Origin of the sequence: Pseudomonas sp. CH235 (assembly GCF_004368175.1) — a bacterium.
GTDB lineage: Bacteria > Pseudomonadota > Gammaproteobacteria > Pseudomonadales > Pseudomonadaceae > Aquipseudomonas > Aquipseudomonas paraglycinae.
Window position 1 is genome coordinate 167957 of the sequence record NZ_RRZJ01000004.1, and the last position, 111724, is coordinate 279680.

111 protein-coding genes and 4 tRNA genes (2 of these 115 cut by a window edge) are annotated in these 111724 nt (G+C 60.7%); 64 read left to right on the plus strand and 51 right to left on the minus strand.

Annotated features, from left to right (window positions below; all coding sequences use genetic code 11):
- Nucleotides 1-91 carry the 5' end (the start) of a YciC family protein gene (locus tag EIY71_RS06345; RefSeq protein ID WP_218191738.1) on the minus strand. The gene continues 584 nt to the left of window position 1, outside the view, so only the first 91 of its 675 coding nucleotides appear in the window; its start codon is at nucleotides 89-91; the stop codon falls past the left edge of the window.
- A gap of 178 nt (nucleotides 92-269) precedes the next feature.
- Between EIY71_RS06345 and EIY71_RS06350 the strand changes: the two genes are divergently transcribed.
- The 3 genes from EIY71_RS06350 (at nucleotide 270) to EIY71_RS06360 (ending at nucleotide 2292) form a co-directional block, all read left to right on the plus strand.
- Nucleotides 270-1028 carry a DUF2076 domain-containing protein gene (locus tag EIY71_RS06350; RefSeq protein WP_134020981.1) on the plus strand — a complete coding sequence of 253 codons (759 nt, stop codon included), beginning with the start codon at nucleotides 270-272 and terminating at the stop codon, nucleotides 1026-1028.
- Between the two features lie 137 nt (nucleotides 1029-1165).
- The gene (locus EIY71_RS06355; RefSeq protein WP_134020984.1) at nucleotides 1166-1645 is read left to right on the plus strand and encodes an NYN domain-containing protein; all 480 of its coding nucleotides are present in this window, start codon (nucleotides 1166-1168) and stop codon (nucleotides 1643-1645) included.
- A 41-nt stretch (nucleotides 1646-1686) separates the two neighbouring features.
- Nucleotides 1687-2292 (plus strand): PolC-type DNA polymerase III, encoded by a 606-nt coding sequence (locus EIY71_RS06360; protein ID WP_134020986.1) that lies wholly within the window; start codon nucleotides 1687-1689, stop codon nucleotides 2290-2292.
- A gap of 88 nt (nucleotides 2293-2380) precedes the next feature.
- Here EIY71_RS06360 and EIY71_RS06365 read toward each other — a convergent pair whose 3' ends face one another.
- On the minus strand, nucleotides 2381-3385 hold the full coding sequence (locus EIY71_RS06365) for a hypothetical protein (RefSeq protein ID WP_134020989.1): 1005 nt from the start codon (nucleotides 3383-3385) through the stop codon (nucleotides 2381-2383).
- A 457-nt stretch (nucleotides 3386-3842) separates the two neighbouring features.
- Between EIY71_RS06365 and EIY71_RS06370 the strand changes: the two genes are divergently transcribed.
- Nucleotides 3843-4361 (plus strand): Bro-N domain-containing protein, encoded by a 519-nt coding sequence (locus tag EIY71_RS06370; RefSeq protein ID WP_134020992.1) that lies wholly within the window; start codon nucleotides 3843-3845, stop codon nucleotides 4359-4361.
- A 57-nt stretch (nucleotides 4362-4418) separates the two neighbouring features.
- Here EIY71_RS06370 and EIY71_RS06375 read toward each other — a convergent pair whose 3' ends face one another.
- Nucleotides 4419-4871, minus strand: a complete 453-nt coding sequence (locus EIY71_RS06375; protein ID WP_134020994.1) for an Lrp/AsnC family transcriptional regulator — start codon at nucleotides 4869-4871, stop codon at nucleotides 4419-4421.
- A gap of 163 nt (nucleotides 4872-5034) precedes the next feature.
- Between EIY71_RS06375 and yedA the strand changes: the two genes are divergently transcribed.
- Nucleotides 5035-5985: a drug/metabolite exporter YedA gene (gene yedA / locus EIY71_RS06380; protein WP_085747674.1), complete on the plus strand. Its 951-nt coding sequence runs from the start codon at nucleotides 5035-5037 to the stop codon at nucleotides 5983-5985.
- Between the two features lie 66 nt (nucleotides 5986-6051).
- Nucleotides 6052-7392 carry a DEAD/DEAH box helicase gene (locus EIY71_RS06385; RefSeq protein ID WP_007958742.1) on the plus strand — a complete coding sequence of 447 codons (1341 nt, stop codon included), beginning with the start codon at nucleotides 6052-6054 and terminating at the stop codon, nucleotides 7390-7392.
- A 38-nt stretch (nucleotides 7393-7430) separates the two neighbouring features.
- Here EIY71_RS06385 and EIY71_RS06390 read toward each other — a convergent pair whose 3' ends face one another.
- Together EIY71_RS06390 and EIY71_RS06395 are read right to left on the minus strand one after the other, a co-directional pair.
- Entirely contained in the window at nucleotides 7431-8672 is a 1242-nt protein-coding gene (locus EIY71_RS06390) for a TIGR03862 family flavoprotein (RefSeq protein WP_102716638.1), read from the minus strand.
- 175 nt (nucleotides 8673-8847) lie between these two features.
- Entirely contained in the window at nucleotides 8848-9768 is a 921-nt protein-coding gene (locus tag EIY71_RS06395) for a histone deacetylase (RefSeq protein ID WP_102716637.1), read from the minus strand.
- Nucleotides 9769-9850: 82 nt separating this feature from the next.
- Between EIY71_RS06395 and EIY71_RS06400 the strand changes: the two genes are divergently transcribed.
- From EIY71_RS06400 to EIY71_RS06410, 3 genes are all read left to right on the plus strand, one after another.
- Nucleotides 9851-10420, plus strand: a complete 570-nt coding sequence (locus tag EIY71_RS06400; RefSeq protein ID WP_064382143.1) for a GNAT family N-acetyltransferase — start codon at nucleotides 9851-9853, stop codon at nucleotides 10418-10420.
- Nucleotides 10421-10526: 106 nt separating this feature from the next.
- A complete protein-coding gene (tesB, locus tag EIY71_RS06405; RefSeq protein ID WP_007958750.1) occupies nucleotides 10527-11396 on the plus strand; it encodes an acyl-CoA thioesterase II in 870 nt (289 codons plus the stop codon).
- The gene (locus EIY71_RS06410; protein WP_085747678.1) at nucleotides 11393-11986 is read left to right on the plus strand and encodes an HAD family hydrolase; all 594 of its coding nucleotides are present in this window, start codon (nucleotides 11393-11395) and stop codon (nucleotides 11984-11986) included. Before tesB ends, EIY71_RS06410 begins: the two co-directional genes overlap by 4 nt.
- A gap of 29 nt (nucleotides 11987-12015) precedes the next feature.
- On the opposite strand, the gene EIY71_RS06415 is transcribed toward EIY71_RS06410, so the two are convergent.
- The 4 genes from EIY71_RS06415 to EIY71_RS06430 form a co-directional block, all read right to left on the minus strand.
- Complete coding sequence (locus tag EIY71_RS06415) at nucleotides 12016-12969, minus strand: hypothetical protein (RefSeq protein WP_085612583.1); 954 nt, start codon at nucleotides 12967-12969, stop codon at nucleotides 12016-12018.
- Nucleotides 12970-13857 (minus strand): neutral zinc metallopeptidase, encoded by an 888-nt coding sequence (locus EIY71_RS06420; RefSeq protein WP_039771788.1) that lies wholly within the window; start codon nucleotides 13855-13857, stop codon nucleotides 12970-12972. It lies immediately after the preceding gene.
- A gap of 190 nt (nucleotides 13858-14047) precedes the next feature.
- Complete coding sequence (locus EIY71_RS06425; RefSeq protein WP_134020997.1) at nucleotides 14048-14881, minus strand: aldo/keto reductase; 834 nt, start codon at nucleotides 14879-14881, stop codon at nucleotides 14048-14050.
- The gene (locus EIY71_RS06430) at nucleotides 14865-16601 is read right to left on the minus strand and encodes an FAD-dependent oxidoreductase (protein WP_134021000.1); all 1737 of its coding nucleotides are present in this window, start codon (nucleotides 16599-16601) and stop codon (nucleotides 14865-14867) included. The genes EIY71_RS06425 and EIY71_RS06430 overlap by 17 nt, the downstream gene beginning before the upstream one ends.
- A 177-nt stretch (nucleotides 16602-16778) precedes the next feature.
- Between EIY71_RS06430 and EIY71_RS06435 the strand changes: the two genes are divergently transcribed.
- From EIY71_RS06435 to EIY71_RS06450, 4 genes are all read left to right on the plus strand, one after another.
- Complete coding sequence (locus tag EIY71_RS06435; RefSeq protein ID WP_134021003.1) at nucleotides 16779-17555, plus strand: IclR family transcriptional regulator; 777 nt, start codon at nucleotides 16779-16781, stop codon at nucleotides 17553-17555.
- Between the two features lie 116 nt (nucleotides 17556-17671).
- Nucleotides 17672-18733, plus strand: coding sequence for a Gfo/Idh/MocA family protein (locus EIY71_RS06440; protein ID WP_134021006.1), 1062 nt, complete (start codon nucleotides 17672-17674; stop codon nucleotides 18731-18733).
- A 2-nt stretch (nucleotides 18734-18735) separates the two neighbouring features.
- Nucleotides 18736-19551, plus strand: coding sequence for a sugar phosphate isomerase/epimerase (locus tag EIY71_RS06445; RefSeq protein WP_102686340.1), 816 nt, complete (start codon nucleotides 18736-18738; stop codon nucleotides 19549-19551).
- A 66-nt stretch (nucleotides 19552-19617) separates the two neighbouring features.
- Nucleotides 19618-20496, plus strand: coding sequence for a DMT family transporter (locus tag EIY71_RS06450; protein ID WP_039771776.1), 879 nt, complete (start codon nucleotides 19618-19620; stop codon nucleotides 20494-20496).
- 60 nt (nucleotides 20497-20556) lie between these two features.
- On the opposite strand, the gene EIY71_RS06455 is transcribed toward EIY71_RS06450, so the two are convergent.
- On the minus strand, nucleotides 20557-21894 hold the full coding sequence (locus EIY71_RS06455) for an MFS transporter (protein ID WP_064599596.1): 1338 nt from the start codon (nucleotides 21892-21894) through the stop codon (nucleotides 20557-20559).
- A 273-nt stretch (nucleotides 21895-22167) separates the two neighbouring features.
- Between EIY71_RS06455 and quiC the strand changes: the two genes are divergently transcribed.
- Nucleotides 22168-24069 (plus strand): 3-dehydroshikimate dehydratase QuiC, encoded by a 1902-nt coding sequence (gene quiC, locus EIY71_RS06460; RefSeq protein WP_134021009.1) that lies wholly within the window; start codon nucleotides 22168-22170, stop codon nucleotides 24067-24069.
- 102 nt (nucleotides 24070-24171) lie between these two features.
- Nucleotides 24172-24849 (plus strand): TetR/AcrR family transcriptional regulator, encoded by a 678-nt coding sequence (locus EIY71_RS06465; protein ID WP_085747685.1) that lies wholly within the window; start codon nucleotides 24172-24174, stop codon nucleotides 24847-24849.
- A gap of 33 nt (nucleotides 24850-24882) precedes the next feature.
- Here the strand turns inward: EIY71_RS06465 and EIY71_RS06470 are convergent, their stop codons facing one another.
- The 3 genes from EIY71_RS06470 to EIY71_RS06480 all read right to left on the minus strand — a co-directional run bounded on the left by EIY71_RS06470 (nucleotide 24883) and on the right by EIY71_RS06480 (nucleotide 27236).
- Nucleotides 24883-25737, minus strand: a complete 855-nt coding sequence (locus EIY71_RS06470; RefSeq protein ID WP_134021012.1) for a shikimate dehydrogenase — start codon at nucleotides 25735-25737, stop codon at nucleotides 24883-24885.
- The gene (gene aroQ, locus EIY71_RS06475) at nucleotides 25734-26183 is read right to left on the minus strand and encodes a type II 3-dehydroquinate dehydratase (protein WP_064382130.1); all 450 of its coding nucleotides are present in this window, start codon (nucleotides 26181-26183) and stop codon (nucleotides 25734-25736) included. Before aroQ ends, EIY71_RS06470 begins: the two co-directional genes overlap by 4 nt.
- Before the next feature lie 141 nt (nucleotides 26184-26324).
- Nucleotides 26325-27236: a LysR family transcriptional regulator gene (locus EIY71_RS06480; protein WP_129972800.1), complete on the minus strand. Its 912-nt coding sequence runs from the start codon at nucleotides 27234-27236 to the stop codon at nucleotides 26325-26327.
- A gap of 203 nt (nucleotides 27237-27439) precedes the next feature.
- On the opposite strand from EIY71_RS06480, the gene EIY71_RS06485 reads away from it, so the two are divergent.
- Together EIY71_RS06485 and EIY71_RS06490 are read left to right on the plus strand one after the other, a co-directional pair.
- Complete coding sequence (locus EIY71_RS06485; RefSeq protein ID WP_085747688.1) at nucleotides 27440-27868, plus strand: DUF4160 domain-containing protein; 429 nt, start codon at nucleotides 27440-27442, stop codon at nucleotides 27866-27868.
- Nucleotides 27865-28311 carry a hypothetical protein gene (locus EIY71_RS06490; protein WP_085747689.1) on the plus strand — a complete coding sequence of 149 codons (447 nt, stop codon included), beginning with the start codon at nucleotides 27865-27867 and terminating at the stop codon, nucleotides 28309-28311. Before EIY71_RS06485 ends, EIY71_RS06490 begins: the two co-directional genes overlap by 4 nt.
- 55 nt (nucleotides 28312-28366) lie before the next feature.
- Here EIY71_RS06490 and trmA read toward each other — a convergent pair whose 3' ends face one another.
- Both trmA and EIY71_RS06500 read right to left on the minus strand, forming a co-directional pair.
- Nucleotides 28367-29446 (minus strand): tRNA (uridine(54)-C5)-methyltransferase TrmA, encoded by a 1080-nt coding sequence (gene trmA, locus EIY71_RS06495; RefSeq protein ID WP_127800028.1) that lies wholly within the window; start codon nucleotides 29444-29446, stop codon nucleotides 28367-28369.
- Nucleotides 29443-30738, minus strand: a complete 1296-nt coding sequence (locus EIY71_RS06500) for an NCS2 family permease (protein ID WP_134021015.1) — start codon at nucleotides 30736-30738, stop codon at nucleotides 29443-29445. Before EIY71_RS06500 ends, trmA begins: the two co-directional genes overlap by 4 nt.
- Before the next feature lie 220 nt (nucleotides 30739-30958).
- On the opposite strand from EIY71_RS06500, the gene EIY71_RS06505 reads away from it, so the two are divergent.
- Nucleotides 30959-31408, plus strand: coding sequence for a DUF4879 domain-containing protein (locus EIY71_RS06505; RefSeq protein ID WP_085747691.1), 450 nt, complete (start codon nucleotides 30959-30961; stop codon nucleotides 31406-31408).
- A gap of 67 nt (nucleotides 31409-31475) precedes the next feature.
- Complete coding sequence (locus tag EIY71_RS06510) at nucleotides 31476-32027, plus strand: DJ-1 family glyoxalase III (protein WP_085747765.1); 552 nt, start codon at nucleotides 31476-31478, stop codon at nucleotides 32025-32027.
- A 5-nt stretch (nucleotides 32028-32032) separates the two neighbouring features.
- Here the strand turns inward: EIY71_RS06510 and EIY71_RS06515 are convergent, their stop codons facing one another.
- The 3 genes from EIY71_RS06515 to EIY71_RS06525 form a co-directional block, all read right to left on the minus strand.
- Nucleotides 32033-32320, minus strand: coding sequence for a HigA family addiction module antitoxin (locus EIY71_RS06515; protein ID WP_085747692.1), 288 nt, complete (start codon nucleotides 32318-32320; stop codon nucleotides 32033-32035).
- Between the two features lie 14 nt (nucleotides 32321-32334).
- On the minus strand, nucleotides 32335-32613 hold the full coding sequence (locus EIY71_RS06520; protein ID WP_085747693.1) for a type II toxin-antitoxin system RelE/ParE family toxin: 279 nt from the start codon (nucleotides 32611-32613) through the stop codon (nucleotides 32335-32337).
- Nucleotides 32614-32719: 106 nt separating this feature from the next.
- Nucleotides 32720-33958: an MFS transporter gene (locus EIY71_RS06525; protein ID WP_134021019.1), complete on the minus strand. Its 1239-nt coding sequence runs from the start codon at nucleotides 33956-33958 to the stop codon at nucleotides 32720-32722.
- A gap of 400 nt (nucleotides 33959-34358) precedes the next feature.
- Here EIY71_RS06525 and EIY71_RS06530 point away from each other — a divergent pair, with 400 nt between their 5' ends.
- From EIY71_RS06530 to EIY71_RS06540, 3 genes are read left to right on the plus strand one after another with little or no spacing between them, the layout of a single operon-like run.
- Nucleotides 34359-35795, plus strand: coding sequence for a cytochrome ubiquinol oxidase subunit I (locus EIY71_RS06530; protein ID WP_102686333.1), 1437 nt, complete (start codon nucleotides 34359-34361; stop codon nucleotides 35793-35795).
- 3 nt (nucleotides 35796-35798) lie between these two features.
- Nucleotides 35799-36806 (plus strand): cytochrome d ubiquinol oxidase subunit II, encoded by a 1008-nt coding sequence (gene cydB / locus EIY71_RS06535; RefSeq protein ID WP_085747696.1) that lies wholly within the window; start codon nucleotides 35799-35801, stop codon nucleotides 36804-36806.
- A 57-nt stretch (nucleotides 36807-36863) separates the two neighbouring features.
- Entirely contained in the window at nucleotides 36864-37031 is a 168-nt protein-coding gene (locus EIY71_RS06540; protein WP_007950992.1) for a DUF2474 domain-containing protein, read from the plus strand.
- A gap of 70 nt (nucleotides 37032-37101) precedes the next feature.
- Here the strand turns inward: EIY71_RS06540 and EIY71_RS06545 are convergent, their stop codons facing one another.
- Nucleotides 37102-38226 carry a class I SAM-dependent methyltransferase gene (locus EIY71_RS06545; RefSeq protein WP_134021022.1) on the minus strand — a complete coding sequence of 375 codons (1125 nt, stop codon included), beginning with the start codon at nucleotides 38224-38226 and terminating at the stop codon, nucleotides 37102-37104.
- Nucleotides 38227-38401: 175 nt separating this feature from the next.
- On the minus strand, nucleotides 38402-39109 hold the full coding sequence (locus EIY71_RS06550) for an autoinducer binding domain-containing protein (protein ID WP_085747698.1): 708 nt from the start codon (nucleotides 39107-39109) through the stop codon (nucleotides 38402-38404).
- A gap of 305 nt (nucleotides 39110-39414) precedes the next feature.
- Here EIY71_RS06550 and EIY71_RS06555 point away from each other — a divergent pair, with 305 nt between their 5' ends.
- Nucleotides 39415-40191, plus strand: a complete 777-nt coding sequence (locus EIY71_RS06555) for a ferredoxin--NADP reductase (protein WP_134021025.1) — start codon at nucleotides 39415-39417, stop codon at nucleotides 40189-40191.
- A 32-nt stretch (nucleotides 40192-40223) separates the two neighbouring features.
- Here EIY71_RS06555 and mscL read toward each other — a convergent pair whose 3' ends face one another.
- Nucleotides 40224-40637, minus strand: a complete 414-nt coding sequence (gene mscL, locus EIY71_RS06560) for a large-conductance mechanosensitive channel protein MscL (protein WP_085608712.1) — start codon at nucleotides 40635-40637, stop codon at nucleotides 40224-40226.
- A 285-nt stretch (nucleotides 40638-40922) separates the two neighbouring features.
- Here mscL and katB point away from each other — a divergent pair, with 285 nt between their 5' ends.
- Complete coding sequence (gene katB / locus EIY71_RS06565) at nucleotides 40923-42461, plus strand: catalase KatB (RefSeq protein ID WP_134021028.1); 1539 nt, start codon at nucleotides 40923-40925, stop codon at nucleotides 42459-42461.
- Between the two features lie 143 nt (nucleotides 42462-42604).
- Nucleotides 42605-43972: a DNA repair protein RadA gene (gene radA, locus EIY71_RS06570; RefSeq protein WP_007950985.1), complete on the plus strand. Its 1368-nt coding sequence runs from the start codon at nucleotides 42605-42607 to the stop codon at nucleotides 43970-43972.
- Here radA and EIY71_RS06575 read toward each other — a convergent pair whose 3' ends face one another.
- Nucleotides 43973-44341, minus strand: a complete 369-nt coding sequence (locus EIY71_RS06575; RefSeq protein WP_085608710.1) for a PilZ domain-containing protein — start codon at nucleotides 44339-44341, stop codon at nucleotides 43973-43975. It lies immediately after the preceding gene.
- A gap of 159 nt (nucleotides 44342-44500) precedes the next feature.
- Here EIY71_RS06575 and EIY71_RS06580 point away from each other — a divergent pair, with 159 nt between their 5' ends.
- The 3 genes from EIY71_RS06580 (at nucleotide 44501) to yjiA (ending at nucleotide 47840) form a co-directional block, all read left to right on the plus strand.
- Nucleotides 44501-46567, plus strand: a complete 2067-nt coding sequence (locus EIY71_RS06580; RefSeq protein ID WP_007950983.1) for a carbon starvation CstA family protein — start codon at nucleotides 44501-44503, stop codon at nucleotides 46565-46567.
- Nucleotides 46568-46582: 15 nt separating this feature from the next.
- Complete coding sequence (locus tag EIY71_RS06585) at nucleotides 46583-46780, plus strand: YbdD/YjiX family protein (RefSeq protein ID WP_003228401.1); 198 nt, start codon at nucleotides 46583-46585, stop codon at nucleotides 46778-46780.
- An 88-nt stretch (nucleotides 46781-46868) separates the two neighbouring features.
- Nucleotides 46869-47840 (plus strand): GTPase, encoded by a 972-nt coding sequence (gene yjiA, locus EIY71_RS06590; RefSeq protein ID WP_085747701.1) that lies wholly within the window; start codon nucleotides 46869-46871, stop codon nucleotides 47838-47840.
- A gap of 13 nt (nucleotides 47841-47853) precedes the next feature.
- On the opposite strand, the gene EIY71_RS06595 is transcribed toward yjiA, so the two are convergent.
- From EIY71_RS06595 to EIY71_RS06615, 5 genes are all read right to left on the minus strand, one after another.
- Nucleotides 47854-48549: a GntR family transcriptional regulator gene (locus EIY71_RS06595; RefSeq protein WP_129972804.1), complete on the minus strand. Its 696-nt coding sequence runs from the start codon at nucleotides 48547-48549 to the stop codon at nucleotides 47854-47856.
- Between the two features lie 24 nt (nucleotides 48550-48573).
- Nucleotides 48574-49278 carry a FadR/GntR family transcriptional regulator gene (locus EIY71_RS06600; RefSeq protein ID WP_134021031.1) on the minus strand — a complete coding sequence of 235 codons (705 nt, stop codon included), beginning with the start codon at nucleotides 49276-49278 and terminating at the stop codon, nucleotides 48574-48576.
- Nucleotides 49279-49327: 49 nt separating this feature from the next.
- The gene (locus EIY71_RS06605; RefSeq protein WP_134021034.1) at nucleotides 49328-50641 is read right to left on the minus strand and encodes a C4-dicarboxylate transporter DctA; all 1314 of its coding nucleotides are present in this window, start codon (nucleotides 50639-50641) and stop codon (nucleotides 49328-49330) included.
- A 276-nt stretch (nucleotides 50642-50917) separates the two neighbouring features.
- Nucleotides 50918-52171, minus strand: a complete 1254-nt coding sequence (gene glyA / locus EIY71_RS06610; protein WP_007950978.1) for a serine hydroxymethyltransferase — start codon at nucleotides 52169-52171, stop codon at nucleotides 50918-50920.
- A gap of 238 nt (nucleotides 52172-52409) precedes the next feature.
- Nucleotides 52410-56258 (minus strand): bifunctional diguanylate cyclase/phosphodiesterase, encoded by a 3849-nt coding sequence (locus tag EIY71_RS06615; protein WP_085747704.1) that lies wholly within the window; start codon nucleotides 56256-56258, stop codon nucleotides 52410-52412.
- Between the two features lie 285 nt (nucleotides 56259-56543).
- On the opposite strand from EIY71_RS06615, the gene ettA reads away from it, so the two are divergent.
- Nucleotides 56544-58208, plus strand: coding sequence for an energy-dependent translational throttle protein EttA (gene ettA, locus EIY71_RS06620; RefSeq protein ID WP_007950976.1), 1665 nt, complete (start codon nucleotides 56544-56546; stop codon nucleotides 58206-58208).
- 193 nt (nucleotides 58209-58401) lie between these two features.
- On the plus strand, nucleotides 58402-59739 hold the full coding sequence (gene gdhA / locus EIY71_RS06625) for an NADP-specific glutamate dehydrogenase (RefSeq protein WP_134021037.1): 1338 nt from the start codon (nucleotides 58402-58404) through the stop codon (nucleotides 59737-59739).
- 10 nt (nucleotides 59740-59749) lie between these two features.
- Here the strand turns inward: gdhA and EIY71_RS06630 are convergent, their stop codons facing one another.
- The 4 genes from EIY71_RS06630 to EIY71_RS06645 form a co-directional block, all read right to left on the minus strand.
- Complete coding sequence (locus tag EIY71_RS06630) at nucleotides 59750-60244, minus strand: GreA/GreB family elongation factor (protein ID WP_134021039.1); 495 nt, start codon at nucleotides 60242-60244, stop codon at nucleotides 59750-59752.
- A gap of 70 nt (nucleotides 60245-60314) precedes the next feature.
- Entirely contained in the window at nucleotides 60315-60671 is a 357-nt protein-coding gene (locus EIY71_RS06635) for a hypothetical protein (protein WP_134021042.1), read from the minus strand.
- An 84-nt stretch (nucleotides 60672-60755) separates the two neighbouring features.
- On the minus strand, nucleotides 60756-62609 hold the full coding sequence (locus EIY71_RS06640; protein ID WP_134021045.1) for a DUF4105 domain-containing protein: 1854 nt from the start codon (nucleotides 62607-62609) through the stop codon (nucleotides 60756-60758).
- A 92-nt stretch (nucleotides 62610-62701) separates the two neighbouring features.
- Nucleotides 62702-63190 carry a DUF3015 domain-containing protein gene (locus EIY71_RS06645; protein ID WP_007950971.1) on the minus strand — a complete coding sequence of 163 codons (489 nt, stop codon included), beginning with the start codon at nucleotides 63188-63190 and terminating at the stop codon, nucleotides 62702-62704.
- 301 nt (nucleotides 63191-63491) lie between these two features.
- On the opposite strand from EIY71_RS06645, the gene EIY71_RS06650 reads away from it, so the two are divergent.
- A complete protein-coding gene (locus tag EIY71_RS06650) occupies nucleotides 63492-65930 on the plus strand; it encodes a Lon protease family protein (protein ID WP_085747708.1) in 2439 nt (812 codons plus the stop codon).
- Nucleotides 65931-66171: 241 nt separating this feature from the next.
- On the plus strand, nucleotides 66172-66501 hold the full coding sequence (locus tag EIY71_RS06655) for a hypothetical protein (protein ID WP_007950969.1): 330 nt from the start codon (nucleotides 66172-66174) through the stop codon (nucleotides 66499-66501).
- 21 nt (nucleotides 66502-66522) lie between these two features.
- Here the strand turns inward: EIY71_RS06655 and EIY71_RS06660 are convergent, their stop codons facing one another.
- Complete coding sequence (locus EIY71_RS06660; RefSeq protein WP_102686321.1) at nucleotides 66523-68352, minus strand: hypothetical protein; 1830 nt, start codon at nucleotides 68350-68352, stop codon at nucleotides 66523-66525.
- A 162-nt stretch (nucleotides 68353-68514) separates the two neighbouring features.
- Here EIY71_RS06660 and EIY71_RS06665 point away from each other — a divergent pair, with 162 nt between their 5' ends.
- The 3 genes from EIY71_RS06665 (at nucleotide 68515) to EIY71_RS06675 (ending at nucleotide 70189) form a co-directional block, all read left to right on the plus strand.
- Nucleotides 68515-69003: a TIGR00645 family protein gene (locus EIY71_RS06665; RefSeq protein WP_007950967.1), complete on the plus strand. Its 489-nt coding sequence runs from the start codon at nucleotides 68515-68517 to the stop codon at nucleotides 69001-69003.
- Between the two features lie 135 nt (nucleotides 69004-69138).
- On the plus strand, nucleotides 69139-69444 hold the full coding sequence (locus tag EIY71_RS06670) for a DUF6482 family protein (RefSeq protein WP_074691490.1): 306 nt from the start codon (nucleotides 69139-69141) through the stop codon (nucleotides 69442-69444).
- A 127-nt stretch (nucleotides 69445-69571) separates the two neighbouring features.
- Entirely contained in the window at nucleotides 69572-70189 is a 618-nt protein-coding gene (locus tag EIY71_RS06675) for an FKBP-type peptidyl-prolyl cis-trans isomerase (protein WP_007950965.1), read from the plus strand.
- 49 nt (nucleotides 70190-70238) lie between these two features.
- Here EIY71_RS06675 and EIY71_RS06680 read toward each other — a convergent pair whose 3' ends face one another.
- The 3 genes from EIY71_RS06680 to EIY71_RS06690 form a co-directional block, all read right to left on the minus strand.
- Nucleotides 70239-70496: a hypothetical protein gene (locus EIY71_RS06680; protein ID WP_007950964.1), complete on the minus strand. Its 258-nt coding sequence runs from the start codon at nucleotides 70494-70496 to the stop codon at nucleotides 70239-70241.
- Nucleotides 70497-70703: 207 nt separating this feature from the next.
- Complete coding sequence (locus EIY71_RS06685; RefSeq protein ID WP_007950963.1) at nucleotides 70704-71045, minus strand: zinc ribbon domain-containing protein YjdM; 342 nt, start codon at nucleotides 71043-71045, stop codon at nucleotides 70704-70706.
- 124 nt (nucleotides 71046-71169) lie between these two features.
- Nucleotides 71170-72138, minus strand: a complete 969-nt coding sequence (locus EIY71_RS06690; protein ID WP_007950962.1) for a polyprenyl synthetase family protein — start codon at nucleotides 72136-72138, stop codon at nucleotides 71170-71172.
- Between the two features lie 241 nt (nucleotides 72139-72379).
- On the opposite strand from EIY71_RS06690, the gene rplU reads away from it, so the two are divergent.
- The 5 genes from rplU to EIY71_RS06715 all read left to right on the plus strand — a co-directional run bounded on the left by rplU (nucleotide 72380) and on the right by EIY71_RS06715 (nucleotide 76129).
- Nucleotides 72380-72691 carry a 50S ribosomal protein L21 gene (gene rplU / locus EIY71_RS06695; RefSeq protein ID WP_003228361.1) on the plus strand — a complete coding sequence of 104 codons (312 nt, stop codon included), beginning with the start codon at nucleotides 72380-72382 and terminating at the stop codon, nucleotides 72689-72691.
- Nucleotides 72692-72726: 35 nt separating this feature from the next.
- Complete coding sequence (gene rpmA, locus EIY71_RS06700; RefSeq protein ID WP_003228360.1) at nucleotides 72727-72984, plus strand: 50S ribosomal protein L27; 258 nt, start codon at nucleotides 72727-72729, stop codon at nucleotides 72982-72984.
- A 193-nt stretch (nucleotides 72985-73177) separates the two neighbouring features.
- Entirely contained in the window at nucleotides 73178-74401 is a 1224-nt protein-coding gene (cgtA, locus tag EIY71_RS06705) for an Obg family GTPase CgtA (RefSeq protein WP_134021048.1), read from the plus strand.
- Nucleotides 74402-74535: 134 nt separating this feature from the next.
- A complete protein-coding gene (gene proB / locus EIY71_RS06710) occupies nucleotides 74536-75654 on the plus strand; it encodes a glutamate 5-kinase (protein ID WP_045121906.1) in 1119 nt (372 codons plus the stop codon).
- 10 nt (nucleotides 75655-75664) lie between these two features.
- The gene (locus EIY71_RS06715) at nucleotides 75665-76129 is read left to right on the plus strand and encodes a CreA family protein (protein ID WP_134021051.1); all 465 of its coding nucleotides are present in this window, start codon (nucleotides 75665-75667) and stop codon (nucleotides 76127-76129) included.
- Nucleotides 76130-76251: 122 nt separating this feature from the next.
- Here the strand turns inward: EIY71_RS06715 and rpsT are convergent, their stop codons facing one another.
- Nucleotides 76252-76524, minus strand: a complete 273-nt coding sequence (gene rpsT / locus EIY71_RS06720) for a 30S ribosomal protein S20 (protein ID WP_003228351.1) — start codon at nucleotides 76522-76524, stop codon at nucleotides 76252-76254.
- Between the two features lie 252 nt (nucleotides 76525-76776).
- Here rpsT and murJ point away from each other — a divergent pair, with 252 nt between their 5' ends.
- The 6 genes from murJ to ispH all read left to right on the plus strand — a co-directional run bounded on the left by murJ (nucleotide 76777) and on the right by ispH (nucleotide 84198).
- Nucleotides 76777-78315, plus strand: a complete 1539-nt coding sequence (gene murJ, locus EIY71_RS06730) for a murein biosynthesis integral membrane protein MurJ (protein ID WP_102686319.1) — start codon at nucleotides 76777-76779, stop codon at nucleotides 78313-78315.
- Nucleotides 78316-78444: 129 nt separating this feature from the next.
- On the plus strand, nucleotides 78445-79383 hold the full coding sequence (gene ribF, locus EIY71_RS06735) for a bifunctional riboflavin kinase/FAD synthetase (protein ID WP_085747713.1): 939 nt from the start codon (nucleotides 78445-78447) through the stop codon (nucleotides 79381-79383).
- Nucleotides 79384-79396: 13 nt separating this feature from the next.
- Complete coding sequence (ileS, locus tag EIY71_RS06740; RefSeq protein WP_134021054.1) at nucleotides 79397-82228, plus strand: isoleucine--tRNA ligase; 2832 nt, start codon at nucleotides 79397-79399, stop codon at nucleotides 82226-82228.
- Nucleotides 82221-82733: a signal peptidase II gene (lspA, locus tag EIY71_RS06745; RefSeq protein WP_074691487.1), complete on the plus strand. Its 513-nt coding sequence runs from the start codon at nucleotides 82221-82223 to the stop codon at nucleotides 82731-82733. Before ileS ends, lspA begins: the two co-directional genes overlap by 8 nt.
- 7 nt (nucleotides 82734-82740) lie before the next feature.
- Nucleotides 82741-83178 (plus strand): FKBP-type peptidyl-prolyl cis-trans isomerase, encoded by a 438-nt coding sequence (fkpB, locus tag EIY71_RS06750; protein ID WP_173892710.1) that lies wholly within the window; start codon nucleotides 82741-82743, stop codon nucleotides 83176-83178.
- Between the two features lie 75 nt (nucleotides 83179-83253).
- Nucleotides 83254-84198 (plus strand): 4-hydroxy-3-methylbut-2-enyl diphosphate reductase, encoded by a 945-nt coding sequence (ispH, locus tag EIY71_RS06755; protein ID WP_038361699.1) that lies wholly within the window; start codon nucleotides 83254-83256, stop codon nucleotides 84196-84198.
- Here the strand turns inward: ispH and EIY71_RS06760 are convergent.
- Complete coding sequence (locus EIY71_RS06760) at nucleotides 84170-84724, minus strand: GspH/FimT family pseudopilin (protein WP_085747716.1); 555 nt, start codon at nucleotides 84722-84724, stop codon at nucleotides 84170-84172. The two genes, ispH and EIY71_RS06760, sit on opposite strands and share 29 nt — an antisense overlap.
- A 127-nt stretch (nucleotides 84725-84851) precedes the next feature.
- Here EIY71_RS06760 and EIY71_RS06765 point away from each other — a divergent pair, with 127 nt between their 5' ends.
- From EIY71_RS06765 to thiO, 7 genes are read left to right on the plus strand one after another with little or no spacing between them, the layout of a single operon-like run.
- On the plus strand, nucleotides 84852-85325 hold the full coding sequence (locus EIY71_RS06765) for a GspH/FimT family pseudopilin (protein ID WP_085747717.1): 474 nt from the start codon (nucleotides 84852-84854) through the stop codon (nucleotides 85323-85325).
- Nucleotides 85322-85771 (plus strand): type IV pilus modification protein PilV, encoded by a 450-nt coding sequence (gene pilV / locus EIY71_RS06770; RefSeq protein ID WP_085747718.1) that lies wholly within the window; start codon nucleotides 85322-85324, stop codon nucleotides 85769-85771. The genes EIY71_RS06765 and pilV overlap by 4 nt, the downstream gene beginning before the upstream one ends.
- Nucleotides 85768-86478: a PilW family protein gene (locus EIY71_RS06775; RefSeq protein ID WP_134021057.1), complete on the plus strand. Its 711-nt coding sequence runs from the start codon at nucleotides 85768-85770 to the stop codon at nucleotides 86476-86478. Before pilV ends, EIY71_RS06775 begins: the two co-directional genes overlap by 4 nt.
- Before the next feature lie 10 nt (nucleotides 86479-86488).
- Nucleotides 86489-86968 carry a PilX N-terminal domain-containing pilus assembly protein gene (locus tag EIY71_RS06780; RefSeq protein WP_085747720.1) on the plus strand — a complete coding sequence of 160 codons (480 nt, stop codon included), beginning with the start codon at nucleotides 86489-86491 and terminating at the stop codon, nucleotides 86966-86968.
- Entirely contained in the window at nucleotides 86955-90047 is a 3093-nt protein-coding gene (locus EIY71_RS06785) for a pilus assembly protein (protein WP_134021060.1), read from the plus strand. The genes EIY71_RS06780 and EIY71_RS06785 overlap by 14 nt, the downstream gene beginning before the upstream one ends.
- 15 nt (nucleotides 90048-90062) lie before the next feature.
- A complete protein-coding gene (locus EIY71_RS06790) occupies nucleotides 90063-90464 on the plus strand; it encodes a type IV pilin protein (RefSeq protein WP_039771691.1) in 402 nt (133 codons plus the stop codon).
- A 56-nt stretch (nucleotides 90465-90520) separates the two neighbouring features.
- Entirely contained in the window at nucleotides 90521-91621 is a 1101-nt protein-coding gene (gene thiO / locus EIY71_RS06795) for a glycine oxidase ThiO (protein ID WP_085747723.1), read from the plus strand.
- Between the two features lie 59 nt (nucleotides 91622-91680).
- Here thiO and EIY71_RS06800 read toward each other — a convergent pair whose 3' ends face one another.
- From EIY71_RS06800 to EIY71_RS06815, 4 genes are all read right to left on the minus strand, one after another.
- Complete coding sequence (locus tag EIY71_RS06800) at nucleotides 91681-93027, minus strand: sigma-54 dependent transcriptional regulator (protein ID WP_129972811.1); 1347 nt, start codon at nucleotides 93025-93027, stop codon at nucleotides 91681-91683.
- Nucleotides 93024-94613, minus strand: a complete 1590-nt coding sequence (locus tag EIY71_RS06805; protein WP_085747725.1) for a PAS domain-containing sensor histidine kinase — start codon at nucleotides 94611-94613, stop codon at nucleotides 93024-93026. Before EIY71_RS06805 ends, EIY71_RS06800 begins: the two co-directional genes overlap by 4 nt.
- Nucleotides 94603-94836, minus strand: a complete 234-nt coding sequence (locus EIY71_RS06810; protein WP_085747726.1) for a PP0621 family protein — start codon at nucleotides 94834-94836, stop codon at nucleotides 94603-94605. Before EIY71_RS06810 ends, EIY71_RS06805 begins: the two co-directional genes overlap by 11 nt.
- Nucleotides 94837-94961: 125 nt before the next feature.
- Nucleotides 94962-95978, minus strand: a complete 1017-nt coding sequence (locus EIY71_RS06815; RefSeq protein WP_085747727.1) for an outer membrane protein assembly factor BamD — start codon at nucleotides 95976-95978, stop codon at nucleotides 94962-94964.
- Between the two features lie 152 nt (nucleotides 95979-96130).
- On the opposite strand from EIY71_RS06815, the gene rluD reads away from it, so the two are divergent.
- The 8 genes from rluD (at nucleotide 96131) to EIY71_RS06855 (ending at nucleotide 103007) form a co-directional block, all read left to right on the plus strand.
- Entirely contained in the window at nucleotides 96131-97093 is a 963-nt protein-coding gene (rluD, locus tag EIY71_RS06820) for a 23S rRNA pseudouridine(1911/1915/1917) synthase RluD (RefSeq protein ID WP_085747728.1), read from the plus strand.
- Complete coding sequence (gene pgeF, locus EIY71_RS06825; RefSeq protein WP_129972813.1) at nucleotides 97090-97812, plus strand: peptidoglycan editing factor PgeF; 723 nt, start codon at nucleotides 97090-97092, stop codon at nucleotides 97810-97812. The genes rluD and pgeF overlap by 4 nt, the downstream gene beginning before the upstream one ends.
- A gap of 129 nt (nucleotides 97813-97941) precedes the next feature.
- On the plus strand, nucleotides 97942-100506 hold the full coding sequence (gene clpB / locus EIY71_RS06830; protein ID WP_085747730.1) for an ATP-dependent chaperone ClpB: 2565 nt from the start codon (nucleotides 97942-97944) through the stop codon (nucleotides 100504-100506).
- Between the two features lie 298 nt (nucleotides 100507-100804).
- A tRNA-Asn gene (locus EIY71_RS06835) sits at nucleotides 100805-100880 on the plus strand.
- 9 nt (nucleotides 100881-100889) lie between these two features.
- Nucleotides 100890-100966: transfer RNA gene (locus EIY71_RS06840), tRNA-Pro, on the plus strand.
- Nucleotides 100967-100971: 5 nt separating this feature from the next.
- Nucleotides 100972-101047 (plus strand) — tRNA-Lys (locus EIY71_RS06845).
- Between the two features lie 97 nt (nucleotides 101048-101144).
- Nucleotides 101145-101221 (plus strand) — tRNA-Pro (locus EIY71_RS06850).
- A gap of 160 nt (nucleotides 101222-101381) precedes the next feature.
- Entirely contained in the window at nucleotides 101382-103007 is a 1626-nt protein-coding gene (locus EIY71_RS06855) for a methyl-accepting chemotaxis protein (protein WP_134021063.1), read from the plus strand.
- 72 nt (nucleotides 103008-103079) lie between these two features.
- Here EIY71_RS06855 and EIY71_RS06860 read toward each other — a convergent pair whose 3' ends face one another.
- The 5 genes from EIY71_RS06860 to EIY71_RS06880 all read right to left on the minus strand — a co-directional run bounded on the left by EIY71_RS06860 (nucleotide 103080) and on the right by EIY71_RS06880 (nucleotide 106436).
- Nucleotides 103080-103487, minus strand: coding sequence for a hypothetical protein (locus EIY71_RS06860; RefSeq protein WP_007959573.1), 408 nt, complete (start codon nucleotides 103485-103487; stop codon nucleotides 103080-103082).
- 211 nt (nucleotides 103488-103698) lie between these two features.
- Nucleotides 103699-104997 carry an NAD(P)/FAD-dependent oxidoreductase gene (locus EIY71_RS06865; protein ID WP_134021066.1) on the minus strand — a complete coding sequence of 433 codons (1299 nt, stop codon included), beginning with the start codon at nucleotides 104995-104997 and terminating at the stop codon, nucleotides 103699-103701.
- Between the two features lie 63 nt (nucleotides 104998-105060).
- Entirely contained in the window at nucleotides 105061-105234 is a 174-nt protein-coding gene (locus EIY71_RS06870) for a DUF3094 domain-containing protein (RefSeq protein WP_007909875.1), read from the minus strand.
- Between the two features lie 51 nt (nucleotides 105235-105285).
- Nucleotides 105286-105813, minus strand: coding sequence for an MOSC domain-containing protein (locus EIY71_RS06875; RefSeq protein WP_085689763.1), 528 nt, complete (start codon nucleotides 105811-105813; stop codon nucleotides 105286-105288).
- Nucleotides 105810-106436: a DUF1780 domain-containing protein gene (locus EIY71_RS06880; protein ID WP_007959580.1), complete on the minus strand. Its 627-nt coding sequence runs from the start codon at nucleotides 106434-106436 to the stop codon at nucleotides 105810-105812. The genes EIY71_RS06875 and EIY71_RS06880 overlap by 4 nt, the downstream gene beginning before the upstream one ends.
- Before the next feature lie 130 nt (nucleotides 106437-106566).
- Here EIY71_RS06880 and EIY71_RS06885 point away from each other — a divergent pair, with 130 nt between their 5' ends.
- The 3 genes from EIY71_RS06885 to EIY71_RS06895 all read left to right on the plus strand — a co-directional run bounded on the left by EIY71_RS06885 (nucleotide 106567) and on the right by EIY71_RS06895 (nucleotide 108001).
- Complete coding sequence (locus EIY71_RS06885; protein WP_085689765.1) at nucleotides 106567-107034, plus strand: FAD/FMN-containing dehydrogenase; 468 nt, start codon at nucleotides 106567-106569, stop codon at nucleotides 107032-107034.
- Nucleotides 107031-107720 carry an energy-coupling factor ABC transporter permease gene (locus EIY71_RS06890; protein WP_085747732.1) on the plus strand — a complete coding sequence of 230 codons (690 nt, stop codon included), beginning with the start codon at nucleotides 107031-107033 and terminating at the stop codon, nucleotides 107718-107720. The genes EIY71_RS06885 and EIY71_RS06890 overlap by 4 nt, the downstream gene beginning before the upstream one ends.
- Nucleotides 107721-107785: 65 nt before the next feature.
- Complete coding sequence (locus EIY71_RS06895; protein WP_007959584.1) at nucleotides 107786-108001, plus strand: hypothetical protein; 216 nt, start codon at nucleotides 107786-107788, stop codon at nucleotides 107999-108001.
- Between the two features lie 6 nt (nucleotides 108002-108007).
- Here the strand turns inward: EIY71_RS06895 and yacG are convergent, their stop codons facing one another.
- The 5 genes in view from yacG to pilB are tightly spaced (at most 2 nt apart) and all read right to left on the minus strand, a layout consistent with a single transcriptional unit that may run on beyond the window.
- Nucleotides 108008-108208: a DNA gyrase inhibitor YacG gene (gene yacG / locus EIY71_RS06900; protein ID WP_011335983.1), complete on the minus strand. Its 201-nt coding sequence runs from the start codon at nucleotides 108206-108208 to the stop codon at nucleotides 108008-108010.
- Entirely contained in the window at nucleotides 108205-108828 is a 624-nt protein-coding gene (coaE, locus tag EIY71_RS06905; protein ID WP_007959586.1) for a dephospho-CoA kinase, read from the minus strand. Before coaE ends, yacG begins: the two co-directional genes overlap by 4 nt.
- Entirely contained in the window at nucleotides 108825-109697 is an 873-nt protein-coding gene (locus tag EIY71_RS06910; protein ID WP_102686305.1) for an A24 family peptidase, read from the minus strand. Before EIY71_RS06910 ends, coaE begins: the two co-directional genes overlap by 4 nt.
- Before the next feature lies 1 nt (nucleotide 109698).
- Nucleotides 109699-110916 carry a type II secretion system F family protein gene (locus tag EIY71_RS06915; RefSeq protein ID WP_134021069.1) on the minus strand — a complete coding sequence of 406 codons (1218 nt, stop codon included), beginning with the start codon at nucleotides 110914-110916 and terminating at the stop codon, nucleotides 109699-109701.
- Between the two features lie 2 nt (nucleotides 110917-110918).
- Nucleotides 110919-111724 carry the end of a type IV-A pilus assembly ATPase PilB gene (gene pilB / locus EIY71_RS06920; RefSeq protein ID WP_085747736.1) on the minus strand. It continues 895 nt past the right edge of the window, so 806 of the gene's 1701 nt are visible here — the last part of the coding sequence; its start codon lies off the right edge, out of view; the stop codon is at nucleotides 110919-110921.

Genomic DNA, 111724 nt, shown 5'->3' on the forward strand with positions numbered 1-111724 from the left:
CAATCACCAGCGGCAGGCACAACTGGACGATCCGGCCCAGATTGCGTTTGAAAAAATACAGGGAGTCGCGCAGCACATCGAAGGCATTCATCAGTCGGTATCGCAGGTCAAAAACAGTGGCCCACTTTAACCGATGATCCGTTTCGCTGCGCAAACGTAAACGTTCGGTAAAGGTCATTGAAACATTCTGTTGCTGCCTCCATTACAGAGGTGCATCTTCTCCGACGTGGAGGAGGGCAACGTTATCCCCGGCAATCTACGAGGTCGCCATGAACAGCGAAGAACAAACCCTGATCGATGGACTGTTTTCCCGGCTGCAACAGGCCGAAACGGAGGCAGCCCCGCGCGACGCCCAGGCCGAGGCGCGGATCAAGGAACACCTGACGCGCCAGCCGGCCGCAGGTTATTTCATGACCCAGGCGATTCTGGTGCAGGAGGCTGCCCTCAAGAGCCTCGACGAACAGAACAAACAACTGACTCAACAGGTCAAGCAGTTGCAGGCCGAGCTGCAATCGGCCAAGGCCCAGAGCGCGCCACCGGCCTCCAGCGGCGGTGGCTTCCTGTCGAGCATCTTCGGTGGCAGCAGCTCGCGCCCGGCGCCGACCCAGAGCGCCCCGGCCTCCACCGGCGGCTGGCGTGAGCCGGCACCGCAGCAGAACTTCGGTGCCCCGGCGCCGCAACAGAACTTCGGCGCGCCACCACCGGGTTATGGCCAGCAACAAGCGGCCCCGGCAGCCGGCAGCAGCTTCCTCGGCGGCGCCCTGAAAACGGCGGCCGGTGTGGCCGGTGGCGTGATGCTGGCGCAAGGCATCAGCAGCCTGTTCCATCACAACCAGCAGCCGGAAGAAATCGTCGAAGTCATCAAGGAAGAGCCGGCTCAAGTCAACGACCAGAGCAACAACGGCTGGGGTGATGATCAGCGCATGGCCAACAACGACTCCTACGGTAATGACCAGGGTGGCTTTACCGACACCGACTACAGCGATGACAACTCATCGTTCTTCGATGACGACGATTCCTTCGTCTGACTCACCATTCGTCCGGGGCGCCTGATCGCCCCGGGCCGATTATTCGCGGAACCTTCCTTCGGGCTGGCATACTGAGCGCCTTTTTCGGGCCTGGTGCCTGATCCGGCTCATGCGCGTCAGCGCTCACAGGAACTCCGGTGAAAAAAATCGCAGTGTTCGCCGATGTGCAGAACCTCTACTACACCGTGCGTCAGGCCTATGGTTGCCACTTCAACTACGCGGCGCTGTGGGCGGATGTCAGCCAGCACGGGCAGATCGTCGAGGCCTACGCCTATGCGATCGACCGGGGCGACAGCAAACAGCAGCAGTTCCAGCAGATCCTGCGCAACCTCGGTTTCACCGTAAAACTCAAACCCTACATCCAGCGCAGCGATGGCTCGGCCAAGGGCGACTGGGACGTGGGCATCACCCTCGACATCATGGACGCCGCCGATCACGTCGACGAAATCGTCCTGGCCTCCGGTGACGGCGATTTCGACATGCTGCTCGAACGCATCATCAACAAACACGGCGTGCAAGCGGTGGCCTACGGCGTTCCCGGCCTTACGGCCAACTCGCTGATCCGCGCCTCCAGCCGTTACGTGCCGATCGAAGGCGCACTGCTGTTGAAAAATTGAGCGCAAGCTCAAGACTTGATTTGGACGGAGTACAACCCGGTTTGGAACGCATTGCAGTCATCGACTTTGAAACCACCGGCATCTCGCCGAGCAGCAGCTGCCGGGCCACGGAAATTGCCGTGGTCATGCTGGAAAACGGCCGCATCGTCGAGCGTTACCAGAGCCTGATGAACGCCGGCGTGCGCGTCCCGGCCTTCATCGAACAACTCACCGGCATCAGCAACGCCATGCTGCGCACCGCGCCGTCGGCCGAGCGGGTGATGAACGAAGTCAACGAATTCGTCGGCTGCACCCCCTTGCTGGCGCACAACGCCGCGTTCGACCAGAAGTTCTGGGACTTCGAACTGGGCCGGATCAAACGCACCCGCCTGCAGAACTTCGCCTGCTCGCTGCTGCTGGCGCGGCGCTTGATGCCTGCTGCGCCGAATCACAAGCTCGGTACGCTCACTACCTTCGCCCAACTGCCGCATACCGGCCAGGCGCACAGGGCGATGGCGGATGCGGAGATGGCGGCGAATTTGCTGGCGCATCTGGCGGATGAGTTGCGGCGCAAGCATGGGGTGCGGGAGCTATCGCACGACTTGCTGTGCAAATTGCAGAAAGTCCCGGCTGCAAAGGTCGGCGAGCACTTGCAGCGTTATCGCTGACTTAAGGTCTCAGGGACCGCAGCCTGAGACAGATCCTGGTTTGGCGACTATCACGTAAGAGCTGTCGAAAGGCTGCGAATTTTCTGCGTCAGGCCAGACTGGCAAATTGTTGACTGTCGACTTTGCTCACTGGCATGAACCCCGTTGTTTTCTTGAAGTTCATGGTATGCACAAAGTTCTTCATCGAGTCTGAAGGGTCGATGCTTTGCATGTTGATCTTGAACAGCGTGTCGCGAGAAATAGCGACACTGAGGATAGGTTGATCTTCCAGATGGCCAGTTGCGGAGTTAAGAAGTGAGTCAACGGCAGTCACGATCACCATGCGATCTGGAAGGATACTGAGCAACTCTTGGCCTACTCGCAGAACGCAGCTACACACATAGTCCTGCAGCAGTTCGTTGAACTTGCTGATCGGCATCTTTTTAACGGAGAGTTTCCCACTCTGCAGCAGTGACTTGATCTCTTGGGGAATCACTTTCTCACCGTGAACCGAAAGCGTGCATTCAAAGATGCCGGTTTCTCCAACCGAGAAAGTGATGGAGGTGCCGAGGTGTGAGATATCCGTGAAAGGGTTCACTTGCATGACGGCATCAATCCTGGATTGGCCGTCACCGGCGAGCACTCCCGTCGCAAGATCGTAGTCTTCCTGCCATTCGCGATGCTGCGCTTCCCACTCTTTCAATTCTTCAGCCAGTTTCTGCCTGTCTTTGGCCACTGCTGCGGGAATGGCTTCCTCAAGCTTTCTGCGCTTTCTGGCTTCCAGTTTCAAAGTGCGAACAATGAAGCCCGGTTTGTAGCTGGAGTGTTTCTCTCTGGCATGGATTTCATGCGTATTGAGCTCTACGGGTTTGATCGGTGCCGGTTGGCTTACGAACTCACCCCAGTTGATCTGTTCGCCACAATCCTTGTGCACTGAAAGCAGCAGTTCAATGTGGTTTTCGTAGACTTCAACTTCATGCGCAGCCTGCTCGCGAGCCTCCATTTTCGCGAACTCTTTCTGTCGTACTTCAAGTTCACGTTGGCGTCGTTTCGAATTTCGTTCGGCTCTGCGCGCTGACGCTTGCATCGCGCGTAGGGTTCCCTTCCAAGTCATCGCTGAGTTCCTCTCTTTTTTATTGAATTCTTGTTTTTGCGAGCGCCGAAGATCGACCTTTTGCAGGACATTATCGGTCGCATCTGGCGGTGTCCATAGGCCACAGAAATCTTGTGTACATAGGCTGTTTAGCGGTGTGTAGCGTTTGTCGAAGTGTCCTACCGAATGTTAGGGATAATCTGTCTTGAGCTCCAACAAACCCACCGATAACCTCTGCTCGTCGCTACCAATACAGCGACCGGGACTGCAAGCCCGCCGATAATTTGTTAGGCACTGACCGGTGCACCTATAATCGCGTCGCTCTTTTGGCGACCAACGATTTTATGGTGGCTGTGTGCGGGAGACCCTCGGGTCTGCCGAGGTTGCCTAACGACTCGGTCTTGCAGACCCGCGCACAGCTGCCACCCATCATCTGCAAGTGATGCTGGCGGCTCCAACTTTCGTTAGGTGATTTGCCATGATCAAAGTAATTCCCAACGCTCCAAAAAACGCCGGCTCGTCATTCAGCCGTGAGTCACTCGTAAAACCCCAAACCTTCATCCGCCATCACATCCAGCTGCAAGCCGCTCTGGTACATGGCGAAGCCTGGTTCTGCGCCCGAGGTATTGGTCGTCTGATGGGGTTGGAAATCAATGACCGGCAGGTGCTCAAGCTTGATTCGGATCAGCGACGTACGATTTGCCTTTCGGGACCTGATGACACTCAGGAAACCCTGATGCTCAGCGAGTCAGGTGTCTATGCAATGCTGGTTTATCACTACTCTCCGGAAAACCGCCATCTACGCCGTTGGCTGACTCATGAGGTAGTGCCCTTACTGCACGAGGATGTGTTGTCTTCTTTCAGTCCGCGCCCACATCTGCAGTTGATGCTATGTGAGGGGCAGACCTTGAAGCTGTTGCATTGGCGCAACGAGCCGTGGATTCGCTTGCGGGACATGCCAAGCCTCTTGAGCCAAGAAGGCTACAGCTACGGCTGATGGACCCTCGCGATGAACGTTCCCACGCAAAGCGTGGGAACGAGCGGGACGAGAAGGTTACTTGCCGTTCCCTTCGATATGCCCCAATGGCACCCGCTTCTCTATCGCACTCGACAACACGATCGACGTCTTGCTGAACCCGAATTTCGCCACCCGGTTGATCAAATCCTCCAGCTCGGTCATCGAACCCACCGCGGCCTTCATGATCACGCACGGATCGCCCGTCACTCGAAAGCACTCGGTCAGTTGCGGAATTTTCACCAGTTCGTCGTAGACCTTTTGACTGCCGTTCTGGTGGAGACGCAATTCGATCACGCACTGGATCGGCAAGCCGATTTTCGACAGGTCGATGTTCGCCTGATACCCGGTGATTACTCCGGCCGCCTCAAGTTTGGCCACGCGCTCGGCGACGGCGGGGGCGGAGAGGTTCACTTTGCGGGCGAGGTCGGCGTAGGACGCGCGACCGTTTTCGAGCAGGGCGCTGAGCAGCATGCGGTCGTATTTGTCCAAGGTCAGACTCCTGAAATTGCCAGACTTTCGAAATCGCGGTTTTGGCCGTCGATCTCCGTGTTTTCGAAAGTGTACCGGCGCTATAAACAGGTTTTGTAACTTATTTTTAGCGGTTGGCCTTTCTAGAATAATCAATCCCCTGAGTCTGACTTTCGAGCTGCCCATGTCTGCCTTGCGCCGTTTTTCCTTGCCCTTGATCGCCGCGTTTTTTGCGTTGTACGTGATTTGGGGATCGACCTATCTGGTGATCCGCATCGGCGTCGAGTACTGGCCGCCGCTGATGCTCGGCGGCGTGCGCTTCGTGATTGCCGGCACTCTGATGTACGCGTTCCTGCGCTGGCGCGGGGCACCGGCGCCGACCTGGGCGCAATGGAAAGCGGCGGGGATCATCGGGATTTTGTTGCTGAGCTTCGGCAACGGCGCGGTGACCTTGGCCGAGCACAGCGGCGTGGCGTCGGGTGTCGCGGCGCTGGCGGTGGCGACGGTGCCGCTGTTCACTTTGCTCTGCGGTTATCTCTGGGGGGCGCGCAACACCCGCTTGGAGTGGGCCGGGGTGGTGATGGGGATTATCGGCATCGCGATGCTCAACATGGGCTCCAACCTGCAATCGAGTCCGCTGGGCGCGGCGTTGCTGATTTTCGCGGCAGCGAGCTGGGCGTTCGGTTCGGTGTGGAGCAAACACCTGCCGCTGCCTCAGGGCGCAATGGCCAGTGCCGTGGAAATGCTGGTTGGTGGCGTGGTGCTGTTGATCGGCAGCGCGGCCAGCGGTGAACACCTGCAGGCTATGCCGCCGCTGGAAGGCTGGCTGGCGCTGGCGTACCTGATCTTCTTTGGCTCGATCATCGCTTTCAACGCTTACATGTATCTGTTGAAAAACGTTCGTCCGGCGGCAGCCACCAGTTATGCCTACGTCAACCCGGCGGTGGCGGTGTTGCTGGGGATCGTGTTTGTCGGCGAGACCATCGGCATCGAAGAAGCGCTGGCAATGCTGGTGATCATCGGCGCGGTGGTGCTGATCAGTCTGCCACAGTGGCGGCGTCCGGCGCGGTCGCCGGTGGTCAGCGAGCCGGCTGCCGCAGCGAAGGTCATAGCGACGGAGCAGCGTGCGAATTAGGGTAAACTGCGCGCCATCGCATACTCGTTTTGCACAATCTGCTCTGATTTTTCTTACGGTACTCCCATGACTTTCGCCACCCTTGGCCTGATCGAACCCTTGCTGCGCTCCCTCGAGAAGCTCGGCTACCAGACCCCGACGCCGGTGCAGGCGCAGGCCATTCCGGCCGTGCTGGCCGGTCGCGACCTGATGGCCGCGGCCCAGACCGGCACCGGCAAGACCGCCGGTTTTGCTTTGCCGCTGCTGCAACTGCTGGCGATGGAAGGGCCGAAAGTCACCGCCAACTCGGTGCGTGCGCTGATTCTGGTGCCGACCCGCGAGCTGGCCGAACAAGTCCACGAAGCCGTGCGCCAGTACGCTGAAAACCTGCCGCTGCGTACTTACGCGGTGTACGGCGGCGTCAGCATCAACCCGCAGATGATGAAGCTGCGTGGTGGCGTCGATCTGCTGGTCGCGACCCCGGGCCGTCTGCTCGATCTGTTCCGTCAGAACGCGCTGAAGTTCAACCAGCTGCAAACTCTGGTGCTGGACGAAGCAGACCGCATGCTCGACCTGGGCTTTTCCGAAGAGCTGGCGAACATTTACCGCGCGCTGCCGAAAAAACGTCAGACGCTGCTGTTCTCCGCGACCTTCTCCGATGACATCCGCCTGCTGGCCGGGCAGATGCTCAACGATCCGCAGAGCATCGAAGTCAGCCCGCGCAACGTGGCCGCCAACACCGTCAAGCAGTGGGTGGTGACGGTGGACAAGAAGCGCAAGCCGGAACTGTTCGTGCACCTGATGCGCAAGAACAAGTGGAAGCAGGTGCTGGTGTTCGCCAAGACCCGTAATGGTGTGGACGCGCTGGTCGAGAAACTTCAGGGCCTGGGCGTGAACGCCGACGGTATCCACGGCGACAAGCCGCAAGCGACCCGGCAGCGGGCGCTGGATCGGTTCAAGCTGAGCGAAGTGCAGATTCTGGTGGCCACTGATGTTGCTGCCCGTGGTCTGGATATCGAAGATTTGCCGCTGGTGGTCAACTTTGATCTGCCGATCGTGGCCGAGGATTACATTCACCGTATCGGCCGGACTGGCCGCGCGGGTTCGACCGGTGAGGCGATCTCGCTGGTGTGCGCTGATGAAGTGAACATGTTGTCGGCGATTGAAATGCTGACTCGCAGCACGTTGAAGCGTGAGGTTGAGCCGGACTTCGTGCCGGAGCACCGCGTGCCGGACACCGATGCCAGTGGCCAGGTGATCAAGAAGCCGAAGAAACCGAAGAAGCCGAAAGCTTCCGGTGGTGGCGGTGGCAAGCGCAATCTGGGCAAGTGGGTGGACAGCGGCGAGACTCAGGCGCCGGAGCCTTCGATCAAGCCTGTGCGCAAGGTGCCGGTGTTCAATACCGGGCCGCGTAAGCGTAAGCCTTAAGCGTCAGACAGGGTCGTTCCCGCGCAATGCGGGAACGATCAGTTACGCTGTTTCAACCAGTCCAGCATTCCAGCTCCGGCCGCCCGGCCACTGGCAAAACACGCCGTCAGCAAATACCCTCCAGTCGGCGCTTCCCAATCCAGCATCTCCCCCGCACAAAACACCCCCGGCAACGCCTTGAGCATCATCCGCTCATCCATCGCTTCAAACGTCACGCCACCGGCACTGCTGATCGCCTCATCCAGCGGTCGGGTTTTCACCAGCGTCAGCGGCAAAGCCTTGATCGCCCTGGCCAGCAACGCTGGATCGGCAAACGTCGCTGCATCAGTGAGTTCTCGCAACAGCGCCGCCTTCACGCCATCAATCCCGACCTGACTGTGCAGATGCTTGGCCATGGAGCGCGAACCCCGTGGTTTGCTCAATGCCGCCTGCAATTTATCCACAGGCCGGCCGGGCAGCAGGTCGATGTGAATGGTCGCGGCACCGTGCACATTGATCGCCTCACGAATCGGCGCTGACAGCGCGTAGATCAGGCTGCCCTCGATGCCGGTCGCGGTGATCACGCATTCACCCAAACGCGGAACATCGTCGTTCAAACCGATGGCGATGTTTTTCAACGGTGCTCCAGCGAATTTGCTGACCATCAACTCGCTCCAGGCCTGCACCTCGAAGCCGCAGTTACTCGGCTGCAACGGCGACAGTCCTACGCCGCGTTGCTCCAGCGGCAGCATCCACGCGCCGTCGGAACCCAGTCGCGACCAGCTGCCGCCGCCGAGGGCGAGCAGGGTGGCGTCGGGGGAAAAGGTTTTCTCGCCTTCCGGGCTGTCGATGCGCAGCGCGCCGTTTTCGTCCCAGCCGAGCCAGCGGTGGCGGGTGTGGATAACCACGCCGCTGTCGCGCAGGCGCTTGAGCCAGGCGCGCAGCAATGGCGCGGCTTTCATGTCGGTGGGGAACACCCGGCCGGAGCTGCCGATGAAGGTTTCGATGCCCAGTTCGTTGATCCAGCGGCACAGTGCGTCGGCGTCGAACGCGCGCAGCAGCGGGGCGATGTTCGGGGCGCGTTCGGCGTAGCGCGAGAGGAATGCCGGGTAGGCTTCGGAGTGGGTGATGTTCATGCCGCCGACCCCGGCCAGCAGGAACTTGCGGCCCACCGAGGGCATGCCGTCGTACAGATCGACGCGGACTCCGGCCTGGCTCAGCACTTCGGCGGCCATCAGGCCGGCGGGGCCACCGCCGATGATGGCGACGTGAGCGGGAAGGGCGGCAGAAGTCTGGGTCATGGCAGCGGCAATAGCGTGGCGGAATAAGCCGCGCATTCTAGCAGCAGCGACCATCGTCAGGCCTGATCAAAAAACAACCAGCGCGCTGCAAGCCATGTTCAGCGTGGGCTGTAGTCCCTTTCGCTCAGGTTATCCACAGGCCGTTCCACAGCCACTGTGGGTAACGCAGCACAACTCAATGACAACCCGATGACTGCCAGACGCGCTGCGCACTGTGATGCAAGATGCCGTGGCGGCGGGCGAGGGCCTGGCGATCCTTGCTGTATCCGCCGCCGATCACGCCGACCACCGGGATGTCGCGGCCCAGGCAGTGGCGCATCACGCTTTCGTCGCGGGCGGCGACGCCTTCGTCAGTCAGTTGCAGATAACCGAGGGCGTCGTCCTTGTGCACGTCGACGCCGGCGTCGTACAGCACCAGATCAGGCTGATACAGCGGCAGCAGATAGTTGAGCGCGTCGTCGACCACTTTCAGGTAATCGGCATCGCCCATGCCGTTGGGCAGCGGAATGTCCCAGTCGCTTTCGGCCTTGCGTGCAGGAAAGTTCTTTTCGCAGTGCAGGGAAACGGTGATTGCTTCCGGGGTGTTGTGCAGAATCCGTGCAGTGCCGTCGCCCTGATGCACGTCGCAGTCGAAGATCAGCACCCGGTTCACCCGGCCGCTTTGCAGCAAATAGTGACTGATGATCGCCAGGTCATTGAAGATGCAGAAGCCGGCGGGGTAATCGTAGTGGGCGTGATGGGTGCCACCGGCGAGGTGACAGGCCAGGCCATGTTCCAGGGCTTTCTCTGCCGCGAGAATCGAACCGCCGACCGCCCGCACCGTGCGTCGGGCCAGGGCTTCGTTCCACGGCAGACCGAGGCGCCGCTGGTCTTCGCGGGACAACTCGCCACTCATGTAGCGTTCGATATAACCGCGGTCATGGGCCAGGGCGAGAATGTCGGCGGGGCACAGTTCAGGGCGCAGCAGGTCTTCGTCGCGGGTCAGGCCGCTGTCCACCAGGTGATCGCGCAGCAGGCGGAACTTGTCCATGGGGAAGCGGTGTTCCGCCGGGAATTCCGGGCTGTAGTCTTCGTGGTAGATCAGCGGCAACGGCATGGTGGACTATTCATAAAGGCTGCAGGAAAGAGTGCAAAGCCTAACAGCGATGTAGACTGACGGCATCAAGCGGAGGGGCGGGATGGAACCGATACTGGAGCTGGAAAGCGCAAGGCTGCTGATGCGCCAATGGCAGGACGAGGATTTGCCGGCGTTCGCGGCAATGTGCGCCGACCCGCAGGTGATGCGCTACTTCCCCGCGCCCTTGAGCCGGCTGGAAAGCGCCGCGTTGATCGGCCGGGTGCGCGGGCATTTTGCCGAGCACGGTTATGGCCTGTGGGCGCTGGAGCGCAAGGACAGCGGCGAGTTCATCGGTTTTACCGGGCTCGGCGTGGTCGGCTTCGATGCGCCGTTCACCCCGGCGGTGGAAATCGGCTGGCGGCTGGCCAAGGAACACTGGGGCCTCGGTTATGCCAGCGAGGCGGCGTGGACCGCGCTGCGCTGCGGTTTTGACCGGTTGGCCCTGAAGGAAATCGTGTCCTTCACTGCGCAGAGCAATCTGCCGTCGGAAAAAGTCATGCAGGCGATCGGCATGCATCACGATCCAGCCGACGATTTTGATCACCCGAAACTGGCGGTCGACCATCCGTTGCGTCGACACGTGTTGTACCGCATCACCCGGGAGCAATGGCTGCAGACCCTGCATGGCTAAGCCGACACGGACGTTTACAATGGCGCGATCAGTGGCTCGCGCCAGAATCTGAATTGGCCGTCGCAGTCAGGACTGCGCGGCATAGCGTTGTGTGAGGAGAGTCTGAATGAGCCAAGTGTTGGAAGATCTGGTGGATCTGCTGACCCTCGAACCGATCGAGGAAAACCTGTTCCGTGGTCGCAGTCAGGATCTGGGCTTTCGCCAGTTGTTCGGCGGCCAGGTATTGGGCCAGTCGCTGTCGGCGGCCAGTCAGACCGTTGAAGAAGCGCGTCATGTGCATTCGATGCACGGTTATTTTCTGCGTCCGGGCGATGCCAAGTTGCCGGTGGTCTACTCGGTGGACCGCGTGCGGGACGGCGGCAGTTTCAGCACCCGCCGCGTGACCGCGATCCAGAAGGGCCACCCGATTTTCACTTGCAGCGCGTCGTTTCAGTACGACGAAGAAGGCTTCGAACACCAGAGCCAGATGCCGCAAGTGGTCGGCCCGGAAAACCTGCCGTCGGAGCTGGAACTGACCCAGCAACGCGCGCACCTGATCCCGGAACACATGCGCGAAAAGCTGCTGTGCCCGAAGCCGATCGAAGTGCGCCCGGTCACCGAAAAAGACCCGTACAACCCGCAACCGGCGGATCCGGTCAAGTACGTGTGGTTCCGCGCCGACGGCGCCTTGGCCGACATCCCGGCGCTGCACAAATACCTGCTGGCCTACGCCTCGGACTTCGGTCTGCTGACCACCTCGATGCTGCCCCACGGCAAATCGGTCTGGCAGAAAGACATGCAGGTCGCCAGCCTTGACCACGCCTTGTGGTTCCACAACGATCTGCGCGCCGATGACTGGTTGCTCTACGCCATGGACAGCCCGTGGGCCGGCAACTCGCGCGGGTTCTCCCGTGGCAGCGTGTTCAACCGCGCCGGACAACTGGTGGCGTCGGTGACTCAGGAAGGCCTGATCCGTCATCGCAAGGACTGGGCATGAGTCTGGCGGATGTGCGGCACTGGGTGTTCGACATGGACGGCACCCTGACCGTCGCCGTGCATGACTTCGCGGCGATTCGCGTGGCGCTGGCGATCCCGCCGGAGGACGACATCCTTACCCACCTCGCGGCATTACCTGCCGATGAAGCGGCGGCGAAACATGCGTGGCTGCTGGAACATGAGCGGGATCTGGCGCTCGGCTCGACCCCGGCGGTCGGCGCGGTGGAGCTGGTGCGCGACCTGCACGCCAAGGGTTATCGCCTGGGCATCCTGACCCGCAATGCGCGGGAGCTGGCCCATGTGACGCTGGAAGCCATCGGCCTGGCCGACTGCTTTGCGGTGGAGGATGTGCTGGGTCGCGAGGAAGCGCCGCCGAAACCGCATCCGGGCGGTTTGCTGAAACTGGCCGAAGCCTGGCAAGTGCCGGCGAGCGAGATGGTGATGGTCGGAGATTACCGCTTCGACCTCGACTGCGGTCGGGCAGCGGGTACGCACACGGTGCTGGTGAACCTGCCGGACAATCCGTGGCCGGAGCTGACCGATTGGCATGCGAAGGATTGTGTGGAGTTGCGGCGAATGTTGTTCGCTTGAAAAAAAACGGGGGCTTCGGCCCCCGTTTTTTATTGCTCGAACAGTGCTTTCTGGCCTTCCGGCGAGGTCAGCATGCCGTCGCCGTTATGACCGACCCCGGGCACTTCGATCAGGCGCTGATTGACCCCTTCAGGGTGACGACGCAGCAAGTAACCGAAAAACAGCTTGCCGCGCTCCAGTCGATAAGCCCCCTGGGCTTTGGCGGCGCAGCTCTTGTCCAGCGCCGGGTGCTGCGGGTCGGTGTCCTGCTGGCCCAGCAGATAAATCACCTCGCGTTTGACGTAACGGCCTTCAAGCTGCGCGGGCGTTTGCCCACCCGCGTAGATCGGCGGGTCCACCAGACCGTACTTCCAGCGGTTGAAACCCGGGCACTTCGCATGATCGAAGGCCACCGGGCGTTGCTCATTGAAGTAGGCGTAGGACGACGGGTTGGCCACCACATAACGCAAGCGAATGCCTTCGGTCTTGAGCGCCGGCTGTTCCTGGGCCAGCAGCGCATAACGCTGCACCACCTGGGCACCGCCGGAGTGACCGAAGATCACGATCTGCTTCACGTCCGGAAACTGCTTGCGATCGCTCAGCCTTCCGACGATTTCGTCCAGTGCGGCGTAGGAACTCAGCGGATTCGGCCCTGTGGATAACCCGCCGCCCATCCACTCGTTGCCTTGCCAGCGCAGCACGCTGGCGGGTAGCGAGTAGAGCGACACATCGCTTTCGTTGAGAAACTGCGGGGCGATCACCAGGGTGTTGGCGGTTTGCCCGGCCAGTTCCGCCGCGACTTCGCCGCTTTTGCGATAGGTCTCGGCGTTGCGCAGGCGGCCATGAATGACGATCAGCACGCGCTCGATTTTCGCCGGCGCCGGGCCGATGCCCACCGCCATTTCGCCGGCCTGCAATTGCAGGCGCCCGGGACTGATTGCGTCGACGCCGGCCGCTTGGGCGGTGCCGCCGATGAACAGTAAAGCCAACAGCCATTTATGCATTTACAGGTTTTTCGCCGCAAAGGTATCGCACTGGCCGACCTGGCCCTGGGCGAATCCGGTTTTGAACCAGCGCACCCTTTGCGCCGACGTACCGTGAGTAAACGAGTCCGGCACCACACGGCCCTGACCCTGTTGTTGCAGGCGATCATCACCGATGGCGTTCGCTGCGTTCAAGGCTTCTTCGATGTCGCCCGGTTCCAGCCAGTTCAGACGCTTCTGCGCGTTGTAGGCCCAGACCCCGGCCAGGCAATCGGCTTGCAGTTCCTGACGCACCAGCAGACCGCCGTCACCTTCCATCTGCCGGCCTTGCTGGCGGGCTGTCTGAATTTTCGCCGAGACGCCGAGCAGCGTCTGCACATGATGTCCGACTTCGTGAGCGATTACGTAGGCCTGGGCGAAGTCGCCGGCAGCCTTGAAGCGCTGGGCCATTTCCTGGAAGAACGCCATGTCCAGATAGACTTTCTGGTCTGCCGGGCAGTAGAACGGGCCGGTGGCCGAGGTCGCCAGACCGCAGGCGGAATTGACCCGGTTGCTGAACAGCACCAGGGTCGGATCCTTATATTGCCGGCCGGCCTGCTGGAAGATCGCGCCCCAGGTGTCTTCGGTGTCGCCGAGGATCGAGCGCACGAATTCGGCCTGTTCATCGTTGGCCGGCGGTGCCTGACGGGTCTGCGAAGTAGGGGCCGATTGTTCGGTCATCTGCCCGGTGAGCTGGCCGAGGATCTGCAGCGGGTCCTGGCCGGTGATCCAGCCGATGCCGACGATCAGCAGGATCGCTCCGAGGCTCAGGCCCTTGCCGCCGCCGAAGCGCATACCGCCACCACCGCCCATGTCATCGCCACGGGCATCGACGACGTTGTCACTGCGTCGGCCTTTTTTCCATAGCATGTGGGAATCCTCTGTCTGATCGTGGTGATGAGTGTTGCTGGTGTGTGAGTGTGGCGCCAGTCCGATCGTCCGTCTATTCGTACACACGCACAAAGGCCCGGCCTCGGGGTGACGAGGTCGGGCCTGTTATTGACGAGCGCGAGCGCCGGGAATTCAATCCGCCGGCGGTTTTCTTTCGCCGGGTCAGATTTCAGCGGTCGAAGGCATCCCATACCGGCGCGAAGTCCGGGCTGACCTGACGTTCGCGCTTGGACAACGCAGCGATCAGCGCCCGGTCGTCGTCATCCAGTTTGACATTCAGCGAGGCCAGGTTGGCCAGTTGATTGGTCTTGCTGCTGGCCTTGGGAATCGCCGCCACGTTGTCCTGATCCAGCAGCCACTTCAGCGCCACTTGAGTCGGCAGCACGCCGTGTTTTTCGGCGATCTGCTGAATCTGTGGAATCTCCGAGACCTTGTTACGCGCCAGTGGCGTGTAGGCCGTGAGCGCCAGATCATGTTGACGGGCGTAGTCGAGCAGGGCGTTTTGTCCGAGCAGGACGTGGTACTCGACCTGAATGGCTGACAGAGGGATGCCGTATTCCTCGACGACTTTGCGCAGCAGCGGCAGCGGAAAATTCGCCACACCGATGTTGCGAGCCAAACCTTGCTCCTTGAACGACGCGAGGGTCTCAAGGGTGCGCGGCAGGTCCCAGTCGGTGGTCGGCCAATGAATCATGAACAGGTCGACGTACTCGCTGCGCAAGGCCTTGAGGCTGCGATCCAGCGAATGACGCATGGCATCCGGTTGCAACTGGTCCCACCAGACCTTGGTGGTGACGTGAATCTGCTCGCGGGGTGTCGGCGTATTCGCCAGGGCCTGTCCGACTGCATCTTCGTTGTTGTAGGCCGCTGCCGTGTCGATGTGCCGGTAACCGAGTTCCAGCGCTTGCTCCACGGCGCGGGTGCATTCGTCGCCGAGCATCGGCCAGGTGCCGAGGCCGAGTTTTGGCAGGTTCAGTCCTTGTCTGTTAACGATGTGCTGCATGGTCGATCTCCTGTTCGAAAGCCGTGACGCCCGCCATGTGCCGGGCTGCGATGTAACCGAAAGTCAGGGCCGGGCCGAGGTTGATCCCGCCCGCCGGATAATGCCCGCCCATGATGCTGGCCATGTCGCCACCGGCGGCGTAGAGACCGGCGATGGGCCAGTCTTCGGCGTCGAGCACTTGCGCATGCGGGTTGACCTTGAGCCCGGCGAAGGTGCCGAAGCAGCCCGGCTGCACCTTCACCGCGTAGAACGGGCCGTGTTCGATAGGAGCGACGCACGGATTGGGCTGTTGCGCCGGATCACCCTGTTTGCGGTTGTACGGGGTCGAGCCGCGACCGAACAGCGGGTCTTCGCCGTGCCGGGCATGGTGGTTGTAATCATCGACGGTGGCGCGTAAACCCTTCGCGTCGATGCCGCATGCGCTGGCCAATTCCTCCAGGGTATCGCCGGTTTTCAGATAGCCGCTGCGGATAAAACCTGACACCGGCACCGGAAACGGCCGAGACATGCCGAGCCCGTAACGGCGCTGGAACGCGCGGGTGCAGATCAGCCAGGACGCGACCTCTTCGCCCTCGGGGGCGGCGGCGACCATGGCGCTGACGTAGTCGTAATAGCCGTTGGCTTCGTTGACGAAGCGCTGGCCGTTGCGCAGCACGCCGATGACGCCCGGTTTGCCGCGTTCGATGATGTGTGGGAAATGGCCGATGCTGCCGTCGGAATGTGGCACCTGCGAGACCGGTGCCCACGCCACAGGAGAGGCCACATCGGTGTTGACCCGGCCCCCGGCGGTTTCGCCCAGTCGCAGGCCATCGCCATTGACTGCCAGCGGAGGCAGCGCCCAATGTTCATGACCGGTGGGCGTGCGAGGGAACAAGGCTTTGCGCCGCTCGATGTCGTTGGCAAATCCGCCAGCGGCGAGCACCACGGCTTTGCGGGCATGGACATTGACCGGGCCTTTTGTGGTGTTCACGCGAGCGCCGGTGATGCGTGAATCGTCGCGCAACAGTTCCGTCACTGGCGCCGATTCCCACAGCAGTACGCCGAGGTCTTCGGCGGACTTCGCCAGCCGCGCCACCAGCGCCACGCCGTTGACCAGTTGCATCGCCCGGCCGTGCAGCGCCAGGTTCAACAGGTGGCGAGTGAAACGCCGGGTCACGTGCCAGGCCGCCGACAACGAGCGGGTCAGATTGAGAAACGCCGACAGGTCCGCACCGGCCATGATCGGCATGCCCATGAACGATGTTTCGCGCATGGTTGTGCGAAGACGCTTGAGCAGGCGCCCGACCTTTCGTCCGTCATAGGGGGCGGCAATCACCGAGCGTCCGCCGGTGCCGGCGCCCGGTGTTTCACCGTGGATGTCGGCGATGGCGTTGCCGTCGGCAAATTGCAGGGCGGTGTGTTGTTCGAAGAACGCCACCATGCGCGGGCCGGCTTCAAGGAAGGCGTCGATCATGGCCGGGTCGTAGTGCTCGCCGAGTTCGTGGCGCAGATAGGTGCGCGGCAGTTCCACGTCTTCCACGATCCCGGCGCGCCGGGCCAGCGGATTGCACGGCACCCACGCCCAGCCGCCGGACCACGCGGTGGCGCCGCCGAACACCTGATCCTTTTCCACCACGATGACCTTCAAGCCATGCCAGGCGGCGGTGACGGCGGCCGACAAACCAGCGGCGCCGGAGCCGACCACCAGAACGTCGCAGTCGATATCGGGAAGGGCAGGCATCAGCAAGGGCTCCAGCAGTCAGTTGTTTTTAGAATCATGTTCCAGAAAATAACCAGTGCGGGCGAAGCAGATCAACCGACTGACGCGCAAAGTGGGCGGTTATCGGACGCCGGGTTCCAGATTTCGCATTCCTCGGGATGTCTTCTAGAATCGGCGAAATTTCACCGAGAGCGCATCATGGCCGGCAGTCAAATCGAACGGGTTTTCAGCGTGCTGGAAAGCCTCACCAGTGATCCGCGCGGGCTGCCGATGCAGACCCTGGCCGAGCAACTGGACATTCCAAAGAGCGCGACGCACCGCCTGCTCGCCGAGCTGATCCGCCTGGGTTACGTGCGGCAGAATCCGGAGACGTTGCGTTATCACCTGTCGACCAAACTGGTTGCGATGGGCTTTCAGTACCTGTCGAGCAGCGGGGCCGACATCGTGCAGCCGGTGCTGGATCGCCTGGCCCAGGAAACCGGTGAGCTGGTGCGCCTTGGGGTGATTGACGGCGAGCGCCAGACCTGGATTGCGAAGGCCCAGGGCGCCCGCACCGGTCTGCGTTACGACCCGGACATGGGCCGCGATGCGCCGCTGTTCTACACCGCATCGGGCCATGCGTGGCTGGCGTGCATGAGCGACGCCGAGGCGTTGTCGCTGGTCGAACGCCAGGGCGCGGGGGTGCCGGCGGATATCGGGCCCAACGCGCCGCGCTCCAATATTGAACTGCTCGAACGCCTGCGCGTGGCCCGTGAACAGGGTTATGCCTGTGTGGAAGAAAGCTCGGCGGTGGGCACTTCGGCGATTGCTGCCGTGGTGAAACATCCCGCCGATGGCCGGGTGATCGGCGTGCTCAGCATCGCCGGCCCAAGCGCCCGGATGCCGGGGGCGCGATTGCATGAACTGGCGCCGCTGTTGCTGACGTTCACCGAGGAGCTGTCGGCGGCCAGCCTGGCCTCGGAATTGTTCGTTTAAGCAAAGCTGTGCGCTGTTCGCCCACTTTTCAGTCGGGCGGGTGTGAGAATATGGAACCGGGTTCTAAATTGTTGATTGAGTGAATTTTCCCACAACAATCACAAGAGGATCGCACCTTGAACCCGCCCCTTCGAATCGCCCTGATCGGCGCCGGTAACATGGGCCAGCAACATTACCGGCACCTGAAACATCTCACTGAGGCCACGGTATGCGCCGTGGCCGATCCCGGCCCTCAGGCACCGGCCCTGGCGGCGGAGTGGGGTGTGGCGCATTTTCCCGATTACCGTCAGATGCTGGAGCAGAACCGGCCAGACGCCGTGATCGTCGCCAATCCGAATAGTCAGCACGTCAGCACTGCGCTGGATTGTCTCGCCGCTGGTGTTCCGGTGTTGCTGGAAAAACCGGTGGGCGTAAACCTGGATGAGGCGCGGGAACTGGTGGCGGCGGTGAAACGCAGTGGTGTGCCGGTGCTGGTTGGCCATCATCGGCGGCACAATCCGTTGATCGTGCGAGCCCATGAACTGGTCAAGGGCGGAGCATTGGGACGGCTGACTCTGGTGACTGCGTTGTTCCAACTGCGCAAGCCTGACCAGTATTTCGAAACCGCGTGGCGGCGCGAAGAGGGCGCGGGCATGCTGTTGACCAATCTGATTCACGACCTCGATCTGCTGCGTCATCTGTGCGGCGAAGTGCGTTCGGTGCAGGCGATCACCGACCGTGCGTTGCGTGGTTTTGCCAATGAAGACAGCGCGGCGATCCTGCTGCAGTTCGACGGCGGAGCGCTGGGTACGCTGACCGGTTCCGATGCGGTGGCGGCGCCGTGGAGCTGGGAGTTGAACTCCGGGGAAAACCCGGCCTATCCGCGCCAGGCCGATCAGCCGTGTTATTTACTGGCGGGAACGGCAGGAGCCTTGAGCATTCCGCAGCTCAAACACTGGCATTACCGCGCCGATCAGGTGGACGCAGGTTGGCATGAGCCGTTGCTGTCCGTCGACGAACCGTTCACGCCTGACGAAGCCCTGCGATTGCAGTTGCAGCATTTCGTCCGCGTTGCACGCCGGGAAGTCGAACCGCTTGTAAGTGCCGCCGATGCCGCCCGCACGTTGGCGCTGGTCGAGGCCATCCGTGAAGCAGCGGCCAGCGGTCGCGCCACCGAACCTGCGCAGATCGAGGCCTGAACATGAACGAACGAATTCTGTCCCTCGCCAGCCTGACCGTGCTGGAGTTGTCGCCACCCGAGATGGTCGAGGTCGCGGCCCGTGCCGGTTACAGCCATGTCGGCCTGCGTCTGGAGCCGGCGACGCCCGAGGAATATCACTTTCCATTGGTAGCCGATGGCGATTTGCGGCGTCAGACACTGGCGCGTTTGCGTGACACCGGAATCGGCGTGCTCGACGTGGAAATCCTGCGTTTGAAACCGCAGACGGTGGTTGCGGATTTCGAACAACTGCTTAGCGTCGGCGCGGAGTTCGGTGCCAGTGAATTGCTGGTCGCCGGCAACGATCCTGACGAACAGCGGCTCACCGATAATTTCGCGGCACTCTGCGATCTGGCGGCGCCCTACGGTTTGCATCCGCATCTGGAGTTCATGCCATGGACCGATGCGCGCAATCTCGAACAGGCGTTGCGCATCGTCGACAAGGCCGGGCGCGAAAACGGGGCGGTACTGGTCGATGCGTTTCACTTCGACCGTTCCGGATCGCGGCTGGAGGATCTGGACGGTGTGCCGCCCTCGCGGCTGCGCTATGCACAGTTGTGCGATGTTGCCGGGCCGAGGCCGACGGACATGGCCGAGATCTTGCGTCAGGCTCGCAATGAACGACGGTTTCCCGGCGAGGGCGATTGTGACTTGATCGGTTTGTTGCGCAGTCTTCCGGCTAACCTTCCCCTGAGTCTGGAAATTCCCACGGTCAAATTGCTGGAGCAAGGCGTGAGTGGTTTGCAGCGGGCGCAAATGGCGATCGACCGGACACGGGAATTGTTGGCCCGGCTTTAAGTCTGCTTCAAGGGGCGAGGGCGCCTGCGTCCTCGTCACCGTTTATTTTTCATTCAGAGAGAGCCAATGACCGTCAGCACTCCGCTTTCCGGCGTCAACCAACCCTTCAAGGGGATCTTGCTGATTGTCGTGGCAACCTTCCTGTTCTCCAGTCACGACGCGCTGTCGAAATACCTTTCGGGTTTTTATCCGATCGTGATGGTGGTGTGGGCGCGGTATCTGGTGCACACGCTGCTGATGGCGGGAATTTTCCTGCCGCAGTCCGGGCTGCGCGTGCTGCGCACCAAACGTCCGTTGTGGCAGTTGGCGCGGGCGTTGTGCCTGTTGGGCACCAGCCTGTTTTTCACCACAGCGTTGCTGTACATCCCGCTGGCCGAGGCCACGGCGGTCAACTTTCTTGCTCCGGTGCTGGTGACGGCGCTGTCGGTGCCGCTGCTCAAGGAACGGGTGACGCGCGGTCAGTGGATCGCGGTGGTGTGCGGGTTCATCGGTGTGCTGATCATCGTCCATCCGGGCGGTGACTTGTTCACCCCGGCGATTCTGTTGCCGTTCTGTTCGGCGCTGTTTTTCTGCTTCTATCAGTTGCTCACCCGCAAGCTCGCGGAAGTCGACAGCCCGACCACCAGCAACTTTTTCGCCGGGTTGTGCAACACGTTGGTGATGAGTGCGCTGGTGCCGTTCTTCTGGCAAGTGCCGAGTTTGGGGCATGCGTTGTTGATGCTGGCGCTGGGCAGTTGCGGAATGACCGCGCACCTGTTTCTGACCCAGGCGTTCCGCCATGCTGCACCAGCGTTGCTGGCGCCGTTCGGTTACTGCCAGATCGTGTTTGCGGGATTGTTGGGCTGGTTGCTGTTTGCTCACACGCCGACCCTGATGACGGTGATCGGGATTGCGGTGATCTGTTGCAGCGGACTGGCGGCAGCGTGGCAGCAGAGCCGGCGCTGAAGACGTGACCGGCCTGAAATCAGGCCGGTCAGTGCAGGAAGGCTTCTAAGTATTGAAGGGCTACTCGGTAACGGTAGGAATCTTGCGCGGTGCCATGAAGTACATCCAGGTCAGGGCGATGAAGTACATCGCCGGGATCAGGGTGAACAGCACGGTGTAGTTGTTATTGGTGACGGTCAGGATGTGGCCGACGATCTGGGTCATGAACATCCCGCCGATCGCCGCGCACATGCCGCCGAAACCGAACACCGTGCTCATCATGTGCTTGGGCGTGTAGTCCATCACCAGGCTCCAGATGTTGGCGGTCCAGGCCTGATGCGCGCCGATGGCCAGAGAGATGGCGGCAACCGCGATCCACAGGTTGGCGGAGCCGGCGGCCATCACCACACCGATGATGCAGCAGGCGAACAGGAACATCGACAGCAGCCGCGCCTTGATCGAGTTCATGCCGCGACCGATCAGGAACGAAGACAGAATCCCGCCGCCCACGCTGCCGAAGTCGGCGGTGACGTAGATGATGATCAGCGGAATGCCCATCTGGGTAACATTGATGCCCAGGTTGTATTGCTGATTGAGAAACGGCGGCAGCCAGTACAGGTAGAACCAGAACACCGGCGCGGTCAGCGAGTAAGCGAGGGCGAAGGCCCAGGTGCCGCGCATGCGCAGGATTTTCGAGAACGGCACGCGGGCCTGTTCCGGTTCGACTTCTTTCTGGATGTATTCCAGCTCCGACTGCTTAACGTTTGGGTGATCTTCCGGGTTGAAATACTTCAGGCCCCAGAACAGCAGCCAGATCCCCCCCAGCGCCGACATGCACAGGAACGCAGCCTGCCAGCCCCACACGTGAAGGATCAGCGGCAGCAGCATCGGGGTGAACATCGCACCGACGTTGGTGCCGGCGTTGAAGATGCCGGTGGCCACGGCGCGCTCGCCGGCCGGGAACCACAGGCGCGTGGTCTTCACACAAGCCGGGTAGTTCGCCGCTTCAGTCAGGCCGAGGATGAACCGGCAGACCATGAAGCCCACCGCCGAGGTCGCCAGGCCGTGGGCGCCGGTGGCCAGGCTCCAGAGCAGCACTGCGCAGAAGAACACGCGTTTGACGCCGACCCGGTCGATCAGCCGTCCTTGCAGCACGAAGCCGATCGCGTAGCCGACCTGAAACCAGAAGTTGATGTTGGCGTAGTCCATCGCCGTCCAGCTCATTTCCTTGGCGAGGATCGGCTGCATGACGCCGAGGGCGGCGCGGTCGATGTAGTTCAGGGTGGTGGCGAAAAACACCAGCGCCAGCATGCCCCAACGGGTCTTGCCGACGGCCATGGCGCCGCGGATCTTGTCGCCGATGCCACCCGTGGCAGTGCTCATGGCCGGAGCCATGCGGGAAGTCTGTGAAGGAATCATGTGTTCCACCCGTTTTTGGATTTGTTATTTGGTGTGCTTTTCTTGTGCACGCTGCGACCGGTGGTTCAGTTCCGGACTCAAGGTGAGATGGATGTTGGGCAGTGGACGAAAAATCGTCAATTCGCCAAACCGGCATTGTGTTCGATAATCGCACGCAAAACTAACCGGGTAGTACACTTTAAATTGCTCAATGAAAAACCGGGACCAATAATTCGCTCACCCTATAAAAGCGGCGCAATTTCCGTAGCCGACGTCTCCACCGGGAGTTGAAACATGCAGCGATCCATTGCCACCGTCTCCTTGAGCGGAACCCTGCCGGAAAAACTCGAAGCCATTGCCGCCGCCGGGTTCGACGGGGTGGAGATTTTCGAGAACGATCTTCTGTATTACGACGGCAGCCCCCGGGAAATCCGGCAGATGTGCGCCGACCTCGGGATTGCCATCACGCTGTTTCAACCGTTCCGCGATTTCGAAGGCTGCCGCCGCGATCGCCTGGACCGCAACCTGGAGCGGGCCGAGCGCAAGTTCGACCTGATGCAGGAGCTGGGCACCGACCTGGTGCTGGTCTGCAGCAATGCCTCCCCCGACAGTCTCGGCGAGCAACAGATCCTCATCGACGACCTGCGCCTGCTGGCCGAGCGCGCCGGCGCCCGTGGCCTGCGTATCGGTTATGAAGCGCTGGCCTGGGGCCGTCACGTCAATACTTATCAACAGGTCTGGGACATCGTGCGTCAGGCCGATCACCCGGCCCTCGGCGTGTTGCTCGACAGCTTCCACACCTTGTCGCTCAAGGGCGATCCACGGGCGATTGCCGAGATTCCCGGCGACAAGATTTTCTTCGTACAGATGGCCGACGCGCCGATCCTGGCGATGGACGTGCTGGAGTGGAGCCGGCATTTCCGCTGCTTCCCGGGGCAGGGTGAATTCGATCTTCCGGGCTTCCTAGCGCCGATCATCCAGAGCGGCTACACCGGGCCGCTGTCGCTGGAAATCTTCAACGACGGCTTCCGCGCCGCACCGCCTCGGGCCAATGCGGCCGACGGTCTGCGTTCGCTGCTGTACCTGGAGGAGAAAACCCGCCAGCGTCTGGAGCAGGACATCCGTCCTGTGGATAACCGCGAAATCCTCTTCGAAACGCCGAAGGCCAGCGAGTACAACGGCATCGAGTTTCTTGAGTTCGCCGTGGATGAAAGCCTCGGGGCCAAGCTGTCGAACTGGCTGGAGCGGCTGGGTTTCGTCAAGGCCGGTCAGCATCGTTCCAAGAGCGTCAGCCTGTTGCGTCAGGGCGATATCAACCTGATCCTCAACTCGGAACCCTATTCGTTCGGCCACAGCTTTTTCGAGGCCCACGGCCCGTCGCTGTGCGCCACCGCCGTGCGGGTCAAGGACAGCGCCAGCGCGCTGGCCCGGGCGGTCGCCTATAAAGGTCAGCCGTATCGCGGACTGGTCGGCCCCAACGAGCTGGAACTGGCGGCGGTGCGTGCGCCGGACGGCAGCCTGATTTATCTGGTGGATCAGGACGCGGATGTTTACGGCACCGACTTCAATCTGCTGCCGGATGCTGTTGCGCGGGGCGGCCTCAAGCGCATCGACCACATGGCCATGGCGCTGCCGGCAGACAGCCTCGACAGCTGGGTGCTGTTCTACAAGAGCCTGCTGGATTTCGAGGCCGATGACGAAGTGGTGCTGCCCGATCCGTATGGCTTGGTGAAGAGTCGCGCGCTGCGTAGCCGCGACAGTTCGATCCGTCTGCCGCTGAACATTTCCGAGACCCGCAACACCGCGATCTCACACGCGCTGTCGAGTTATCGCGGCTCCGGGGTGCATCACATCGCCTTCGATTGCGACGATATCTTCGCCGAAGTCAGCCGGGCGAAAGAGGCGGGCGTGCCGCTGCTGGATATCCCCCTCAACTATTACGACGACCTGGCGGCGCGCTTCGATTTCGATGACGAATTCCTCAGCGAACTGGCGTACTACAACGTGCTGTACGACGGCGATGCGCAGGGTGGCGAGTTGTTTCACGTCTATACCGAGCCGTTCGAAGGGCGTTTCTTCTTCGAGATCATCCAGCGCAAGAACGGTTACGCCGGTTATGGCGCGGCCAACGTCGCGGTGCGGCTGGCGGCGATGGCCAAATCACGCAGTGGCGCGATTCGCCAGGCGAAGTTGTAGGAAATTCGTAAACGCGGGATTAAACACGGGTCGCGCGGCTTCCTTCACTGGGGCGCGCGGCCCATAATCGCCAGCCTGTGCAGTGATGGCCGTGAGCCCGCAATGACGATGACTTCAGAACTTTCCGCAGCCTCCGATCTACCCGCGGTAGAGCCGCGCAAAAGTCGCAAGAACAACCCGGAAAAGACCCGCGAGAATATCCTGCAGGAGGCGATCGTCGAGTTCGTCCAGCAGGGTCTGTCCGGCGCTCGCGTCGACGCGATCGCCGAGCGCATCCACACCTCCAAGCGCATGATCTATTACTACTTCGGCAGCAAGGAGCAGTTGTACGTCGAGGTGCTGGAGAAGCTCTACGGCGATATCCGCAACACCGAGAACCGTCTGCACCTGGCCGAACTGCCGCCGGTGGAAGCGATCCGGCGTCTGGTGGAGTTCACCTTCGATCACCACGATCGCAACGTCGATTTCGTGCGGATCGTCAGCATCGAAAACATCCACAACGCCGAGTACGTGAAGCGTTCCGACGCGATCAAGGCGATGAACAACACCATCCTCGATTCCCTGGGCGAGATTCTGCGTCGTGGTGCTGAAGAAGGCGTGTTCCGCGCCGGGCTCGACGCGCTGGACGTGCATCTGCTGATCAGTTCGTTCTGCTTCTATCGTGTGTCGAACCGCCACACGTTCGGTGAGATCTTTCAGATCGACCTGCCGGACGAAAGCATCAAGCAGCGTCATCGCGAGATGATTTGCGAGTCGGTGCTGCGCTACCTGCAGGCGTGACCAAAGTCGAGGGGGCGTCGCCCCCTCACGGTTTTATCCATTCATGCTTTGAAAATGCGCGAGCATTCGCTGCGCATCCGGCACTCTGCCGCTGAACAGTTCAAACGCTTTCACCGCCTGAAACACCGCCATGTTGCCGCCGTCCAGGGTTCGGCAGCCCAAGGCGCGAGCGTTGCGCAGCAGTTCGGTTTCCAGTGGGAAATACACGATCTCCGCCACCCACAACTCGGGTCGCAGCAACGCCGCCGGCACGGGCATGCCCGGTAATTTGGCCATGCCCATCGGCGTGGTGTTTACCAGGCCATTCGCCTGACTCAGTGTGCTCGCCAGATCATGCCCGGCAACCGCCCGGCCAGCGCCGAAATGCTGGTTGAGGTTGTTGGCCAGGCTTTCGGCGCGCTCCACGTCCACATCAAAAATGCTCAGTTGCTGTACGCCTTCGCTCAACAAGGCGTGGGCGACTGCCGCACCGGCGCCGCCAGCGCCCATCTGGACCACACGTTCGCGGGCGACGTCTGGCAGGCCGCGACGAAAACCTTCGGCAAAACCCAGGCAATCGGTGTTGTGGCCGACGCGTTTGCCGTCCTTCAGCACCACTGTGTTCACGGCTCCGATGCCTCGGGCTTCCGGAGACAATTCATCGAGCAGCGGGATGATTGCCTGCTTGCACGGGAAGGTGATGTTCAGCCCGGTGTAATTCATCCGTTCGGCGGCCAGCAGCAGGTCGGGCAGGGCGTTCCTGTCCAGTTGCAGTTGATCGAGATCGATCAGCCGGTAAAGGTAACGCAGACCCTGTTCGTCGCCTTCGTGCTCGTGCAGCGCCGGGGTGCGGGAGGCCTGGATGCCGGCGCCGATCAGCCCGGCGAGTATCACGTTGTTGCGGTTCATGCGGATCGCCCCTTCAGCCGCTGGCTGAAATGTTCCAGGGCCAGGCGATAACCGTGGCTGCCGAAGCCGCACATCACGGCCGTGGCGATGGCCGAGACGAACGAGTGATGACGGAACGGCTCGCGGGCATGGACGTTGGACAGGTGCACTTCGATCACCGGCAATTCGCTGGCGACCAGAGCGTCGCGGATCGCGACCGAGGTGTGAGTCCAGGCGGCCGGGTTGATGACGATGCCGGCGCAGCGCTGGCGGGCGCCGTGAATCCAGTCGAGCAGTTCGCCTTCGTGGTTGGTCTGGCGAAACTCCACGGCCAGGCCGAACTCTTCGGCGGCGCGCCCGCACAGGGCAGAAATGTCGGCCAGGGTTTCGTGACCGTAGGTCGCCGGTTCACGGGTGCCGAGCAGGTTCAGGTTCGGGCCGTTGAGCACCAGAACGATAGGGGGCATGGGGGCAAACTCCACTTATTGTTTTTGGCTTGGGCCGAGGGTTTCGACCTGTGGAGTTAAATTGTACTAGATGGTTACTTTAATCAATTGCTCTGCATCGACAGCCCGGTTTTGTGTGCGGTGATCGCACACTGGTGCAATTCAGTGCGGCAACTGCTCGACCAGAAAATCGATGAAAGCCCTGACCCGCAGCGGCATGTGGCGATTCTGCGGGTACAGCAGCGTGAACGGCCGGGAGCGTCCGCTGTAGGGTTTGAGCACTTCTATCAGCGAGCCGTCGGCCAGTTCTTTTTCGACGATGAAGCGATAAGTCTGGAACAACCCGGCACCGTGCCTGGCCAGGGTCACGCCACCGAGCACATCGTCCGAGCAGCAGAAATTGCCCTCGGCGAGGATTTCCCGTGGCGCGTCTTCGTCGTAAAACAGCCAGGTGATCCGCCGCCCACTGCTGGGTAATTCGTACTGAATGCACTCGTGCTGTTCGAGGTCTTCGAGGGTCTGCGGCGTGCCGGCGCGTTTGAGGTAGTCGGGGCTGGCGACCATCACCAACGCCGCATCTTCCAGATGGCGGGCGATCAGGCCGGAATCGGGAATCGCCCGCACGCGGATCGCCATGTCGTAGCCCTCGCCGACGAAGTCGATGTTGCGGTTGCTGATGTGCATGTCAACTTTCACCTGCGGGAAGCGCGCACGAAAGGCCGGCAGCAGCGGCAGGATCCGATGATGGGCGTAGGTCGTAGGAATACTGATACGCAAGGTGCCGGACGGTTCCTGCTGCTGGCCCATGACTTCCCGCTGCGCCTCGACCAGTTGCGCCAGCGCCTGACGGCATTCTTCGTAGTAGCGCCGGCCGCTGTCGGTCAGTTTCACGCTGCGGGTGGTGCGTGCAAACAGCCGCACGCCCAGGCGTTCTTCCATGCGTGATACCGAGCGGCTCACCGCTGCCGGCGTCACCGAAGCCGCCTGCGCCGCGCCGGTGAAACTGCCGCACTCGGCGGCCAGGCAAAACAACTCGATGCTGCCCAGCTGAAGATCGTCGAAGTGTCGCTGCATGATTGATTACGCCGGGGAATGAGTCTTCGTATGTAGCAAATGCGCGGCCACTGCGAAAGAACTGCTTACCATTTTGCGCGGGGCTTTTTCGGCTCCCGCACTAGGCTCGAAAGGTAACGGCCACAGCAGGCGTTGGCGCCGATGGTCGGATTTGCCAGGGAATGGCAAGTGTTGAAACGTTTAAACCTAACGGATGGGTTAGCATGAAGGTATGCAGTTACAAAGGACTGTCAGTGGTGATCATGTTGCGTGACGAACATTGTCCGCCCCACGCACATGTAGATGCAGGCGCCTGGAGCGCCCGCTTCAAATTCAGTTTCTGGCACAACGGCGTCGAACTGTGGGATGTGGTGCCGTTGTCGCATCGACCGCCGGTCAGTCTGCTTGAAGGGCTGCGCCAGTCGCTGCGCGAAACCGATCATCTGCGGCGGGCCCGCTGGATCTGGTGGACTCGATTGCGCACCGCTTGTCTCGACAATCAGTGGTGGGACGGACAGTCGAATCAGGTGGCGGTGCTGCGGGAGGTCACCAGCACGAGTTTCAGGATCGGATCTGCGTATTACGAGCCAGAGGTCAACAAAACCCTGTTGGCCCTGGTCGGCGCTCACGAAGGAGTGGAAATAGAACTATGAAAACAGTCAAAGCCGCCTTGCACGCGGATCGGCCCGTCACGGAAAAACGTCTGGACGAAGCCGTCGACCGTGGCGGCGTGCGCCGACGCAGCAGCCTGCAAGCCGTGTCGGTGGCCTTTCAGAAACCATGCCTGGTGATTCACTTCGAGGACAACAGCGGCGTGTTGCTGCCAGTGAATCTCTACCGGGAATTCGATGATTTCGAACCGGAAGACTTCAGCGGATTGAACGTCGGCTTTGCCGGCACCGCGCTGTGCCATGATGGCAAGGATCTGCAGGTTTCCATCGCCGGCATGATCTCGGCCAGTCAACCATTGATGGCCATGGCCGCCTCGGTGATCGCTTCGCGCAATGGCCGCCAGAGCAGCACCGCGAAAGCCGAAGCTGCCCGGGCCAACGGCAGGAAGGGCGGGCGCCCGCGCAAGATCGATCCCGTGCCATGAACAGGCACAAAAAAGCCGTCGGTGAGGACGGCTTTCTTGTTTCTGGCACTTGCGATCAACGTCGGGTCAGCAGCACGCCGGATTCCATGTGGTGAGTCCACGGGAACTGGTCGAACAGCGCACAGCGCGTGATGCGGTGCGTGTCGTGCAGCTGGGCGATGTTGGCCGCCAGGGTCTCCGGGTTGCAGGAGATGTACAGGATGTTGTCGAAGCGACGGGTCAGTTCGCAGGTGTCCGGGTCCATGCCGGCCCGTGGCGGGTCGACGAACACGCTGCCGAACTCGTAGCTTTTCAGGTCGATGCCGTGCAGGCGACGGAACGGGCGAACTTCGTTCAGGGCTTCGGTCAGCTCTTCGGCGGACAGGCGCACCAGCGTGACGTTATCCACAGCGTTTTCGGCGAGGTTGCTCAACGCGGCGTTGACCGAGGTCTTGCTGATTTCGGTGGCCAGCACTTTGCGCACGCGGGTTGCCAGCGGCAGGGTGAAGTTACCGTTGCCGCAGTACAGCTCCAGCAGATCGTCGCTGCGATCGCCCAGCGCTTCGTATGCCCAGTTGAGCATCTTCTGGTTCACGGTGCCGTTGGGTTGGGTGAACGCGCCTTCCGGTTGGCGATAGCTGAATGTGCGACCGCCAACTTCGAGTTTCTCGACCACGTAATCGAGGCCGAGCACTTCGCGCTTGCCCTTGGAGCGACCGATGATGCTGACGCCCAGATCCGCCGCCAGTTTGGTCGCCGCCGCATGCCAGTGCTCGTCCAGCGGACGGTGATAGCACAGGGTGATCATCGCGTCGCCGGCCAAGGTGGTCAGAAACTCCACCTGAAACAGCTTGTGGCTCAGCGCCGCGCTGGCCTGCCAGGCAGCCTTCAATTGCGGCATCAACTGGTTGATGCGCAGGCTGGCGATCGGGAATTCCTCGATCAGGATCGGCGTACGCTTGTCGTCCTGAGAAAACATCGCGTAGTGCCGCTCACCGCCCTCGCGCCACAGGCGGAATTCGGCGCGCAGACGGAAGTTCTGCAGCGGCGAGTCGAACACTGTTGGCTCCGGTGCATCGAACGGGGCCAGCAGATCACGCAAGCGCGTGACCTTGTCTTCGAGTTGTGCGGCGTAGGCCTGGGAATCAAAAGTCATGCGTTGAACCAACCCAGCTTGATCACGAACAGAATCGACAGGATCACCAGCGCCGGGTTCAGCTCACGGGCGCGGCCGGACAGCAGTTTGATCGCAGTCCAGGCGATGAAGCCGAAGGCGATGCCGTTGGCGATGGAATAGGTGAAAGGCATCGCCAGGGCGGTGACCACGACCGGCGCGGCGACGGTGATGTCGTCCCAGTCTATTTCCGCCAGACCGGAAGTCATCAGCACGGCGACGAACAGCAGCGCTGGTGCGGTGGCGAACGCCGGTACGCTGGAGGCCAGTGGCGAGAAGAACAGCGCCAGCAGGAACAGGATTGCGACGACGATGGCGGTCAGGCCGGTGCGGCCGCCGGCACTCACGCCCGCAGCGGATTCGATGTAGCTGGTGGTGGTCGAGGTGCCCAGCAGCGAACCGGCCATCGCCGCCGTACTGTCGGCGATCAGTGCACGGCCCATTTTCGGCATGTGGCCGTCCTTGCCCATCAGGCCGGCGCGCTTGGCGACGCCGATCAGGGTGCCGGAGTTGTCGAACAGGTCAACGAACAGGAAGGCGAAGATCACGCTGACCAGGCCGATGTCCAGCGCGCCCTTGATGTCCAGTTGCAGGAAGGTCGGGGCCAGCGAAGGTGGCATCGAGGTCACGCCGCCGAACGGGGTGAAGCCCATCACGATGGAAACGATGGTCACCGCGAGAATGCCGATCAGCACTGCGCCGCGCACTTTCAGGGCTTCAAGGGCAACGATCAGGGCGAAACCGAGAGTGGCGAGGATCGGGGCCGGTTGTTTCAGGTCGCCGAGGCCAACCATGGTCGCCGGGTTACTGACCACGATGCCGGCGTTGTGCAGGGCGATCAGCGCCAGGAACAGGCCGATACCGGCGGCAATTGCCGAGCGCAGCGGCAGCGGGATGCTGTTGATGATCCATTCACGGATGCGGAAGATCGACAGCAGGAAGAAGCACACGGCGGAAATGAACACCGCGCCCAGCGCCACTTGCCAGGTGTGGCCCATGTGCAGCACGACGGTGTAGGTAAAGAAGGCGTTCAGACCCATGCCCGGTGCGAGAGCGATCGGGTAGTTGGCGATCAGGCCCATGACCGTGGAGCCGATGGCGGCTGCCAGGCACGTGGCGACGAACACCGCGCCTTTGTCCATGCCGGTCTCGCCGAGGATGCTCGGGTTGACGAACAGAATGTAGGCCATGGCCAGGAAGGTCGTGACGCCCGCGAGAATCTCGGTCCGCACGTTGGTGTTGTGTGCCTTGAGTTGAAACAGCCTTTCCAGCATGTCTGCTCCCCGTGGCGCGCGTGGCGCCGTGAATGTATCGACCTCAACAGCAAAGCACAGACCGTCGCAAGCGCCTGGAAAATTGTGGTGGGCCGGAAAAAGCCGCGCATCATACCAGCAGCGTGAGGAAGATGGCGGATGTTGGTGTCGATCGTCGGCGAAGTTTTGCACCACGGCCAACTACGCCATACTGCGCGCTGTTTTTTCGGGGATGGATCGCATGAACAAGGGTTGGATGAAGACCGCTGGACTGATGGCCTTGTGGCTGGCCGGTACACCGATGGTACTCGCGGCGTCGGCACCGCCATTGAGCGAGGTGAAAGTCATCAAGGTTCAGTCGTCGTCCTGCGGGCTCGAAGACATTACCGATGGCCAGGTGCAGACCCGTTGCGATCACAGCGCGCCGGGCATCAAGGTCTATGTGCTGGAAATCGGCTACGGCCAGAGCCAGCCTCAGGCTGCACTGGACGGCTTTGAAGTGAACGGCACCCGGAGTCCGGTCTGTGCCTTCGATAACGGCAACCTGACCGAATGCACGCCGGGCGCGAAAACCGTCGGTTCGCTGTACACCTTCGATCTGGCGACTCGTCAGGAAGGCACCTTTACCTTCAGCAACACCTCGATCAACGCCCCGCGCAACACGATGTCGACCCAGCTTTACATCAAGTAACGGCTGTCGCCGAACAGGGCAGGGCAAAGCTGACTACGCTTTAAAGATCACCCAGCGGATGGCGCCCATGACCTTTAGAGCCCTGATTACCCTCGCCGAGGGCATCGATGATCTGCAATGCGTGACCCTGATCGACGTGCTGCGCCGCGCCGGCATCGAAGTGGTGGCGGCCAGCATCGAGGGCCGGCGCATGCTGACCTGCGCCCGAGGCACGCGACTGACCGCCGACGGCATGCTCATTGATGTGCTGGCCCAGACCTTCGACCTGATTGTCTTGCCCGGCGGTGCGGTCGGCGCACAACACCTTGCCGCGCACCAGCCTCTTCAACAACTGCTAAAGGATCAGGCCAGTGCCGGACGACTGTTCGCCGCCATCGCCGAAGCCCCGGCCGTCGCTCTGCAAAGCTTCGGTGTATTACGTCAACGCCGGATGACCTGCCTGCCCGTCAGCAGTCATAACCTTTCCGGTTGCACATTTGTTGATCAACCGGTGGTGGTCGACGGTAATTGCATCACCGCCCAGGGCTCCGGCGCCGCGCTTGCGTTTGCGCTGACACTGGTCGAGCAACTGGCGGGCAAGGCCGCCAGAGCAAAGGTGGCGGGGGAGTTGCTGGCCTGAGAAGGTCAGGCGTGAGCAGCGATTGGTCGAATGGCTGGCTGCTCACGGTGCTCGGCTTGCCAAAGGTCGTAATCGGTTTGAACGCCTAGCCACATGCGAGCCTTGCCAATCCCCGCGCGTTCCAGTCGCACGGCCAGATCCGGGCTGATCGGCGCATGTCCGTGCAAAACGCGAGATAGATGAGGACGAGCGAATCCCAGATGCCGAGCCAATTCGGTAACGCTGATGCCAAGTTCCGGCAATACGTCCATCAGCAGTGTTTCACCGGGGTGTGGCGGGTTGTGCATGGGCATGAGCCTGCCTCCTGTCAGTGGTAATCCAGATAGTCGATCAGTTCGATATCCGAACCTGCAAATCGAAAGATAACCCGCCAGTTCCCGGACACACTGAGTGACCAGTACTCGCAAAGCTCCCCTTTCAGTGGATGCAGACGCCAACCGGGAAGGTCCAGATCCCCGGGAGCCGCTGCGCGATCCATGAACTGCAGCATGCGCGACAGCCGTTTAGCGTGATCGGCACGAATCCCGCGAGTCGAACCGGTTTCATAGAAGCCGCGAAGGCCTTTGTGCTGAAAGGATTTGATCATGCGGCGAGTGTAAGGCGATACATTACACTCAATGCGGTATCTATGTACCGCATCTTTTCGAGCTATTTGTGCTTGGGGGATGGCCCCGCTGGTGGAGCCGGTGTAGCTAGGCTTTCATCTCTTCCACCGGCACATGCATCCGGTCGCGGTTGGCCAGGGTCGGGAACAATTTGATCCAGGTCCCGGTCACCACCAGCGTGCCGATGCCGCCCATCACCACCGCCGGCACGGTGCCGAACCAGTGCGCGGTCAGGCCGGATTCGAATTCGCCCAACTGGTTCGAGGCGCCGATGAACAGGCCGTTCACCGCGCTGACCCGGCCGCGCATTTCGTCCGGGGTTTCCAGTTGCACGAAGGAGGCGCGGATCACCATGCTGATCATGTCCGCCGCGCCGAGCACCACCAGCACCGCCAGCGAGAACCAGAACGAGGTCGACAGACCGAAGGCGATTGTGGCCACGCCGAACACGCCGACGGCAGTGAACATCACCCGACCGACGTTTCGCTCAACGGCAAACCGCGCCAGGAACAGCGACATCATCAACGCCCCGACAGCCGGCGCCGAGCGCAGCAGCCCCAGCCCCCACGGCCCGGTCAGCAGGATGTCCTTGGCGAACACCGGCAACAGCGCCGTGGCGCCGCCGAGCAGCACGGCGAACAGATCCAGCGAAATCGCCCCGAGAATGTCCGGGCGGCTGCGAATGAAACGAATCCCCGCCAGCAACGAATCCAGCGTCGCCTTGCCTTTGTTCAGCGGAGTTTGTCGCGCGGGCAGGTTGAGCATCAGCGTGCAGGCGATGACATACAGAATGACCGTCGGCCCGTAGACCCACACGCTGCCGAAGGCATAAAGCAGACCTCCGAGCGCCGGGGCGACGATGGTGGCCGATTGCTGTGCAGATTGTGCGGCGGCGACGGCACGCGGGAACAGTGCGCTGGGCACGATGCTCGGCAGCAGTGCCTGGGTGGTCGGCATTTCGAAGGAGCGCGCGGCGCCGAGCAGGAACGCCAGGATAAAGACCATTTCCCGGGTGACATGGTCGGTGGCGCTGCCGATGGCCAGTGCCAGGGCAATCAGGGCCTGCAACGACTGGCAGATCGCCGCGACCTTGCGCCGGTCGTAGCGATCGGCAACGTGGCCGGTGTGCAGCATGAACAATACGCGTGGCGCGAATTCCACCAGTCCGACCAGACCCAGGTCGAGCACGTTGCCGGTCAGTTGATAGAGATTCCAGCCGATCGCCACGGTGAGCATCTGAAAACCGCTGGCGGTGAAGATCCGGGCCAACCAGAACGCAAGAAAGGGACGGTGGTGACGTAACAGCAAGGGCTCTTGGCTGGGCATTTGCGGGCCGGTCTTGATCGAGGGGAACCGCGAGATTATCACCAGTCTGTAACAGGAAGTTGCTATGACAGAAAATTTAGTTAGCCAGACATCGATTTTTCCCCGCCCGGACACCGATCCCGGCCAGGGATGTATTTCAGGGCGTTGCCATGACTGTGAGGCAACTTGTCACGCGGCAAAAGACCACGCGGTTCCCCGTCGGAAATGGGACTACTCTTTTAACGTTGATTGATCCAGATCAAGACCCATTGCGGAACTGATCCGTGACCCGTTGGCAGACTCCCTGCGTCGCGATGCCTGTAAAAAGAAGAACGAATCCGAGTTCGCCGCACTCCATACCCGTGGGGGCAGTGGTCCAAGGCCGCCAGTCTTGGAACCGTTATCTGATAGAGGAAAGCTTATGTTCGGTTTAGAGGCCCTGGATCTCGCCCGAATTCAGTTCGCGTTCACCATCTCGTTCCACATCCTGTTCCCGGCGATCACCATCGGTCTTGCGAGCTATCTCGCGGTGCTGGAAGGCCTGTGGCTGAAAACCGGCAACGACACCTACCGTGACCTCTACCATTTCTGGTCGAAGATCTTTGCCGTCAACTTCGGCATGGGCGTGGTCTCGGGACTGGTCATGGCCTACCAGTTCGGCACCAACTGGAGTCGCTTCTCGGACTTCGCCGGTTCCGTCACCGGCCCGTTGCTGACGTATGAAGTGCTTACGGCGTTCTTCCTCGAAGCCGGTTTCCTTGGCGTGATGCTGTTCGGCTGGAACAAGGTCGGGCGCAAGCTGCACTTTTTCTCCACGGTAATGGTGGCCATTGGCACGCTGATTTCGACCTTCTGGATTCTCGCCTCCAACAGCTGGATGCAGACGCCGCAGGGCTTTGAAATCGTCAACGGTCAGGTCATTCCAACCGACTGGCTGGCAATCATCTTCAACCCGTCGTTCCCGTATCGCCTGATGCACATGGCGACGGCGGCGTTCGTCGCGACGGCTTTCTTCGTCGGCTCGTCGGCGGCCTGGCACTTGCTGCGCGGCAAGGACAATCCGGCGATTCGCACCATGCTGTCGATGGCGATGTGGATGGCGCTGATCGTTGCGCCGATTCAGGCAGTCATCGGTGACTTCCACGGCCTCAACACCCTCAAGCATCAGCCGGCGAAAATCGCCGCGATCGAAGGCCACTGGGAAAACCATGGCAACGAAGCGACGCCGCTGATCCTGTTCGGCTGGCCGGACATGAAGGAAGAGAAAACCAAGTATGCGGTCGAGATCCCGTACCTCGGCAGCCTGATCCTGACGCACTCGCTGGACAAGCAAGTCCCGGCGCTCAAGGAATTCCCACCGGAAGACCGGCCGAATTCGACCATCGTGTTCTGGTCGTTCCGGATCATGGTCGGCCTCGGCTTCCTGATGATCTTCACCGGCCTCTGGAGCCTGTGGCTGCGCAAGCGCGACACGCTCTACACCTCGCGGCCGTTCCTGTACCTGGCGCTGTGGATGGGGCCGTCCGGTCTGATCGCGATCCTGGCGGGCTGGTTCACCACTGAAATCGGTCGTCAGCCATGGGTGGTCTACGGGCTGATGCGCACGGCGGATGCATCGTCCAACCACAGTTTCATGCAGATGAGCATCACGCTGATCATGTTCGTGGTGGTGTATTTCGCGCTGTTCGGTGCGGGTCTGGGCTACATGATGCGTCTGGTGCGCAAAGGGCCGAAGACCGACGAAGGCAAGGAAACCAACGACGGTGGTCCTGGCCAGAAACGCACGCCGGCCCGTCCGTTGTCCGCTGCCGACGACGATGGCGCCGAACACGACCGCAGCCTGACCAAGGAGATTTGAGTCATGGGTATTGATCTTCCGCTGATCTGGGCCGTGATCATCATCTTCGGGATCATGATGTACGTGGTCATGGACGGTTTCGACCTGGGGATCGGGATTCTCTTCCCGTTCATCCCAGGCAAAGTCGACCGTGACGTGATGATGAACACCGTCGCCCCGGTATGGGACGGCAATGAAACCTGGCTGGTACTGGGCGGCGCTGCGTTGTTCGGTGCGTTCCCGCTGGCCTATTCGGTGGTGTTGTCGGCGCTGTACCTGCCGTTGATCTTCATGCTGATCGGGCTGATTTTCCGCGGCGTGGCGTTCGAGTTCCGCTTCAAGGCCAAGGACGACAAGCGTCACCTGTGGGACAAGGCGTTCATCGGTGGTTCGGTGGCCGCGACGTTCTTCCAGGGTGTGGCACTTGGTGCGTTCATCGACGGCTTGCCCGTGGTCAACCGGCAATACGCCGGCGGCTCACTGGACTGGCTGACGCCGTTCACGCTGTTCTGCGGCGCCGCGCTGGTGGTGGCGTATGCCTTGCTCGGCTGTACCTGGCTGATCATGAAGACCGAAGGCAAGCTTCAGGAACAGATGCATGACCTGGCGCGTCCTCTGGCCTTCGTGCTGTTGGCGGTGATCGGTGTCGTCAGTCTGTGGACGCCGCTGGCCCATCCGGAAATTGCGACGCGCTGGTTCAGCATGCCGAATCTGTTCTGGTTCATGCCGGTGCCGATTCTGGTGCTGGTGACGATGTACGGTCTGATTCGCGCGGTGGCACGTAATGCCAATTACATGCCGTTCCTGCTGACCCTGGTGCTGATCTTCCTCGGCTACAGCGGTCTGGGCATCAGCCTGTGGCCGAACATCGTGCCGCCGTCGATCTCGATCTGGGACGCCGCCGCACCGCCGCAAAGCCAGGGCTTCATGCTGGTGGGCACGCTGTTCATCATCCCGTTCATCCTGGGTTACACCTTCTGGAGCTACTACGTGTTCCGCGGCAAGGTGACCCACGAAGACGGTTATCACTAATGGTGATCACGATGGCGTCGACCGCGGCGCCATCTCCCTCAACCGGAGGATGCAAGCATGACCGGCAAACATTCCCTGCACGACATTGAAGAAGCCGAAAAAAAGCCGCTGTGGCAGCGGCTCGGCTGGTTGGCCATGATCTGGGTCGGCAGCGTCGGTGCTTTGTTCATCGTCGCCAGCCTGATGCGTATGTTCATGAACGCCGCAGGTCTGACCACGCACTGAGACTTCCCATCCCGCTGCCTTGCGGCACGGATTTTTGACCCTCCGACCGGAGGGTTTTTTTTTGCCCGGATTATTTGCGCGCCTTGAGGATCACGAACTTCGGCGTAGCCGCGACTTGCTCGACACCGCGGAACAGTCGCGCCAGTTTGCTGTGATAGCCCAGGTGACGGTTGCCGACGATGTACAGCGCGCCACCTACCACCAGCGCTTCGCGGGCCTGCTGGAACATGCGCCAGGCAAGGAAATCGCCGACCACCTGTTGCTGGTGGAATGGCGGGTTGCACAAGACTACGTCCAGCGATTGCGCTTCCTGGCCGGCCAGACCGTCGCCGGCGCGTACGATCACTTCACGTTCGCCCAGCGCCGCGCGCCAGTTTTCGGCCGCCGATTGCACGGCCATGAACGATTCGTCCACCAGCGTGTAATGCGCTTCAGGATTTTGCAGGGCGCTGGCGATGGCCAGAACGCCGTTACCGCAGCCGAGGTCTGCGACTCGTGCCGAACCGAGGTTTTTCGGCAGGTGCGGAAGGAAGGCGCGGGTGCCGATGTCCAGCCCTTCACGGCAGAACACGTTCGCGTGGTTGAGCAGTTCGATGGCCGGCTCGTCAAGACGATAGCGGGTCGGGTAGGGCGAAACGGCGGGTGCCTTGGCCTCGGGCGTGGCGATCAGCAATCGGGCCTTTTTCACAGCCAGCGAAGCCTGAACCGGGCCGATGTAGCGTTCCAGCAGGTCACCTGCGGCACGAGGCAAATGCTTGACCATCGCCGCTGCTACCACCTGAGCGCCGGGTGCCAATTGACCCTGCAAGCGAATCAGTTGCTCTTCCAGGAGTGCCAGGGTTTTCGGGATGCGGATCAGCACCCGGTCGAACGGCCCGACCAAGGGCTCGCTGGCGGGAATACCGCGCAGCGCATCGAATGCCTGACCGTTACGCAGCAGGTTCTTTTCCAGCCCCTGAAACGCCAGGAACGAATCACCGCTGGTGCTGACCTGCACCTTGCCCGAGAGGCTGATGGCCAATGCGCCGAAACTGTCGTTGAGCACCAATACTCGGGTATTCGCCGGCAGATTCTGTTCGGCCAGATGATTGAGCAGGTATTCGTCGGCCGCATCGAAGGCTTGCAGCGGTTCGTTCTGCTGTTCGGGCTGGCGGATCAGATCAAGCTGGGCGAAGGGCGTATCGAGCAAAGGCATGGGGCGGGGACTCTGGGTAATCGACGGATGTCCCGCGGCCCAGGGTGTCGTGCGGCGGAACCGACCGAGTGGACAGCGGCGTGAATGCTCACGACATCACTCAGGAAGGCTGCAAATGGTACGTTTTTTTTGTTGGTAATACTCGTCTGATTTCAGTGCAGTGGAAGAGGGCGGCCTAGAGATATCCGGCCTTGGCGGCGGCGATGACGGCTGACATCTTGTTGCAGGCGTTGAATTTGGTGATCAGGTTCTTGGTGTGATAGTTCACGGTGCTTTCAGCGATACTCAGGATCCGGCCGATTTCCCAGGATGTTTTGCCAAGGGCGCACAGCCTTACGATTTCAAGCTCTCGAGTGGACAATCGCACAGGCGGAGGCTTGGCCAGCGTTGCCGGGCAGGCAATGAGGAACAACTCACACAAATGCTGCAAGACGTATTGCAATACGCCGTACTCGTTGTACAGCTCCAGGGCAAAAATTTCGCAGTGGGTTCGGGCCAGGCTGATTGTGCAGCACAAGTCATTTTTCTCATCGTGATATGACTGCGACCAACCATGTTCCATCCCGTGATTTTGAAGCGCACTCCACATCAGCGGAGCCTTCGAGAAGGCTTTCCTGCTCCAGAGAAACGGCAGCATGGAGCGATCGCAATAGGCTGTTATCGGGTCGTCCTTTGCGTAAGTTTTTTCGTATTCGTCGTTCCACGCCGTTGTGAAGTTATTGATATGGAACGCGTTGAATGACGGGAAGCCAGGCCGGGAAACTTTAATGCCGCAAAACTGAAAGCCGAGGTTCCTGGCAAACGTGCTCAGAATCGGAAATGCATTCTCGATTTCCTTCGCGCGCGTGATCTGTTCTATCTGGTACTCCTTCCACCTTTCCATTTGAGTGTTCTCCAAAATAATAATCCGCGGGGGGCGCCGTATTGGATCCAATGTGGTGGCACGGAGTCGAGTGTAGGACGCTTCCTACAAAAGTGTTTGGATTTTTTTGTTCTTGGTAAGTGCTCCTATTTGGAATATCTCTGAACAAGTCTTTATATGTGGGAGATCATTTAAATAATTCTGACTTCAGGTTGACTATTTTAGAGTTTTAAAACTAGTGGCACTTTGAGATTCCATCACAAACTATCGGTGTTTCATTGTGCAATTATGCGTAACAATCGAATTATTGTTGATGGAGTGAACCGATGGCCGCCAGCAGCGAAAAATTCAGCCGCCAGACATTACTCGATGTGCAACCGCTGACCCCGAACCTGTTCACCCTGCGTACCACGCGGGATGCCGGTTTCCGCTTCCGCGCCGGGCAATTCGCGCGGATTGGCGTGACGCGCCCGGACGGCAGTACGGTGTGGCGCGCCTACTCGATGGTGTCTTCGCCGTTCGATGAGTTTCTCGAATTTTTTTCCATCGTAGTGCCGGGCGGTGAGTTCACCAGCGAACTGAGCCGGCTGAAAGCAGGGGATACCCTGCTGATCGAGCGTCAGGCCTTTGGTTATCTGACGCTGGACCGTTTTGTCGATGGTCGGGATCTCTGGCTGCTATCCACAGGTACGGGGGTGGCACCGTTTCTTTCGATCCTGCAGGACTTCGAGGTCTGGGAAAAGTTTGAGCGAATCATCCTGGTCTACAGCGTGCGGGAGGCTCGGGAACTGGCTTATCAACCGCTGATTGCCGAGCTGACTCAGCGTGACTACCTGGCTGAATATGCGCATAAATTCCAGTTCATTCCGGTGGTCACCCGCGAGCCTTATGCCGGCGCCCTCAACGGACGCATCACGACGCTGATCGAGAATGGCGAGCTGGAGAGGATGGCAGGCGTCGAGCTGACCCCGGAGCATTCGCGGGTCATGCTCTGCGGTAATCCGCAGATGATCGACGACACCCGGGCCTTGCTCAAGCAACGCGGCATGGCCTTGAGTCTGACCCGGCGCCCGGGACAGGTGGCGGTGGAAAACTACTGGTAAGAAAACGGCGCCCTCAGGCGCCGTTTCAATCTTCAAGGCCGGTTGTTCTGGGCCTTGAGCAGATCGCGGATCTCGCCCAGCAGTTCTTCTTCCTTGGTCGGTACCGGCGGCAAGGTAGGCGCCACGGCTTCTTCGCGCTTGAGGCGGTTGATGGCTTTGACGCCCATGAAAATCGCGAAGGCGACGATCACGAAGTCAAGAACGCTCTGGATGAATTTGCCGTAGGCCAGCACCACCGCAGGGGCAGTGCCCTCGGCAGCTTTCAGCGTGATGGCCAGGTCACTGAAATCCACCCCGCCAATCAGCAGGCCGATGGGCGGCATGATCACGTCGCCGACGAATGACGAAACGATCTTGCCGAAGGCCGCACCGATAATGATACCGACGGCCATGTCGACCACATTGCCTTTGACCGCGAAGGCCTTGAACTCGCTGAGCACGCCCATAGTTATTTCCTTGTTACAGATGAGTTTGGTGTACGCAGTGTAAATCAGCATAACGCGTCCTGCGCGTAACACCTTCTTACAAAGCCTGTTTTTATCGACACACCATTTCGCAATTAGTTTGCAAAGTGCCACTAATCGCGCGCGGAATACGCCTCAAGCCGCTGATTCCGAAGAAAAAATATTCAATCACGGCGTTGTGATCTTTCTATTTAGGTTTGGCGAATCGAGCTTCTAGCCTCTGTCTGGCGCACCTGGATGCGCCTCAAAAAAACAGAGGAACCTGAAATGAATTCCACACTTGGCTCAGGGATTACTCCCCGTCGCACCGTTGGTGTATTGGCCGCCAGCCTGTTGACCCTTTCCGTGAATGCCGCGCCGCTGACCCGTGACAACGGTGCGGCGGTCGGCGACAACCAGAACTCGCAAACCGCCGGCGCCAACGGCCCGGTACTGTTGCAGGACGTGCAACTGATCCAGAAGCTGCAACGCTTCGACCGCGAGCGCCTTCCCGAACGCGTTGTGCATGCCCGAGGCACTGGTGCCCATGGTACGTTCACTGCGACCAACGATCTGAGCGATCTGAGCAAGGCCAAGGTGTTTACCGCCGGCCAGGTCACGCCGGTGTTCGTGCGTTTCTCGGCGGTGGTTCACGGCAATCACTCTCCGGAAACCCTGCGTGACCCTCGAGGTTTCGCGACCAAGTTCTACACCGCCGACGGCAATTGGGATCTGGTGGGCAACAACTTCCCGACGTTTTTCATCCGCGATGCGATCAAGTTCCCGGACATGGTGCATGCCTTCAAGCCCGATCCTCGCACCAACCTTGACGATGACTCGCGCCGCTTCGACTTCTTCTCTCATGTACCGGAAGCCACCCGTACTTTGACTGAGCTGTATTCCAACTCGGGAACCCCGGCCAGTTATCGGGAGATGGACGGCAATAGTGTGCACGCCTACAAGTTGGTCAATGCCAAAGGCGAAGTCCATTACGTGAAGTTTCACTGGAAAAGTTTGCAAGGCATCAAGAATCTCGATCCGCAACAAGTTGTGCAAGTTCAGGGCCGGGATTACAGTCACATGACTCACGATTTAGTAACAAATATTAACAAAGGTAACTTTCCCAAGTGGGACTTGTACATCCAGGTCTTGAATCCGCAAGATTTGTCCAAGTTTGATTTCGATCCTCTTGATGCAACCAAGATCTGGCCAGGTGTTCCGGAGCGAAAAGTTGGACAAATGGTCTTGAACCGCAATCCTGCTAATGTTTTCCAGGAAACCGAACAAGTGGCCATGGCTCCATCGAATGTGGTGCCAGGTATCGAGCCCTCGGAGGACCGTCTGCTGCAAGGTCGGATATTTGCCTATGCCGACACCCAGATGTATCGCCTTGGCGCCAACGCCCTGCAATTGCCGATCAATGCCGCCAAAACCGCCGTCAACAATGGCAATCAGGATGGCGCGATGAATGCCGGTGCGAGCACCTCGGGCATCAACTATGAGCCAAGCCGTCTGCAGCCGCGTGAAGAGACCCCGGCTGCGCGATACAGCCAGACCGCGCTGCAGGGCAGCACGCAACAGGCGAAGATCCAGCGCGAACAGAACTTCAAACAGGCCGGTGATCTGTATCGCTCGTTCAGCAAGAAGGAACGCCAGGATCTGATCGAAAGCTTTGGCGGTTCGCTGGCGGGCGCCGATGACGAGAGCAAGCACATCATGCTGTCCTTCCTTTATAAGGCGGATCCGGAGTACGGCGCCGGTGTGACCAAAGTGGCCAAGGGTGACCTGGATCGGGTCAAGGCCTTGGCCGCCAAACTGGTCGACTGACAGCGACCCTTTCAAGCCCCGGCAATTGCCGGGGACTGACCGGCAGCAGCGCCGTGCGTCTGGCCAGCGGAGAAATCCGTCCCGACGCGCCGCGCTGATCGACGATGGCTGCGTTATCATCGCGGTTTTTGCCGGGGGTTCAGATGGCTAAGGCCAAGCGCATGTATGGCTGCACCGAGTGCGGCGCAACCTTTCCCAAGTGGGCCGGGCAGTGCGGCGAATGCGGCGCCTGGAACACCCTGACCGAAACCATGGTCGAGAGCGGCGGTGCCGCCGCCCCGAGCGGGCGCACCGGCTGGGCCGGACAGCAGGCCCAGATCAAGACCCTGGCCGAAGTCAGTATCGAAGAGATTCCGCGTTTTTCCACAGCCTCCGGCGAACTGGACCGAGTGCTCGGCGGTGGTCTGGTGGACGGTTCGGTGGTGCTGATCGGCGGCGACCCCGGTATCGGCAAATCGACGATCCTCTTGCAGACCCTGTGCAACCTCGCCAAGAGCATGCCGGCGCTGTACGTCACCGGTGAGGAGTCCCAGCAACAGGTCGCCATGCGCGCACGCCGCCTGGGCCTGCCGCAGGATCAACTGCGGGTCATGACCGAAACCTGCATCGAAACCATCATCGCCACCGCCCGTCAGGAAAAACCCAAGGTGATGGTGATCGACTCGATCCAGACGATCTTTACCGAACAACTGCAATCGGCGCCGGGCGGCGTGTCCCAGGTTCGCGAGAGTGCGGCGTTGCTGGTGCGTTACGCCAAGCAAAGCGGTACGGCGATTTTTCTGGTCGGCCACGTGACCAAGGAAGGTGCGCTGGCAGGGCCTCGCGTGCTGGAGCACATGGTCGATACCGTGCTGTATTTCGAGGGCGAGTCCGACGGGCGATTGCGCCTGCTGCGGGCGGTGAAGAACCGTTTCGGCGCGGTCAACGAACTCGGCGTGTTCGGCATGACCGACAAGGGCCTGAAAGAAGTCTCCAACCCTTCGGCGATTTTTCTCACCCGCGCTCAGGAAGAAGTCCCGGGCAGCGTGGTGATGGCAACGTGGGAAGGCACCCGGCCGATGCTGGTGGAAGTCCAGGCGCTGGTGGATGACAGTCATCTGGCCAACCCGCGTCGGGTCACGCTGGGTCTGGATCAGAATCGTCTGGCGATGTTGCTGGCGGTGCTGCACCGTCACGGCGGCATTCCGACCCACGATCAGGACGTGTTCCTCAACGTGGTCGGCGGGGTGAAGGTGCTGGAAACTGCGTCCGACCTGGCGTTGATGGCGGCCGTCATGTCGAGCCTGCGTAACCGGCCGTTGCCCCATGACTTGTTGGTGTTCGGCGAAGTCGGCCTGTCCGGCGAAGTGCGCCCGGTGCCGAGCGGTCAGGAGCGATTGAAGGAAGCCGCCAAGCACGGCTTCAAGCGCGCGATCGTGCCCAAGGGCAATGCGCCGAAAGAAGCGCCGCCAGGCTTGCAGATCATTGCTGTGACACGTCTGGAGCAGGCGCTGGACTCGTTGTTCGAGTGATCAGACGTCAATCAGCGCCGCGAGCTCGCGTTCCAGTTCGGTTTCGTCGGCCAGATTGAGTTCGATCAGGCGACGCAGGCGCTGAATCGACTCCAGGCTGATATGCCGACACACGAAACCGAGCTGGCCGTGATCTTCATGAGCCAGTTGCACATCCATCTCGATGTGCACGTCCTCGCTCAGATGAATATCGACGAAAAAATCCTGCTCGGAATTGCCCAGCCAGGGCTCGGGCCGCTCGATCAACAGCCCCTTGAGCGACAGATCGATCAGCTTCACCGGCCAGATGTACTCGCCCTGGCTCAATTCGGTTCGGGCATCGAAAGCGATACGTTTGAAGCGGCGACGCTCGGACGGGTGCTCGCTCATGGCGCAATCCTCAGGAAGGTCAGCTGACTATAGACCCGACCGGCGGGGTGATGCCAACGAATGGACTGTCTAGACCAATGTCGGGGTATGGCCTTTGCCGCCAACAGCGCTAAACTCGGGGTGGCTGTCTTTCTTGTCCACCCTGGCTGGAATAATAAAATGAAAAATAATAATAGCCTGCTACGCCACTTACCCTGGCTGCTGCTGGCAATCGTAGGAGCGTGCGCCCTTGGCGTAGTGGCATTGCGCCGAGGCGAGGCGATCAACGCCTTGTGGATTGTGGTCGCCGCCGTGGCCATTTATCTGGTTGCGTACCGTTACTACAGTCTGTTCATCGCTAACAATGTGATGCAACTCGATCCGCGTCGGGCCACCCCCGCCGTGCTCAACAACGACGGTCTGGACTACGTTCCAACCAACAAACACATTCTCTTCGGTCACCACTTCGCGGCCATCGCCGGCGCGGGGCCTCTGGTCGGCCCGGTACTGGCGGCGCAGATGGGCTACCTGCCCGGTACGCTGTGGCTGATCGCCGGCGTGGTGCTGGCGGGCGCGGTGCAGGACTTCATGGTTCTGTTCATGTCGACCCGTCGCAACGGCCGTTCGCTGGGCGACATGGTGCGTGAAGAAATGGGCCGTATCCCCGGCACCATCGCGCTGTTCGGCTGCTTCCTGATCATGATCATCATCCTCGCGGTGCTGGCGCTGATCGTGGTGAAAGCCCTGGCTGAAAGCCCGTGGGGCATCTTCACCGTGATGGCGACCATCCCGATCGCGATGTTCATGGGCATCTACATGCGCTACATCCGACCGGGCCGCATCGGCGAGATCTCGGTCGTCGGCGTGTTGCTGCTGCTCGGTTCGATCTGGCTGGGTGGGCAGATTGCCGCCGATCCGGTCTGGGCCAAGGCCTTCACCTTCACTGGCGTGCAGATTACCTGGATGCTGGTCGGTTACGGTTTCGTCGCCGCTTCGCTGCCGGTATGGCTGATTCTGGCGCCGCGTGACTATCTCTCCACCTTCCTCAAGATCGGTACCATCGTCGCCCTGGCGATCGGCATCCTGGTGACCATGCCCGAGCTGAAAATGCCGGCCCTGACCCAGTTCGTCGACGGCACCGGTCCGGTGTGGAAGGGCGGTCTGTTCCCGTTCCTGTTCATCACCATCGCTTGCGGTGCGGTATCGGGTTTCCACGCGCTGATCTCTTCCGGGACCACGCCGAAACTGCTGGATAACGAAACCAACGCCCGTTACATCGGTTACGGCGGCATGCTGATGGAATCGTTCGTGGCCATTATGGCCATGGTCGCTGCCTCGGTGATCGAGCCAGGCGTGTACTTCGCCATGAACAGCCCGGCCGCCGTGGTCGGCGGTGATGTGGTGTCCGTGGCAACTGCGGTCAGCAACTGGGGCTTTGCAATTACCCCGGAAGCCCTGCAAGCCGTGGCGCATGACATCGGCGAAACCACCATCCTGGCCCGTGCCGGTGGTGCGCCGACCCTGGCGGTCGGTATCGCGCAGATCCTGCACAGTGTGCTGCCGGGTGAAAACACCATGGCGTTCTGGTACCACTTCGCGATCCTGTTCGAAGCGCTGTTCATCCTGACCGCAGTCGATGCCGGCACCCGTGCCGGTCGCTTCATGCTGCAGGACCTGCTCGGCTCCTTCGTACCGGCGCTGAAACGCACCGAATCCTGGTCCGCCAACCTGATCGCCACCGCCGGTTGTGTCGCGATGTGGGGCTGGTTGCTGTATCAGGGCGTGGTCGATCCACTGGGCGGTATCAACACCTTGTGGCCGCTGTTCGGCATCTCCAACCAGATGCTTGCCGGTATCGCGCTGATGCTCGGCACCGTGGTCCTGATCAAGATGAAGCGCCAGCGCTACATCTGGGTCACCCTGCTGCCGGCCACCTGGCTGCTGATCTGCACCACGACCGCTGGCTTCATCAAGCTGTTCGACGCCAACCCGGCGATCGGCTTCCTGTCGCTGGCCAAGAAGTACAGCGATGCACTGGCCAACGGTCAGGTGCTGGCGCCGGCGAAAAGCGTCGAGCAGATGCAGCACGTGATCTTCAACGCCTACACCAACGCTACATTGACCGCGCTGTTCCTGTTCGTGGTATTCAGCATCCTGTTCTATGCGCTCAAGGTCGGCATCGCTGCCTGGGGCAAAAAAGAGCGTACGGACAAAGAATCGCCATTCCAGGCCCTGCCGGACGCGTAACCAGAGGATTGCAGCATGTTCAATGACCTGAGTCGCCTCGGTAAATACCTCGGTCAGGCCGCGCGCCTGATGGTCGGCATGCCCGACTACGACACCTACGTCGAGCATATGCAGACCAAACACCCGGACAAACCGGTGATGAGCTACGAGATGTTCTTTCGCGAACGTCAGGAAGCCCGTTACGGTGGCAAGGGTGGGCCGAAGTGCTGCTGAGCCGCTGATCGCGGTTCAGCAGAGATAGGTGGGAGCAGGTCTTTCGGCCTGCTCCCATTTTTATTTGTGCAATTGAAGGAGATCGAGTTTGTCTTCTCCCATCCCGGTCACGGTGCTCAGCGGTTTCCTCGGCGCCGGCAAGACCACCTTGCTGCGCCATCTGTTGAAAGCCGAGCACGGCCTGAAAATCGCCGTGATCGAAAACGAATTCAGCGACGCCGGCATCGACACCCAATTGCTGGGCGACGAGCCGGTGCAAGTCATGACCCTGGCCAACGGCTGCGTCTGCTGCACCATCCACACCGATTTGACCAAGGCCTTGTACCTGTTGCTCGAACGGCTGGACAGCGGCGAAATCGCCTTCGATCGGCTGGTCATCGAATGCACCGGCCTGGCCGACCCGGCTCCGGTGGCGCAGACTTTTTTCATCGACGAAGAACTGCGCGAACGTTATCTGCTCGACGGAATCATCACCCTCGTCGACGCCGCTCACGCCGAACTGCACCTGACCCAGACCATCGCCCAGGCGCAGATCGGTTTTGCCGACCGCTTGCTGGTGAGCAAAACCGATCTGGTGGACGAGGCCGCGTTCACCGCGCTCAGCGAACGCCTGACCCGCATCAACCGTCGTGCACCGATCCGCGTGGTCGAACACGGCAACATCGATCTGGCCGAATTGCTCGATGTGCGCGGTTTCAACCTGAATGCCGATCTCGGCGGCGGGGTGAGTCTGCGGCCGGTGAGCAAGGCGCCATCCATCGACCGGATTTCCAGTCTGGTGCTGCGTACCGATCAGCCGCTGGATATCGATCAGCTCAGCGAATTCATGAATGAACTGTTGGAAGAGCACGGCAAGCAATTGCTGCGCTACAAAGGTGTGTTGAACATTGCGGGTGAAGATCGGCGGCTGGTGTTCCAGGGCGTGCTGAAACTCTACGGCTTCGACTGGGATACCGAGTGGGCCGAGGGCGAGGCGCGGGAAAGCGTGATCGTGTTTATCGCCGACGATTTGCCGGAAGAGAAAATCCGGGCGGGTTTTGCCAGGGTGGCGGCGAACTGAGTCCGCCGCGCTTTCAGTGAGTGGAGCCGCTGAGAATCGTCTGCTCCAGGTGATCCAGATGACGGTTCATCAGCGACACCGCCTCGGCAGCGTCATCACGCTCGATCGCCTCGACGATCCGGGCGTGATCCTGCCAGCCGCAACAGCTGTGCGTGGTTTCTGTGCATCGCGCAATCGCCAGTGAGGTCAGCGGCACCAACGTGCCGAGAAAATGCGCCAACGGTGCATTCCGCGCCATTTTCGCTACCTGCAAATGAAACTCCCCGGACAAGCGAATCGCCGCCCCGCGCCGATCTTTATCCACAGCCTGACGCTCCCGTTCGATCAACGCTCGCAGGCGCTTCAGATCTTCAGCCTGCGCATGCTGACAAGCCAATCGCACCAGCGTGTTCTCGGCCAGACGCCGGGCGTGCAGGGCCTGACGTGTCTGCTCGGCATCCGGCGCAGCCACTCGTGGTCGATGGTTGGCCCGCAGTACGATGATCTGTTCGTGGGACAGTTGGGTCAGCACCCGACGCACATCGGCGCGGCTGACGCCGAACATCTGCTTGAGACTTTCTTCGGTGAAACGGCTGGCGGCATCGATGCGTTGCTCGAGGATAGCGTCGAACAGGCGCGGATACAGGTCGTCCACCGGCGCATGCAGGCGGGAGAAGGGCAGGGCCGTCGAGGTCGGGCGAGGGTGCGACGGCGTGGCAAGACTGTTCATGGCCGGTCTCCAGTGTGAGGCGTTTCAGTGGCTCAGGTTGTCATCCGGAATATTCAGCTCGATACCCATCCGCTGGCCTTCATGCAAAATGTGCCGGCGCATTTCGGCGCTGGCCTGGGCGCTGTTCTTGCTGCGGATCGCGCGCACCACGGCTTCGTTTTCCTCAAGGCGTTCGGCCAGGTGCTCCGGCGAATTGCGCAGCACTTCGGCGCTTTGCTTGAGGGCGTTGCTGGTCTGTTGCACCACGCTCTGGAAAATCGGGTTCGAGGTCAGGGTGAACAGCTCCTCGTGGAACGCGATGTAGGCGCTGACCCCGGCCTCGCTGTCACCCGCTTCGAGGGCTTCGCGCATGTCCATCAGGGTCAGGCGCAACTGCCCGACTTCCTTGCTGCTGATCGACTGCGCTACCAGACCGACAATGAACGGTTCGAGGGTGTAGCGCAGTTGCAGCACGTCTTCGAGGCTGGCGCCGGCCACTGCACTGTCGTGGCTTTGGCTGTCACTGGCCTGGGCGTCGAGCACCACCACGCCTTTGCCCGGCATCGAGCGCACCAGACCGAGGGTTTCCAGCACGATCACCGCTTCACGCAGGCTCGGGCGGCTGATGCCCAGTTGCTCGGCCAGCTCGCGCTGCCCCGGTAGCATCTCGCCGGAGCGCCACTGGCCACGGGCCAGCGCGGCCCGGAGTTTTTCCACCACTGAGTTGACGACGGTTGATGTAGTAATCACGTGTTCGCTCCATGAGCCGAGCCTGCATTGGCGCAGGCACGGCGCTCATTCAGAATTCTTTGGCCGCCGCTTGAGCGACCGTTTTTCTAGGCTGAAAGTTATAGCCCTGCTCGCCGTTGAGCACCTTGCTTGCCCGCTGCACGTCGATGTCCTTTTCCCAACGGGCGATGGCCACGGTGGCGACGCAGTTGCCGATCAGGTTGGTCAGCGCGCGACCGATACCCATGAACCAGTCCACCGCCAGCACCAGCACCAGACCGACCACCGGAATCGCCGGGATGGCCGTCAGCGTGGCCGCCAGGATCACCAGCGCCGAACCCGGAATGCCGTGGGCGCCTTTGGAGGTAATCAGCGACACCAGCAAAATAGTCAGCAGATCGGTCATGGCCAGCGGCGTACCGGTAGCGTTGGCAATGAATACGATGGCCAGGGTCAGGTAGATCGAAAAACCGTCGAGGTTGAACGAGTAACCGGTGGGAATCACCAGCCCGACGGTCGAGCTGCCGATGCCCAGATGTTCAAGCTTGCGCATGATCTGCGGCAGCACGGCGTCGGAGGAGGCGGTGCCCATGACGATCAGCAGTTCTTCGCGCAGGTACTTGAGCAGCGGCCACATGCGCAGACCGGAGGCACGCATCACCAGACCCAGAATCACGCTGACGAAAGCGATGCAGGTCAGGTAGAACAAACCGACCAGACTGCCCAGGTGTTGCAGCGAATCCAGGCCATATTTGCTGGTGGTGAAGGCGATGGCGCCGAACACGCCGATCGGTGCCAGACGCACGATCATGCCCATGATCCGGAAGATCACGTGGCTGAGCTCGTTGATCAGCCGCGAGATCCCGGAAGCCGCTTCGCCCACCAGATTCAACGCGCTGCCGAACAGCACCGAGAACAGCAGCACTTGCAGAATGTTGTTGTCGGCAAAGGCGCCGAGTACCGAGGTCGGGATCAGGTCCATCAGGAATTGGGTGGTGGTGTGCATGTGCTGGCCGCGTTCGGCGATGTCGCCCATGTCGGCGGCGGACAGCTGCTCCAGATGGATGTTGGCGCCGCTGCCGATCCCGGTGGTGAAGGCGAACACCAGACCGATCACCAGGGCGATGGTGGTCAGCACTTCGAAGTAGATCACCGACTTGAGGCCGATGCGCCCGACCTTCTTCAGGTCGCCGGCGCCGCTGATGCCGCTGACCACCACGCAGAACACGATCAGGCCGATGAGCATCTTGATCAGTTTGATGAAACCGTCGCCGAGCGGTTTGAGCTGGGCCGAGTATTCAGGAAGGGTCAGCCCGCAGACGATGCCGAGCACCAGTCCGAGAACCACTTGGAGGAAGATTGAACGCGAGCACCATCTGAGCATGGGAGGAATCCTGGTCGGTGTCCTGGCTGCCGTGCGCGGGGCGCATCAGATTCAGGACTTAATTATTGTGGTCTTACCGGTATGTCCAGTGCGGGTGCAGTCTAGGCGCTGTTTTTTACGGATCGCAAGTGAAAAATGACGAATTGGCATGACCGGTCTGACCAGTTGGGCGCGAGACCCCGACCTTGAGCCATTTAGCGTTCGAAACTTTTTTGCGGGCGAAAAAAAACCGGCCATCACTGGCCGGTTTTTCATGCTGCGGTTTTAACGTCGCAATTAAGCGCCGTATACCGGCAGTTTCTTGCAGATGGCTTTGACTTTCTCACGAACGGCGTCGATCACCGCTTCGTTGTTCAGGTCAGCCAGGATGTCGCAGATCCAGCCCGCCAGCTCTTTGCACTCTGCTTCCTTGAAGCCGCGAGTGGTCACAGCCGGAGTACCGAAGCGCAGACCGGAGGTGACGAACGGGGAGCGTGGGTCGTTTGGCACGGAGTTCTTGTTTACGGTGATGAACGCTTTGCCCAGAGCGGCGTCGGCGTCTTTACCGGAGATTTCCTGCTTGATCAGCGACAGCAGGAACAGGTGGTTTTCAGTACCGCCCGAAACCACGTCGAAACCGCGCTCGATGAACACGCCGGCCATGGCCTGGGCGTTTTTCACCACTTGTTGCTGGTAAGCCTTGAACTCCGGCTGCAGTGCTTCCTTGAAGCAGATCGCTTTGGCGGCGATCACGTGTTCCAGCGGGCCACCCTGGGCGCCCGGGAATACGGCGGAGTTCAGCTTCTTCTCGATGTCGGCGTTGGCTTTGGCCAGGATCAGGCCACCACGTGGACCGCGCAGGGTCTTGTGGGTGGTGGTGGTCACGACGTCAGCGAACGGAACCGGGTTCGGGTAGACGCCAGCGGCGACCAGACCGGCTACGTGAGCCATGTCGACGAACAGGTAGGCGCCAACCTTGTCGGCGATGGCGCGGAAGCGCGGGAAGTCGAGGATCTGCGAGTAGGCAGAGAAACCGGCCACGATCATTTTCGGCTTGTGTTCAACCGCCAGACGCTCGACTTCGTCGTAGTCGATCAGGCCGTTGGCGTCGATGCCGTACTGGATGGCGTTGTACAGCTTGCCGGAGGAGGAAACGCTGGCGCCGTGGGTCAGGTGACCGCCGTGAGCCAGGCTCATGCCCAGGATGGTGTCACCGGCCGACAGCAGGGCCAGGTAGACAGCGGCGTTGGCTTGGGAACCTGCGTGCGGCTGAACGTTGGCGTAGTCGGCGCCGAACAGTTCCTTGGCGCGGTCGATGGCCAGTTGCTCAACGACGTCGACGTACTCGCAACCACCGTAGTAGCGCTTGCCCGGGTAGCCTTCGGCGTACTTGTTGGTCAGTACCGAGCCTTGAGCTTCCATCACCGCTGGGCTGGTGTAGTTCTCCGAAGCGATCAGCTCGATGTGTTCTTCCTGGCGCTGGGCTTCTTGCTCCATGGCGGCAAAAAGATCGGCGTCGTACTTGGCAATAGTCAAATCACGGCTGAACATGGCGGTCCTCAAGGATCGGGGGCAGAAAAGGGGGGCATTCTAACCCATCGGGTTTTGGATGGCATATGAAACGACATCATGTCGCAGACAAGTGGCGTTCATGACCAGATATGTGGCGTCCGTGCCGGCCTTCGTTGACCAGCCGGTTCGCACAATAACCGAGGCCGCCCCGCGATTTTGTGATCGACATCAATCCCTGTGGAAGCGAGCTTGCTCGCGAAGATCACGCCGCTGGTCTTCAGTCGAACATGAACAGCGCATCATTGCTGAACTGCGCCTCGAACCGTCCCGCCGGCATCGGCCGCCCGAACAGATAACCCTGAACCTCGTCGCAACCATGCTCGCGCAGGAAGTCCAGTTGCTCATGGGTTTCCACGCCCTCGGCGATCACCGCCAGATTCAGGCTGTGGGCCATGGCGATGATTGCCCGGGCGATCTGCGCGTCCTGCTCGCCGGACGGCAGGCCGTCGACGAAAGTGCGGTCGATTTTCAGCACATCGATCGGGAATTGCTTGAGGTAGTTCAGCGACGAGTAACCGGTGCCGAAGTCGTCGACCGCGATGCTCAGGCCGAGGTTCTTCAGGCCGGCAAGGATCTGCATCGCCTCGCTGACTTCGCGCATCAGAATACTTTCGGTCAGCTCCAGCTCCAGGCACGCCGGCGGCAGGCCGGTTTCCTTGAGGATGGTGGCGATCCGCGTGCCGAGCTGGCCATCGGAGAACTGCCGGGCGGAAATGTTCACCGAGACCTTCGGCACGCGCACGCGACTCTGGTGCCAGGTCTTCAGCTGACGGCAGGCCTCGCTGATCACCCAGTCGCCGACGTCCACCACCAGCCCGAGTTCTTCGAGCACCGGGATGAAATCCCCCGGCGGCACCAGCCCGCGACGCGGATGACGCCAGCGCAGCAGGGCTTCGGCGCCGGTCAGGCGTTTGCCGTCGCCGCTGAACTGCGGCTGGTAATACAGCACGAATTCGTTCTGCTCCAGCGCGTGGCGCAGATCGCTTTCCAGCTCCAGACGCTCCAGCGCACTGGCGTTCATGTCGGCCTGATAGAACTGGAAGTTGTTCTTGCCGCGCTCCTTGGCGTGGTACATCGCGGTGTCGGCGTTCTTCATCAGCTGGCTGAGTTCGTTGCCGTCCTGCGGGCTCAGGGCGATGCCGATACTGGCGGTGACGAAGAACTCGCGGCCTTCGAGCACGAACGGTCGCACCAGACTGGCAAGGATCTGCTCGGCCACGTGGATCGCACGGTTCAGTGCCATTTCGCGGCTGGAGCGGTGTTGCAGCAACAGGGTGAATTCGTCGCCGCCCATCCGCGCCACGGTGTCGTCATCGTCGACGCAGGCCAGCAAGCGCGTGGCCATGTCCTTGAGCATGCGGTCGCCGGCGGCGTGACCGAGGGAGTCGTTGATCGGTTTGAATCGGTCGAGGTCGAGGAACATCAGCACCACCCACGACTTCTGCCGTTCGGCCGATTGCAGCGCGGTGTGCAGGCGATCCTGGAACAGCGTGCGGTTCGGCAGGTGAGTCAGGGCGTCGTAGTAGGCGAGGCGGTGAATCCGCTGCTCGCTGGCCTTGCGCTCGCTGATGTCACTGAAGAAGCACACGTAACTGGCCAGATCGCCCTCGTCATCGAGCACGGCGGTGATGCCGACCCATGCAGGGTAATGCTCGCCGTTGCGGCGCTTGAGCCAGACTTCACCTTCCCAGGTGCTGTGCTGATGCAACTGCTTGAGCACGTAGCGCAGGTGCGCGTCCTGCTGTTCGTCGACGGTCAGCATGTTCGGCAACTGGTCGAGCACTTCGCTCACCGCGTAGCCGCTGACCCGGCTGAACGCCTCGTTGGCCTGGACAATGTAACCGGCCGGGTCGGTGATCAGGATCGCCGAAGTCGAGTGCTCGAATACCGTGGCCGCCATGCGCAGGTCTTTCTCCGCACGGCGCTGCTGGCTAATATCGCGACCGACCCCGAGCACGCCTTCGAAGGCGCCATGTTCGTCCCACACCAGCACCAGACGCAGTTCGATCGGGATCTTGCGACCGTCGGCGCGCAGGCAGTCGAACAGGAACATCTGGGTCTGCACCTGGCTGCGCAAAATCACCAGTTGCTCGGGTTTGCCCAGAGCTTTGCTGACGCGATCCATCAGGTGATAGATGCCGCTCAGTTGCTGCGGGTTGGCGATGGTCGACTGCCAGCCGTTCTGGAAAATCCATTCGGCGTCATAACCCAGCACCGCTTGCACCGACGGGCTGACGTAGTTCAGCGAGAGCTTGCTGTCGGTGGAGAAGATTACGTCGCTGATGCTTTCGGCGAGCATCCGGTAGCGTTGTTCGCTGTCGCGCAACGATTCGCTGGCTTCGATCTGCTCGGTGATGTCCTTGGCCACGCCGATGATCCGCGTGACCTGATCGTGCTTGTCCCGGGCCAGCGCCTGTTCGCGAATGTCGAAGCGCCGCCACTTGCCGTCGCGATGACGGAAGCGCAGCTGACATTGCAACAACTGGCTGTAACCAGCGTGACGCTGCATCTGCCGCGAGCGATGGTAATAGTCGGCGTCTTCCGGGTGCAGGAGGATTTCCCAGAAGTACTCGCCCATCTGATGCAGTTCGGTGCGGTTGTAACCGAGGGTCTGGCCGAGGTGGTGGTTGCTGAAGATCATCCGCTGGCTGATCACGTCCTGCACATACAGGTGATCCGGCACGGTACGCACCACGTCCGACCAGAAACCTTCGCGCTCCAGCAGCGACAGTTCGATCAGCTTGCGGCTGGTGATGTCGTTGATGCTCAGGATCACGGCCTTGTAGTCGTGCTGTTCCTGCGGCAGGCGCAGCACCAGCCACAGGTGCTGGTCGCGGCCATTGATGTCCGGGAGTTTGATTTCCAGTTCCAGCTGCTTTTGCTGCTGGAGCACGGCGTCGAGCACCTGATTGCCGATGGCGCACTGACTGTGCGGCTGACCGTCGATCAACAGTTGCCAGGCGTGATCGCAGGAATTGACATTGAGCAGTTGCAGCGCGACCTGGTTGACCTCGGTGACCCGCAGTTCGTGGAGCAATTGCTGGCGCTGCGCCGGCTGGTCGAGCCAGGCCTTGAGCTGGTCGCTGGTCTGGATCTGGGCTTTCTCGAAAATCAGCTTGAGCCCCGAAAGATCCAGCACGCACAACGCCACGCCGGTGCCTTCGAAAATATCCTGATAACGCCGACGCCCTTCATGCACCTGACGCTGACGGCGGCGCATATTGAGCAGCGCGATGAACGGCAGCAGCGAGAGCGCCAGGCCCAACAGGCATTTGCCGATGAACGCCGGCAGCAGTTGTTCGAGCACATGTTGACGGTCGAACAGGCCACGCAGTTGCCAGTCGCTGCTGCTCAGCGGCACGGTCAGCACGCTGTTGGCCAGATCGTCCGGGGTCAGGACGCTGGTGCTGCCGATGGGCATCGCTTCGTCGCGGCTGATGATCTGATGGTTGATGCGATTTTCCACCAGCCACAGGGGACGGATACCGGTTTCGCCTTGTTTGGTCAGTGCTTTAAAGAAGGTGGGTGTCAGCCGCAGTGCCCAGTAACCGCGAGTGCTGCCACTGGCCTGATGCAACAGCAGATGCACCACCGAGCCGTCGTCGTCATTGCTGAAATAATGCGCCTGAGCGCGGCTGCGGCGTACCAGATCGCTGAGGTAATCGGCGTCTTGGCTGTCAGTCGCGCTGTCGCTGAGGATTTTTCCGGAGGGGCTGAGCAGGGCCAGGCTGCGCAGGTCGGGCAGCGACTTCTGAAGTTTGCGCAGCAGCGCCTGCTGTTCGTCGGCCGACTGCGGTTGTTCGACGATCGGTAGCAGGTTGAGGGCGATCTGCGCGTTCAACGCCATGTTCAGGCTGACCTGTGCGGCGAGGTCAGCGGTGTAGTCGATGGTGTACTGACGCTGGTTTTTCTGGGTTTCACGCAGTTGATCGAGCAGCTGCCAGAACAGCAGCGCCAGCAGCAAAAGCACCAGCGTCGCCAGCGCGCCTTTCAATGTTCCGCGCAGGGACGAGCCGGGCGCCGGTTGGGTGCTGCTCACAGAGGCTGGCGGAGTGACGTTGGACAAGCTGTAATCCTGCGGTCTGGCTGGACTGGCGCGACGTGCACTATAAGCCGGACGCCCAAGGGCGGCTAGCATGCCTTGAGTTGTGGCGAAGTGCCAGCCCCACTCGGCTGGACTGCCACCGGTCATTCAGGTAGCTTTGCCGGTTACGCGGGAGCGTTCCAGCTCCTAGACTCAGACTTTTTCAGCGCGCACGCATTGATGACCATCAAGTGAACGACGCGCATCGGTCTGGCCGGGCATCGCCTGCGCTCCAATCATTCATCTGTCACTGACCCAAGGTTCTCCATGGCTCAATACGTCTTCACCATGCATCGGCTGGGCAAAGTTGTTCCGCCGAAGCGGGAAATCCTGAAAAACATTTCGCTGTCTTTCTTCCCCGGCGCCAAGATCGGCGTACTCGGCCTCAACGGTTCGGGTAAATCCACGCTGCTGAAAATCATGGCCGGCGTCGACACCGAGTTCGAGGGCGAAGCGCGCCCGATGCCGGAACTGAACATCGGTTACCTGCCGCAAGAGCCGCAACTGGATCCGACCAAGACCGTGCGTGAAGTGGTCGAGGAAGCGGTCAGCGTGATCAAGGATGCGCAAGCGCGTCTGGACGAGGTCTACGCCGCTTACGCCGACCCGGATGCCGACTTCGACAAGCTGGCCGCCGAACAGGCCAAGCTCGAAGCGATCCTGCAGGCCAGCGACGGTCACAACCTGGAGCGCCAGCTGGAAGTCGCCGCCGATGCGCTGCGTCTGCCGGCCTGGGACGCCAAGGTCGAGCACCTGTCCGGTGGTGAAAAACGTCGTGTGGCCCTGTGTCGTCTGCTGCTGTCCGCCCCGGACATGCTGCTGCTCGACGAACCGACCAACCACCTGGACGCCGACTCCGTTGCGTGGCTCGAACACTTCCTGCACGACTTCCCGGGCACTGTGGTAGCGATCACGCACGACCGTTACTTCCTGGACAACGTCGCCGGCTGGATTCTGGAACTCGACCGCGGCGCGGGCATTCCTTACGAGGGCAACTACTCGGGTTGGCTGGAAGCCAAGTCCGATCGTCTGGCCCAGGAATCCAAGCAGCAATCGGCTCACGAAAAAGCCATGAAGGAAGAACTGGAGTGGGTGCGCAAAGGCGCCAAGGCCCGCCAGTCGAAATCCAAGGCACGTCTGCAACGCTTCGAAGAAATGCAGTCGCAGGAATTCCAGAAGCGTTCGGAAACCAACGAGATCTACATCCCGGCCGGTCCGCGCCTGGGCGACAAGGTCATCGAATTCAAGAACGTCACCAAGGGCTACGGCGATCGCGTGCTGATCGACAATCTGTCGTTCTCCATGCCGAAAGGCGCCATCGTCGGCGTGATCGGCGGTAACGGTGCCGGTAAGTCGACCCTGTTCCGCATGCTGATGGGCAAGGAAACCCCGGACTCCGGCAGCATCGAAATCGGCGAAACCGTACAACTGGCCTGCGTGGATCAGAGCCGCGAAGATCTGGACGGCAGCAAGACCGTGTTCCAGCAGATCTCCGACGGTTCCGACCAGATCCGCATCGGCAACTACGAGATCCCGTCGCGTACCTACGTCGGTCGCTTCAACTTCAAGGGCGGCGATCAGCAGAAGTTCGTCAAGGACCTGTCCGGTGGTGAGCGCGGTCGTCTGCACCTGGCGCTGACCCTGAAGGAGGGCGGCAACGTCCTGCTGCTCGACGAACCGTCCAACGACCTCGACGTTGAAACCCTGCGTTCCCTGGAAGAAGCCCTGCTGGACTTCCCGGGCGCCGCCATTGTGATCTCTCACGATCGGTGGTTCCTTGACCGCGTCGCAACTCACATCCTGGCGTACGAAGACGACTCGCAAGCGGTGTTCTTCGAAGGCAACTACACCGAGTACGAAGCCGATCGCAAAAAGCGCCTCGGCGAAGCAGCGGCCCAGCCACACCGGGTACGCCACAAGAAACTGGCCTGATTACGGGTTGGTTGCATGAAAAAGCGGAGCCTTCGGGCTCCGCTTTTTTTTGCCTGCAATGCAGACTGTTTTATACCTTGTGTACTATTTGTTTTCATAAATGCGACATTTTTGTCTGTTGCTGTGTACATGTCGTTTGTTACAGTCCGGCTCAATCGCTTCCAACGACAACAAATCTGCCGAGAATTTTCCCATGATCGAATCCGTCGAATCCTTCCTCGCCCGTCTGAAAAAACGCGATCCGGATCAACCCGAATTCCACCAGGCCGTCGAAGAAGTCCTGCGCAGCCTGTGGCCGTTTCTCGAAGCCAATCCGCACTATCTGACCTCGGGAATTCTGGAGCGCATCTGCGAGCCGGAGCGGGCGGTGGTGTTCCGGGTGTCGTGGGTCGACGATCAGGGCAAGGTCCAGGTCAATCGCGGTTTCCGCATCCAGATGAACAGCGCTATCGGCCCATACAAGGGCGGTTTGCGCTTCCATCCTTCGGTGAACATGGGCGTGCTGAAATTCCTCGCCTTCGAACAGACCTTCAAGAACTCCCTCACCTCATTGCCCATGGGCGGCGGCAAGGGTGGCTCGGACTTCGATCCGAAGGGCAAGAGCGACGCCGAAGTCATGCGTTTCTGCCAGGCATTCATGAGCGAACTGTACCGGCACATCGGTGCCGACGTGGACGTGCCGGCCGGTGATATCGGTGTCGGCGCCCGGGAAATCGGTTTCCTGTTCGGCCAGTACAAGCGCCTGAGCAACCAGTTCACCAGCGTGCTGACCGGCAAGGGCATGACCTACGGCGGCAGCCTGATTCGTCCGGAAGCCACTGGTTTCGGTTGCGTGTATTTCGCTGAAGAAATGCTCAAGCGCCGCGAGCAGACCGTCGAAGGCAAGCGTGTGGCGATCTCCGGTTCCGGCAACGTCGCGCAATACGCAGCCCGCAAGGTGATGGACCTGGGCGGCAAAGTGATTTCCCTGTCCGACTCCGAAGGCACGCTGTATTGCGAGGCGGGCCTGAGCGAAGAACAGTGGCTGGCGCTGCTGGAACTTAAGAACGTCAAGCGCGGGCGGATCAGCGAATTGGCGGCAGCATTCGGCCTGGAATTCCGCGCCGGTCAATTGCCATGGTCGTTGCCGTGCGACATCGCGCTGCCATGCGCGACCCAGAACGAGCTCGACGCCGAATCCGCCCGCACCTTGCTGCGCAACGGCTGCTTCTGTGTGGCCGAAGGCGCGAACATGCCGACCACCCTCGAGGCTGTGGATATCTTTATCGAGGCCGGTATTCTGTTTGCGCCGGGCAAGGCCTCGAATGCGGGTGGCGTAGCGGTCAGTGGGCTGGAGATGTCGCAGAACGCCATGCGCCTGCTGTGGACCGGGGGCGAAGTGGACAGCAAGTTGCACGGGATCATGCAGTCGATCCACCACGCCTGTGTGCACTACGGCGAGGAAAACGGCCGGATCAACTACGTCAAAGGCGCGAACATCGCCGGCTTCGTCAAAGTCGCCGACGCGATGCTCGCCCAAGGCGTGGTTTAAGCAACCGGGTTCAAGAGCGCTCGATGCGGATCACTTCGATCAGTTGATCGCCTGCCGGGCGCTGCCACAGCACTTCATCGTTGAGCCGCGCGCCAAGCAGCGCACGGCCCAGCGGTGAGGCCCAGTTGATCAGGCCGTTGGCCGCATCGGCCTGGTCTTCACCGACCAGTTGCACCCGGTGCTCGGTGTCGTGTTCGTCGGCGTAGGTCACCCAGCTGCCGATCTGCACCTTGTCGGTAGATGTCGGGGTCGGTGCGACCTGAGCGCTGCCGACCCGTTGATTGAAATATCGCAAATCCCGTTCGAGATCGGCCAGCCGCTGTTTGTCAGCCTGTTCGCCCTTGGCCGACTGCTCGGCGTGCAGGCTTTGCAGCTCGGCGACTTTTGCCTGCAATTGGGCAAGCCCTTGCGGCGTGACGTAATTGGGCTGTGTGCTGACCTGCCGTTCGACCGGCTGATCGGCTTGCGCAGCGGCATTGTCTTCGTTGACGAAAGCGCGACTCATGGTGGGCTCCTGTTATAGCCGTTGGGCCATGGTCGCAGGCAAAAGGTTTCGCTGGATGTCTGGAAGCGACCTACGGCGAACGATAAGCCCGCGCGGCGCCCTGATCCTTCTCCTGCTGCCAGGCGCGCTCGCGTTCGTCCCAGTGCTCGTTGCGATACTGTTCGCGGTCCTTGTTTTCCAGCATCGCCTGACACTGGCGGAAGCCGTCGCTCCAGCCTTCGGCGTATTGCTTGTCCTTGAGATAACGCGGCACGTTCTTGCGAAACTCGCCGCTGATCGAGCCGGCCGCCTGACGACCGCTGATGCAACCGTCATCGAAACCGTCGGCGAACGCCGGTGGATAACCCTTGGCAATCAGATCTTCGTGGGTGCTCTGACAGCCACCCAGCAACAGCAACACGCCCGCAAAACACACACACCGCCACATCACACTCTCCCGGGCCGTCAAACGGCTGATAAGGAAAGTCTAGAAGCGGATTCGTCGATGGGTCGTGAAAGAAAGATCAAAACCTCAGTAGTGATACCACTTCACTTCCAGCATCACTTCGGTCTCCGGCGTGGCCAGATGGCTGAACTCACGCTGGGCGCTCAGGCGCAGGCCGAGGTTGCGCGACAATTCCCACTGCTGATTCAGGCTCAGGCTACGGCGCACTTCACCGTTGAAGAAGTAATCGCCTTTGGCCTCCAGGCTGAGATTGCCCAACGGGTTTTTCCACAGTACGCCGGTATTGAAACCGCCTGCGGGGGAAACGAACTCGGCGAAATCATTATTGTGTTCAACGCGCACCGTGCCGAGGGCAAAACCCAGCACATCGTCACCCAACGCCCAGGTTCCGCCGCCGCCACCGTTGACGTGGCTGACCAGCGTCTCGTCATCGTGCTTGCCCGGAACCCGTTCAAGACCACCGGTGACTTGCCACGACAACGGCTGCAACAGCGCGTTGCGCGGCGTCAGCGAGCGGATGCTCGCCAGATCCAGTTGCTGGAATTGCCAGTGATTACCTTCGTACTGGCGCAGCTTCATCTGCAGGATTTCGATCTGCGCACCGAGGGGGAAACTCTCGGCGTTGTCGTTGAGGTCGTGATAGGCCATGCGCAAGCCGTACTCGCCGAACGCGCGGTCACCCCGAGTGCCGAGACCGGCCTGCCAGGTGCGCGATTCATGGCCGTCCTCGGGCAGGCCCGGTTGGGGAATTTGCAGCTCCGGCGCCGGGTTCTTGTTGATCGCTCGCAGCAATTCGAAACTGCGTTGCGCTCGCTGTGGATCACGCTCCTGGCCGTTGGCGCGGTAGCGCTCCAGCCGATACGCCGCGTCAACAATCAGCGCCTGGCGATCCCGGGGCAGGGCCTGGAAGGCTGGATCCTGCAATTGCTGCTGGTCGGCGCTGACTTTCAGCACCCAGTCCTGTTCTTCGCCGCTCAGGGGCTCGGCACGGCTGAGCAGTTCGCGCTCGCGGGACGGACGATATTCGATGTGCTCGACCAGCCCGGCTTCCTTCACCGCTTTGACGGTGTCGGTGGGGATCGCCGTCAGCGGGAATTGCTCGGTCAGGCGCAGGCTCGGGCGCGCCACCTGCAACAGTTCCAGCAGGCGATAGGAGCAGTTTTCATCGAAGAAGAAGTAATCGAACTGGATCTGCTTCAGCTCCCACACATGCTCGACCATTCGCGCGGTTTCGGCTTGCGTCAGATTGAGCCGGTATTCCCACAGATCGCGGTTTTCCAGGCTGCGGTATTCCGAGAGTTTTTCCTGATAGGGCACCAGCGCGAACAGCCCCGGATACCCGCCCATCAGGCCTTTCCAGGCGTACAGGATGCTGTTGTCCGAACCTTCGATGTAGGCGCCGAAGTTGATCGCGTAGCTGAGCAGAGAAGTCTTGTCGCTTTGCACGTCAGCCTGGTCGATGCGCAGCAGGGTGTGGCCGAACATCGACGACGGGCTGTTGAGGTAGGCCGCCGGGAAAATCATCACCGCGCTGTGGGGCGAGACGTCCTTGAACCACTTCTTGAATTCGGCGCAGTCCGGCGTCGGCAAGCCGGTCAGGTTGAGTTGATCTTTCAACCAGCGGGTGCGTGCCGGGTAAACGCACTGGGCGTGTTGCTCACCGAGACTGGCCGGGGCGTACAGCGCTTGCACGGTGGCGGCCAGTTCGTGGTCGGGGTGGTCGTTGCCATCGGGGGCAAGAAAGAATTTTTTGTCGCTGACATAGCTGCGCCAGCCACCGAGCTTGGCGGTTTCGTAATGACCGAGGGAAATCCAGAAGCGGTCGTTGGCCAGTTGCTGCAAACGTTGAGGGTCGATGTGAGGCGCGGCGGACAGCGGGGCGCAGACACACAGCGCCAACCAGGCAAGGCGTTTGAGCATAAATGGCAACTTAAGTCGAAAGAAACAAAGACCCAAGGAGGGCGGGCCGAAAAAATAAAACCCGCTTCCCGAAAGAAGCGGGTGGGTCGAGCTTAAGCCTGAGTCGCGTACTTGGCCAGACGTGGGTCTGCCTTCAGAACGGCCAGGGTGTTGGTATGCACGTCTTCAGCGGTCACGTCAGCCTTGCTGAAGATCTGCTGGAAGTGCTCGTGAGTGACGGCGGCGAAGTGCGCACGGTCTTCCGGCGCCACGCCCAGTACCACGGCATAGGTCGTCAGCGCTTCGCCGTTGCCTTTTGCCATGTCTTCGGACAGCTCGTTCATCATGCCATTCATGGCAAACCAGGATTTGCCGCCATAGGTCAGCGAAGCGTTGGTGGAGCAACCGTTGGTGCCGGACGTCATGCCGAACGTGGCGTTGCCGGAGGTGCCGTTGGTGGTGGATGCCAGGAAGTGAGCCGGAGTGCCACGCTGACCTTCGAACAGCATGTTGCCCCAACCGCAATCCGGGCCGCCTGGAGCTTGCGCCATTGCGTTGATGGATACAGCGGTGAAGAGAGTACCGAGAAGAATCCGTTTCATAGCTTTGTTCTCTTTATGTGCATACCAATGGACAGGGTTCTGGCCCCCCAAGCTCTGTACGAAACAGATCAAAACGAAGCCAGTGGGCCGGTATTAGTTCCAGCCGCGCAGTTTGGAGTTTAGGCACGTTCCCGGGGTTCCGTGATTTTTTACAAAAGATTTGGTGATAACCCCGGTTTCACTGGGGCTGGGTCATGGTTGGCCGGTTGTCTATGCTTTGTCGTGTGGCGCGCCTTGCCAGTGGGGCTCGGGCAGCGCCAGAATGCCGCTATCTGCCCCGCCTGATTGTTAAGGAAGCCCGATGCCTGATCCTGTTGCTGCCAGCTTGCGTCTAGCGCCCGAAGCGCTGACCCGTCCGTTTTCCGCTGAACAGTTCAGCTTCACTACCACCAATGATCTGGAGCCCTTTCGCGGTGTGCTCGGCCAGGAACGTGCGGTCGAAGCCTTGCAGTTCGGTGTGGCCATGCCACGCCCCGGTTACAACGTGTTCGTCATGGGCGAGCCCGGCACCGGCCGTTTCTCGTTCGTCAAACGCTACCTGAAGGCCGAAGGCAAACGCCTGCAGACCCCGGCGGACTGGGTCTACGTCAACAATTTCGATGAGCCGCGCGAGCCCCGCGCCCTGGAATTGCCGTCGGGCAGCGCGGGTGCCTTCATCGGCGATATCAACGGCCTGATCGATAACCTGCTGGCGACCTTTCCTGCGGTGTTCGAACACCCGTCCTACCAGCAGAAGAAGAGCGCCATCGACCGCGCCTTCAACCAGCGCTACGACAAGGCGCTGGACGTCATCGAACGTCTGGCCCTGGAAAAAGACGTCGCCCTGTACCGCGACAGCAGCAACATCGCCTTCACCCCGATGCTTGAAGGCAAGGCGCTGGACGAAGCCGAATTCGCCCAGTTGCCGGAAGCCGAGCGCGAACGCTTTCACGACGATATTTCCGGCCTCGAAGAACGCCTGAACGAAGAACTCGCCAGCCTGCCGCAGTGGAAGCGCGAGTCGAGCAACCAACTGCGTCAGCTCAACGAAGAAACCATCACCCTGGCCTTGCAGCCCTTGCTCGCACCGCTGTCGGAGAAGTACGCGGAAAACGCTGCCGTCTGCGGTTACCTGCAAGCGATGCAGGTCTATCTGCTGAAAACCGTGGTCGAGCAACTGGTCGATGACAGCAAGACCGACGCCGTCGCCCGCAAGCTGCTGGAAGAGCAATACGCCCCGAGTCTGGTGGTTGGTCATCCAGCCAGCGGCGGTGCGCCGGTGGTGTTCGAGCCGCATCCGACCTACGAAAACCTGTTCGGCCGTATCGAGTACACCACCGATCAGGGCGCGCTCTACACCACCTATCGCCAGTTGCGTCCGGGTGCACTGCACCGCGCCAACGGCGGTTTCCTGATTCTTGAAGCGGAAAAAATGCTCGGCGAGCCATTCGTATGGGATGCGCTGAAGCGCGCCCTGCAATCGCGCAAGCTGAAGATGGAATCGCCGCTGGGCGAGATGGGCCGTTTCGCCACCGTGACGCTCAACCCGCAGCACATTCCGTTGCAGGTCAAAGTGATCATCATCGGCGCCCGTCAGCTGTATTACACGTTGCAGGACCTCGATCCGGACTTCCAGGAGATGTTCCGCGTTCTGGTGGACTTCGACGAAGACATCCCGATGGTCGACGAAAGCCTGGAGCAGTTCGCCCAGTTGCTGAAAACCCGTACTTCGGAAGAAGGCATGGCGCCGCTGACCGCCGACGCGGTGGCGCGTCTGGCGACTTACAGTGCGCGTCTGGCCGAACACCAGGGGCGTTTGTCGGCGCGGATCGGCGATCTGTTCCAGCTGGTCAGCGAGGCGGATTTCATCCGGCATCTGGCCAATGATGAAATGACCGACGCCGGCCACATCGAGCGTGCCCTGAAGGCCAAGGCTACTCGTACCGGTCGGGTGTCGGCGCGGATTCTCGATGACATGCTGGCGGGGATCATTCTGATCGACACCGACGGCGCCGCAGTCGGCAAGTGCAACGGGCTGACCGTGCTCGAAGTCGGCGACTCGGCGTTTGGTGTGCCGGCGCGGATTTCCGCCACGGTGTACCCGGGCGGCAGCGGCATCGTCGACATCGAGCGCGAGGTCAACCTTGGCCAGCCGATTCACTCCAAGGGCGTGATGATCCTCACCGGGTATCTGGGCAGCCGTTACGCCCAGGAATTCCCGCTGGCGATTTCCGCGAGCATCGCGCTCGAGCAATCCTACGGCTACGTCGATGGCGACAGTGCGTCGCTGGGCGAGGCGTGCACGCTGATTTCGGCGTTGTCGAAAACCCCGCTCAAGCAGTGCTTCGCGATCACCGGCTCGATCAACCAGTTCGGTGAAGTGCAGGCGGTGGGCGGGGTCAACGAGAAGATCGAAGGCTTCTTCCGTCTCTGCGAAGCACGCGGGCTGACGGGCGAACAGGGCGCGATCATTCCGCAGGCCAACGTCGCCACCTTGATGCTCGATGAGAAAGTACTGGCGGCGGTGCGTGCCGGGCAGTTCCACGTTTACGCGGTGCGTCAGGCCGACGAAGCGTTGAGCCTGCTGGTGGGCGAGCCGGCCGGTGAGCCGAACGAAGAGGGCGAATTCCCGGAAGGCAGCGTCAACGCGCGGGTAGTGGAGCGCCTGCGGGTGATTGCCGAGATGATCAGCGAAGAGGATCTGAAAGAGGCCGAGAAGGAACTGGCGCAGGAGGCGCTGGCGGAGGCCAAGCCGGCCTGAGTCAGCGGCAGTCAAAAAACGGGAGCCTTGGCTCCCGTTTTTGTTTTGTCGCGAACGTCGGCAAAAGTGCCATCACTCTGGCGTCAATATTCACACAATGACCATTCGGCGCCTTCTGGTTCTGTGCGGCTTGCGCGCCGGACTTTTCTTCTATTCTCTGCTCAAGGACATCGACAGTATCACTGGATCGAAACAGCTCTTCAGCAAGGGCTGAACACCGGCTTTACCGAGGGTCGCCGCCATGTCGCGCAACCTCTGTCTTACCCGTCAATGCCTGGGTCTCGTGACCCGTATCGAATGCGCCATCAAGCCGTTGGCCGGCGATAACGGCATGTGGACGTTGCTCTTCGCCGCCGGCATGGCCGGTGAACAACCTTCCGCCATCAAGGCCCAGGGCCCGTTTCACGGGCCGATCGCCGCCGAGTCGATTCTCGACACCATCGTTGAAAGCCTGACGATGCATGGCTATGAGCTGGCCAATGATCCACAGATCTGGTCGTTGCATCTGCAGGCGCAGTTGCGGCAGATCAACGGTGGACGCGGACGCAGCATCGGCACTTTCGATCACTAGAGTGCCGATCATCAGTGTCGATCAGGGTGCAGCGCCCTGGGTCTGCGCTTTGTCGAGTTTGACCTCAAAGCCGTATTGCACGGTGGCGAGGTCGGTTCGCTGGTAGGTTTCCACGCGCGTCGGACGGCCGTAGAAATAATGCACGCCGAATAACGCCGGCCCTTCGGCGCTCGCGTCGTGGCTGACCGACAGAATCTGCTTCAGGTAATGACCGCTGTCGTCCTTGACGAAGAATCGCCATTCGTTGGCCGGGTATCGCTTCAAATCCACCACCAACGCGTTGTTCCTGATTTCCAGACCCTTGGGCAGGGCCTTGGCTTCATAAACCTGTTTGTCCACCGTGGCCAGGAACAAGGGCATCGAGCCGACGGCAATCGCCGGGGTTTCCGGGAACAGGTTCAGGTCGTAGGTGATGGTCGCCTGTAGTGGATCGACCTGATACGCCTCGGGCGGCAGTTCGATCGGCTCGTCGAGTTTGCCGTTGTGCTTTTCCGTGAAGAACGTCACCGGGCTTTCGCCGGGGCTGAAGTCGTCGCCGAGCATTTCATCGTTGAAGGTTTTGCGGTGGTCGAATTCGATGCGCGCGGCGCTCGGCTCTTCAACCGACTGGCGGATATGAACGCCGCTTTTCAGCTGTTCTTCAGTCAGGGACGCGCCTTTGAGCCATTCGGGCGCCTGATCGTCGTAGACAGTGATCGGCAGGTCGAGCGGCTGAACGGTTTTTTCCGTGGTGTGCGGATCGAATTCGCGCACGGGCAGATCCAGAGCTTTGCGGGTGACGGTCGCTTCGGAAAAATCCAGCAGGCTGACTTCGAGGCTGTCGATCGGGCCGTTGAAGTACACCTTGTTGTAGTGGCGCGGATGCTGCTGTTCAAAGGCCTGTTGTTCATCGTCCAGCTTCTTTTCGAGCGTCTCGCTCCAGGCTTTTTGCTGTTGCAGGTACGCCAGCTGTTTTTGATAGAACGCCACCTGCTCGGGATTTTCGTTGATGGCGCCGGCACGCACCAGATACTGGCCCGTCGAGTCGCGGGCCTGGACGATCAACGGATTGAGTCGGATGTTGGCGACTTCCGGGGCGAGCGGCAGCTGGTTGCTGAACTCGAGTTCGGCGTAGTGCGTGTCCAGTTTCAGCAGGGTTACGCTGAGATTGCCGTCGGAGCGGGTCTGGCCGACGTCCTTTTTATCCAGATTGAAACTGTGCAGGCGTTTCGGGGCGATGACTTCCACCTGGCCTTGCAGGCTGACCGGACGCGGCAGGTTCTTCTTGTCGACATTCAGCCCTTCGATGAACGGGTAGGTGACGGTCAGGTCATCGGGGTTGGTGACGTTGGAGCTGGACGGACTCAACTGAATGCCCGGATCGGTTTCCGACCATTCCGGCTGATAGGCGATCACCCGTTTGTTGCTCAGGGTGACCGAGTGCCACTCCACGCCATGGGGGAACAGAAAGCCGCCGGGGATGTTGAGCACGAAGGGGAACACCGGTTGCAGATCGGTGAGGTAATCGGAGCTGGAATCCTTGTGCAGCACGAACAGGCCATTGATGAACGTGTCGACCAGCGCCTGGGGTGTCGGGTAATGCCGGAGTACGCCGAGGGCGTCTTCGCCGTATTCGGTGCGGGGCGGTTTGTTGTCGAGCTTCTGTTGCGCGCGTTCGAGCAACAACAGCGAGCCGCCGAGTTCGGTTACGGCGTCCTTGAGTTTGGGGTCGGTGATGGCGTCCAGCGACTGCTCGAACTGCGCAGTCTTTTCTTCGAGACTGACGGCGGGTTTTTCATCGCCGGGCGAACAACCGCCAAGCAACAGGGCGAAACAAATTCCGGCAGTCGATATCGGCAATCGCACATCCATTTCCAGTCTTCCTGTGCACTGTCGCTGGGCTGTCAATGGTTTGGACACTAGCAGAAAAACTTTGACACACACACGCAGGTGGCGGATTTCCGGGCGGTTTCTGGCTGTCATGGGCGGCTGGTATACTCGCCGCCGATTTCAACCCTTCTTGTGTGAGAGTCAATGGAACGCTTTATCGAAAATGCAATGTACGCCACGCGCTGGCTGCTGGCGCCGATCTACATCGGGCTGTCCCTCGGGCTGCTGGCGCTGGCATTGAAATTCTTCCAGGAAGTGTTTCATGTCATTCCCAACGTCTTCTCCATGGCCGAGTCCGAGCTGATTCTGGTGTTGCTGTCGCTGATCGACATGGCGCTGGTTGGCGGCTTGCTGGTGATGGTGATGATTTCCGGCTACGAAAACTTCGTGTCCGAGCTGAACATCGATGAAGGCAAAGAGAAGCTCAGCTGGCTGGGCACCATGGACTCCTCGTCGCTGAAGATGAAAGTGGCGGCGTCGATCGTGGCGATCTCCTCGATCCACCTGCTGCGGATCTTCATGGATGCCAAGAACGTCGATCCCGAGCACCTGATGTGGTACGTGATCATCCACATGACCTTCGTGATCTCGGCGTTTGCCATGGGTTATCTGGACAAGCTCACCAAGCACTGATGAGCTGACGATTGCTGTAACAAAACCGCCCGTCTGTTGCGAAACAGACGGGCGGTGTCGTTTGTGGCTTGTGCTTTGATCGGCCAAGGCCTATCCCTGTAGGTCTCAAGGCTCGCCACCGCGTGAGGTGCGTTTATGAACCTGCAAGAGTTGAATGCGTTTGCCGTCGCCAGAAAGGTCGACGAACTGAACCTGATCTCCATGGAAGGCGGGATCTATCTGCTGGAGGCCCGGATGCATGGTGCGGCGTATCCGCTGAGCGATCCGCAGGGGAAAATGCTGACGCTGCGTTCGGTTGAACATGCCCGGGATGTGCTGCATAACTTGCCGGTACTGCCGTTCAACCTGGTGCACACCTCGGTGCACGATGAAATGTGCGGTCTTGGTGCCAGTGGCGAAGAAAGCCTGAAGGTGCCGCTGGCCTGGCGATCCGCGCTGTAGGCCCCCGGGGCCTGATCAATGCCGGAACATCTGTGCTAGTCTGCTCGCCCTTTTGGTTCCGGGCGCGCCGGGACGCGCTGTGTACGCACGGCATGTCCTGAGGCCGTCCGCACAGCGGAGCAGTGTCATGTCCGAAGTAAATCTGTCCACCGACGAAACCCGCGTCAGCTACGGCATCGGCCGTCAGCTGGGTGACCAGCTGCGCGACAACCCGCCACCGGGTGTCAGCCTGGACGCCATCCTGGCCGGCCTGACCGACGCCTTCGCCGGTAAGGAAAGCCGTGTAAGCCAGGAAGCCATGTCCGCCAGCTTCAAGGTGATCCGCGAGATCATGCAAGCCGAAGCCGCTGCCAAGGCTGAAGCGGCCGCTGGCGAAGGCTTGGCATTCCTGGCTGAAAACGCCAAGAAAGAAGGCATCACCACGCTGGCTTCCGGCCTGCAGTTCGAAGTGCTGACTCAAGGTGAAGGCGCCAAGCCATCCCGTGAAGACACCGTGCGTACTCACTACCACGGCACGCTGATCGACGGCACTGTGTTCGACAGCTCCTACGAGCGTGGCCAGCCGGCTGAATTCCCGGTGGGCGGCGTTATCGCTGGCTGGACCGAAGCCCTGCAACTGATGAATGCCGGCAGCAAATGGCGTCTGTACGTGCCGAGCGAACTGGCTTACGGCGCTCAAGGCGTTGGCAGCATCCCGCCGCACAGCGTTCTGGTGTTCGACGTCGAGCTGCTCGACGTTCTGTAATCCCGTTACCCTGCACAAGCGTGGCTTGTGCAGGGTTTCTCCGCCGATCTCATACTTCGATCTTGTTGTGCAGTTCACTGGTCGGGCGCAAGGCCCGGGCATAGCAGAACAGGAACAGATTGCGCACCAGCTCCTTGAGCACCAAGGGCTCGCTGGAACTCAGGCCGCTGACGTCCAGATCCCCTTGATCCTGCAACTCGTGCAGGGCTTCTTCTTCCAGTACGGCGCAGACTTCACCGGTTTCCCGATGCAGGATCCTGAGGTACGGGTGCGGGCGATCCAGCCAGGCGTCGATCAAATAAGTCATGGGTCTCATCTCCATTGAAAGGGTTTCAATGAGAATAATTCTTATTCGTCAAATAGCAAGCGCCTATTGGCGGTTTGTGATTTTTTGCGGGTAAAGATTGCGTAAGGTCAAAACGGCTGGCGTTTGGCTATCGCGAGGATTTGATGGGGATTGCGGGGGAGGGCGAAGCTCCATCCCACGGCGGGCGCGGGATGGAAGACAGCAGAATCAGACTTTTCTGACGAATTCGGATTTGAGTTTCATCGGGCCGATGCCGTCGATCTTGCAGTCGATGTCGTGGTCGCCATCGCACAGGCGGATGTTCTTGACCTTGGTGCCGACCTTGACCACCAGCGAGGTGCCCTTGACCTTCAGGTCCTTGATCACGGTGATGGTGTCGCCGTCCTGCAGGACGTTACCGACCGAATCTTTTTTCACGGCATCGTCGGATGCCACTTCGGCTTCACCGCCGGCAGACCACTCGTGGGCGCACTCCGGGCACACCAGTTGGGTGCCGTCTTCATAGGTGTATTCGGAATTGCATTTCGGGCAGGGTGGCAACGTGCTCACTAAGGCTCCTTGGAGAGGGGATCGCTAAAAGTCGCACATTGTATAGGGTTTTAGCCGCTGATGGCAGGCAACAAAAAACCGCAGGCTCCAACGGAGGCTGCGGTTTTTTATGATGCGGCGTTGATCAGTGCGTGCGGGCGACCGCGAATTCGCTCAGCTCAACCAGTGCATCGCGGTATTCGCTGGCTGGCAGTGCGTCGAGGCATTTGATCGCACGGGCCACGTAGTCACGGGCCAGTTGCGCGGTGTATTCCAGCGAACCGGACGCTTCCACGGCAATGCGGATGCTTTCCAGGTCTTCGATCCCGCCTTTCTGGATCGCCTGGCGTACCAGTGCGGCTTGTTCTGGCGTGCCTTCGCGCATGGTATAGATCAGCGGCAGGGTCGGCTTGCCTTCGGCCAGATCGTCACCGACGTTCTTGCCCAGGGTTTCGGCGTCGCCTTTGTAGTCGAGCAGGTCGTCGACCAGTTGGAACGCCACGCCCAGGTGGTCACCGAAGGTGCGCAGGGCTTCGCTCTGCTCGGCGGTGGCACCGGCCAGCGCAGCGGCGCTGTGGGTCGAAGCCTCGAACAGCATCGCGGTCTTGCCGCGGATCACTTCCATGTAGGTTTCTTCGGTGGTGCTGGCGTCGCGAACCTTGGACAGCTGCAGCACTTCGCCTTCGGCGATGATGCGCGTGGCCTGGGACAGGATCTTCATCACCGGCATCGAGCCCAGTTCGACCATCATCTCGAACGAGCGCGAGTACAGAAAGTCGCCCACCAGTACGCTCGGGGCGTTGCCCCACATGGCGTTGGCGGTGGAACGGCCACGGCGCATGCCGGACATGTCGACCACGTCGTCATGCAGCAGGGTGGCGGTGTGCAGGAATTCGATGGTGGCGGCCAGCAGGCGCATGTCGTCGCCTTCGCGACCCAGGGCCTTGCCACACAGCAGCACCAGTAAAGGACGCAGGCGTTTGCCGCCGGCCGACGTGATGTAATCGCCGATTTTCGATACCAGCGGCACTCGGGAAGTCAGCTGCTTCTTGATGATGCCGTCGACGGCGCTAAAATCGTCCGCCACCGCGCGGTAGAAAGCTTGGGGTTGCATCAGCGACAGGTGCTCCAGAAGGGTTGCGCGGCATGCTAGGACCCACGTCCGGGCCTGTCAAGGCGCGATGGACGGCCCCTTGCATGACTTCGAAGGCTTGCGTACAATCGCGCACCCTGAACTTCCTGGGCAGCACCTGCCTTACGCAATTGCACTTGGGCCGTTCCAGCCCCATGCAGCCATGCCAGCCAATACCTCTTCTTATAAAGAGCTGGGTGAGCAGGATTATCGGAGAAATACCATGTACGCAGTAATCGTTACCGGCGGTAAGCAATACAAGGTCGCTGAAGGTGAATACCTGAAGATCGAAAAACTGGAAGTCGCCACTGGCGAATCCGTGACTTTTGACCGCGTTCTGTTGGTCGCCAACGGCGACGACGTGAACATCGGCGCACCTGTTGTTGCTGGCGCAACCGTCAAGGCTGAAGTGATCTCCCAAGGTCGTCACGATAAAGTCCGCATCATCAAGTTCCGTCGCCGTAAGCACCACATGAAGCGTATGGGCCACCGCCAGTGGTTCACCGAGATCAAAATCACCGGTATTCAGGCTTAATTACAGCCTAATTCCTCACTAGGAGAATTGAACTCATGGCACACAAAAAAGCTGGTGGTAGTACCCGTAACGGTCGCGACTCAGAAGCCAAACGCCTTGGCGTGAAGATGTATGGCGGCCAGGTCATCAAGGCCGGCAACATCATCGTGCGTCAGCGCGGCACCCAATTCCACGCTGGCTACGGCGTTGGCATGGGTAAGGATCACACCCTCTTCGCGAAAATCGAAGGCGTGATCAAGTTTGAAGTAAAAGGCGCCTTCGGTCGTCGTTACGTGAGCGTTGTCGCAGCCTAACTGCGAGAGTGCTGGAGAAGCCCTGTCTTGCGACGGGGCTTTTTCGTTTGTGGGGTGAGTCTCTTGCAAAGCTGTTTGTATGGGCTGCCGGCGTGCGATGCAGGTCGTGGATTGGGGTCGCTGCGCTCATTTTTGCAAGAGTCTTATGTCTTGATTGTTTTTCGGCTCGTCCGTACGGCGAGAGGCGTTGGTTATGAAGTTTGTTGATGAAGTATCGATCCGCGTAAAGGCTGGCGACGGCGGCAATGGCTGCATGAGTTTCCGTCGGGAAAAATTCATTGAAAACGGCGGTCCGAACGGTGGTGATGGCGGTGACGGCGGTTCCATCTACATGATGGCCGACGAAAACCTCAACACCCTGGTGGACTACCGTTACACCCGGCACTTCGATGCCGAGCGTGGCTCCAACGGCGGCAGCACCGACTGCACCGGCAAGAAGGGTGAAGACCTGATCCTGCGCGTGCCGGTCGGCACCACCGTGATCGACTCCGCCACCCAGGAAGTCATCGGCGACCTGACCAAGGCCGGTCAGAAACTGATGGTGGTGCAGGGCGGCTGGCACGGTCTGGGCAACACCCGTTTCAAATCCAGTACCAACCGTGCGCCGCGCCAGACCACGCCGGGCAAGCCGGGCGAGCAGCGCGACCTGAAACTGGAAATGAAGGTTCTGGCCGACGTTGGCCTGCTGGGCCTGCCGAACGCCGGTAAAAGTACCTTTATCCGTTCGGTATCGGCTGCCAAGCCGAAAGTCGCCGATTACCCGTTCACCACGCTGGTGCCGAACCTGGGTGTGGTCAGCGTCGACCGCTGGAAAAGCTTCGTCATTGCTGACATTCCGGGTCTGATCGAAGGCGCTTCCGACGGTGCCGGCCTGGGCATTCGTTTCCTCAAGCACCTGGCGCGTACCCGTCTGTTGCTGCACCTCGTGGACATGGCGCCGCTGGACGACGGCAGTGCGCCGGACGCCGCTGAAGTGATCGTCAACGAGCTGATCAAGTTCAGCCCGTCGCTGGCCGAGCGTGATCGCTGGCTGGTGCTGAACAAGTGCGACCAGATCCTCGAAGAAGAGCACGAGGAGCGGGTCAAGGAAGTGGTCGAGCGTCTGCAGTGGGAAGGTCCGGTCTATGTGATCTCGGCCATCGCCAAAGAAGGTACCGAGCGCCTGACGCGCGACATCATGCGCTACCTGGAGGATCGTGCCGATCGCCTGGCCAATGACCCGGCCTACAAGGAAGAACTGGCCGATCTCGATCAGCGCATCGAAGACGAAGCCCGTGCTCAGTTGCAAGCGCTGGACGACAAGCGTGCCCTGCGTCGCAGCGGCGTGAAGTCGGTCCACGACATCGGCGACGATGACTGGGACGAAGAAGATGTGGATGACGAAGACGGTCCGGAAATCATTTACGTGCGTGACTGATTCGTTGCAGTAAACTTAAGCGCCGCTCAATCGAGCGGCGTTTTAGTATCTGGAAATCGGTTGGTCACGAATAACCACGAATAACGTCACGGGCAGCGCTGGGTCGCGTTGCCCTCAAGCTAAGGTTGAAGATGATGCGGAGCAAGGTGACAGGTGCGCAGCGTTGGGTCGTGAAGATCGGCAGCGCTTTGCTGACGGCGGATGGCAAAGGGCTGGATCGCGCGGCAATGGGTGTCTGGGTCGAGCAGATGGTGGCTTTGCACGAGGCCGGCGTCGAGCTGGTGCTGGTGTCCTCCGGGGCAGTGGCGGCGGGCATGAGTCGCTTGGGCTGGACCGCTCGACCCAGCGCGATGCACGAGCTCCAGGCCGCTGCCGCAATCGGCCAGATGGGCTTGGTGCAGGCCTGGGAATCGAGCTTTGCCGAGCACGGTCGGCACACTGCGCAGATTCTGCTGACCCATGACGACCTGTCCGACCGCAAGCGCTACCTGAATGCCCGCAGCACCTTGCGCGCGCTGGTCGAGCTGAAAGTCATCCCGGTGATCAATGAAAATGACACCGTGGTCACCGACGAAATCCGTTTCGGCGACAACGATACGCTCGCGGCGCTGGTGGCCAACCTGGTCGAGGCCGATCTGCTGGTGATCCTGACGGATCGCGACGGCATGTTCGACGCCGATCCGCGCAATAACCCTGACGCCCAACTGATTTACGAAGCGCGCGCCGATGATCCGACGCTGGATGCGGTGGCGGGCGGTACTGGTGGTGCATTGGGTCGTGGCGGCATGCAGACCAAGCTGCGCGCGGCGCGGCTGGCGGCACGTTCCGGGGCGCATACCATCATTGTTGGTGGGCGTCTGGAGCGCGTGCTTGATCGTCTGAAGGCGGGTGAGCGCATTGGTACGTTACTGTCGCCTGAGCGCGGCATGCTCGCGGCGCGCAAGCAGTGGCTGGCCGGACATCTGCAAACCCGTGGCACGCTGGTGTTGGATGATGGTGCGGTTTCCGCGTTGTCCCAGGGTAACAAAAGCTTGCTGCCGGTTGGTGTCAAACTGGTTCAGGGCAGTTTTCGTCGCGGCGAAATGGTGGTTTGCGTGGCACCGGACGGTCGTGAGATCGCCCGTGGCCTGGCCAACTACAGCGCGCTGGAAGCGCAAAAAATCATCGGTCAGTCGTCTGATGCGATTGTCGGTTTACTGGGTTACATGGCTGAGCCGGAACTGGTTCACCGTGACAACCTGATTCTGGTGTAAGGAAAACGCGATGCGCATGGCAAAAGGATTGTTGGGCTTGTTGGTGGCGCTGCCATTGCTGGCCTCGGCCGAGGAAATCGGTCAGGTGTCGACGGTGTTCAAATTTGTCGGGCCCAACGACCGGATCGTGGTCGAGGCATTCGATGATCCGAAGGTTGAAGGTGTGACTTGCTACCTGTCGCGCGCCAAGACGGGTGGTGTGAAGGGTGGGTTGGGTCTGGCAGAGGATCGTGCCGAGGCGTCCATTGCTTGTCGTCAGGTCGGGCCGATCAACTTCAAGGGTGAGTTGAAGGATGGCGAAGAGGTGTTCAAGGAGCGCACTTCGCTGGTGTTCAAGACCATGCAAGTGGTGCGATTCCTCGACAAGAAGCGCAATACGCTGGTGTATCTGGTCTACAGCGATCGTCTGATCGAGGGTAGCCCGCAGAATGCGGTGACGGCGATCCCGATTTTGCCGTGGGCGTCGACTCATTAATCGCACGTAAAAAAAAGGAGCCGGTTGGCTCCTCTTTTTTTGCCTGTGATTTGCTGAAATCAGAGCAAATCGCAGGCAATAAAAAACCGACCCTGAGGTCGGTTTTTTAATGACTACGTCGATTAGGCAGCTTCTTTCAGTGCCTTGACGTGGCCATTCAGGCGGCTCTTATGACGAGCAGCCTTGTTCTTGTGGATGATGCCTTTATCGGCCATGCGGTCGATAACTGGCACAGCCAGAACGTATGCAGCTTGAGCTTTTTCAGCGTCTTTTGCGTCGATGGCTTTAACTACATTCTTGATGTAGGTACGAACCATGGAACGCAGGCTGGCGTTGTGGCTGCGACGCTTCTCAGCCTGTTTTGCACGTTTTTTGGCGGAAGGTGAGTTGGCCACCGTCGAGCTCCTCGAAAGACTTTTTAGGAAATAGCAAACAAAATAGGCCGCGAATCATGCCGATGAAGAGATGTCTTGTCAAGGGCGCTTGAGACGTTCCGCTAAGTGGTAGGTATAAAGAGGCGGGATATTTATTTCCGGCGCTTGACCTGTAAACTCGCGAGCTTTGGCTCTGTGCTGTTGCGGCGCGGAGTATCGCACAAGTGGGCGCGTTATTCGCCTGCTGTTTATCGACAGGCACACATTCCTTCAATGAATCTGCTCAAATCGTTGGCCGCCGTCAGCTCTATCACGATGCTTTCCCGGATTCTCGGGTTTGTTCGCGACACGCTCATCGCCCGTACCTTCGGCGCCGGAATGGCGACCGACGCCTTCTTCATCGCCTTCAAACTGCCCAATCTGCTGCGCAGGATTTTTGCCGAGGGGGCGTTTTCCCAGGCTTTTGTGCCGATCCTGGCCGAATATAAAAACCAGAAGGGCGAAGAGGCAACTCGCACCTTTATTGCTTACGTTTCCGGCCTGCTGACGCTAGTGCTGGCGCTGGTCACCGCGCTCGGCATGATCGCCGCGCCCTGGGTGATCTGGGCCACGGCGCCGGGTTTCACCGATACGCCGGAAAAATTCCAGCTGACCTCCGACCTGCTGCGAGTGACCTTCCCCTATATATTGCTGATCTCCCTGTCTTCACTGGCGGGTGCGATCCTCAATACCTGGAACCGTTTCTCGGTGCCGGCATTCGTGCCGACCCTGCTCAACGTCAGCATGATCGTGTTTTCGCTGTTCCTGACGCCGTACTTCGATCCACCGGTCATGGCCCTCGGCTGGGCAGTGCTGGTTGGTGGTCTGGCGCAGTTGCTCTATCAACTGCCGCACCTGAAAAAGATCGGCATGCTGGTGCTGCCGCGCCTGAATCTGCGTGATACCGGCGTCTGGCGGGTGATGAAACAGATGCTGCCGGCGATCATCGGCGTCTCGGTCAGCCAGATTTCCCTGATCATCAACACCATTTTCGCCTCGTTCCTGGTGGCGGGTTCGGTGTCGTGGATGTATTACGCCGACCGTTTGATGGAACTGCCGTCCGGTGTGCTGGGTGTGGCGTTGGGCACGATTCTGCTGCCGACCTTGGCCAAGACCTACGCCAGCAAGGATCGCCACGAATATTCGCGGATTCTCGACTGGGGCCTGCGCCTGTGCTTCGTGCTGGTGCTGCCGTGTGCGCTGGCGCTGGGGATTCTGGCCGAGCCGTTGACGGTTTCGCTGTTCCAGTACGGCCAGTTCAGCGGTTTTGACGCGGAAATGACGCAGCGGGCGCTGATTGCCTATTCTGTCGGTCTGCTCGGGATTATCGTGATCAAAGTGCTGGCGCCGGGCTTTTATGCGCAACAAAACATCCGTACGCCGGTAAAAATCGCAATCTTCACCCTGGTGGTTACTCAACTGTTCAACCTGGTGCTGATCGGTCCGCTGGCCCATGCCGGTCTGGCGTTGGCGATCAGCGCCGGTGCCTGCCTGAATGCCGGGCTGCTGTTCTATCAATTGCGCAAACAGCAGATGTATCAACCGCAGCCGGGCTGGTTGAAGTTCGGTTTCAAGCTTGTGGTTGCGGTGGCGGTGATGTCGGCGGTGCTGTTGATCGGCATGCATTTCATGCCCGCTTGGGATCAGGGCCACATGTTGGAGCGCTTCCTGCGCCTGGGCGCGTTGGTGGTTGCCGGCGTGGTCGCTTATTTCGGTATGTTGCTGCTGCTTGGTTTCCGCCTGCGCGACTTCAATCGCAAGGCGTTGAACTGAGGTTTCACCCTTGAAAGACGGGCGCGAGCCGGCAGTTTTGTCGGCTCGATCACTTTGGGTTACGGTGTTGCCTGTCGTCGGCCGTCGGGTGTGGTTATAATCGGCCACTTTATGAGCAAGAAGCGCGTTATGCAGCTGGTTCGAGGCCTCCACAATCTGCGCCCCCAGCATCGGGGCTGCGTCGCCACTATTGGCAACTTTGACGGTGTTCACCGTGGTCACCAGGCTATTCTGGCCCGACTGCGTGAGCGTGCGCTCGAGTTGGGCGTACCCAGCTGCGTGGTGATTTTCGAGCCGCAGCCACGGGAATTCTTTGCCCCGGAGACCGCGCCGGCGCGTCTGGCCCGGTTGCGCGACAAGCTGCAACTGCTGGCCGCCGAAGGCGTCGACCGGGTCTTGTGCCTGGCCTTCAACCAGCGCCTGAGCAAACTCAGCGCCAGCGAGTTCGTCGATACCATCCTGGTCGATGGCCTCGGCGTGCAGCATCTGGAGGTCGGTGACGATTTCCGCTTCGGTTGCGACCGTCTCGGTGATTTTGATTTCCTGTTGCAGGCCGGGCAGGTTCACGGTTTTACCGTGGAAGCCGCGCAAACCGTCGAGCTGGACGGCATTCGTGTCAGCAGCACCCAGGTGCGCAACGCGTTGGCCGCCGCCGATTTCGCGCTCGCCGAACGTTTGCTCGGTCGCCGATACCGGATTGCCGGTCGCGTGCTGCATGGCCAGAAACTGGCCCGTCAACTGGGTACGCCCACGGCGAATATTCAACTGAAACGCCGTCGCGTGCCGTTCACCGGGGTTTACCTGGTCGACGTCGACATCGACGGCAAGACCTGGCCCGGCGTCGCCAATATCGGCGTTCGGCCCACGGTCCAAGGTGATGGCAAGGCCCACCTTGAAGTCCATCTTTTAGATTTTGCCGGCGATCTGTATGACCGGCGTTTGACGGTGGTTTTCCACCAGAAGCTGCGTGAAGAGCAGCGTTTCGCCTCCCTGGAGGCATTGAAAACGGCGATCAGCGCGGATGTCGCCGCCGCCCGTGCACTAGCCGCACCTAGCGCCCATCGCTAATGAAGAGCCTTAAATGACCGACTATAAAGCCACGCTAAACCTTCCGGACACCGCCTTCCCAATGAAGGCCGGCCTGCCACAGCGCGAACCGCAGATCCTGCAGCGCTGGGACAGTATTGGCCTGTACGGAAAGTTGCGCGAGATTGGCAAGGATCGTCCAAAGTTCGTCCTGCACGACGGCCCTCCGTACGCCAACGGTACGATCCACATCGGTCACGCACTGAACAAGATTCTCAAGGACATGATCATCCGCTCGAAGACCCTGTCGGGCTTCGACGCGCCGTATGTCCCGGGCTGGGATTGCCACGGCCTGCCGATCGAGCACAAGGTTGAAGTGACCCACGGCAAGAACCTGGGCGCGGACAAGACCCGCGAACTGTGCCGTGCCTACGCCACCGAGCAGATCGAAGGGCAGAAGTCCGAATTCATCCGTCTCGGCGTGCTGGGCGACTTCGCCAATCCGTACAAGACCATGAACTTCAAGAACGAGGCCGGTGAAATCCGCGCCCTCGCCGAAATTGTCAAGGGCGGTTTCGTGTTCAAGGGCTTGAAACCTGTGAACTGGTGCTTCGATTGCGGTTCGGCCCTGGCCGAAGCGGAAGTCGAGTACGAGAACAAGAAGTCCTCGACCATCGACGTAGCGTTCCCGATCGCTGACGAGGCCAAACTGGCCGCCGCATTCGGTCTGCCGTCCCTGGGCAAACCGGCCTCGATCGTGATCTGGACCACCACCCCGTGGACCATCCCGGCGAACCAGGCGCTCAACGTTCACCCGGAATTCACCTACGCTTTGGTCGACATCGGCGACAAGCTGCTGGTGCTGGCTGAAGAACTGGTCGAATCCTGCCTGACCCGTTACGGCGTCGAAGGCACCGTATTGGCCACCGCACCGGGTTCGGCGCTGGAACTGATCAATTTCCGTCACCCGTTCTATGACCGTCTGTCGCCGGTGTACCTGGCCGACTACGTGGAACTGGGCGCCGGCACCGGCGTGGTTCACTCCGCCCCGGCCTACGGCGTGGACGACTTCGTGACCTGCAAGAAATACGGCATGGTCAACGACGACATCCTCAACCCGGTACAAAGCAACGGCGTTTACGTGCCGTCGCTGGAATTCTTCGGCGGCCAGTTCATCTGGAAAGCCAACCCGGCCATCGTTGAAAAACTCACCGAAGTCGGTGCGCTGCTGCACACCACTGTCATCGAACACAGCTACATGCACTGCTGGCGCCACAAGACCCCGCTGATCTACCGCGCCACCGCGCAGTGGTTCATCGGCATGGACAAGGAGCCGGTATCCGGCGACACCCTGCGCGTGCGCTCGCTCAAAGCCATCGAAGACACCAAGTTCGTCCCGGCCTGGGGCCAGGCGCGCCTGCACTCGATGATCGCCAACCGTCCGGACTGGTGCATCTCCCGTCAGCGCAACTGGGGCGTGCCGATCCCGTTCTTCCTGAACAAGCAAAGCGGCGAGCTGCACCCACGCACCGTCGAGCTGATGGAAGAAGTCGCCAAGCGCGTTGAAGTCGAAGGCATCGAAGCCTGGTTCAAACTCGACGCGGCCGAACTGCTGGGCGATGAAGCGCCGCAGTACGACAAGATCAGCGACACCCTCGACGTCTGGTTCGACTCGGGCACCACGCACTGGCACGTCCTGCGCGGTTCGCACCCGATGGGCCACGAGACCGGCCCGCGTGCCGACCTGTACCTGGAAGGTTCGGACCAGCACCGTGGCTGGTTCCACTCGTCCTTGCTGACCGGTTGCGCCATCGACAACCACGCGCCGTACCGCGAGCTGCTGACCCACGGTTTCACCGTGGACGAGTCCGGCCGCAAGATGTCCAAGTCCCTGGGCAACGTGATCGCGCCGCAGAAAGTCAACGACACCCTGGGCGCCGACATCATGCGTCTGTGGGTCGCGTCGACCGACTACTCGGGCGAGATGGCCGTGTCCGAGCAGATCCTGCAACGCAGTGCGGATGCCTACCGTCGTATCCGTAACACCGCACGCTTCCTGCTTTCCAACCTGACCGGTTTCAACCCGGCCACCGACCTGCTGCCGGCCGAAGACATGCTGGCGCTGGATCGCTGGGCGGTGGATCGCACCCTGCTGCTGCAACGCGAGTTGCAAGAGCACTACGGCGAATACCGTTTCTGGAACGTCTACTCGAAGATCCACAACTTCTGCGTGCAGGAGCTGGGTGGTTTCTACCTGGACATCATCAAGGATCGCCAGTACACCACCGGCGCCGACAGCAAGGCCCGTCGTTCGTGCCAGACCGCGCTGTTCCACATCTCCGAAGCGCTGGTGCGCTGGATCGCGCCGATCCTGGCGTTCACCGCCGACGAGCTGTGGCAATACCTGCCGGGCGAGCGCAACGAATCGGTGATGCTCAACACCTGGTACGAAGGCCTGACCGAGTTGCCGGAAGGCTTCGAGCTGGGTCGCGAGTACTGGGATCGCATCATGGAAGTGAAGGTGGCGGTCAACAAAGAGATGGAAATCCAGCGCGCGGCCAAGGCCGTCGGTGGCAACCTGCAAGCCGAAGTGACGCTGTTCGCCGAAGACGCGCTGACCGCCGACCTGGCCAAGCTGAGCAACGAGCTGCGCTTTGTCCTGATCACTTCGACTGCCACTGTTGCGCCGTTCGTGCAGGCTCCGGCCGACGCCGTGGCCACCGAAGTCAGCGGCCTGAAGCTGAAGATCGTCAAGTCCGCCTTCCCGAAATGCGCCCGTTGCTGGCACTGCCGCGAAGACGTCGGTGTGAACCCGGAGCATCCGGAAATCTGCGGCCGTTGCGTGGACAACATCGATGGCGCCGGCGAGGTTCGTCACTATGCCTAATGCCGTTGGCCGTTTCGGACGGCTGAGCTGGCTCTGGTTGAGCTTGCTGGTTCTGGTCATTGACCAGGCCAGCAAGTTCTACTTCGAAGGCAAGCTCGAGATGTTCCAGCAGATCGTGATCATCCCTGATTATTTCAGCTGGACACTGGCCTACAACACCGGCGCTGCCTTCAGCTTCCTCGCGGACAGTTCTGGCTGGCAGCGCTGGCTGTTCGCCCTGATCGCGATTGCGGTCAGTGCGGTGCTGGTGGTCTGGCTCAAGCGCCTGGGCCGCAACGAAACCTGGCTGGCCATTGCGCTGGCGCTGGTTCTGGGCGGCGCACTGGGCAACCTTTATGACCGCATTGCCCTGGGCCATGTGATCGACTTCATTCTGGTGCACTGGCAGAACCGCTGGTACTTCCCGGCGTTCAACTTCGCCGACAGCGCCATCACCGTTGGCGCGGTGATGCTGGCACTGGACATGTTCAAAACCAAGAAATCCGGAGAAACCGTTCATGACTGAACAGGTATTGGCTGAGCAACGCATCGGCCAGAACACGGAAGTCACCTTGCACTTTGCATTGCGCCTGGAGAACGGCGACACAGTCGACAGCACCTTCGACAAAGCCCCGGCGACCTTCAAGGTCGGCGACGGCAACCTGCTGCCGGGCTTCGAGGCGGCGTTGTTCGGCTTCAAGGCCGGCGACAAGCGTACCCTGACCATTGAACCGGAAAACGCATTCGGCCAGCCAAACCCGCAAAACGTACAGATCATTCCGCGTTCGCAGTTCGCGGACATGGAACTGTCGCCGGGTCTGCTGGTGATCTTCAACGATGCGGCCAATACTGAGCTGCCGGGTGTGGTGAAAGAGTTCGACGACGCGCAAGTGACCGTCGACTTCAACCACCCGCTGGCCGGCAAGACGCTGACCTTTGACGTGGAAATCTTCTCCGTCAAAGCGCTGTAATTGCTGTTCTTCAGGAGCCGGCTGACCGGCTCCTGTAATGATCCAATCTTTCGCGCGCAAGACACGAGGCACCGCATGCAAATCAAACTCGCCAACCCCCGTGGCTTCTGCGCCGGCGTGGACCGGGCGATCGAAATCGTCAACCGCGCCCTGGAGGTTTTCGGGCCGCCGATCTATGTGCGTCATGAAGTGGTGCACAACAAGTTCGTGGTCGAAGACCTGCGCAGTCGTGGCGCGATCTTCGTCGAAGAGCTCGATCAGGTACCGGACGACGTGATCGTGATCTTCAGTGCCCACGGCGTTTCGCAAGCCGTGCGCACCGAAGCCGCCGGCCGTGGCCTGAAAGTGTTCGACGCCACCTGCCCGCTGGTGACCAAGGTGCATATCGAAGTCGCGAAATACAGCCGCGACGGTCGCGAGTGCATCCTGATCGGCCACGCCGGTCACCCGGAAGTCGAAGGCACCATGGGCCAGTACGACGCCAGCAATGGCGGCGCGATCTACCTCGTCGAAGACGAGAAGGATGTCGCCGAGTTGCAGGTGCACAACCCTGAAAAACTCGCCTTCGTCACCCAGACCACGTTGTCCATGGATGACACCAGCCGTGTCATCGATGCGCTGCGTACGCGTTTCCCGGCTATTGGCGGGCCGCGCAAGGACGATATCTGCTACGCCACACAAAACCGTCAGGACGCGGTCAAGCAATTGGCCGACGAATGCGACGTGGTGTTGGTGGTCGGCAGCCCGAACAGCTCCAACTCCAACCGCCTGCGTGAACTGGCCGAGCGCATGGCCACGCCGGCCTACCTGATTGATGGCGCCGAAGACCTGCAAAAAAGCTGGTTCGACGGTGTCGAGCGTATCGGCATCACCGCCGGCGCCTCCGCTCCGGAAGTACTGGTGCGTGGCGTGATTCAGCAGTTGCAGGCCTGGGGCGCCACCGGCGCCGACGAACTGGCCGGGCGTGAGGAGAACATCACGTTCTCGATGCCTAAAGAGCTGCGCGTTCGCTCGATCTGATCGCTTTATCCTTTCGGCATAACGCCTGTTCAGTCTTTTGGCTGGTCAGGCGTACGCGACCGGTTGCTGCCAGCACCACCTGGAGCCGGCTGACCGGCTCGCGAGCCGAGCATAGATGTAACGTCCCCGCCTGAAACTTCCGATCCGGCACCAGTGGCTGGCCCAGGCTGCTGAAGCGTATGTAGCGGCTCACCAGCCAGTTGCCGACAATCGGTATCCGTCCGTCACTCGCCTGCTCGATCAGCAATGGATTACCGGCATCTACCGGACCCTTTCCGCTGATATCCAGAATGATCCGCCAGCCCTGACCCCAATCACCGTTGATGCCATGAATCACCACGCTCTGATTGCGCGTGATGGCCATGGTCCGGGCATTACGAATCCCGTCGAGCAAAGACTGCGCGGCCTGCTGCCGCCGGTTTGATTCGGTGAAGTCCGCCAGCGCCGGACTGACCAGCGACAGAACAATTGCGCCGATCGCCAGTCCCATAAGCAGTTCGACCAGACTGAAACCCTGTTGCGGCATGTGCGCCTCCTCCCTGGATTGTGCACGGCGGCGCAATCCGTGCGCCGCACGCGGTAAATCAACCGGCGCATGCCGGTCGAATGTTCTAGGTTTGTACAGGTATAGCCGACGGCAACGGAGGGCATCGATGGATCATCGTACAAAAGGTTTCACGCTGATCGAGCTGTTGGTGGCGCTCGCGGTGTTTGTGATCCTGATCACGATGGCGGTGCCGGCATTCACCCGTTCGGTGCAGGGCAGCAAGGCCGACACCGAGGTCGGCGACCTGCAACGGGCCCTCAATTACGCAAGGCTCGAGGCGATCAACCGGGGCGTCACCACCCGCTTGCGGCCGAGTGCCGGCGGCACGGTCTGGACCGGTGAACTGTCGGTCTACGACAGTACTGGCACTCCGGCCAATGTATTGCGGGTTGTTCCAGCGATGAGCAGCGGCGCGACTCTGACGCTACCCTCTGGAGTGACCGCGCTGGATTTCAACAACCTGGGCGGGCTGGCGGCACCGTCCACGGCGGTGGCCATCAGTTATGTGCTGGGAACGCAAAGCAGGACGCTGAACGTGTGTCTGAACGGACGAATTCAATTGGGTGGAAATTGCGGATGAGGGCAGGGAGCAAGCACGCACAGGAGGGCATGACGCTGATTGAAGTGCTGGTCGCGTTACTGATTCTGACGGTCGGGTTGCTGGGCGCAGCAGCGGTTCAGCTCAATGCGCTGAAGTACACCGACAGCTCACGGATGACCAGCCAGGCGAGTTTCATCGCCTACGACATGATGGACCGGATCCGTGCCAATTCGGGCGCCGACTACACTGTCACGCCGCCGACTACGGGCAACCTGAGTGTCGCCCGGGATCAGGATCTCTACGACTTCACCACCAACATCGTCAATTTTGGCGGACCGACCGCCACCGGCAGCATCACCCTCAATCAGCGCGTGTACACCATCACCATCACCTGGAGTGACGCGCGTGCTGCCAATACGACCAGTGCAACCCGCAGCTTTGTGCTGACCAGCCGCGCTGCGGTCGATCCGGTGGCCACGCCATGAAGCGCAAAAACCTGGGCTTTGGCCTGATCGAAATGCTGGTTGCTCTGGCGCTGGGGTTGATCGTGGTACTCGGCGTGGTGCAGATTTTCCTGGCGGCGAAGAATACTTACGTCAGCCAGAACAGTGCGGCCGCCATGCAGGAAGACGCGCGGTTCGTGTTGAGCAAGATGATTCAGGAACTGCGCATGGTGGGTATGTTCGGCTGCCTGGGCACGATTACCGATTCCAGCTCGGCGGGGGATTTCAATACGGCGCAGATCACGCCGATCAGCTGGGACAACGCCAACCTCAAGCTGACCCTGGTTACCGCCGATGTCGGCAGTGCGGGCGGGACACCGACCTGGACCGTGGTCTCCGATTGCCGCAACAGCGCCACCGCTTATACCGGCGCGCGGGCGGCGACGGGCCAGATCGCATTTCCGATCCGTCGGCTGGTCTACAGCTTCAGCAACAACCAGATTCTGATGGGCACCGGCAGCGGTAACCCGGCCCAGCAGGTGCTGGTGAACAACGTCAGCGCGTTCACGGTGATGTTTGGTCTTGCGAGTTCCGCGACCGACGTGGCGGCGTCCACCTACAGCGCCAACCCGGGTGATCCGGCGCGGATCCGCAGCGTGCGCCTGAGCCTGACCCTCACTGACCCGAATAACCGGGTCCGCAATCAAACCTTCAACGTGGTTGCCGCCTTGCGCAACCGCTTGCAGTGAGGGGCGAGCGATGAACGTTTCTCTCCATCGGCGACGGTCCCAGGGCGGCATGGTGTTGCTGGTCAGTCTGGTGTTTCTGCTGCTCCTGACGGTGATCGGCCTGTCATCGATGCAGAGCGCCAACCTGCAGGAAAAAATGGCTGGCAGCGTGAGCCTGCGCAATCAATCGTTCCAGACTGCCGAGGCGGCACTGCGTATCGGTGAAAGTGCGGTGCAACTGGACGGCTACGCGCTGGCGGTGTGCGCCAGCACCACTCAATGTGCGCCGCCGGCGGAATCCTCGGTGGTCAGCGCAGCGGGGCTCAACTCCACGTCGGGCGTGACCTGGATCGCCGCTGGCAGCGGGTTCTACGGGGTGCAGAACATCGGCACGACCCTGACGGCGGTGAATGTGCCGAGCAACACCTCGGCGACTTTGTACAGGGTCACGGCCGTCGGCATCGCCGGTACTTCGCGCAGTGTGGTGGAGAGTGTTTATGCTAAGTACTGAGCGACGCTTCAAGTGGCTGTCGCTGCTGCTCGGCATGCTGACCGGGCTTTATCTGGCTGCACCGGCGTTTGCTTTCACGCCGTCCGATTCGCCGCTGTTGAGCGCGGCGGCCGTGCCACCGAACGTGATGTTGATGATCGACGACTCGGGCAGCATGAACAGCATCATTTATGCGACGGGTTTTGATCCGACCGTGGATCGCACGGCGGCCCGCCAGTGCAACGCGGTCATCGGCCTGTGCCTGAGCTCAACTGCCATTACCGGCGATACGATCTTTCTGTCGAGCCTGCCAACCTCCGGCTGCTCCGGCGGTGCCTATGCGTTCTACAACAACAGCCTGACGCCGCTCTGCCTGAAGCTGCCGGATCCGGTGGGTAGCGGCAACACTCGCTATTCGGCGGATTACATTTCCTATGTGGTCGGGCTGGCGATCAACAACGGCACGCGCGACTTCACCACCGGCGCGATTCCCAACGACTACCGGATCAACGTGGCGCGCAACGTTTCCACCGCACTGGTCACCAGCAACCGCAACCTGCGCATGGGTCTGGCCACCTTCAACCCGGCCACCAGCAATAACCCTGGCAACGGTGGTTTCATTGCCCGCTCCATCAGCGACCTGTCACCGGTCAGCGGCAGCGTGACCCAGGCCCAGGCCGACACCAACTACAACGCACTGATTTCGTCGATCAACGGCCTGAGCGCGGTGGCCAACACGCCGCTGGCCGAGACCTACTACGAAATCACCCGCTACATGCGCGGGATGGCGCCGTACTACAACAGCACGCCGAGCACTTACACCAGCCCGATCCAGTACCGCTGCCAGAAAAACTACGGGGTGGTCATTACCGACGGTTTGCCGACCTACGACCGCACCTTTCCGAGCAATGATCCACTGGGTGGCAGCCGCTTGCCGAACTGGGACGGCATCAACAATGACGGGAACAACCTGAACGGGGACGGGGAGGGCGATACGCTGTATCTGGACGATATCGCCAAGTTCGCCTTCGATATCGACATGCGTTCGACCGGTACCGACGCGGCAGGCAAGAGCTGGAATGCGGTGGATTTTCCCAGGCAGAACATGAACACCTACACCGTGGGTTTTACCGCTTCCAACGACATGCTCTCGGACGCCGCCGATTACGGACAGGGCCGCTACTACCAGGCGACCGACAGCGCCGGCCTGAATGCCGCGCTGTCCTCGGCGTTGAGCGACATCACCTCCAAGGCCGGCTCCGGCGGCAGCGGTGTCGCCAGCGGGACGACGCTGGCGAGCGGCACCAGTTATTTCCAGACCAGTTATGACCCCAAGGACTGGCGCGGCACGATCAAGTCCTTTGGCTTCAACTCGGCCGGGGCAGTCAACACCTCGGCGGTATTGTGGACCACCGACACCGCCATCGTGCCCGGCGCTACCGCGCCGACCTACCAGTCGTGGAACACCCTGAACAACGCGGCGGTGACGCTGGCTTACGGCAATTTCTCCCCGGCCCAGCAGACCGTTCTCAGCCAGGGTTTACCCGTCGGCATCAGCGGCATCGACCTGGTCGAATGGAGCAAGGGCACCAACAAGGCCGGGCTCAAAGTGCGCAGCGTATTGCTCGGGGACATCATCAACTCGCCGCTCGTATTGGCTTCGCCCACGGAAAAAACCGCTTCCGATCTGGCCGGTGACACCACCTACAGCACCTACCTGACCACCAAGGCTTCGAACATGAATGCCAGCCTGGTGGTGAACGCCAACGACGGTTTTGTCAGCGTCATCAACTCGGCCAACGGTACCCGGCGCTATGCCTACATGCCGTCCAGCGTATTGCCCTCGCTGCGCCTTATTGCCGATCCGAACTACGTCAACGGCGTCAGCCACAAGTTTCTGGTGGATGGTCAGATCGGTGTGTTCGACGCGCAATTCGGCACGGCCTGGAAAACCCTGGCCATCGGCGGGACGGGGGCCGGTGGCAAGAGTTTCTACGGGCTTCAGCTGTTCGACGCCTCGGCGGGCAACGTTATCCGCGCCTTGTGGGAAGTCAGCGCGCCCGCCACCGCCAGTACTTCCAACGCTTTCAATGATCTGGGTTACGCCTATGCCCGTCCGGAGGTGGCACGCTTGGCCGATGGTCGCTGGGCGGCGTTCATTGCCAACGGTTACGGCAGCAACTCCGGGGTGGCGGCGCTGTATGTGCTGGATGTGCGTGACGGCTCGCTGATCAGGAAAATCGTCATCGACAGTACGGAAACCACCAACGGTTTGTCCTCGGTGAAGCTGCGGGTCAATTCGCAGAACGTGGTACAGGCCGCATATGGTGGTGACTTGAAGGGGCGCTTGTGGAAATTCGACCTGAGCGCCACGTCGTCCGACAGCTGGGGCGTGGCGTTTTCCGGCAAACCGTTGTTCACCACGGCTGGCGGGGCAACTCAGCCAATCACCGCGCAACCGTTGCTGGCGGACAATGCTCTGGGCGGCAAACAGATTTTCGTCGGCACCGGCAAATTCAATGAAACCGCCGACAAGACCAACAAGGATCTGCAGGCGTTCTATTCGGTGTGGGATGCCGATGGCGGGTCGGGCCAGATCACAGTCAGCAGTTTGCAGGCGCAGGCGATTACCGGGGTGTTCTCCGGCAGTACCGGGCAGTTCGTCACCACCAGCCAGAACGACACGACCTATCCAGCGGAGAAGGGCTGGTACCTGCCGCTGGTGTACAACAACGCGTTGACCGGCGAACGGGTGATCAACCAGGCCAGTCTGGTGCTGGGACGCATCGTGTTCACCACGGCCAGTGTCGATACCACCGACCCGTGTTCCAGTTTCGGTACCGGCAAACTGATCGAACTCGATGCGTTCAGCGGTAAGATGCTCAACTACGCGGTGCTCGACACCAACGCTGATGGCGTGGTCGACAGCAACGATACGATTTCCAGCGGCGTGGTGTTCACCGGCGGTATCCCGACCCTGAACGCCATCGTCAACGGTGCATCACGCAAGGTCGTGAACGATTCCAGTGGCGGTATCACCACCCTGGTGGAAAAATCCGGCGGCGGCAGCCGTCGTATCATGTGGCGCCAAATTCAGTAAGCGAGAGTTCGAGGCATGCGCAGATCCAACCGAGGTTTCACCCTGATCGAAATCATGATCGTGATTGCGATCATCGGTATCGTCATCACCATCGGCTATCCGAGCCTCACCGAATACGTGAAGAAGGGCCGCCGTGCCGACGTGGTCAGCAATTTGTCGGAACAGGCACAGATCCTCGAACGCTTCTATTCGAAGAACAACGTCTACACCGGTGTCACCGGGTTGAGCACCGGCAACGATTTCTACACCATCACGCCGACGATCACCGATCAGACCTTCCTGCTGACTGCGACCCGCAAGACCGGCACGGCCATGGCCACTGACAAGTGCGGGGATTTCACCCTCACCAACACCGGTGTCAGAAGCATGAACAACGCGACCACCGGGCTGACCACCAAGGATTGCTGGGGCCGCTGAGCCGCTTAATTTCGGGCGCCATTTGCGCCCACTGTCTTTTTACGGTTGGATCAAACATGACCAGGCAACAGCAAGTGGTGATTGTCGGTGGCGGAGTGATTGGCCTGCTCACCGCGTACAACCTCGCCTCCGAGGTCGGCAGCGTGGTGCTGCTGGATCGTTCGAACGTCGGCCAGGAATCGTCCTGGGCCGGCGGCGGTATCGTCTCTCCGCTGTACCCGTGGCGCTACAGCCCTGCCGTCACCGCGCTGGCGCACTGGTCGCAGGATTTTTATCCACAACTGGGCGAACGCCTTTTTGCCGATACCGGGGTCGATCCCGAAGTGCACACCACCGGCCTGTACTGGCTGGACTTGGATGACGAATCTGAAGCGCTGGCGTGGGCCAAAAGGGAAAACCGCCCACTGCGGGCTGTGGATATCTCGGCGGCGCATGATGCGGTGCCGGTGCTCGGTGGCGGTTTTTCCCGGGCGATCTACATGGCCGACGTAGCCAACGTGCGCAATCCGCGGCTGGTGAAGTCTTTGAAAGCGGCGTTGCAGGCGCTGCCGAACGTGACGATTCACGAGCAGTGTGAAGTCAGCGGGTTTGTCCGTGATGGCGAGCGGGTGGTAGGCGTGCAGACTTCCACGGGTGTGATCGCTGGCGATCAGGTCGTTTTGACCGCAGGCGCGTGGAGCGGCGAATTACTCAAGACTCTGAATCTTTCCCTACCGGTGGAGCCGGTGAAGGGCCAGATGATTCTCTACAAGTGCGCGGCGGATTTCCTGCCGAGCATGGTGCTGGCCAAGGGGCGCTACGCGATTCCGCGCCGCGACGGGCATATTCTCATCGGCAGTACGCTGGAGCACGAAGGCTTCGACAAAACCCCGACGGACAATGCGCTGGAAAGCCTCAAGGCATCGGCGGTCGAACTGTTGCCGGCGCTGGCCGATGCCGAAGTGGTGGGGCACTGGGCCGGGCTGCGGCCGGGCTCGCCCGAAGGCATTCCTTACATTGGCCGGGTTCCGGGTTTTGACGGTCTGTGGCTGAACTGCGGGCATTACCGCAACGGGCTGGTGCTGGCGCCTGCATCCTGTCAGTTGTTTGCCGATGTGATGCTGGGGCGTGCGCCGATCATTGATCCGGCGCCGTATGCACCGGCCGGACGGATCTAGTCAGTTTTTCTTTCGGCGACTGACAAATCGCTTTCGCGGGCAAGCCCGCGAAAGAGGCGTTAATCCAGACCCAGCTTCTTCAGCCTGTAGCGCATCGACCGAAACGAAAGACTCAACCGCTGCGCTGCCGCCGTGCGATTCCAGCGAGTCTCCTCCAGCGCCTGCAGAATCAGTTTGCGTTCGACGCTCTCCAGATAGTCTTCCAGGTTGTCGATTTGCGTGAGATCGGCAATACCACCTTCAGCGGCGGCGTTTCCTTCACTCAGGCGTAAATCCTCGGCCTCGATCGTGCGGTTTTCACACAGGGTGTGCGCCCGCTCAAGCACGTTCTCCAGCTCCCGCACGTTGCCCGGAAAACGGTAGTTTTTCAGCGCCTCCAGGGCATGAGGATGAAGACGTGCAGCCGGTTGCCCGGTGCCATTGGCCAGGCGCTTGAGCATATGGACGGCCAGTGCTTCGATGTCCTCGCGACGTTCGCGCAGGGACGGCACACGCAGTTCGATCACGTTGAGCCGGTAATACAGATCCTGACGAAAACGCTCGGCAGACACTTCCGCGTCGAGGTCCTTGTGCGTTGCGCAGAGGATGCGCACATCGACCACGGTTTCCTGTTGCCCGCCGACGCTGCGCACGGCTTTTTCCTGGATCGCCCGCAGCAGCTTGACCTGCATCGGCAGCGGCAGGTCCGCCACTTCATCGAGAAACAGCGTGCCGCCATGGGCCGCTTGAAACAGCCCCGGTTTATCCTCCACCGCACCGCTGAAACTGCCTTTGCGGTGGCCGAAGAACTCGCTTTCCATCAACTCAGACGGAATCGCCCCGCAGTTCACCGGCACAAATGGCTGGCTGGCGCGCGGGCCCTGCTCATGAATCAATCGGGCCACCAGTTCCTTGCCACTGCCGGACTCGCCGCTGATGTAGACCGGCGCCTGGCTGCGGGCCAGTTTGTCGATCTGTTTGCGCAGGCTGCGCATCGGCGGAGAGTCGCCAAGCAACCGCCGGTCGATCGAAGTGCAGACATTGCCCGGCGCCGGCATGCGCAATGCCGAGCCGACCAGCTCGCGCAGGCGTGTCAGGTCCACCGGTTTGGTCAGGAAGTCGAAAGCCCCGGCTTTCAGGGCGTTGATCGCCGTTTCCAGGCTGCCGTAGGCGGTGATCATTGCCACCGGCAGTTGTGGATAACGTTGCTGAATGTGCTGCACCAGTTCCAGGCCGGTGCCGTCGGGCAGGCGCATGTCGGTCAGGCACAGATCGAAGGTCTCGCGGTGCAGCAGCGCCTGGGCTTCATTGAAATTGCGTGCGCTGAAGGTGTCGAGTTTCATCCGTCCCAGGGTAATTTCCAGGAGTTCGCGGATATCCGGCTCGTCGTCGACGATGAGGATTTTTTGCCGTGGGCTCGTGTTCAACTTTGTTTCCGTCCGTGAGCAAAGGTGATGCGAAAGCAGCCGCCGCCTTGGCGTGATTTGAAGTCTAGGCGCGCTTGATTGCTTTCGCACAGCTCACGGGACAGATAAAGCCCAAGGCCGGTGCCCTGGCTGCTGGTGGTAAAGAACGGTTCGAACAGGTGAGCCTGCTGATCCAGCGGCACGCCGGGGCCGTTGTCCTGCACTTCGAGCACGGCCAGCGTGCTCTCGGGGTCGATGGACAGCGTCAGCCAGACCTCGGCCGGATCGTGCAAAAGGGCGCTGTGGCGCCAGCCGTTGCGTAACAGATTGTCGAGAATCTGCGTGAGCTGGCCGGGATCCATCAACGTGCGGAAATCCCCCGGGCCGATGTGCAGATGAATGTGCTGGCGCTCGCCGGCCTGTTCGCGGCTCTCGCTGACGAACTGCTCCAGCCACGGTTTGAGATCCAGCCGTTGCGGCGCGCTCTGCTGGCGGCGGGACAGTTGCAGGACGTTTTCGATGACTCGGTTCATGCGCAGGGAGTGGTCTTGAATGATCTGCGTCAGACGCCGATCCGCGCCGTCGAGTTCCTCGGATTCCTGCAACAGCTGCGCGGCATGACTGATGGCCCCCAGCGGATTGCGGATTTCATGGGCGATACCGGCGGTCAGCCGGCCCAGCGCGGCCAGTTTCAATTGCTGGGCCTGCTGGGCGATCTGGGCGAGGTCTTCGAGAAACACCAGGGTCTGGCGATTCGGGCTCTGTTCCAGGGCGATGAAGCTCGGCTGCAGCTCCAGGCCGTTGCCGGCGATTTTCAGGCTTTGCGGGCGCAGGGTCGGGTTGTTCAGCCACAGTTGCAGGCGTTCGACCAATGCGCTCGAGTGGTCGTCGATCAAGTCGCCTTCAAGGTGCGTTTGTCCCAGCAGGGCCTTGGCGCTGTGGTTGGCCAGTTGCACCCGGCGCTGTTCGTCGAGCACCAGAATGCCGGTGCGCATGCGTTGCAGGATCAGCGCGTTGAGGGCTTCGAGCCCCACGACCTCGCTGGCGCGCAACTCGGCCAGGTTCTCACTGACTTCGAGACGACGGATCAACCCTTGCACCAGCAGCGAGGCGGCAAAGCACAAGGCGCCGAGGGTGCCGGCCTGCAGATAGTCGTTGGCGCTCAGGGGATGGCTGAAACTCAGCAGAAAGCTGAGCCCGACGATGCCGAGGGTGGCGACGGCGGCGATCAGCAGGCCGATGCGTCGTCGCAGCAAGGTGTTGCTGATGGCCACCGAAACGATCAGCAAGTTGCCGATCGCACTGGCCACACCGCCCGCTGCGTAGAACACGCCGCACAGCAGCAGAATGTCGACCAGTGCCAGAGCGAACAACTGGGCTGGGCGGCGGATGTTCTCGAGAAACACCACCAGCAGGATGTTCAGCACCAGGTACAACCAGCTGCCATTGCGCAGCAACTCGTCGTTGGCCGAGGTCAGCAGGCGGTTGTCCATGTTGCTGGAGATCAGCAACACCAAGGTGATGCCGACACTCAAACGGTACAGATGATAGAGGCGCAGCAGTCGCTGGGCCTGTTTGCTGTCGGCGTTTTCGGCCTCAGCGATCACTGGAACCGGGGCCTTGCTCAAGGTGAGCCTGGCTGCAATACCACTGCTGTTGAAGGTTCAGCGCGCGGTCGCGGGGCAGGTGCACGCCGCAGTGGGCGCAGCGCACCATCGGTGCGGCATCCTGTTCGCGAGGCGGTCGGGCGGACGAGGCGGGGGCCTTGAATTTGCGCCACAACCAGACAGCAGCGGCGATCAAGGCAATCCAGAACAGTAAACGAAGCATGATGGGCGGCTTTTCGGCTAATGATTCGGCAGTTTAGCCAAGGACCCGACAAGCGCACAGCCCAATCACACGCCGCAATAAAAAGGGAGATCCGAAGATCTCCCTTTTTTGCATCACCGAAGTGATCAGTCGAACAGACCGAAGGTCATGTAGCTGAAGATGGAACGGTCGCTGTCGCTCGACTCCGGTTCCGGCTCTTCGATCACGTCGCCGTTTTCGTCTTTTGGCTTGAGCTCGTTCGGGATCGCGTCTTTCGCGTCCTGGAACTGCTTCTGCACGTCCTGGTTGGCGCGGGTCTCTCCCGGCGGCAGCGGCGGACGGGATTCGATCAGGCCCAGAGTGGCCTTGCTCAGGAACGAACGGTTGTCGGCTTCGGCAACGCGAGGCACGAACTGACCGTCCTGCAGGCTCGGGTGGTTCGGGTAGTTGAGCTTCAGGGTTTCCAGGCTGGTGGCCGCCAGTTCGTCCAGATGCAGACGCTGGTAGGCTTCGGTCATTACCGCCAGGCCGTCGCCGACCGATGGGGTCTCCTGGAAGTTTTCCACTACGTAACGGCCACGGTTGGCAGCGGCGACATAGGCCTGACGGGTCAGGTAGTAGTCGGCCACGTGGATTTCGTAGGAAGCCAGCAGGTTGCGCAGGTAGATCATGCGCTGCTTGGCGTCCGGCGAGTAGCGGCTGTTCGGGTAGCGGCTGGTCAGCTGGGCGAACTCGTTGTAGGAGTCGCGGGCGGCGCCCGGGTCACGCTTGGTCATGTCCAGCGGCAGGAAGCGCGCCAGCAGGCCGACGTCCTGGTCGAACGAGGTCAGGCCCTTCAAGTAGTAGGCGTAATCCACGTTCGGGTGCTGCGGATGCAGACGAATGAAGCGCTCGGCGGCGGACTTTGCAGCTTCCGGCTCCGAGTTCTTGTAGTTGGCGTAGATCAGTTCCAGCTGTGCCTGATCGGCGTAGCGACCGAACGGATAACGCGACTCCAGAGCCTTCAGCTTGGCTGTGGCGCTGGTGTAGCTGTTGTTGTCCAGGTCCTGTTGAGCCTGCTGGTACAGCTCGGCTTCACTCAGGTTTTCGTCTACGACTTCCTTCGATGAGCAAGCAGCGGTCAATGCGAGGATGGCGATCAGCAGCAGGTGTTTCACTTGCATGGCGGCTTGCGTCCCTATGACGGCCGCTGTCTTGGGCGGGGCCGTCCTGTTATGATGAGCGCCCCGTTGAAAAGCCCCGGGGCAAAAGACGCCGTATTTAACCACAAGCGCGCAGCCGAAACCAAAGGCTGTAGCCGACGCCCAGTCCGAGCATGTCCGATAAAATTGAACTTCGCGCAGAGGTGCCGTCCGAATTGGGCGGCCAACGCCTCGATCAAGTCGCCGCCCAACTCTTCGCCGAGCACTCGCGCTCGCGCCTTTCCGCCTGGATCAAAGAAGGTCGCCTGACTGTGGACGGGGCGGTCATCCGCCCGCGCGACATCGTTCATGGCGGTGCCATCCTTGAGCTGACTGCCGAGCAGGAGGCCCAGGGTGAATGGGTCGCTCAGGACATCGAACTCGACATCGTCTATGAAGACGACGACATTCTGGTGATCAACAAGCCTGCGGGCCTGGTGGTGCACCCGGCTGCCGGTCACGCTGATGGCACCTTGCTGAACGCCTTGCTGCACCACGTGCCGGACATCATCAATGTCCCGCGCGCCGGTATCGTGCATCGTCTGGACAAGGACACCACCGGTCTGATGGTGGTGGCCAAGACCATTCAGGCGCAGACCAAACTGGTCGCGCAGCTGCAAAGCCGCAGCGTCAGCCGGATCTACGAGTGCATCGTGATCGGCGTGGTGACCGCCGGCGGCAAGATCAACGCCCCGATCGGTCGTCACGGCCAGCAGCGCCAGCGCATGGCGGTGATGGAAGGCGGCAAGCCGGCCGTCAGCCACTACCGCGTGCTGGAGCGCTTCCGCTCCCACACCCACGTACGGGTGAAGCTGGAAACCGGTCGTACTCACCAGATTCGCGTGCACATGGCGCACATCAACTTCCCGTTGGTCGGCGACCCGGCGTACGGCGGTCGTTTCCGCATTCCGCCGGCCGCGAGCCAGACCATGGTCGAATCCCTCAAGCACTTCCCGCGTCAGGCCCTGCACGCGCGGTTCCTTGAGCTGGATCACCCGACCACCGGTGAGCGCATGAGCTGGGAATCGCCGCTGCCGGAAGATCTGGTGTGGCTGCTGACCCTGCTCAAACAGGACCGCGAGGCATTCATCGGATGAACTGGCTGACGCCGGACTGGCCCGCGCCGGCCAGCGTCAAGGCCTGTGTCACCACTCGCGAGGGCGGCGTCAGCGAGGCGCCGTTCGACAGCCTCAACCTGGGCGATCATGTCGATGACCGTCCCGAGGCCGTCGTCGAAAACCGTCGGCGCCTGACCGAACACTTCTCTATAAAGCCTGTCTGGTTGCAGCAAGTGCACGGGATTGCCGTGGCGCATGCTGATTCGTCCGTGGTGGCCACGGCGGATGCCAGCTGGACGGCAACACCCGGTATCGCGTGTGCGGCGATGACCGCCGACTGCCTGCCGGCGCTGTTCTGCGACCGTGCCGGTACTCGCGTCGCGGCGGCTCATGCCGGTTGGCGTGGATTGGCGGCCGGCGTGCTGGAGGCCACCCTCGACAGTCTGGAAGTGCCCGCCGAAGACGTTCTGGTCTGGCTCGGCCCGGCCATCGGCCCGCAAGCCTTTGAAGTCGGCCCGGAAGTCCGGGAAGTCTTCATCAATCAATTGCCCGAAGCCGAGACAGCCTTTGTCCCGAGCCACAACGCCGGCAAGTTCATGGCCGACATCTATGAGCTGGCGCGACTGCGTCTGGCGGTTCGTGGTGTCACCGCTGTTTATGGTGGCGGTTTCTGTACCGTGACCGATCCGCGCTTCTTTTCTTATCGCCGTGCGTCACGTACCGGTCGCTTTGCCTCCTTAGTCTGGCTTACCCGCTAAACTCTCTGATCTGCATCAACTCCCTGACGCTTGAATCTTCCAGAATCGACCGCATCTATAGCGGTATCTGGCAGGTTTCTTTATTCAGGACGGTTTTCAGGTCCGGCCTGCTCAAAAGGAAGGTGACCCATGCGTATAGACCGTTTAACCAGCAAATTGCAGTTGGCGTTGTCCGATGCCCAATCTTTGGCCGTCGGCCACGATCATCCAGCCATCGAGCCGGCGCATTTGATGCAGGCCATGCTTGAACAGCAGGGTGGTTCGATCAAACCCCTGTTGATGCAGGTGGGCTTCGACGTCAACAGCTTGCGTAAAGAGCTGACCAAAGAGCTCGATCAATTACCGAAAATCCAGAACCCGACCGGCGACGTGAACATGTCGCAGGATCTGGCGCGTCTGCTCAATCAGGCCGACCGTCTGGCCCAGCAGAAGGGCGACCAGTTCATTTCCAGCGAGCTGGTGCTGCTCGCCGCGATGGACGAGAACAGCAAGCTTGGCAAGTTGCTGCTCGGCCAGGGCGTGAGCAAAAAGGCGCTGGAGAATGCGATCAACAACCTGCGCGGTGGCGAGGCGGTGAATGATGCCAACCACGAAGAGTCGCGTCAGGCGCTGGATAAATACACCGTCGACCTGACCAGGCGCGCCGAAGAAGGCAAGCTTGACCCGGTGATCGGCCGTGACGACGAGATCCGTCGCACCATTCAGGTTCTGCAACGCCGCACCAAGAACAACCCGGTGCTGATCGGCGAGCCTGGCGTGGGTAAAACCGCGATTGCCGAAGGACTGGCCCAGCGCATCATCAACGGCGAAGTGCCGGATGGCCTGCGCGGCAAGCGCCTGCTGTCTCTCGATATGGGGGCGCTGATTGCCGGTGCCAAGTATCGTGGCGAGTTCGAAGAGCGCCTGAAAGCGCTGCTCAACGAGCTGTCGAAGCAGGAAGGGCAGATCATTCTGTTCATCGACGAACTGCACACCATGGTCGGCGCCGGTAAAGGCGAAGGCTCGATGGACGCCGGCAACATGCTCAAACCGGCCCTGGCCCGTGGTGAGCTGCATTGCGTCGGCGCGACCACGCTCAACGAGTACCGCCAATATATAGAGAAGGACGCGGCCCTCGAGCGGCGCTTCCAGAAAGTGCTGGTGGACGAGCCGAGCGAAGAAGACACCATCGCGATCCTGCGTGGCCTCAAGGAGCGTTACGAGGTTCACCACAAGGTGGCGATCACCGACGGCGCGATCATCGCGGCAGCCAAGCTCAGCCATCGCTACATCACTGACCGGCAACTGCCGGACAAGGCGATCGACCTGATCGACGAGGCGGCCAGCCGCATCCGCATGGAGATCGACTCCAAACCGGAAGTGCTGGATCGTCTGGAGCGGCGCCTGATTCAACTGAAAGTTGAATCCCAGGCACTGAAGAAAGAAAGCGACGAAGCGGCGATCAAGCGCCTGGAAAAACTCCAGGAAGAAATCGTCCGCCACGAGCGTGAGTATTCGGATCTGGAAGAAATCTGGAACTCGGAAAAAGCCGAGGTGCAGGGTTCTGCACAGATTCAGCAGAAGATCGAACAGTCCCGTCAGGAACTGGAAGCCGCGCGCCGTAAAGGCGACCTGAACCGCATGGCCGAGTTGCAGTACGGGGTGATCCCGGATCTGGAACGCAGCCTGCAAATGGTCGACCAGCACGGCAAGAGCGAAAACCAGTTGCTGCGCAGCAAGGTGACCGAAGAGGAAATCGCCGAAGTCGTTTCGAAGTGGACCGGTATTCCGGTGTCGAAAATGCTCGAAGGCGAGCGCGACAAGCTGATGAAGATGGAAAGCCTGTTGCATCAACGCGTGATCGGCCAGGACGAAGCAGTGGTTGCCGTGGCCAACGCGGTGCGGCGTTCCCGTGCCGGGTTGTCCGATCCGAATCGCCCGAGCGGCTCGTTCATGTTCCTCGGCCCGACCGGTGTCGGTAAAACCGAGCTGTGCAAGGCGCTGGCCGAATTCCTCTTTGATACGGAAGAGGCGATGGTGCGGATCGACATGTCCGAGTTCATGGAGAAACATTCCGTGGCACGGCTGATCGGTGCGCCACCGGGCTACGTCGGCTACGAAGAGGGCGGTTACCTGACCGAAGCGGTACGGCGCAAGCCTTACTCGGTGATCCTGCTGGACGAAGTCGAGAAGGCGCACCCGGACGTGTTCAACATCCTGCTGCAAGTGTTGGAGGATGGCCGTCTGACCGACAGTCATGGCCGCACGGTGGACTTCCGCAATACCGTGATCGTCATGACCTCCAACCTCGGTTCGATGCAGATCCAGGAACTGGTCGGTGATCGTGAAGCGCAACGGGCAGCGGTGATGGATGCGATTTCCACCCACTTCCGTCCGGAGTTCATCAACCGGGTCGACGAAGTAGTGATCTTCGAGCCATTGGCGCGGGATCAGATCGCGGGCATTACCGAGATCCAGCTGGGCCGTCTGCGCAGCCGTCTGGCCGAGCGCGAGCTGAAGCTGGAGCTGAGCCCGGAAGCGATGGACAAGCTGATTGCCGTCGGCTACGACCCGGTCTACGGCGCACGGCCGCTGAAGCGGGCGATCCAGCGCTGGATCGAGAACCCGTTGGCGCAGTTGATCCTGTCGGGACGCTTCATGCCGGGCGAGACTGCGACCGGTGTGGTGGAGAACGACGAGATCACGTTCAACTGACGCTCGACGGTGGTGAAGTAATCAAGGCCTCGCAATGCGAGGCCTTTTTTTTCGCCAGGCTGTTGAACTCAAAGGAAAAGGCTTGTAAAGTGCGCCCCGCAGTCAGTCACCAACACGGTTTCAGCTCACTGGGCAGAAATCTGAAATAAGTTGCAAATCATTAACTTGAAAGCAATTTAGGGGGTTGACAGAGGTGTTCTAGGTTGTAGAATAGCGCGCCTCAGACACACGAACGCAGCGATGCGAAAACGATGTCGAGAAGCTGCAAGTTTCACCGTTGTAAATTGAAATATGTAGTTCCGTGATAGCTCAGTCGGTAGAGCAAATGACTGTTAATCATTGGGTCCCAGGTTCGAGTCCTGGTCACGGAGCCAATTTCAAACCGGGGTATAGCGCAGTCCGGTAGCGCGCCTGCTTTGGGAGCAGGATGTCAGGAGTTCGAATCCCCTTACCCCGACCATTTTTGGGTCGTTAGCTCAGTTGGTAGAGCAGTTGGCTTTTAACCAATTGGTCGTAGGTTCGAATCCCACACGACCCACCATTTTTGAAACCAGGTAATACTGGGATCGAATCTTAAGATCAGAAGCCAAAAGCGCTGATCGAAGAAGGCGATCTTTGAAAGGTCGCCTTTTTTTTACCGGGGTATAGCGCAGTCCGGTAGCGCGCCTGCTTTGGGAGCAGGATGTCGGGAGTTCGAATCCCCCTACCCCGACCATATTAAAAATCCTCGTATCGAAAGATACGGGGATTTTTTTTGCCCTGCGGAAATGTTTCATTCAAGTCGTCATACAACTTGCCGATAGCCCGCTAACGAAAGGGGCCTGCCGCATCAAACGCCCCTGAATTCTGCCAATACAAGAAAAAGGGCGTTCGTCATGTTGCTTCGTCAGTTGAATATTGCTCCCCGTGCCGCCCTGGGCTTTGCCCTGATTGCGGTACTCGTGGCGTTGCTCGGGGTGTTTGCGCTGGGGCAGATGTCGAGCATCCGCGACAGCGAAGTGGCAGTGGAGACGCAGTGGCTGCCGAGCATTCGTGGTGGCGACGAGATTCGCGAGATCATGTTGCGCATTCGCACCATTTCCCTGCGCATGGCGCTGGATCAGGATCCGGCCAACATCGCCACCTACCGCAGCCAGATGGACACCCGCGACAAGGAACTGAGCGAGAAAATCGCCGCCTACGACCGACTGGTAACCACCCCGGAAGGGCAGCAGTTGTACGATCAGTTCAAGAAGACCTTTGCTGCCTACCGCACCGGCATCGCTCAGTCATTCACCCTTGCCGAGCAAGGCAAGCGCGACGAGCTGACCAAGCTGCTGCTGGTCGACATGAAAACCGTGGTCGACGGCTCCGGCAAACAACTCAATGACCTGGCCGACCTGTTCGCCCGCCAGGTCGCCGCCGAAAGCCAGAACTCTGCCGCCCACTACGAAACCTCGCGCACCATCGTAAGCTTGTTCATCGCTCTGGCGGCGTTGGCAACCGTGGCCTTGGCGATGTTGCTGACCCGCAGCATCGTCCGCCCTCTGAGCGCCGCCGTCGACGCTGCCGAGCACGTCGCCAGAGGCGATCTGACCCGTCCGATCGAAACCCACGGCAATGATGAAGTCAGCCGCTTGCTCAAGGCGTTGGCGACCATGCAGCAGAACCTGCGCGAAACCCTGCAGGGCATCAGTGGCTCGGCCACGCAACTGGCGACCGCTTCCGACGAACTGAGCGCAGTCACCCACGACAGCACGCAAGGGCTGCAACAGCAGAACAACGAGATCGAACAGGCCGCCACCGCCGTCAACGAGATGACCACGGCGGTCGAGGAAGTTGCCCGCAATGCGGTGTCGACGTCCGACGCTACCCGCCAGTCCAGCGAGTCGGCACAGTTGGGCCAGGAACGGGTCAGCGAAACCGCCGGCGCTATCAACGCCCTGGCCAGCGAAGTCGAGCACACCGGCGAGCTGGTGCAATCACTGGCCAATCAGTCGCAAAACATCGGCAAAGTGCTGGATGTGATCCGAGCGATCGCCGAACAGACCAACCTGCTGGCGCTCAACGCAGCCATCGAAGCCGCGAGGGCCGGGGAGAGCGGGCGCGGATTTGCGGTAGTTGCCGATGAAGTCCGGGCGCTGGCTTATCGCACGCAGCAATCGACCCAGGAAATCGAGCAGATGGTGCAGGGCATGCGCAGCGGTTCGAGCCTGGCGCTGGAGTCGATGCAGGCCAGTGCCTCGCGGGCGGCCACCACGCTGGTGCTGGCCGAGCGGGCTGGTGAAGCGTTGCAGACGATCACGGCCTCGGTACACGAAATCCACGAGCGCAATCTGGTGATCGCCAGCGCCGCCGAAGAACAGGCGCAGGTGGCGCGGGAAGTGGACCGCAATCTGGTGAACATTCGCGATCTGTCGGTGCGCTCGGCGGCGGGTGCCGATCAAACCAACGCATCCAGCCATGAACTGTCGCAACTGGCCAACGCCCTGCAGGGCATGGTGCGACGCTTCCAGCTGTAATCGTGCAGGCGTGAAAAAGCCGCGCTTCTCGTCAGAGAAAGCGCGGCTTTGTTTTGTCGGGCGTCTGAAAAATCAGGCACCGTCCTGGTCTTTCAGGTGTTCGAACAGACCTTTCGGCATTTTCTTGCCGTTGGCTTCGAAGTTGGCCTTGACGTTGTTGTACGCCTCTTGCTCGTCGATGAAACCGTCGTGGTTGGTGTCGATCTTGTCGAAGTCGGACTTCGGCGCGACCTTCAGGAACTCGGCGCGCGAGACCTTGCCGTCGCCATCGGTGTCGGTCTTGGCCATCGACGCATCGCCGCATTTGCCTTCACCGCATTTGCCTTCCGGGGTTTTCACCGAGGTTTCAGCCGAGGCAACCATGTAGCCCTGGGCCAGCGGTTGCGCGGCGAACACCGAGCCGGACAGCATCAGGCCGCCGGCCAGTACGGCACCGACCAGGCCAAGGGAGTTTTTGCCGATTTTCGAAGTACGGGACATTGCATTCTCCTTCGGTTGCACTGCGCAACCACACGTTAAGGGCGATCAAGCCGGAGCAGTTGTGCTCGGGTGTGGCCATTAAGCGGTGGCGGTGTATCGCGTCTGTGTCGAGGAGCGGGACGTTTGTAAGCGAAGGTGGGGAAAGCAGGGGGCAGATACAGTAGAAGACAAAACACCGTGAGGGCGAGCCCGCCCCCACGGTGTTATTACATCAGTGCAGCTTCAGGCGTGGCTCGGTGCCGCGTCCGATCTTGCTGCCCAGCATCAGCATCGCCGTGCGGAACGGCCCGTACAGCGCCATCTGGTGCATGCGGTACAGCGACACGTAAAACATCCGCGCCAGCCAGCCCTCAAGCATCACGCTGCCGGTCAGGTTGCCCATCAGGTTACCCACCGCCGAAAAACGCGACAGCGAAATCAGCGAGCCGTAGTCGGTGTACTTGTACTCCGGCAGGGTCTTGCCTTCGATGCGCAGTTTCAGCGACTTGGCCAGCAGCGTGGCCTGTTGATGCGCGGCCTGGGCCCGAGGTGGAACGTTGCGATCCGAGCCCGGTTGCGGGCAGGCGGCGCAGTCACCGAAGGCGAAAATGTTTTCGTCGCGGGTGGTCTGCAGCGTCGGCAGCACTTGCAGCTGATTGATGCGGTTGGTTTCCAGACCGTCGATGTCCTTGAGGAAACCCGGTGCGCGGATCCCGGCGGCCCAGACTTTCAGGCTCGCCTTGATTTCGTTGCCGTCGGCAGTGATCAGGCTGTCGGCGGTGACCTGGCTGACCGAAGCGTTGGTCATTACGTTGACCCCGAGTTTCTCCAGAGTCTTGTGCACCGGCCCGCTGATACGTTCAGGCAGGGCTGGCAGCACCCGTGGCCCGGCTTCGATCAGGGTGATGTGCATGTTTTCCGGTTTGATCCGGTCCAGGCCGTAAGCTGCCAGTTCATGGGCGGCGTTGTGTAGTTCTGCCGCCAGTTCGACGCCCGTGGCGCCCGCGCCGACGATGGCCACGCTGATCTGCTGGATCGCATCGGTCTGCCCGGCGTGGGCGCGCAGATAGTGATTGAGCAGTTGCTGGTGGAAACGCTCGGCCTGCTTGCGGGTGTCGAGGAACAGGCAGTGCTGCGCGGCGCCTTGGGTGCCGAAATCGTTGGTGGTGCTGCCGACCGCGATCACCAGCGAGTCGTAGGGCACTTCGCGCGCGGGAACCAGCTCTACACCGTTTTCGTCGTAGGTGGCGGCCAGCTGGATCTTCTTCTGCTCACGATCGAGCCCGCTCATGCGCCCCAGCTGGAACTCGAAGTGGTTCCATTTGGCCTGGGCGACATAGTTGAGCTCGTCTTCGGAAGAGTTCAGCGATCCGGCGGCCACTTCGTGCAGCAGCGGTTTCCAGATGTGCGTGAGGTTGGCGTCGACCAGCATGATGCTGGCAGTGCCGCGTTTACCCAGAGTCTTACCCAGACGGGTAGCCAACTCCAGACCGCCGGCGCCGCCGCCGACAATGACAATACGATGGGACATAGGGATAGCTCGCAAGGTTTTTAAAGGAAATCGGTGTGGTTACCCAAGCGAGCGCGATGCAGCTCATAGCGTCAGGTAACTGATAAATCGGCTCAACAGGCCCAGACCAATGGTCACTGCCAGCACCAGCACCAGGAGCATCCACGGCCGGAATGGCCGGCGCTCGACACGGTGTTGGGACAACTGCAGGTACTCTTCGACATGCTTCTGGTCTTCGGGGTTCAGGCGGCTGGTCATAAAGGCCTCGTCAGGTAGACGTTACTGAATGAAAACAAGCTACAGCGGTTTTCAACCGGGATTGAAAGGAGCATAGCCACTGTCCGGGACCGGTTCGACAGACACGCCATCCCCGAGGCGAATGATCCCGCTTTGTAACACTCGTGCGGTGATTCCGCCATGCCCGCGCACGGCCTGGAATGTTCCGGGGCCAAGGTTGTTTTGCAGGCGCGCACACGGCTGGCACCAGCCCGTGGTTTCGAAAATCGCCTGACCAATGCGAAAGCGCCGCCCCTTGAGGCTGAACAGGTTGATCCCGCTTATAACGAGATTGCGCCGCAGATCTTCAGGTGTGACCGGATGCTCGTGGGGACGACCCATCAAGGCGCTGATGACGGCCAGATGCTCCCACTGAATCAGCGTCACCTGCCGCGCATTTCGCACACCGGGCCGAGCGTGATCGCCGGTGAGTCCGGCTTCAAGCCGCGCTTCCACGGCGTCGAGCGCGAGCATCGGCCCCCGTGACTCGGGGCGCACGCCAATCCAGCGCACGCATCCGGTCTGCGGAACATCGGCAATCAATTGTTGAAGTGGCGTCACAGGCTGATCCCGACATCGAACACGATGCTGCGCCCCAGGTTACCGCGCAGAAAGTCCGGGGCATCGGGATGGGCGAACAACACCCGGGCAAAGGTCGGCCCGACCAGCGACAGCGAACGCCAGCCCTGACGCAAATATTCGGTGGGCGGCGGAAAATGGCTGTTGAGGTCGAGCACTTCGCGTTTGAGGCTGGCGAAGGCAATGATGTCCAGCTCGCCGAGGTCCATGCCACGTTCCTTGTAGTTGTGCGCTTTCTTGCGCAAGGTCGGCGCCAGTCTCAGCAGAAATTCATTGGCCGGAATCCGCCGCGGCTTGGCTTCACGCCGCACCAGTTGGCTGAGGGAAAACGCACTGCGCCGACGTTGCAGCTCATCGCGCCATTCGTCGTTCAGCCGACGGCCCTCGTCGAGGACGAAAAACACCTCGAAATTGGCGTCGCGAAACAAAACGTCCGGCGGCTCACCGGCCGGGGCGAATTCGTCGGCGCGATAAGGAATGTTCAAGCCTTGCAGCAGGCGCTGGCAGACCCAACGCTCACGCTCCCATTTGCGGGCATTGGACAGGAATGCGTTGGCTTGCTCGGCCGCGATGGTCAGCAGGCGTAAATAATCTGAGTCATCCATAGGCCCTAGCTTAGCGTTCAATTGCGACAAGCAGAAAGCGTTCGCGCGGCAAAGTGCATCAGTGGGCAGTCGGGAGGGGCGGTGTAGACTGAGGGCACCGTGTATTAACGTCGAATGAAAGGGGCTGAATGTGAAATTTCGCTGGCTGTTGTTGTTCGCTGTCGTTCCGCTATGGGCCCATGCGCTGGAAATAGGTGAGCGACTGGCACCCTGGACGCTGCTGGACCAGTACGATCAGCCGTTTACTCTCGATGACCGCACTACGACGCTGTTGGTGGCGCGTGACATGGACGGTGCGAAACTGCTCAAGCAAGCCATGGCCGATCAGCCCAAGGGCTATCTGGAGGCGCGGCATGCGGTGTTTGTCGCCGATATCCAGCGCATGCCGGCGCTGATCGCGAAGATGTTCGCCGTTCCGGCGATGCGTGACTACAGCTATCGAGTGTTGCTTGATCGCGAAAGTCGCGTGGCCTCGCGCTACCCCGGGGCCGAAGGCGCGGTGCTCTGGCTGCAGCTCAAGGACGGGCGTTTGCTGGCCCGGCACGAATACACCCAGGCGGCTGAACTACGTGAGGCACTGGAGCAGGCTCGCCCATGATCGGCGCCGAGCTGCTGTCGTCTGCGAGCCTGCTGCTGGGATGGTTGATTTACCTGCCGGTGCTGCTCTGGGCGATTGTCCGCGCACCGTGGGTCGAGCTGTTCAGCGATAACCGCCGTCAGCATTTGCTGTTCGGCACGGTGTTCGCGTTGTTTCTGCTGTGGCTGGTGCGCAGGGATTTCGACACCGGCGTGTCCTACCACTTCATCGGCATGACGGCTGTGACGCTGCTGCTGGACTGGCCGCTGGCGATCGTCGGCGGACTGGTGGCGCAACTGGGACTGGTGCTGTTGGGGCGTCAGGACCTGGTGGCCGTCGGGGTCAATGGCGCCTTGCTGATCCTGTTGCCGGTGCTGATCACCGAATGCGTGGCAATCCTGGTCGAGCGCGCCCAGCCGCGCAATCCGTTCGTGTACATCTTCTGTTCCGGTTTTTTCGCCGCCGCGCTATCGGCGTTGTTGTGTCTGACGCTGAGTCTGACGTTGCTCTGGTACGACGGCCTCTTTGCCATGCCGGAATGGCTGGAGGATTTCATCGGTTACCTGTGGTTGCTGATTTTTCCCGAAGCCTTCATCAACGGCATGGTGGTCAGCGCGTTGGTGGTGTTCTGCCCGGAATGGCTGGAGACCTTCAACCGCACACGCTACCTTTCGGCGCCGTGGAAGGACGACGATCCCAAGTCTTGATCCACATCAAATCGACTCTGCGCGCGGCATTTCATGCTCGGCCAAATCCCTTCAGGAGCAGCGGCATGAGCGTGTACGAGTGGGCGAGGCAGGAAACCCGGCAGAGTCTGGAGATGGCGCAGGAGGTGGGATTCGATCCGGGCCTGAGCCTGCGCGCCTTGCTCAGTGCGGTGGTGCAGCAGAGCAAGGCGGTGCGCAATGCCGAAGACCTGGCCGACGAGTTGCGTTTTCTGGCGGAAAACCTCGACGACGATCAGGACTACGGCTTCATGCGGCCCTGAGCGGGATCAGTGACGCGGGTCGAAATCGCCGGAAAACAGTTCGTCCTCGGCATCCGGGGCCACCGGAATCTTGTGCTCTTCCGACGCCCAGGCGCCGAGGTCGATCAGTTTGCAGCGGTCCGAGCAGAACGGACGGTATTTGTTTTCCGGGGTGAATTCCACGGGCGCGCCGCAAGTCGGGCAGTTGACGGTTGGGGTCTGGCTCATGATTGGCCTCCGGATAAAGTCAGGTAAAAGTGATGCAGGCGCTCGACCTCGCTGTGCAGCCAGGCGAGGTCGCGATCGTTGACCACCACGTCGTCGGCACGGCTGACGCGGTCTTCGCGGCTGGACTGGGCCTTGAGGATCGCCTGAACCTGCTGTTCGCTGGTCTGGTCACGCTGCAAGGTGCGTTCGATCTGCAGTTGTTGCGGGGCGTCGATCACCAGGATTCGCTGAGTCATCGCGTATTGCCCTGATTCGATGAGCAGCGGCGAGACCAGAATCGCGTAAGGCGATTGTGCCAGCGCCAGATGATGGGCGATTTCCTCGGCGATCAGCGGATGCAGCAGCGCTTCGAGCCAGCGCCGTTGCTCCGGCACCTCAAAGATAAGTTTGCGCAGGGCCGCACGATCCAGCGTGCCGTCGGCCTGCAACACATCGGGGCCGAAGTGTTCGGCGATCTTCGCCAGCGCCGGACGGCCCGGTTCGACCACCCAGCGCGCCGCGTGGTCGGCGTCCACCACGTGGATGCCAAGATCGATGAAGTGCTGGGCGGCAGCGCTTTTGCCGCTGCCGATGCCGCCGGTCAGGCCGAGAATCCAGGGTTTTTCCACAGGGGTATTCATTTCAAACCGACAAACTGCCAATAGAAGCCGGTTATTTGACCACCCCAGAGCAAGGCAATCCAGCCGGCAATTGCCAGATACGGGCCGAAGGGAATCGGCGTCGAGGTTTTCTGGTCCCGCAGCTTGAGCAAAATCACCCCTAGCACGGCACCCACCAGCGAGGACAAGAGGATGGTCAGCGGCAAAATCTGCCAGCCGCCCCAGGCCCCAAGCAGCGCCAGCAGCTTGAAATCGCCGTGACCGATGCCGTCCTTGCCGGTGATCAGCTTGAACAGCCAGAACACCGACCACAGCGCCATATAACCCAGCACCGCGCCCCACAGGGCGTCGTGCAGCGTTACGAACAGCTCGAAGCTGTTGACGATCAGCCCCAGCCACAGCAGCGGCAGCACCAGCACGTCGGGCAGTAACTGATGCTCGGTGTCGATCAGGCTCATGGCCAACAGGCCCCAGGTCAGCACGATCAGCAGGCACGCCGGCCAGCCGAAACCCAGGTGCCAGGCAATGAATGCCGAGAGCAGGCCGCAGACCAGTTCGGTGAGCGGGTAGCGCTTGCTGATCGGGGCGCTGCAACTTGAGCAGCGCCCGCGCAGGAACACGTAACTCAACACCGGAATGTTTTCCCACGCGCGGATCCGGTGGCCACAGTGCGGGCATTGCGAGTGCGGCAGCATCAGATTGTAAGTGGGCAACGGCGCTTCAACGGGCAGCCCCAAAACATCGTGAGCCTGCTGGCGCCATTCACGCTCGAGCATTTTCGGCAGGCGCCAGATCAACACATTGAGGAAACTGCCGACCACCAGCCCCAGCAGCAGGGCGGTGAAGACAAAGGCCAGTGGATAGAGACTGAAGAGTTCGTCGATAGGCATGTCAGATCGCTGAGCCGAGTTGGAAGATCGGCAGGTACATCGCCACCACCAGACCGCCGACGATCACCCCGAGCACCACCATGATGAACGGCTCCATCAGGCTGGTGAGGTTGTCGACCATGTTGTCCACTTCGTCCTCGTAGAAACCCGCGACCTTGTCGAGCATCTCGTCCAGTGCGCCGGACTCTTCGCCGATGGCGGTCATCTGCACCGCCATGTTCGGGAAGATGCCGGTGGAGCGCATCGAGAAATTCAGCTGCATGCCGGTGGAAACGTCCTGACGGATACGCAGCACGGCGCGCTTGAACACCACGTTGCCGGTGGCCCCGGCCACCGAGTCCAGCGCTTCAACCAACGGCACGCCGGCTGCGAAGGTGGTCGACAGGGTCCGGGCGAACCGCGCCACTGCGGACTTGTACATCAGCGTGCCCACCAGCGGCAGCTTGAGAAACCAGGCGTCACGCCGGTCGCACATGGCCTGGGATTTTTTCAGGGCATGGCGGGTGCCGAAAAAACCGGCCACCAGCAGACCAAGAATCGCCCACCACCATTGCTGCATGAATTCGGACAGGCTGATCACCATCAACGTAAAGGCTGGCAGTTCGGCACCGAAGCCAGAGAACACCGACTGAAACTGCGGCACCACCTTGACCAGCAGAATCCCGGTAACCACCGCCGCCACCAGCACCACGGCCGACGGGTAGGTCATGGCCTTCTTGATCTTGGCCTTGAGGCTTTCGCTCTTTTCCTTATAGGTCGCGACCCGTTCCAGCAGGGTGTCGAGCGCGCCGGACTGTTCACCGGCATCCACCAGGTTGCAGTACAACTCGTCAAAATACTGAGGCTTCTTGCGCAGCGCGGCGGCGAAGCTGTTGCCGGCGGCGACTTCCTGTTTCACCTCGTCGACCAGTTTGCGCATGGCCGGGTTCTCGAAGCCTTCGCCAATGATGTCGAACGACTGCAACAGCGGTACGCCGGCCTTCATCATGGTCGCCATTTGCCGGGTGAACAGGGCAATGTCCTGGGCCTTGATGCGCTTGCCGAAGCTCAGCAACGAGGCGGATTTCTTGCGCACCTTCCCGGGGTTGATGCCTTGCTTGCGCAACTGGGCCTTGACCAGTGCGGGGTTCTGGCCACTCAACTCGCCGGTCACCTTGCTGCCTTTGCGGTCCGTACCTTCCCAGGCGTAGATGCTGATTTTCGCTGCCTTGACCGCCATGTTCAGTCCTTGGTGACCCGGTTGATTTCTTCAAGGCTGGTGATGCCTTGCATGGCCTTGATCAGGCCCGAGGTGCGCAGGTCGTTGAAGCCGTCCCGGCGCATCTGGGTATCGATTTCCAGTGAGTTGCCCTCGGCCATGATCAGCCGTTGCAGTTCGGGGGTGTTCTTCACCACTTCATAAATCCCCACGCGACCCTTGTACCCGCCGTTGCAGTGATCGCAACCGGCGGGCTCATAGATCGTGAAATGGCCGATGCGTTCCTCGGGGAAACCTTCCTTGATCAGGGTTTCGCGGGGGATCTCGATGGGTTTCTTGCAGTGGCTGCAGAGTTTTCGCGCCAGACGCTGGGCAATGATCAGGCTCACCGAGGTCGCGATGTTGAAGCCGGGGATGCCCATGTTGTGCAGGCGGGTGAGGGTCTCTGCTGCGCTGTTGGTGTGCAGGGTGGACAGCACGAGGTGACCGGTCTGGGCGGCCTTGATCGCGATTTCGGCGGTTTCGAGGTCGCGGATCTCGCCGACCATGATCACGTCCGGGTCCTGACGCAGGAACGAGCGCAGGGCCTGGGCAAAGTCCAACCCTTGGCGTGGATTGACGTTGACCTGGTTGATGCCTTCCATGTTGATCTCCACCGGATCTTCGGCGGTGGAGATGTTGATGTCGACGGTATTGAGGATGTTCAGCCCGGTGTACAGCGACACGGTTTTGCCGGACCCCGTGGGGCCGGTTACCAGAATCATGCCTTGGGGCTGCTTGAGGGCGGCCATGTACAGGTCTTTCTGTTCCGGCTCGTAGCCGAGGGCAT

Excerpts from the sequence above, each read along its gene's own strand:
- EIY71_RS06350 (WP_134020981.1), top strand. The coding sequence starts at position 270 with ATGAACAGCGAAGAACAAACCCTGATCGATGGACTGTTTTCCCGGCTG.
- EIY71_RS06365 (WP_134020989.1), bottom strand. The coding sequence starts at position 3,385 with ATGACTTGGAAGGGAACCCTACGCGCGATGCAAGCGTCAGCGCGCAGA.
- EIY71_RS06370 (WP_134020992.1), top strand. The coding sequence starts at position 3,843 with ATGATCAAAGTAATTCCCAACGCTCCAAAAAACGCCGGCTCGTCATTC.
- yedA (WP_085747674.1), top strand. The coding sequence starts at position 5,035 with ATGTCTGCCTTGCGCCGTTTTTCCTTGCCCTTGATCGCCGCGTTTTTT.
- EIY71_RS06385 (WP_007958742.1), top strand. The coding sequence starts at position 6,052 with ATGACTTTCGCCACCCTTGGCCTGATCGAACCCTTGCTGCGCTCCCTC.
- EIY71_RS06390 (WP_102716638.1), bottom strand. The coding sequence starts at position 8,672 with ATGACCCAGACTTCTGCCGCCCTTCCCGCTCACGTCGCCATCATCGGC.
- EIY71_RS06395 (WP_102716637.1), bottom strand. The coding sequence starts at position 9,768 with ATGCCGTTGCCGCTGATCTACCACGAAGACTACAGCCCGGAATTCCCG.
- EIY71_RS06400 (WP_064382143.1), top strand. The coding sequence starts at position 9,851 with ATGGAACCGATACTGGAGCTGGAAAGCGCAAGGCTGCTGATGCGCCAA.
- tesB (WP_007958750.1), top strand. The coding sequence starts at position 10,527 with ATGAGCCAAGTGTTGGAAGATCTGGTGGATCTGCTGACCCTCGAACCG.
- EIY71_RS06410 (WP_085747678.1), top strand. The coding sequence starts at position 11,393 with ATGAGTCTGGCGGATGTGCGGCACTGGGTGTTCGACATGGACGGCACC.
- EIY71_RS06415 (WP_085612583.1), bottom strand. The coding sequence starts at position 12,969 with ATGCATAAATGGCTGTTGGCTTTACTGTTCATCGGCGGCACCGCCCAA.
- EIY71_RS06420 (WP_039771788.1), bottom strand. The coding sequence starts at position 13,857 with ATGCTATGGAAAAAAGGCCGACGCAGTGACAACGTCGTCGATGCCCGT.
- EIY71_RS06425 (WP_134020997.1), bottom strand. The coding sequence starts at position 14,881 with ATGCAGCACATCGTTAACAGACAAGGACTGAACCTGCCAAAACTCGGC.
- EIY71_RS06430 (WP_134021000.1), bottom strand. The coding sequence starts at position 16,601 with ATGCCTGCCCTTCCCGATATCGACTGCGACGTTCTGGTGGTCGGCTCC.
- EIY71_RS06435 (WP_134021003.1), top strand. The coding sequence starts at position 16,779 with ATGGCCGGCAGTCAAATCGAACGGGTTTTCAGCGTGCTGGAAAGCCTC.
- EIY71_RS06445 (WP_102686340.1), top strand. The coding sequence starts at position 18,736 with ATGAACGAACGAATTCTGTCCCTCGCCAGCCTGACCGTGCTGGAGTTG.
- EIY71_RS06450 (WP_039771776.1), top strand. The coding sequence starts at position 19,618 with ATGACCGTCAGCACTCCGCTTTCCGGCGTCAACCAACCCTTCAAGGGG.
- EIY71_RS06455 (WP_064599596.1), bottom strand. The coding sequence starts at position 21,894 with ATGATTCCTTCACAGACTTCCCGCATGGCTCCGGCCATGAGCACTGCC.
- quiC (WP_134021009.1), top strand. The coding sequence starts at position 22,168 with ATGCAGCGATCCATTGCCACCGTCTCCTTGAGCGGAACCCTGCCGGAA.
- EIY71_RS06465 (WP_085747685.1), top strand. The coding sequence starts at position 24,172 with ATGACGATGACTTCAGAACTTTCCGCAGCCTCCGATCTACCCGCGGTA.
- EIY71_RS06470 (WP_134021012.1), bottom strand. The coding sequence starts at position 25,737 with ATGAACCGCAACAACGTGATACTCGCCGGGCTGATCGGCGCCGGCATC.
- aroQ (WP_064382130.1), bottom strand. The coding sequence starts at position 26,183 with ATGCCCCCTATCGTTCTGGTGCTCAACGGCCCGAACCTGAACCTGCTC.
- EIY71_RS06480 (WP_129972800.1), bottom strand. The coding sequence starts at position 27,236 with ATGCAGCGACACTTCGACGATCTTCAGCTGGGCAGCATCGAGTTGTTT.
- EIY71_RS06485 (WP_085747688.1), top strand. The coding sequence starts at position 27,440 with ATGAAGGTATGCAGTTACAAAGGACTGTCAGTGGTGATCATGTTGCGT.
- EIY71_RS06490 (WP_085747689.1), top strand. The coding sequence starts at position 27,865 with ATGAAAACAGTCAAAGCCGCCTTGCACGCGGATCGGCCCGTCACGGAA.
- trmA (WP_127800028.1), bottom strand. The coding sequence starts at position 29,446 with ATGACTTTTGATTCCCAGGCCTACGCCGCACAACTCGAAGACAAGGTC.
- EIY71_RS06500 (WP_134021015.1), bottom strand. The coding sequence starts at position 30,738 with ATGCTGGAAAGGCTGTTTCAACTCAAGGCACACAACACCAACGTGCGG.
- EIY71_RS06505 (WP_085747691.1), top strand. The coding sequence starts at position 30,959 with ATGAACAAGGGTTGGATGAAGACCGCTGGACTGATGGCCTTGTGGCTG.
- EIY71_RS06510 (WP_085747765.1), top strand. The coding sequence starts at position 31,476 with ATGACCTTTAGAGCCCTGATTACCCTCGCCGAGGGCATCGATGATCTG.
- EIY71_RS06515 (WP_085747692.1), bottom strand. The coding sequence starts at position 32,320 with ATGCCCATGCACAACCCGCCACACCCCGGTGAAACACTGCTGATGGAC.
- EIY71_RS06520 (WP_085747693.1), bottom strand. The coding sequence starts at position 32,613 with ATGATCAAATCCTTTCAGCACAAAGGCCTTCGCGGCTTCTATGAAACC.
- EIY71_RS06525 (WP_134021019.1), bottom strand. The coding sequence starts at position 33,958 with ATGCCCAGCCAAGAGCCCTTGCTGTTACGTCACCACCGTCCCTTTCTT.
- EIY71_RS06530 (WP_102686333.1), top strand. The coding sequence starts at position 34,359 with ATGTTCGGTTTAGAGGCCCTGGATCTCGCCCGAATTCAGTTCGCGTTC.
- cydB (WP_085747696.1), top strand. The coding sequence starts at position 35,799 with ATGGGTATTGATCTTCCGCTGATCTGGGCCGTGATCATCATCTTCGGG.
- EIY71_RS06540 (WP_007950992.1), top strand. The coding sequence starts at position 36,864 with ATGACCGGCAAACATTCCCTGCACGACATTGAAGAAGCCGAAAAAAAG.
- EIY71_RS06545 (WP_134021022.1), bottom strand. The coding sequence starts at position 38,226 with ATGCCTTTGCTCGATACGCCCTTCGCCCAGCTTGATCTGATCCGCCAG.
- EIY71_RS06550 (WP_085747698.1), bottom strand. The coding sequence starts at position 39,109 with ATGGAAAGGTGGAAGGAGTACCAGATAGAACAGATCACGCGCGCGAAG.
- EIY71_RS06555 (WP_134021025.1), top strand. The coding sequence starts at position 39,415 with ATGGCCGCCAGCAGCGAAAAATTCAGCCGCCAGACATTACTCGATGTG.
- mscL (WP_085608712.1), bottom strand. The coding sequence starts at position 40,637 with ATGGGCGTGCTCAGCGAGTTCAAGGCCTTCGCGGTCAAAGGCAATGTG.
- katB (WP_134021028.1), top strand. The coding sequence starts at position 40,923 with ATGAATTCCACACTTGGCTCAGGGATTACTCCCCGTCGCACCGTTGGT.
- radA (WP_007950985.1), top strand. The coding sequence starts at position 42,605 with ATGGCTAAGGCCAAGCGCATGTATGGCTGCACCGAGTGCGGCGCAACC.
- EIY71_RS06575 (WP_085608710.1), bottom strand. The coding sequence starts at position 44,341 with ATGAGCGAGCACCCGTCCGAGCGTCGCCGCTTCAAACGTATCGCTTTC.
- EIY71_RS06580 (WP_007950983.1), top strand. The coding sequence starts at position 44,501 with ATGAAAAATAATAATAGCCTGCTACGCCACTTACCCTGGCTGCTGCTG.
- EIY71_RS06585 (WP_003228401.1), top strand. The coding sequence starts at position 46,583 with ATGTTCAATGACCTGAGTCGCCTCGGTAAATACCTCGGTCAGGCCGCG.
- EIY71_RS06595 (WP_129972804.1), bottom strand. The coding sequence starts at position 48,549 with ATGAACAGTCTTGCCACGCCGTCGCACCCTCGCCCGACCTCGACGGCC.
- EIY71_RS06605 (WP_134021034.1), bottom strand. The coding sequence starts at position 50,641 with ATGCTCAGATGGTGCTCGCGTTCAATCTTCCTCCAAGTGGTTCTCGGA.
- glyA (WP_007950978.1), bottom strand. The coding sequence starts at position 52,171 with ATGTTCAGCCGTGATTTGACTATTGCCAAGTACGACGCCGATCTTTTT.
- ettA (WP_007950976.1), top strand. The coding sequence starts at position 56,544 with ATGGCTCAATACGTCTTCACCATGCATCGGCTGGGCAAAGTTGTTCCG.
- gdhA (WP_134021037.1), top strand. The coding sequence starts at position 58,402 with ATGATCGAATCCGTCGAATCCTTCCTCGCCCGTCTGAAAAAACGCGAT.
- EIY71_RS06630 (WP_134021039.1), bottom strand. The coding sequence starts at position 60,244 with ATGAGTCGCGCTTTCGTCAACGAAGACAATGCCGCTGCGCAAGCCGAT.
- EIY71_RS06635 (WP_134021042.1), bottom strand. The coding sequence starts at position 60,671 with ATGTGGCGGTGTGTGTGTTTTGCGGGCGTGTTGCTGTTGCTGGGTGGC.
- EIY71_RS06640 (WP_134021045.1), bottom strand. The coding sequence starts at position 62,609 with ATGCTCAAACGCCTTGCCTGGTTGGCGCTGTGTGTCTGCGCCCCGCTG.
- EIY71_RS06645 (WP_007950971.1), bottom strand. The coding sequence starts at position 63,190 with ATGAAACGGATTCTTCTCGGTACTCTCTTCACCGCTGTATCCATCAAC.
- EIY71_RS06650 (WP_085747708.1), top strand. The coding sequence starts at position 63,492 with ATGCCTGATCCTGTTGCTGCCAGCTTGCGTCTAGCGCCCGAAGCGCTG.
- EIY71_RS06655 (WP_007950969.1), top strand. The coding sequence starts at position 66,172 with ATGTCGCGCAACCTCTGTCTTACCCGTCAATGCCTGGGTCTCGTGACC.
- EIY71_RS06660 (WP_102686321.1), bottom strand. The coding sequence starts at position 68,352 with ATGGATGTGCGATTGCCGATATCGACTGCCGGAATTTGTTTCGCCCTG.
- EIY71_RS06665 (WP_007950967.1), top strand. The coding sequence starts at position 68,515 with ATGGAACGCTTTATCGAAAATGCAATGTACGCCACGCGCTGGCTGCTG.
- EIY71_RS06670 (WP_074691490.1), top strand. The coding sequence starts at position 69,139 with ATGAACCTGCAAGAGTTGAATGCGTTTGCCGTCGCCAGAAAGGTCGAC.
- EIY71_RS06675 (WP_007950965.1), top strand. The coding sequence starts at position 69,572 with ATGTCCGAAGTAAATCTGTCCACCGACGAAACCCGCGTCAGCTACGGC.
- EIY71_RS06680 (WP_007950964.1), bottom strand. The coding sequence starts at position 70,496 with ATGACTTATTTGATCGACGCCTGGCTGGATCGCCCGCACCCGTACCTC.
- EIY71_RS06690 (WP_007950962.1), bottom strand. The coding sequence starts at position 72,138 with ATGCAACCCCAAGCTTTCTACCGCGCGGTGGCGGACGATTTTAGCGCC.
- rplU (WP_003228361.1), top strand. The coding sequence starts at position 72,380 with ATGTACGCAGTAATCGTTACCGGCGGTAAGCAATACAAGGTCGCTGAA.
- rpmA (WP_003228360.1), top strand. The coding sequence starts at position 72,727 with ATGGCACACAAAAAAGCTGGTGGTAGTACCCGTAACGGTCGCGACTCA.
- cgtA (WP_134021048.1), top strand. The coding sequence starts at position 73,178 with ATGAAGTTTGTTGATGAAGTATCGATCCGCGTAAAGGCTGGCGACGGC.
- proB (WP_045121906.1), top strand. The coding sequence starts at position 74,536 with ATGCGGAGCAAGGTGACAGGTGCGCAGCGTTGGGTCGTGAAGATCGGC.
- EIY71_RS06715 (WP_134021051.1), top strand. The coding sequence starts at position 75,665 with ATGCGCATGGCAAAAGGATTGTTGGGCTTGTTGGTGGCGCTGCCATTG.
- murJ (WP_102686319.1), top strand. The coding sequence starts at position 76,777 with ATGAATCTGCTCAAATCGTTGGCCGCCGTCAGCTCTATCACGATGCTT.
- ribF (WP_085747713.1), top strand. The coding sequence starts at position 78,445 with ATGCAGCTGGTTCGAGGCCTCCACAATCTGCGCCCCCAGCATCGGGGC.
- ileS (WP_134021054.1), top strand. The coding sequence starts at position 79,397 with ATGACCGACTATAAAGCCACGCTAAACCTTCCGGACACCGCCTTCCCA.
- lspA (WP_074691487.1), top strand. The coding sequence starts at position 82,221 with ATGCCTAATGCCGTTGGCCGTTTCGGACGGCTGAGCTGGCTCTGGTTG.
- ispH (WP_038361699.1), top strand. The coding sequence starts at position 83,254 with ATGCAAATCAAACTCGCCAACCCCCGTGGCTTCTGCGCCGGCGTGGAC.
- EIY71_RS06760 (WP_085747716.1), bottom strand. The coding sequence starts at position 84,724 with ATGCCGCAACAGGGTTTCAGTCTGGTCGAACTGCTTATGGGACTGGCG.
- EIY71_RS06765 (WP_085747717.1), top strand. The coding sequence starts at position 84,852 with ATGGATCATCGTACAAAAGGTTTCACGCTGATCGAGCTGTTGGTGGCG.
- pilV (WP_085747718.1), top strand. The coding sequence starts at position 85,322 with ATGAGGGCAGGGAGCAAGCACGCACAGGAGGGCATGACGCTGATTGAA.
- EIY71_RS06775 (WP_134021057.1), top strand. The coding sequence starts at position 85,768 with ATGAAGCGCAAAAACCTGGGCTTTGGCCTGATCGAAATGCTGGTTGCT.
- EIY71_RS06780 (WP_085747720.1), top strand. The coding sequence starts at position 86,489 with ATGAACGTTTCTCTCCATCGGCGACGGTCCCAGGGCGGCATGGTGTTG.
- EIY71_RS06785 (WP_134021060.1), top strand. The coding sequence starts at position 86,955 with ATGCTAAGTACTGAGCGACGCTTCAAGTGGCTGTCGCTGCTGCTCGGC.
- EIY71_RS06790 (WP_039771691.1), top strand. The coding sequence starts at position 90,063 with ATGCGCAGATCCAACCGAGGTTTCACCCTGATCGAAATCATGATCGTG.
- thiO (WP_085747723.1), top strand. The coding sequence starts at position 90,521 with ATGACCAGGCAACAGCAAGTGGTGATTGTCGGTGGCGGAGTGATTGGC.
- EIY71_RS06810 (WP_085747726.1), bottom strand. The coding sequence starts at position 94,836 with ATGCTTCGTTTACTGTTCTGGATTGCCTTGATCGCCGCTGCTGTCTGG.
- EIY71_RS06815 (WP_085747727.1), bottom strand. The coding sequence starts at position 95,978 with ATGCAAGTGAAACACCTGCTGCTGATCGCCATCCTCGCATTGACCGCT.
- rluD (WP_085747728.1), top strand. The coding sequence starts at position 96,131 with ATGTCCGATAAAATTGAACTTCGCGCAGAGGTGCCGTCCGAATTGGGC.
- pgeF (WP_129972813.1), top strand. The coding sequence starts at position 97,090 with ATGAACTGGCTGACGCCGGACTGGCCCGCGCCGGCCAGCGTCAAGGCC.
- clpB (WP_085747730.1), top strand. The coding sequence starts at position 97,942 with ATGCGTATAGACCGTTTAACCAGCAAATTGCAGTTGGCGTTGTCCGAT.
- EIY71_RS06855 (WP_134021063.1), top strand. The coding sequence starts at position 101,382 with ATGTTGCTTCGTCAGTTGAATATTGCTCCCCGTGCCGCCCTGGGCTTT.
- EIY71_RS06860 (WP_007959573.1), bottom strand. The coding sequence starts at position 103,487 with ATGTCCCGTACTTCGAAAATCGGCAAAAACTCCCTTGGCCTGGTCGGT.
- EIY71_RS06865 (WP_134021066.1), bottom strand. The coding sequence starts at position 104,997 with ATGTCCCATCGTATTGTCATTGTCGGCGGCGGCGCCGGCGGTCTGGAG.
- EIY71_RS06870 (WP_007909875.1), bottom strand. The coding sequence starts at position 105,234 with ATGACCAGCCGCCTGAACCCCGAAGACCAGAAGCATGTCGAAGAGTAC.
- EIY71_RS06880 (WP_007959580.1), bottom strand. The coding sequence starts at position 106,436 with ATGGATGACTCAGATTATTTACGCCTGCTGACCATCGCGGCCGAGCAA.
- EIY71_RS06890 (WP_085747732.1), top strand. The coding sequence starts at position 107,031 with ATGATCGGCGCCGAGCTGCTGTCGTCTGCGAGCCTGCTGCTGGGATGG.
- EIY71_RS06895 (WP_007959584.1), top strand. The coding sequence starts at position 107,786 with ATGAGCGTGTACGAGTGGGCGAGGCAGGAAACCCGGCAGAGTCTGGAG.
- yacG (WP_011335983.1), bottom strand. The coding sequence starts at position 108,208 with ATGAGCCAGACCCCAACCGTCAACTGCCCGACTTGCGGCGCGCCCGTG.
- coaE (WP_007959586.1), bottom strand. The coding sequence starts at position 108,828 with ATGAATACCCCTGTGGAAAAACCCTGGATTCTCGGCCTGACCGGCGGC.
- EIY71_RS06910 (WP_102686305.1), bottom strand. The coding sequence starts at position 109,697 with ATGCCTATCGACGAACTCTTCAGTCTCTATCCACTGGCCTTTGTCTTC.
- EIY71_RS06915 (WP_134021069.1), bottom strand. The coding sequence starts at position 110,916 with ATGGCGGTCAAGGCAGCGAAAATCAGCATCTACGCCTGGGAAGGTACG.